General features: G+C 69.2%; 73 protein-coding genes and 1 pseudogene (2 of these 74 running past the window's edge). 43 read left to right on the top strand and 31 right to left on the bottom strand.

Going from position 1 to position 115,343, the window contains the following annotated elements; genetic code table 11:
• The 4 genes in view from BR39_RS0118875 to BR39_RS0118860 are tightly spaced (at most 3 nt apart) and all read right to left on the bottom strand, a layout consistent with a single transcriptional unit that may run on beyond the window.
• Positions 1 to 252 carry the 5' portion of a LysR substrate-binding domain-containing protein gene (locus tag BR39_RS0118875; RefSeq protein ID WP_051695907.1) on the bottom strand. It extends 693 nt beyond the left edge of the window, so only the first 252 of its 945 coding nucleotides appear in the window; its start codon is at positions 250 to 252; its stop codon lies beyond the left edge, outside the window.
• Complete coding sequence (locus tag BR39_RS0118870) at positions 252 to 1,142, bottom strand: NAD(P)-dependent oxidoreductase (protein WP_035018673.1); 891 nt, start codon at positions 1,140 to 1,142, stop codon at positions 252 to 254. Before BR39_RS0118870 ends, BR39_RS0118875 begins: the two co-directional genes overlap by 1 nt.
• On the bottom strand, positions 1,139 to 2,224 hold the full coding sequence (locus tag BR39_RS0118865; RefSeq protein WP_029915050.1) for a 4-oxalomesaconate tautomerase: 1,086 nt from the start codon (positions 2,222 to 2,224) through the stop codon (positions 1,139 to 1,141). The genes BR39_RS0118870 and BR39_RS0118865 overlap by 4 nt, the downstream gene beginning before the upstream one ends.
• Before the next feature lie 3 nt (positions 2,225 to 2,227).
• Entirely contained in the window at positions 2,228 to 2,914 is a 687-nt protein-coding gene (locus tag BR39_RS0118860) for a 4-carboxy-4-hydroxy-2-oxoadipate aldolase/oxaloacetate decarboxylase (protein ID WP_029915048.1), read from the bottom strand.
• Positions 2,915 to 3,208: 294 nt separating this feature from the next.
• Between BR39_RS0118860 and BR39_RS0118855 the strand changes: the two genes are divergently transcribed.
• Both BR39_RS0118855 and BR39_RS0118850 read left to right on the top strand, forming a co-directional pair.
• Complete coding sequence (locus BR39_RS0118855; protein ID WP_035018671.1) at positions 3,209 to 5,479, top strand: TonB-dependent receptor; 2,271 nt, start codon at positions 3,209 to 3,211, stop codon at positions 5,477 to 5,479.
• A gap of 88 nt (positions 5,480 to 5,567) precedes the next feature.
• Positions 5,568 to 6,824 (top strand): gallate dioxygenase, encoded by a 1,257-nt coding sequence (locus tag BR39_RS0118850; protein WP_029915045.1) that lies wholly within the window; start codon positions 5,568 to 5,570, stop codon positions 6,822 to 6,824.
• A gap of 12 nt (positions 6,825 to 6,836) precedes the next feature.
• Here the strand turns inward: BR39_RS0118850 and BR39_RS0118845 are convergent, their stop codons facing one another.
• Complete coding sequence (locus tag BR39_RS0118845; RefSeq protein ID WP_029915043.1) at positions 6,837 to 8,525, bottom strand: thiamine pyrophosphate-binding protein; 1,689 nt, start codon at positions 8,523 to 8,525, stop codon at positions 6,837 to 6,839.
• Positions 8,526 to 8,673: 148 nt separating this feature from the next.
• Between BR39_RS0118845 and BR39_RS0118840 the strand changes: the two genes are divergently transcribed.
• The 3 genes from BR39_RS0118840 to BR39_RS0118830 all read left to right on the top strand — a co-directional run bounded on the left by BR39_RS0118840 (position 8,674) and on the right by BR39_RS0118830 (position 14,235).
• Positions 8,674 to 9,921: an MFS transporter gene (locus BR39_RS0118840; protein WP_029915041.1), complete on the top strand. Its 1,248-nt coding sequence runs from the start codon at positions 8,674 to 8,676 to the stop codon at positions 9,919 to 9,921.
• 125 nt (positions 9,922 to 10,046) lie between these two features.
• Entirely contained in the window at positions 10,047 to 11,903 is a 1,857-nt protein-coding gene (locus tag BR39_RS0118835; protein ID WP_029915040.1) for a PD40 domain-containing protein, read from the top strand.
• Positions 11,904 to 12,114: 211 nt separating this feature from the next.
• On the top strand, positions 12,115 to 14,235 hold the full coding sequence (locus tag BR39_RS0118830; RefSeq protein ID WP_029915039.1) for a TonB-dependent receptor: 2,121 nt from the start codon (positions 12,115 to 12,117) through the stop codon (positions 14,233 to 14,235).
• A 115-nt stretch (positions 14,236 to 14,350) separates the two neighbouring features.
• On the opposite strand, the gene BR39_RS0118825 is transcribed toward BR39_RS0118830, so the two are convergent.
• Together BR39_RS0118825 and BR39_RS0118820 are read right to left on the bottom strand one after the other, a co-directional pair.
• Positions 14,351 to 15,493, bottom strand: a complete 1,143-nt coding sequence (locus BR39_RS0118825; protein WP_029915038.1) for a lactonase family protein — start codon at positions 15,491 to 15,493, stop codon at positions 14,351 to 14,353.
• 82 nt (positions 15,494 to 15,575) lie between these two features.
• Positions 15,576 to 16,814, bottom strand: coding sequence for a LysR family transcriptional regulator (locus BR39_RS0118820; RefSeq protein ID WP_029915037.1), 1,239 nt, complete (start codon positions 16,812 to 16,814; stop codon positions 15,576 to 15,578).
• Between the two features lie 411 nt (positions 16,815 to 17,225).
• Between BR39_RS0118820 and BR39_RS0118815 the strand changes: the two genes are divergently transcribed.
• The 16 genes from BR39_RS0118815 to BR39_RS0118735 all read left to right on the top strand — a co-directional run bounded on the left by BR39_RS0118815 (position 17,226) and on the right by BR39_RS0118735 (position 40,507).
• Positions 17,226 to 18,791, top strand: a complete 1,566-nt coding sequence (locus BR39_RS0118815) for an aldehyde dehydrogenase (NADP(+)) (protein ID WP_029915036.1) — start codon at positions 17,226 to 17,228, stop codon at positions 18,789 to 18,791.
• 147 nt (positions 18,792 to 18,938) lie between these two features.
• A complete protein-coding gene (locus tag BR39_RS0118810) occupies positions 18,939 to 19,907 on the top strand; it encodes an ABC transporter substrate-binding protein (protein ID WP_029915035.1) in 969 nt (322 codons plus the stop codon).
• A 17-nt stretch (positions 19,908 to 19,924) separates the two neighbouring features.
• Positions 19,925 to 20,950 carry an amidohydrolase family protein gene (locus tag BR39_RS0118805; RefSeq protein WP_029915033.1) on the top strand — a complete coding sequence of 342 codons (1,026 nt, stop codon included), beginning with the start codon at positions 19,925 to 19,927 and terminating at the stop codon, positions 20,948 to 20,950.
• A 246-nt stretch (positions 20,951 to 21,196) separates the two neighbouring features.
• The gene (locus BR39_RS0118800; RefSeq protein WP_029915032.1) at positions 21,197 to 22,051 is read left to right on the top strand and encodes an amidohydrolase; all 855 of its coding nucleotides are present in this window, start codon (positions 21,197 to 21,199) and stop codon (positions 22,049 to 22,051) included.
• 26 nt (positions 22,052 to 22,077) lie between these two features.
• Entirely contained in the window at positions 22,078 to 23,379 is a 1,302-nt protein-coding gene (locus BR39_RS0118795) for an MFS transporter (protein WP_081916909.1), read from the top strand.
• A gap of 39 nt (positions 23,380 to 23,418) precedes the next feature.
• Positions 23,419 to 24,456 (top strand): protocatechuate 3,4-dioxygenase, encoded by a 1,038-nt coding sequence (locus BR39_RS0118790; RefSeq protein WP_051695905.1) that lies wholly within the window; start codon positions 23,419 to 23,421, stop codon positions 24,454 to 24,456.
• 21 nt (positions 24,457 to 24,477) lie between these two features.
• On the top strand, positions 24,478 to 25,335 hold the full coding sequence (locus BR39_RS0118785) for an HpcH/HpaI aldolase/citrate lyase family protein (RefSeq protein ID WP_029915029.1): 858 nt from the start codon (positions 24,478 to 24,480) through the stop codon (positions 25,333 to 25,335).
• A gap of 213 nt (positions 25,336 to 25,548) precedes the next feature.
• Positions 25,549 to 27,093: an acetolactate synthase large subunit gene (locus BR39_RS0118780; protein WP_029915028.1), complete on the top strand. Its 1,545-nt coding sequence runs from the start codon at positions 25,549 to 25,551 to the stop codon at positions 27,091 to 27,093.
• 18 nt (positions 27,094 to 27,111) lie between these two features.
• Positions 27,112 to 28,011, top strand: a complete 900-nt coding sequence (locus BR39_RS0118775) for a phosphate ABC transporter substrate-binding protein (RefSeq protein ID WP_029915026.1) — start codon at positions 27,112 to 27,114, stop codon at positions 28,009 to 28,011.
• 263 nt (positions 28,012 to 28,274) lie between these two features.
• Complete coding sequence (locus BR39_RS0118770; protein ID WP_029915025.1) at positions 28,275 to 31,094, top strand: TonB-dependent siderophore receptor; 2,820 nt, start codon at positions 28,275 to 28,277, stop codon at positions 31,092 to 31,094.
• Between the two features lie 692 nt (positions 31,095 to 31,786).
• Positions 31,787 to 32,167 carry a PleD family two-component system response regulator gene (locus BR39_RS0118760; protein ID WP_029915021.1) on the top strand — a complete coding sequence of 127 codons (381 nt, stop codon included), beginning with the start codon at positions 31,787 to 31,789 and terminating at the stop codon, positions 32,165 to 32,167.
• Positions 32,167 to 33,246, top strand: a complete 1,080-nt coding sequence (locus BR39_RS0118755; protein ID WP_029915018.1) for a YaiO family outer membrane beta-barrel protein — start codon at positions 32,167 to 32,169, stop codon at positions 33,244 to 33,246. Before BR39_RS0118760 ends, BR39_RS0118755 begins: the two co-directional genes overlap by 1 nt.
• A complete protein-coding gene (locus BR39_RS0118750) occupies positions 33,246 to 34,292 on the top strand; it encodes a HEAT repeat domain-containing protein (protein WP_029915017.1) in 1,047 nt (348 codons plus the stop codon). Before BR39_RS0118755 ends, BR39_RS0118750 begins: the two co-directional genes overlap by 1 nt.
• Positions 34,289 to 35,719, top strand: coding sequence for a glycosyltransferase family 2 protein (locus BR39_RS0118745; RefSeq protein ID WP_029915016.1), 1,431 nt, complete (start codon positions 34,289 to 34,291; stop codon positions 35,717 to 35,719). The genes BR39_RS0118750 and BR39_RS0118745 overlap by 4 nt, the downstream gene beginning before the upstream one ends.
• A 94-nt stretch (positions 35,720 to 35,813) precedes the next feature.
• Positions 35,814 to 39,398 carry a PAS domain S-box protein gene (locus BR39_RS25435; RefSeq protein ID WP_035018669.1) on the top strand — a complete coding sequence of 1,195 codons (3,585 nt, stop codon included), beginning with the start codon at positions 35,814 to 35,816 and terminating at the stop codon, positions 39,396 to 39,398.
• A 122-nt stretch (positions 39,399 to 39,520) separates the two neighbouring features.
• Complete coding sequence (locus BR39_RS0118735; RefSeq protein WP_029915015.1) at positions 39,521 to 40,507, top strand: P1 family peptidase; 987 nt, start codon at positions 39,521 to 39,523, stop codon at positions 40,505 to 40,507.
• Here BR39_RS0118735 and BR39_RS0118730 read toward each other — a convergent pair.
• The 6 genes from BR39_RS0118730 to BR39_RS0118705 are packed head-to-tail and all read right to left on the bottom strand — an operon-like array spanning position 40,504 to position 50,098.
• Positions 40,504 to 42,087: an ABC transporter ATP-binding protein gene (locus tag BR39_RS0118730; protein WP_029915014.1), complete on the bottom strand. Its 1,584-nt coding sequence runs from the start codon at positions 42,085 to 42,087 to the stop codon at positions 40,504 to 40,506. The two genes, BR39_RS0118735 and BR39_RS0118730, sit on opposite strands and share 4 nt — an antisense overlap.
• A gap of 1 nt (position 42,088) precedes the next feature.
• Complete coding sequence (locus BR39_RS0118725; RefSeq protein WP_029915013.1) at positions 42,089 to 42,913, bottom strand: ABC transporter permease; 825 nt, start codon at positions 42,911 to 42,913, stop codon at positions 42,089 to 42,091.
• Positions 42,910 to 45,459 carry an ABC transporter substrate-binding protein gene (locus tag BR39_RS0118720; RefSeq protein ID WP_197026729.1) on the bottom strand — a complete coding sequence of 850 codons (2,550 nt, stop codon included), beginning with the start codon at positions 45,457 to 45,459 and terminating at the stop codon, positions 42,910 to 42,912. The genes BR39_RS0118725 and BR39_RS0118720 overlap by 4 nt, the downstream gene beginning before the upstream one ends.
• A complete protein-coding gene (locus BR39_RS0118715) occupies positions 45,456 to 46,829 on the bottom strand; it encodes a hypothetical protein (protein WP_029915011.1) in 1,374 nt (457 codons plus the stop codon). The genes BR39_RS0118720 and BR39_RS0118715 overlap by 4 nt, the downstream gene beginning before the upstream one ends.
• Before the next feature lie 31 nt (positions 46,830 to 46,860).
• Positions 46,861 to 47,826, bottom strand: coding sequence for an alpha/beta fold hydrolase (locus BR39_RS0118710; protein WP_029915009.1), 966 nt, complete (start codon positions 47,824 to 47,826; stop codon positions 46,861 to 46,863).
• A gap of 55 nt (positions 47,827 to 47,881) precedes the next feature.
• Positions 47,882 to 50,098 (bottom strand): TonB-dependent receptor, encoded by a 2,217-nt coding sequence (locus tag BR39_RS0118705; protein WP_051695903.1) that lies wholly within the window; start codon positions 50,096 to 50,098, stop codon positions 47,882 to 47,884.
• Between the two features lie 245 nt (positions 50,099 to 50,343).
• On the opposite strand from BR39_RS0118705, the gene BR39_RS0118700 reads away from it, so the two are divergent.
• Positions 50,344 to 51,669 (top strand): aspartate aminotransferase family protein, encoded by a 1,326-nt coding sequence (locus BR39_RS0118700; RefSeq protein WP_029915005.1) that lies wholly within the window; start codon positions 50,344 to 50,346, stop codon positions 51,667 to 51,669.
• Here BR39_RS0118700 and BR39_RS0118695 read toward each other — a convergent pair.
• The 11 genes and pseudogenes from BR39_RS0118695 to ccoN all read right to left on the bottom strand — a co-directional run bounded on the left by BR39_RS0118695 (position 51,656) and on the right by ccoN (position 63,783).
• Positions 51,656 to 53,587, bottom strand: coding sequence for an ATP-binding protein (locus BR39_RS0118695; protein WP_051695901.1), 1,932 nt, complete (start codon positions 53,585 to 53,587; stop codon positions 51,656 to 51,658). The genes BR39_RS0118700 and BR39_RS0118695 overlap by 14 nt on opposite strands.
• Before the next feature lie 161 nt (positions 53,588 to 53,748).
• A complete protein-coding gene (gene hemN / locus BR39_RS0118690) occupies positions 53,749 to 55,101 on the bottom strand; it encodes an oxygen-independent coproporphyrinogen III oxidase (RefSeq protein WP_029915001.1) in 1,353 nt (450 codons plus the stop codon).
• A gap of 152 nt (positions 55,102 to 55,253) precedes the next feature.
• Positions 55,254 to 55,898: an OmpW family outer membrane protein gene (locus tag BR39_RS0118685; RefSeq protein ID WP_029914998.1), complete on the bottom strand. Its 645-nt coding sequence runs from the start codon at positions 55,896 to 55,898 to the stop codon at positions 55,254 to 55,256.
• Positions 55,899 to 56,011: 113 nt separating this feature from the next.
• Positions 56,012 to 56,203 (bottom strand): cbb3-type cytochrome oxidase assembly protein CcoS, encoded by a 192-nt coding sequence (gene ccoS, locus BR39_RS0118680; protein ID WP_029914996.1) that lies wholly within the window; start codon positions 56,201 to 56,203, stop codon positions 56,012 to 56,014.
• The gene (locus BR39_RS0118675; RefSeq protein ID WP_029914994.1) at positions 56,200 to 58,374 is read right to left on the bottom strand and encodes a heavy metal translocating P-type ATPase; all 2,175 of its coding nucleotides are present in this window, start codon (positions 58,372 to 58,374) and stop codon (positions 56,200 to 56,202) included. The genes ccoS and BR39_RS0118675 overlap by 4 nt, the downstream gene beginning before the upstream one ends.
• Positions 58,371 to 58,856: a FixH family protein gene (locus BR39_RS0118670; RefSeq protein ID WP_029914992.1), complete on the bottom strand. Its 486-nt coding sequence runs from the start codon at positions 58,854 to 58,856 to the stop codon at positions 58,371 to 58,373. The genes BR39_RS0118675 and BR39_RS0118670 overlap by 4 nt, the downstream gene beginning before the upstream one ends.
• The gene (ccoG, locus tag BR39_RS0118665; protein WP_029914990.1) at positions 58,853 to 60,346 is read right to left on the bottom strand and encodes a cytochrome c oxidase accessory protein CcoG; all 1,494 of its coding nucleotides are present in this window, start codon (positions 60,344 to 60,346) and stop codon (positions 58,853 to 58,855) included. Before ccoG ends, BR39_RS0118670 begins: the two co-directional genes overlap by 4 nt.
• A gap of 5 nt (positions 60,347 to 60,351) precedes the next feature.
• Positions 60,352 to 61,221 carry a cytochrome-c oxidase, cbb3-type subunit III gene (gene ccoP / locus BR39_RS0118660; RefSeq protein ID WP_029914988.1) on the bottom strand — a complete coding sequence of 290 codons (870 nt, stop codon included), beginning with the start codon at positions 61,219 to 61,221 and terminating at the stop codon, positions 60,352 to 60,354.
• The gene (locus BR39_RS0118655; protein ID WP_029914979.1) at positions 61,221 to 61,388 is read right to left on the bottom strand and encodes a cbb3-type cytochrome c oxidase subunit 3; all 168 of its coding nucleotides are present in this window, start codon (positions 61,386 to 61,388) and stop codon (positions 61,221 to 61,223) included. The genes ccoP and BR39_RS0118655 overlap by 1 nt, the downstream gene beginning before the upstream one ends.
• Positions 61,385 to 62,128: a cytochrome-c oxidase, cbb3-type subunit II gene (ccoO, locus tag BR39_RS0118650; RefSeq protein ID WP_029914977.1), complete on the bottom strand. Its 744-nt coding sequence runs from the start codon at positions 62,126 to 62,128 to the stop codon at positions 61,385 to 61,387. The genes BR39_RS0118655 and ccoO overlap by 4 nt, the downstream gene beginning before the upstream one ends.
• Positions 62,129 to 62,136: 8 nt before the next feature.
• Positions 62,137 to 63,783, bottom strand: a pseudogene (gene ccoN / locus BR39_RS25430) (cytochrome-c oxidase, cbb3-type subunit I).
• A 122-nt stretch (positions 63,784 to 63,905) separates the two neighbouring features.
• On the opposite strand from ccoN, the gene BR39_RS25425 reads away from it, so the two are divergent.
• Positions 63,906 to 64,178, top strand: coding sequence for a hypothetical protein (locus BR39_RS25425; protein ID WP_035018668.1), 273 nt, complete (start codon positions 63,906 to 63,908; stop codon positions 64,176 to 64,178).
• Here BR39_RS25425 and BR39_RS0118635 read toward each other — a convergent pair.
• Together BR39_RS0118635 and BR39_RS0118630 are read right to left on the bottom strand one after the other, a co-directional pair.
• Complete coding sequence (locus tag BR39_RS0118635; RefSeq protein WP_029914975.1) at positions 64,175 to 65,476, bottom strand: hypothetical protein; 1,302 nt, start codon at positions 65,474 to 65,476, stop codon at positions 64,175 to 64,177. The two genes, BR39_RS25425 and BR39_RS0118635, sit on opposite strands and share 4 nt — an antisense overlap.
• A 44-nt stretch (positions 65,477 to 65,520) precedes the next feature.
• Positions 65,521 to 66,813 (bottom strand): MFS transporter, encoded by a 1,293-nt coding sequence (locus BR39_RS0118630; RefSeq protein ID WP_035018666.1) that lies wholly within the window; start codon positions 66,811 to 66,813, stop codon positions 65,521 to 65,523.
• Positions 66,814 to 67,301: 488 nt separating this feature from the next.
• Here BR39_RS0118630 and BR39_RS0118625 point away from each other — a divergent pair, with 488 nt between their 5' ends.
• Complete coding sequence (locus BR39_RS0118625) at positions 67,302 to 69,656, top strand: TonB-dependent receptor (RefSeq protein WP_029914971.1); 2,355 nt, start codon at positions 67,302 to 67,304, stop codon at positions 69,654 to 69,656.
• A gap of 113 nt (positions 69,657 to 69,769) precedes the next feature.
• Here the strand turns inward: BR39_RS0118625 and BR39_RS0118620 are convergent, their stop codons facing one another.
• A complete protein-coding gene (locus BR39_RS0118620; protein ID WP_029914970.1) occupies positions 69,770 to 71,005 on the bottom strand; it encodes a serine hydrolase in 1,236 nt (411 codons plus the stop codon).
• 227 nt (positions 71,006 to 71,232) lie between these two features.
• Between BR39_RS0118620 and BR39_RS0118615 the strand changes: the two genes are divergently transcribed.
• Both BR39_RS0118615 and BR39_RS0118610 read left to right on the top strand, forming a co-directional pair.
• On the top strand, positions 71,233 to 71,853 hold the full coding sequence (locus BR39_RS0118615; protein ID WP_029914968.1) for a glutathione S-transferase family protein: 621 nt from the start codon (positions 71,233 to 71,235) through the stop codon (positions 71,851 to 71,853).
• A gap of 44 nt (positions 71,854 to 71,897) precedes the next feature.
• Complete coding sequence (locus BR39_RS0118610) at positions 71,898 to 73,166, top strand: MFS transporter (protein ID WP_029914966.1); 1,269 nt, start codon at positions 71,898 to 71,900, stop codon at positions 73,164 to 73,166.
• Positions 73,167 to 73,180: 14 nt separating this feature from the next.
• Here the strand turns inward: BR39_RS0118610 and BR39_RS26595 are convergent, their stop codons facing one another.
• The 4 genes from BR39_RS26595 to BR39_RS25895 form a co-directional block, all read right to left on the bottom strand.
• Complete coding sequence (locus tag BR39_RS26595; RefSeq protein WP_156035830.1) at positions 73,181 to 73,675, bottom strand: lytic transglycosylase; 495 nt, start codon at positions 73,673 to 73,675, stop codon at positions 73,181 to 73,183.
• 79 nt (positions 73,676 to 73,754) lie between these two features.
• Positions 73,755 to 75,338 carry an AMP-binding protein gene (locus tag BR39_RS0118605; RefSeq protein ID WP_029914964.1) on the bottom strand — a complete coding sequence of 528 codons (1,584 nt, stop codon included), beginning with the start codon at positions 75,336 to 75,338 and terminating at the stop codon, positions 73,755 to 73,757.
• 98 nt (positions 75,339 to 75,436) lie between these two features.
• The gene (locus BR39_RS0118600) at positions 75,437 to 76,486 is read right to left on the bottom strand and encodes a serine hydrolase (protein WP_029914962.1); all 1,050 of its coding nucleotides are present in this window, start codon (positions 76,484 to 76,486) and stop codon (positions 75,437 to 75,439) included.
• On the bottom strand, positions 76,486 to 77,268 hold the full coding sequence (locus BR39_RS25895; RefSeq protein WP_081916894.1) for a GntR family transcriptional regulator: 783 nt from the start codon (positions 77,266 to 77,268) through the stop codon (positions 76,486 to 76,488). The genes BR39_RS0118600 and BR39_RS25895 overlap by 1 nt, the downstream gene beginning before the upstream one ends.
• A 549-nt stretch (positions 77,269 to 77,817) precedes the next feature.
• Between BR39_RS25895 and BR39_RS0118590 the strand changes: the two genes are divergently transcribed.
• The 17 genes from BR39_RS0118590 to BR39_RS0118495 all read left to right on the top strand — a co-directional run.
• Entirely contained in the window at positions 77,818 to 78,168 is a 351-nt protein-coding gene (locus BR39_RS0118590) for a hypothetical protein (protein ID WP_029914958.1), read from the top strand.
• Between the two features lie 8 nt (positions 78,169 to 78,176).
• Positions 78,177 to 79,058 (top strand): hypothetical protein, encoded by an 882-nt coding sequence (locus BR39_RS0118585; protein WP_029914957.1) that lies wholly within the window; start codon positions 78,177 to 78,179, stop codon positions 79,056 to 79,058.
• Positions 79,009 to 82,464 (top strand): hypothetical protein, encoded by a 3,456-nt coding sequence (locus tag BR39_RS25420; RefSeq protein WP_035018663.1) that lies wholly within the window; start codon positions 79,009 to 79,011, stop codon positions 82,462 to 82,464. Before BR39_RS0118585 ends, BR39_RS25420 begins: the two co-directional genes overlap by 50 nt.
• Positions 82,461 to 83,765, top strand: coding sequence for a hypothetical protein (locus BR39_RS0118575; protein WP_029914954.1), 1,305 nt, complete (start codon positions 82,461 to 82,463; stop codon positions 83,763 to 83,765). The genes BR39_RS25420 and BR39_RS0118575 overlap by 4 nt, the downstream gene beginning before the upstream one ends.
• 9 nt (positions 83,766 to 83,774) lie before the next feature.
• Positions 83,775 to 94,181: a LysM peptidoglycan-binding domain-containing protein gene (locus tag BR39_RS0118570; RefSeq protein WP_029914953.1), complete on the top strand. Its 10,407-nt coding sequence runs from the start codon at positions 83,775 to 83,777 to the stop codon at positions 94,179 to 94,181.
• Positions 94,182 to 94,492: 311 nt separating this feature from the next.
• Positions 94,493 to 96,202, top strand: coding sequence for a potassium-transporting ATPase subunit KdpA (gene kdpA, locus BR39_RS0118555; protein ID WP_029914952.1), 1,710 nt, complete (start codon positions 94,493 to 94,495; stop codon positions 96,200 to 96,202).
• Between the two features lie 11 nt (positions 96,203 to 96,213).
• On the top strand, positions 96,214 to 98,298 hold the full coding sequence (kdpB, locus tag BR39_RS0118550; RefSeq protein ID WP_029914951.1) for a potassium-transporting ATPase subunit KdpB: 2,085 nt from the start codon (positions 96,214 to 96,216) through the stop codon (positions 98,296 to 98,298).
• A 138-nt stretch (positions 98,299 to 98,436) separates the two neighbouring features.
• Entirely contained in the window at positions 98,437 to 99,126 is a 690-nt protein-coding gene (locus tag BR39_RS0118540) for a TorF family putative porin (RefSeq protein WP_029914950.1), read from the top strand.
• Between the two features lie 14 nt (positions 99,127 to 99,140).
• Positions 99,141 to 99,719, top strand: a complete 579-nt coding sequence (gene kdpC, locus BR39_RS0118535) for a potassium-transporting ATPase subunit KdpC (protein WP_029914949.1) — start codon at positions 99,141 to 99,143, stop codon at positions 99,717 to 99,719.
• 24 nt (positions 99,720 to 99,743) lie between these two features.
• A complete protein-coding gene (locus tag BR39_RS0118530; protein ID WP_029914948.1) occupies positions 99,744 to 100,097 on the top strand; it encodes a PilZ domain-containing protein in 354 nt (117 codons plus the stop codon).
• Positions 100,098 to 100,314: 217 nt separating this feature from the next.
• Positions 100,315 to 101,640, top strand: coding sequence for an efflux RND transporter periplasmic adaptor subunit (locus tag BR39_RS0118525; RefSeq protein WP_029914947.1), 1,326 nt, complete (start codon positions 100,315 to 100,317; stop codon positions 101,638 to 101,640).
• Positions 101,641 to 101,649: 9 nt separating this feature from the next.
• Positions 101,650 to 104,787, top strand: a complete 3,138-nt coding sequence (locus tag BR39_RS0118520) for a multidrug efflux RND transporter permease subunit (RefSeq protein ID WP_029914946.1) — start codon at positions 101,650 to 101,652, stop codon at positions 104,785 to 104,787.
• Positions 104,784 to 107,993 carry an efflux RND transporter permease subunit gene (locus BR39_RS0118515; protein WP_029914944.1) on the top strand — a complete coding sequence of 1,070 codons (3,210 nt, stop codon included), beginning with the start codon at positions 104,784 to 104,786 and terminating at the stop codon, positions 107,991 to 107,993. Before BR39_RS0118520 ends, BR39_RS0118515 begins: the two co-directional genes overlap by 4 nt.
• Positions 107,993 to 109,435 (top strand): efflux transporter outer membrane subunit, encoded by a 1,443-nt coding sequence (locus tag BR39_RS0118510; protein ID WP_029914942.1) that lies wholly within the window; start codon positions 107,993 to 107,995, stop codon positions 109,433 to 109,435. Before BR39_RS0118515 ends, BR39_RS0118510 begins: the two co-directional genes overlap by 1 nt.
• Before the next feature lie 133 nt (positions 109,436 to 109,568).
• A complete protein-coding gene (locus tag BR39_RS0118505; protein WP_029914940.1) occupies positions 109,569 to 111,569 on the top strand; it encodes a hypothetical protein in 2,001 nt (666 codons plus the stop codon).
• Positions 111,570 to 111,863: 294 nt separating this feature from the next.
• Positions 111,864 to 114,950, top strand: a complete 3,087-nt coding sequence (locus tag BR39_RS0118500) for a TonB-dependent receptor (RefSeq protein ID WP_029914938.1) — start codon at positions 111,864 to 111,866, stop codon at positions 114,948 to 114,950.
• A gap of 71 nt (positions 114,951 to 115,021) precedes the next feature.
• Positions 115,022 to 115,343 carry the 5' portion of an alginate lyase family protein gene (locus tag BR39_RS0118495; RefSeq protein ID WP_029914935.1) on the top strand. It continues 734 nt past the right edge of the window, so 322 of the gene's 1,056 nt are visible here — the first part of the coding sequence; its start codon is at positions 115,022 to 115,024; its stop codon lies off the right edge, out of view.

Genomic DNA, 115,343 nt, shown 5'->3' with positions numbered 1-115,343 from the left:
GCTGATCTCGGACAGCAGCCGGCGGGCCGAGGCCGCGACCGTCAGGCCGAACGGCGTGGGATCGACGCCGCGCGCGTGGCGGTCGAACAGGCGCGCGCCGACGATCTCCTCGATCTCCTGCAGGCTCTTGGTCAGGGCCGGCTGGGACAGGCCCAGGGCCTTGGCGGCCTGCAGGATGCTCTCGTGCGTGATGATCGCGTCGATCACCCGGAGGTGGCGGAACTTCAGGCGCTGTTGGAGATAGCGTCGCACTAGGATTTCCGCTGGCTGGACAAGGCTGTTGTCCGCTCGGCGATGGAGTCGAGCAAGTCCTCCAGGCGACCGAAGGGTTCGCCGGTCAGCCCCAGCGCGCCTTGGCGGGCCTGGACCTCGACGGTTCCGCGGGTCATCGAGGCGTCGAGGCCGGCGGCGGCCAGCATCCCCGCAGCCTCGGCCATCTCCTCGCTGCGGCGCTTGCCGTGGACCAGCGGGCGGGTCAGCAGGTAGCGCGCCAGGGCCGGCCAATCGGGATGGGGCAGGGTGTTGCCCAGCGAAGCCAGCACCTCGGCCTCCACGCCGTAGTGGCGCGCGCTGGCCAGGCTTTCGGTGACGATCGCCTCCAGTCCCTTCACGAAGATGCTGCGGGAGAGCTTGATCGCCGAGGCGCGGCCGATCTCCTCGCCGGCCGGGGAGACCGAGAAGCCGAGCGCGTCCAGCAAGGGCGCGACGGCGGCGGCGTGGGGCCCGCCCAGGAGGATCGGGGTCTGCTGGCGCTTGGGGCCGATCGGCGCCATGACCGCGCCCTCGACATAACGGGCCTTGCTCCCGGCCAAAGCGTCGGCCTCGGCCTTACGGGTCTGCGGCGAGACCGAATTGAGGTCCAGGAACCAGGCCTGGTCGAGGTGCGGCCTTGCGGCGCGGGCGACGTTCAGGGCCTCGCCGGCCGTCACGGCGCTGATGACGAGGTCGCGCCCCGCGCAGGCCTCGGCGAGACCGGACGCGACCCGCGCCTGGTCTTCGGCGGCGGCGCGGGAGGGCGGGGAGGCGGGATCGGCGAACAGGCGGTCGTGGACGACGATGTCCGAGACGCCGCGGGCGACGAGGTCGGCGTGCAGGATGCGGCCGACCTCGCCGTACCCGATCAGGGCCAGGCGCGGGCTCATCGGCGACCGTCCCAGACGGACGCCGGCACGAACACCTGGCCGGCCATCAGCAGGCGCGCCGTGCGCAGCAGGGCGGCCGAGACGACCTCGCCGTCAGGCGACAGGCTCAGCAGGGCCGTGAACTCGCCGGTCGGGTGTTCGACGCTGACGGCGACCTCGCCCGACAGCGAAGGCAGGATCGCGACCGACGCCGCGACCGAGCCGGGCAGGCAGGCGGCGGTGGCGACGCTGACCGCGCCGAACACGCCGATGGCCTTGTGCACGGTGTGCGGGATGAAGCTGCGGGTCGACAGCGCGCCGCCGGCGAGGGGCGGCGAGACCAGGGCGACCTTCGGCACCGTCGTGCCGGAGACGTCGCCCAGGTTCATGCGGCGACCGGCCTCCAGCCGGATGGCCTCCACCTTGGCGCGGAGAGCGGCATCGGCTTCGAGGACGGCCGGCGCCTCGTCGCCCCGCACGCCCAGGTCGGCGGCGCGGACGATCACCACGGGCATGCCGTTGTCGATGCAGGTGACCGCCACGCCCTCGATGGTGTCCACGACCTCACCCGTCGGCAGCAGGGCGCCGCAGGAGGAGCCGGCGACGTCGGCGAAGACCAGGGGGATCGGCGCCGCCGAGCCGGGGACGCCGTCGATCCGGCAATCGCCGTCGTACGCCACATGGCCGCCCGGGGTCTGGATCCGGGCCGTGGCCAGGCCGTCGGTGTTGCGCATGAAGATGCGCACGTCCGTTCGGGCGGGACCGGGCGTCACCAGGCCGCGCTCGATCGCGAAGGGGCCGACGCCCGCGAGGATGTTGCCGCAGTTCTGGCGATCGGTGACGGCGGCCTCGGCGACCGAGACCTGCAGGAAGAGGTAGTCGACGTCGGCGTCGGGCCGGGCCGAGGGCGAGATCACCGCGACCTTGCTGGTCAGGGAGTCGGCCCCGCCCAGGCCGTCGATCTGGCGCGGGTCGGGCGAGCCCATGGCCGCCAGCAGGACGCGGTCGCGCAGGGCAGGGTCGGCGGGCAGGTCGGCGGCGTTGAAATAGAGGCCCTTGGAGGTGCCGCCGCGCATGACCAGGCAGGGGATGGCGGTCTGCATCCGTCAGGCGTCCCGGCTCTCGACATAGACCAGGCCGGCGGCCCTCAGCGGCTCGCGCATCCGATAGAGGTCCAGACCCAGGACGCCGGCGGCCAGCTGGGCGCGTTTCTCGACCTCGGCGGCTTCGCGCTTGCGCGAGGCGGCGAGGGCGGTCTCGGCCTCCAGCCGCTGGACCACCACCACGCCGTCGTCGTCGGCGACGATCACGTCGCCGGGGCGGACCAGGGCGCCGCCGCAGACAACCGGTACGTTGACGCTGCCCAGCGTGGCCTTGACCGTGCCCTGGGCGGAGACGGCGCTGGACCACACCGGAAAGCCCATGGCCTTCAATGCGGCCACGTCCCGCACGCCGGCGTCGATCACCAGGCCGCGCACGCCGCGCGCGATCAGGGAGGTGGCCAGCAGGTCGCCGAAATAGCCCGCGTCGCTGGCGGAGGTGGGAGCGACCACCAGGACGTCGCCGGGTTGGCACTGCTCGATGGCCACATGCAGCATCCAGTTGTCGCCCGGCGGGGCCGAGACGGTGACGGCCGTTCCGGCGACATGGGCGCCGGGCCAGATCGGGCGGAGCTTCGGCGACATCAGGCCGGTGCGGCCCTGGGCCTCGTGGACCGTGGCCACGCCGAAGGCCGAGAGAGCCTCCACGGCTTCGCGCGGCGCGCGCGGGACGTTCGTGACCACCTGGTTCATGCCGCTCCTCCGGCCCGCCGACGCGGTCGCGACGGGGCGAGGCCTTGGCTAGCACCCGGCGTCCGAGCGCGGCCTATGCATTTTGGGCGCGAGCTATAACCAAATCGGGCGCGACCGGAGAAACGCCCGGCGACCGCTCCGGCGATCCGGTTATAGGTCGGAGGGTTTTCCTATACCGAGCGCGATAACCCCTTCTGTTAGCTCAAGGATCACGGGTCGAAGAACCCGGAATCCTGGCCGCTTCGACGGCCTGGGCGGTGGTCGAAAGTCCGCCGCCGGTATGGGGGGGAAGACATGGCGAAACGTTCGATCCTGTTGGCCGCGACGGCCTTGGCGACGAGCTTCTGGGGCGGAACGGCTTTCGCCCAGCAATCATCGACCCCTGGTCAGGCGCAGGGCGGCTTTCAGGTCGAGGAGGTCGTGGTCACGGCGCGGCGGGTGGCGGAGAACCTCCAGGACACGCCCGTCTCGGTCGCCGCCTTTACCGGCGAGTCGCTCGAACGGCGCCAGATCGACAGCACCGCCGATCTCGACGACGCCACGCCCAGCCTGCAGTTCGCGCCCGTCTCGCCGCTGACCGGCAATTCGGCGGCCGCCCAGATATTCATCCGCGGCGTCGGCCAGACCGACGCGACCGCCGGGGTCGATCCGGGCGTCGGTCTCTACATCGACGACGTCTACATGGGCTCGGCCGTCGGCGGGGTGATGGACTTCCGCGACATCGCCGGGGTCCAGGTCCTGCGCGGCCCGCAAGGGACGCTGTTCGGCCGCAACACCATCGGCGGGGCCATCCTGCTGACCACCGAGGCGCCGGGCTCCAGCTTCGGCGGCAACTTCAAGGCCGGCTTCGGGACCGACAACCTGCGCGAGGGGGTCCTGGCGGTCGACGTGCCGATCACCGACAAGCTGCTCACCCGCTGGACCTACGGGTCGCGCGTCCAGGACGGCTACGTCACCCGCCTCTACGACGGCGAGAAGCTGGGCGACGTGAACACCTTCACCCTGACCGGCAAGGTGGAGTGGCTGCCGACCGACAACTTCACCGCCGAACTGCGCGCCGACTACACCAAGTCCGATGAGAACGGCGCGCCCCTGGTCTTCGCGGCGATCAACGAGACCTCGGCCTTCCCGCGCTCGGTCAGCTTCGCGGCGGGATGCCCCGGGATGACCTCGGTGGGCACGACCGTCCCGATGGTCAACGACAAGCGCTGCGCCAACGACTTCTACGGGGCCGGCAAGTACGCCAACAACGGCACCAATCCGGTCAACAGCGACCTGGAGAACATCGGCGGCTCGCTGCTGCTGGAATGGCGGCTGACCGAGGCCCTGACCCTGAAGTCGATCAGCGCCTATCGCCGCTTGGAATGGGCCGGCCGGCGCGACGCCGACAATACGCCGTTCCCGATCCTCCACACCGACTACGTGAGCAAGGGCTTCCAGGTCAGCCAGGAGTTCCAGGCGCTTTACGCCTCCAAGAAGCTGAGCGGCGTGGCGGGGCTGTTCTTCTTCCGCCAGTCGGTGGACGACGTCCTGACCGTCACCCTGTCGCCCCCGCCCAGCCCGCAGGGCACCAAGGACAGCAACAACAACGACATCCGCAACAGAAACTGGGCGGCCTTCACCCAGTGGACCTACAACTTCACCGACGCCTTCAGCGTGGCGGCCGGCGTGCGCCACACCGAGGAGACCAAGGGCTCGCGTCCGCTGCAGTTCAACTACTCGAACCCCAGCGTGCTCTACGTCCCCTACAAGCTCTACGAGCGGGAGTTCTCGGCGACGACGGGCTCGTTCCAGGCCCAGTACCGCTGGAGCCCGGCGCTGATGACCTATGCAAGCTGGTCGCAGGGCTTCAAGAGCGGCGGCTTCAACAGCCGCTTCAACGGCGTCGTCCCGGGCGGCCAGCCGCCGTCCTTCGATCCCGAGAAGGCCGAGACCCTCGAGCTGGGCGCCAAGTTCGACAAGGGCGGCAAGCTGCGGATCAACGGCGACATCTTCTCGACCGACTACGAGGACCTGCAGTTCACCTATCGCGTCGGCACCGCGCCGCTGCTGTTCAACGCCGGCGAGGCCTCGATCAAGGGGGCGGAGGTGGAGTTCACCTACATCCCGACCTCGGCGATCGCGATCGAGGGCGGCTTCAGCTATCTCGACGACAGCATCGACGAGGTGTCCTCGATCGTCGGCGCCACCACCTCGGTGACCACCGACAGCCAGCTGCCCTATACGCCCGAATGGCAGGGCAACGTCTCGATCGCCTACACCTACGACATCAACGGCGACCTGAGCCTGATCCCGCGCGCCGAGATCGTCTACACCGCCAGCCAGTTCTTCGACGCGGGCAACACGCCCGAGATCGCCCAGAACGACGCGGTGACCCGCCTGAACCTGGGAGCGGTGCTGCAGAGCGCCTCGGGCGACTGGAAGCTGCAGGCGGCGATCAACAACGTCACCGACGAGATCTATCCGCTGGCCGGCAACTCGTCCCTGGGCACCAGCTCGGGCTACGCCGAGATCGCCTACAACCGCGGGCGCGAGTTCGTCGTGACCTTCAACAAGCGGTTCTAGCGGCCGCCGACGTTATACCCGCCCGGCTTAAGTTATAGGCCGGGCGGATCGGGCTTGTGCTAGAGCCACGGCGAGCGGAGGCGAACGCATGGCCAGATTGATCGGCGCGATCGGCGTCTCCCACACGCCGACCATCGGCTACGCCCGGGACCGAAACCTGTCGCAGGATCCCGTCTGGAAGCCGATCTTCGAGGCGTTCGAGCCGCTGAAGGCGTGGCTGGCCGAGCAGCGGCCGGACGCCCTGGTGGTGATCTACAACGACCACGTCACCTCGTTCTCCTTCGATCACTATTCGGCGTTCGCGCTGGGCGTCGGCGAAACCTACGACGTGGCCGACGAGGGCGGGGGTCCGCGCGACCTGCCGCCGGTTCCGGGGCACGCCGCCCTTGCGCGCTGGCTGGCCCGGGCGGTCATGGCCCAGGACTTCGACCTGTCGGTGTTCCAGCACAAGCCGCTGGACCACGGCTGCCTGTCGCCGCTGTCGCTGCTGACGCCGCCGGAAGGCGACGCCTGGCCGATCCCGATCGTGCCGTTGCAATGCGGCGTGCTGCAGTTTCCGGCCCCCTCGGCGCGGCGCTGCCTGAACCTCGGCCGGGCGCTGCGCAAGGCGATCGACGCCTGGCCGGAAGAGGCGAGGGTGGTCGTGATCGCCACGGGCGGCCTCTCGCACCAGGTCCACGGCGAGCGCGCGGGGTTCAACAACACCGCCTGGGACGAGGAATTCCTCGATCTCCTCGAACGCGATCCCGAGCGCCTTGCCGAGATGACCCACGCCGACTATGCGCGGCTGGGCGGCTTCGAGAGCGCCGAGGTGATCATGTGGCTGATCATGCGCGGGGCGCTGTCGGGCCATGTCGTCTGCCGGCACCGGACCTACTACCTGCCGTCGATGACCGCGATCGCCACCACGCTGTACGAGGACGAGGGGGCGGCGGCGGACGAGGCCGAGGTCGCCCGGATCCGGGAAGAGGCCACCCGGCAACTGGCGAGCGTCGAGGCGCTGGAGGGCACCTATCCGTTCACCCTGGAGGTCAGCGGCAGGGCCTATCGCATCAACCGCTTCCTGCAGGGCCTGATCGAGCCGGCCGCCCGCGAGCGGTTCCTGGCCGATCCCGGGGCCGCCTTCGAAGCCGCCGGGCTGAGCGATGAGGAGCGCCGGCTGATCGAGACCCGGGACTGGCGCGGCCTGATCCGGTACGGCGCGATCTTCTTCGTGCTGGAGAAGCTGGGGGCGGTGGTGGGCGCGCCCAATCCGCAGATCTACGCGGCCATGAAGGGCATGTCGCTGGAGGCGTTCCAGGCGACGCGCAACGCCAACCTGACCTATTCGGTCGCGCGGAAATAGCCGGGGCGGGGCCTAGCCCATCCAGCGGCTGACCGGGACCGCCGACTCCTCGAGCGGCTGGGAGATCACGTCGATCAGGGTCGGACCGTCGTGGGCGACGGCCTGGCGCACGACGCCGTCCAGCTCGGCCGGATCGGCCACCGTCCAGGCCTTCAGGCCGAAGGCCTCGGCGATGCGCGCGTGGTCCGAGCGGTTGAAATCGACCGAGAAATAGCGCGCGCCGTAGCCGCTCTTCTGGCTGGCCTTGATCCAGCCGTACGAGGCGTTCGAGAACACCACCAGCGTGATCGGCAGCCGCTTGCGGACGATCGTCTCCAGTTCGCCCACCGCGAAGCCGAAGCTGCCGTCGCCCATAACCGCCACCACCTTGGCGTTGGGCGCGCCGTAGCAGGCGCCGACGGCGGCGGGCAGCGAGAAACCCAGCGCGCCGTGCGCGCGGTTGGTGATGAAACGCCGGCCGGCGGTGTTGAAGTCGTAGTGGCCGGAGAAGTAGGGGCAGGGCGTGCCGGGGTCGGCCACGATCACGGAGTCGCGGGGCAGGGCGGCCTGCAGGGCGGCCAGCACGCGCTCGGGACGGATCGGACGGTCGGTCGAGCCGGCCTGGCGCTCGAACCGGGCGCGCTTGGCCTGGCGCATGGCGGCCAGGCGCTCGGCCGCGCCCGTCGCGCGCGGCGCGTCCTCCAGGCGGCGGGCGATCTCCGCGACCAGGGCCGAGAGACAGAGCTTGGCGTCGCCGACCAGGCCGGCCTCGACCCGGTAGTTGGAGCCGACGACCATGGGATCGACGTCGATGTGGACGATCGGGACCTCCCGGCCGGGGACCTCGCCGTGTTCGGTGGTGGTCGAGCCCGCGCGGCAGCCGACGAAGATCACGGTGTCGGCGCCGGCGACGACCTCGCGGGTCTCGTCGGTGCCCCCGTTGGCGCCGACCACGCCGACCGCCAGGGGATGGTCGTCGGGGATCACGCCGTGGCCGCTGACGGTGGACGCGACCGGGGCGTCCAGGAGTTCGGCCAGGGCCGCGAACTCGGCGGTGGCTCCCGAGATGATCGCCCCGCCGCCGCAGACGAAGACCGGCCGCCTAGCGGCCAGGATCGTCTCGGCCGCCGCGGCGACGAGGTCCGGCGACGGCCCCGTCCGGAACGCAGGGAAGACGCCGTGCTCGGCCTGGGCCCAGAGGTCGAAATCGAAGGTCTGCTTCTGGAGGTCGTAGGGCAGGCCGATGTGGGTCGCGCCGGGGCGGCCGGTGGTCGCGGCCCGGAACGCCGTCCTGAAGACGTGCGGCACCTGCGAGACGTGGTCGACGACCGTGTTCCACTTGGTCAGAGGGCGGAACAGGGCCTTCTGGTCGAGCTCGGTCAGCGGATAGCGGCCGCGCGCGGTGACGGGGATGTCGGAGGTGATCGAGACCAGGGCGATCGATGACTCGTTGGCCTCGATCACGCCGGGCAGGATGTAGGTGGCGCCGCCCCCGCTGGGGCCTTCGCACACCCCGGCCCGGCCCGAGAGGCGCGCATAGGCGTCGGCCATGTAGGCGGCGCTGCGCTCGTCGCGGGTCAGGATGTGGTCGACGCCGTGATCCAGCCGATGCAGCGCGTCGTAGAACGGCAGGCTGGTGTCGCCGCACAGGCCGAAGACGTGCCGGACCCCGTGATGTTGCAGCATCCGCACGGCGGCTTCCGCGCCCGTCATCGTCGTCATCGGCGATCCTCCTGGGTCCGGTAGGTATCGGGCGGCGCGGGGCGGAGGTCATTCAAGACGGGGATCGAGCGATCGAATCCGCGATGCGGTCTCTACGCGCGCGGCCAACAGCGCTAAGGGTGCGCGCGTGTCGCGTCAGGAGCAGGCCATGGATCGGGGAAAGCAGCCGTTCGCGTTCCGGAACTTCCGCTATTTCTGGACCGCCCGGCTGGCCTCGACCTTGGCCCAGAACACCCTGGTCATCGTCGTCGGCTGGCAGGTCTACGACCTGGCCCGCGCCACCATGGACACCCGCGCGGCGGCCCTGCAACTGGGCCTGGTGGGGCTGGCCCAGTTCGCGCCGCTGTTCGCCCTTACCCTGGTGACCGGCTGGGCCGCCGATCGCTTCGACCGTCGCCTGATCATCTGCCTGACCACCGGCCTGCAACTGGCCTGCGCCGGGGTCCTGGGCGTGCTGACCTGGACCGGCGCGGCCTCGATCCCGGCCCTGCTGGCGGTGGCCGTGTTCCTGGGCGTGGCGCGGGCCTTCTCGATGCCCGCGCTCAGCGCCCTGGGGCCGAACATCGTGCCGCCCGAGGTGCTGCCCCACGCGATCGCCAACAACGCCATAGCCGGGCGGGTGGGCTCGATCGTGGGGCCGGCCATGGGCGGCTATCTCTACGCCTGGACGCCGTCCGCGCCCTACGCCGCCAGCGTCGGCCTCTTCGTCCTGTCGCTGGCCTGCATGCTGCTGGTGCGGCCCGACGCGCGGACTCCGATCGTCCCGCGCCATCCCTGGCGACTGATCGTCGAGGGGCTGCGCTACGTCGTGGCCAACAAGCTGGTGCTGGGCGCGATCTCGCTGGACCTGTTCGCCGTCCTGTTGGGCGGGGCGACGGCCATGCTGCCGATCTATGCGCGCGACATCCTGCATGTCGGACCCGCCGGCCTGGGCCACCTGCGCGCCGCCCCGGCCGTCGGGGCGATGGCCACAGCCGTGCTGTTCTCGTGGCGGCCGCTCAAGCACCACGTGGGCGTGAAGATGCTGCTGGCCGTGGCGGTGTTCGGCCTGGCCACCGTGGTCTTCGGCCTGTCGCGCTGGATGCCGCTGTCCCTGACCTGCCTGGCCGTACTGGGCGGAGCCGACATGCTGTCGGTCTATGTGCGCCAGTCGCTGATGCAGCTGTCGACCCCGGACGCCATGCGCGGACGCGTGGGGGCGGTCTCGTCCCTGTTCATCTCGGCCTCCAACGAGCTGGGCGAGGCGGAGTCGGGGTTCCTGGCCGCCGCGATCGGGCCCGTGTCGGCGGTGGTGCTGGGCGGGGTCGGGGCGGTCGTCGTCACTGGCGTCTGGGCCTGGCGGTTCCCGGCCCTGCGCCAGGCGCGGACCTTCGAATCCACCCGCGAAGTGGCCTGAGGCTGCGGCGAAATGGATCGGCCCGGACGCAGTTTTGATCGACGCTTCCCTGGGCCGGAAGGCTTAGCCTAGAGCCGACAGAAAGTCCGCCGGCGAAACGGCGGTGCGTACCCCCAGGAGGACCCATGGATCGTCGTCACTTCCTCGCCGCTCTGCCCGCCGCGTTCCTGGCCGGCCAGGCGGCCGCCGCGACGGCGACGGTCCAGAAGAAGGGCGTGATGCTGATGAACCGCATCGGCCCGTCCTCGTCCGAACTCTACATCGCCAACGCCGATGGCACGGGCGAGCGCAAGCTGCTGACCGGCTCGGTGTTCGACTACCACGCCAGCTTCAGCCCCGACGGCAAGTCGATCGTCTTCACCTCGGAACGCAACGGCGACGGCCAGTCCGACCTGTTCCGCGTCGGGGTCGACGGGACGGACATCCAGCCGCTGATCGTCGGCTCGGCGGTGGACGACACCGGCGAGCTGTCGCCGGACGGGACGCGCCTGGCCTTCGTCTCGACCCGCGAAGGCTATCGCACCAACATCTGGATCAAGGACCTGAAGTCCGGCCGCCTGACCAACCTGACCGGCGCCGCCGACGTCCAGGGCGATCCCAGCCTGCCCGACGGCTTCTTCCGCCCGGCCTGGTCTCCGGACGGCAAGCAGATCGCCTTCTCGTCGGACCGCAACACCGACTGGCGGGGCCACCACGACGGCAAGGGCTGGGAGCACACCCAGGAGCTGTCGATCTATGTGATCGGCGTCGACGGCAAGGGTTTCCGCCGCGTGGCGTCCAAGTCGGGCTTCTGCCTGGGCTCGCCCAAGTGGTCGCCGGACGGCAAGCGCCTAGCCTTCTACGAGATGACCACCGAGGACACCTGGGGCGCGCGCCGGCCCGAGCTGCTGGGCAAGATCGCCTCGCAGATCGTCACGGTCGACCTGGCCACCGGCGAGCGCGTCGAGCGCACCTCGGGCCCGGGCCTGAAGATCTTCCCGCAGTTCCTGAGCGATGAGGTCATCGCCTATCACCGCAAGGGCGGGGAGGGCGAGGGGCTCTACTACACCTCGGGCCAGGCGCCCGTGGTCCGGGTGCTGCGCTCGCCGGTCTGGTCTCCGGACGGCAAGACCGTGATCTACGAGAAGGTCGGCTTCAAGGCCCGGCCGCAGGAGAAGCGGCTCTACAGCTGGGACCCGGCCTGGGAGTACCGTCACACCGACGTCTTCCCCGTGGCGGCCAAGGACGGGACCCTGGCGATCACCGAGAAGCAGCAGGGCAATTCGTCGATCGTGCTGATGGACCGCGACGGCTCGAACCGCCGGGTGGCCTACGAGGTCGACGGCAAGGGGCTGGATCCGGAACTGGTCAAGAAGGGCCTGGCCGGGGCGTTCCAGCCGACCTGGTCGCCCGACAGCCAGTGGCTGGCCTTCGGCGTGGGCGTCTGGTTCCAGGAGCGGGCGCACGGCAAGGCGACCCTGATGCGGTCGCGCCGCGACGGCACGGGCCTGGAGGCCCTGACCGATGGCTCGGTGCATTCGGGCTTCCCCAGCTATTCGGCAGACGGCAAGGAGATCGTGTTCCGCGTCTGGGGCGAGAACAACATGGGCCTGCGGGTCATCAATCTCGACACCCGCGAGGTGCGGACCCTGACCACGGGCCTGGACAACCTGCCGTTCTGGTCGCCGGACGGCAAACGGATCGTCTTCACGCGCAAGGTCGACGCGGTGAACTTCGACGTCTTCACGATCCGGCCCGACGGCTCGGACCTGCAGCGCCTGACGACGAACCGCGGCAACGACGGACACGCCGTCTGGACCGCCGACGGGCGCATCCTGTGGAGCACGGGCATGTACGGTTTCCGCGAGGAGGCGGCGCTCTACGACAACACCTTCCAGCCCTATGGCCAGATCATGGTCATGAACGCCGACGGCACGGGCAAGCGCCTGCTGACCGACAGCCTCTGGGAAGACTCCATGCCGCTCTACCTGCCGGCCAAATAGGCGGCCGCGGGGACGGGCGTTCGATAAAGCTATCGGCCGCTGCGGGGTTTGGATCGCGCCGCGGCGGCCATCCGCTGCTCTACTTCAATTCGGAATTCAAAGGTCGGCGCCCGGGCGGCTCGGCGACGGAAACGCGCTGTCCGCCCTGGTGAAAACAACAACGGCGACCGCCCGGCATGGATCGGACGGCGACCGATAAAGGGAGGAACGAATGAAGGGACATCTTCGTCCTGGGCGCGCCACGCTGCTGCTGGCGACCACGGCCCTGGGACTGGTCGGCGCCGCGGGGGCGGCCCTGGCCCAGGAGACGCCGAAGGACGCCGTGGCGCTGGAGGAGGTGGTCGTCACCGCCCAGAAGCGCAGCGAAAACGTCCAGAGCATTCCGGTGGCGGTGACCGCGGTCAGCGCCGAGAGCCTGGAAAAGCAGGGCGCGCCGAACCTGCAGGCGCTGCAGGGCTCGGCCCCGAACGTCGAGATCAATTCCAGCAACGCCGCCACGGGCGTGGCCATCCGGGGCATCTTCAGCACCAATGACGGGCCGCAGGGCGACCCGGCCGTGGCCTTCCATATCGATGGCGTCTACATCGGGCGCCCGCAGTCGACCGGCGGCCTGATCTACGACATCCAGCAGGTCGAGGTGCTGCGCGGTCCGCAGGGCACGCTCTACGGCCGCAACGCCACGGCGGGCGCGGTCAATGTGATCTCCAACAAGCCGACTTTCGATTTCGACGGCGCGGTGGGGGCGGAATACGGCTCCTACAACCAGCGCGGCGTCTCGGGCATGGTCAACGTGCCGCTGGGCGACAAGCTAGCCGCGCGCCTGGCGATGCGGACGCTCAAGCGCGATGGCTACGCCACCGACGGCAAGACCGACGACCAGAACTCGCGGGCCTTCCGCGGTCAGCTGCTGGCCAAGCCGACCGACGACCTGTCGATCCTGCTGGGCGCCGACTACGACCTGCGCAAGGGCGTCGGCCCGGCGGCCTACAAGCTGGCGGTGGCGGGCGTCGATCCGCGCTCGACCAACCTGGCCAACCCGGGCGCGCACATCGACAACAAGAACGTCGGCGTCCACGCCGAGGTCACCTGGAACATCGGCGACATCACCCTGACGGTGCTGCCCGCCTATCACGAGCTGACGCTGGACAACCTCTACGCCAGCGACCGTCGCATCCAGCTGAACCAGGAAGCCAAGCAGCATTCGCTGGAGGTTCGCCTGGCGTCCAATCCGGACCAGACCGTCACCTGGATCGTGGGCGCCTACTACTGGGACGAGCTGCAGAGCTCCTACCAGACCCTGCTGGCGCCGCCGACCTCGGTGCGGTTCGGCTATCCCGACATCGACGCCTATTCGCGCGCCCTGTTCGGCCAGGCCACCTGGCACGTCACCGACAAGCTGCGGCTGACCGGCGGCCTGCGATACACGGCCGACCAGAAGAAGCAGAGCGGCACCACCGAGGTGCGCAATCCGGCCGGCGTCCTGCTGTCGCGGATCACCAACTTCGCCAACAGCGAATGGGAAGCCACCAACTGGAAGGCCTCGATCGAGTACCAGCTGGCCGAGCGGTCGCTGATCTATTTCACGGCGGCGACGGGCTACAAGGCCGGCGGCAACTACGACGGCCTGCCGCCCAACGCCTATGATCCGGAGAAGGTGTTCTCGCTTGAGGCTGGATCGAAGAACCGCTTGTTCGACAATGCCTTGCAGCTGAATCTGACGGGCTTCCACTATAAGTACGACGACTACCAGGCCAGCCAGCTGGGCTGCCTGAACCTGCCTGCCAACCTGCCGCCGTGCACCGCCTCGGGCCGGATCACCTACAACGCCGACAAGGCCACGGTGTACGGCCTGGAGCTGGAGTCGGTGTGGGCGATCACCTCGGCCGACCGGCTGGGCGTGGTCGGGGCCCTGACCCATTCGGAGTTCAACGACTTCGTCCTGCCGGTCACGCCCTATTCCTCGGGCGGCGACTTCTCGGGCAATCCGCTGCCCAAGTCGCCGAGGCGGACCCTGACGGTCGACTATTCGCACCGCTTCGACCTGTCGAACGGCGCGACGATCACCGCCGCGGCCCGGGCCCGGTTCGTCAGCAAGCAGTACCTGCTGTTCGACATCCGCAGCCCCGTCATCCGTCAGGACGGCTACACCACCGAGGACGTCAACCTCACCTACGACAGTCCCAATGGCATGTGGTCGGTCACGGCCTACGGCAACAATCTGAGCGACGAGCTGGTCAAGGCCTACGCCTTCGCCACCTCCACGCCCAACACCTACTACGGCACCTATCTGCCGCCGCGCACCTTCGGGGTGCGGGTCGGCGTGAACTTCTAGGCCTCCCACCTGGATCTCTGGGCCGGAAGCGTGTCCCCGCGCTTCCGGCCGCTCTTCCGAGACTCCTCGACTCTCAGGGCGAAGCCGGGCGGGCTTCGCCCTTTCTTTTTCGCCCTCAGTGTTGGGCCGTTAGGTAGGCGATGCTGGTCGCCTTGGCGACCGCCAGCGACTGGTCGGTGAGCGCCAGCTTGCCGGTCCTGGGCGCGCGTTTCAGCACGGCCACGGTCCCCGAGACCTGGTGGGCGACCAGCAGCCAGCGGCCGCTGGGGTCGATGGCGAAGCTCCAGGGGGACTGGCCGCCGCTGGCCAGGCGCTGGATCTCCGTCAGCCGGCCCGAGCGCCCGTCGACCGCATAGGTCACGATCACGTCCTCGCCGCGCGCCGAGGCGTAGACGAAGCGGCCGTCCGCGCTGACGGCGATCTCGCCGCCCCGGGCCACGGCGGCCTTGTCGGCGCTGGCGACCGGAAGGGTCTGGACCAGGGCCAGCCGTCCGGCGTTCCAGCCGTAGACGCGGATTTCGGGGATCAGCTCGCTCAGCACGAAGACGAAGCGGCCGTCGGGATGGAAGACCAGGTGGCGCGGGCCGCTGCCTGGGGGCAGGGCCTCGGTCGCCGGCTCGGCGGGCGTCAGGGCGCGGGTCGTCTTGTCGAAGCGGTAGACGAACACCTTGTCGGCCCCGAGATCGGCGACCAGGACGAAGCGTCGGGTCGGGTCCAGGACCACGCCGTGGGCGTGCGGACCCTTCTGGCGCGGATTGGGGCCCGAGCCTTGGTCGGCGACGACCGAGGCGACCGGCGCCAGGGTGTCGTCGCTCAGGATCGGCAGGGCCGCCACCTGGCCGGTGCCGAAGTTGGCGGCCAGGACGGTCGCCGTCGGCAGGTCCAGCGCCAGGTGGGTGGGGCCTCCGCCGCCCGAGGCCGCGATCCCGGCCAGGATCAGCTTTCCCGTGGCCCGATCGGCGCGGAAGGTCCGCACCTCGCCCTGGCTCTTGCCGTCGTTGCCGATCTCGCTGACGGCGTAGAGAAGCGGCTTGACCGGATGGGCCGCCAGCCAAGTGGGGCGCACGGTCTCGGCCGCGAGGCCCAGGGGCGTCAGCCGTCCGGTGCGCGGGTCCAGCCGTGCGGCGACGACGCCCTGGCCGGCCTCGGCGCCCTGGGTTCCGACATAGACCAACGTCCCCCTCGGCGACTTGGCCAGGGCGGGGGCGGCGAGCATCGACAGGGCGGCGGCGGTGACCGCGCGGCGGGTGATGGGCATGGGCGTATCCTCCACCTCGGTGCTTAGGCCGCGCGCGTCCCGGCGGGCGCCAGGAAGCGCGGGCGGAGCGATAGGAACCGCGTCAGCCGGCCTTGCGCAGCGGGGCCGGGGCGGTGGCGTCGGCGGTATGGCGGCGCAGGAGATCGATGAAGCCCTGGTGCAGCCGGGTCGGCAGCCAGCCCGCGCGTTGGGTCAGGCCGATGGCGGGGGCCGGTTCGATCGACGCGAACCGCAGCGGCGCCAGTTCGCTTTCCTGCATCAGCTCGTACGAGGTCATCAGCGTCAGGCGATCGCTGCGCAACAGCAGGTGGCGGATCACCGGCACGGCGCAGGTGGCGATCGAGGCGTGGGGACCCGGACCGCCCTCGAACAGGCGCTCGAAGCAGGCGCGGCGATGAGCGCCGGGGGTGCCGACCACCCAGTCGTAGTCCAGCAGGTCGGCGAGGGTGACCTCGTTCCTGCGGGCCAGTTTGTGGCCCCGGCGGGCGACGACGGCGTAGGGCGTGCGGGCCAGGGCCTCGCTGACCAGGTCCTGGTCGCCGGTCTCCTGGACCAGGCCGATCACGAAATCGACCTCGCCGTCGCGCAGGCGCTTGTGCATCTCCGAGGCGCTGCCGTTGACGATTCGCACGTCGACCTTGGGATGGGTCTGGACATATTCGTCCAGCACCGAGGCCAGCAGGACGCTGCCGCCGAACGGCATGGCGCCGATCGAGATCTGGCTGGCGACCGAGCCGCGGGCGGCCTCGATCTCCTGGACGCCCCACTCGATCTCCTGGGTGGCCAGCTTGATCCGGCGGCCGAACTCGACGCCGGCGGGGGTGACCATCACGCCGTTGGCGGTGCGGTAATAGATCGATTTCTTGAGGTTGCCCTCCAGGTCGCGGGCGGCGCGCTGCAGCGAGGCCTGCGACAGCTCGAGGGCCTGGGCGGCCTGGGCGAACGAGCCGCTGTCGACGATGGCGATCAGGCTGCGGGCCTGCGAACGGGAGATGCGCTTGGCGATCACCGGCGCGGTCTCGGCGCCGCCGGGCACGCCCAGCACGATCAGGGCCTGCTCGAACTGCTGGAACAGGCGCGTCACCCGGCGATGGAAGATCTCGCCCAGTTCGTTGAGATAGCTCCCGCTGGCCCGCCGCTCCAGCAGGACGGCGCCGATCTGCAGCTCCAGCTTGGCCAGGGCCTGGGTCACCGCCGGCTGGGAGAGGTTGCACTCCTCCGACGCCCTGCGGACGCTGTTGAGACGGCCCACGCTCTCGAACAGCTTCAGCTGCCGAAAGCTCAGCGACGCGGCCCTGTGTTCAGGATCCTGGTCGATCATTTTTAGTCCTCCCGATAGCCCACCGGTAACAGGAATTTATCGCTCTGGGAATTGGCGATTTTCGACGCTCCAATCGTCGTTCGTGGTCGGAGGCGTCGGCCGGCGCGCACGGCTGAGATGGCTATGGGGTTGCAGAACTCCGGGATATGGCGCTGAAATAGATCGATAAAATCACCATTCATTCGTGCGTTCCGATGCTTGTGGCGGCTGGGCGGCGAAGGCGGGAAGACAGTGCGAACGGCGTGGATGGGTGATGAGGATTGGGCTTATATGGTCATAAGAAATCCGCCGCGAGACGGTGGTTGAATTATACCGCACGACGAAAAACTTATAACGCGCCGCCGCAAATCTATCGCCCCGTTTCCCGGTTCCGGCTCCATCCCGGCCGAAACGGATGACAGGGAGGCGCGCATGGACCTGCGAGGCATGATGCTGATTGGCGGCGAGGCCGTGGCGGGGGGAGGCGAGACGTTCCGGGCGTTCGACCCCGGCCGCGGCGAGAGGTTGGAGCCGGCCTTCGCCAGCGCCGGTCGCGACGATGTCGAGCGAGCCTGCGCCCTGGCCGAGGCGGCCTTCGACGCCTACCGCGCCACGCCGCACGCGCAGCGCGCGGCGTTCCTGGAGGGCGTCGCGGTCAATCTGGCGGAGCAGGGGAGCGCGATCGTCGAACGGGCGATGGCCGAGACCGGTCTGCCGCGTCCGCGCCTGGAGGGCGAACTCGGCCGCACCAACGGGCAACTGCGGCTGTTCGCGGCCCTCCTGCGCGACGGCGGTTTCCTCGACGTCCGGGTCGATCAGGCCTTGCCCAGGCGAGCCCCGCCGCGCGCGGACCTGCGCCTGACGCACTTGCCGCTGGGGCCGGTGGCGGTGTTCGGGGCCAGCAACTTCCCGCTCGCCTTTTCCGTCGCCGGCGGCGACACGGCGTCGGCGCTGGCGGCGGGTTGCCCGGTGGTCGTCAAGGCGCACCCCGCCCATCCTGGAACGTCGGAACTGGCCGGACGGGCGGTGGCCAAGGCCGTGGCCGAGGCGGGCCTGCCGCCGGGCGTGTTCTCGCTGCTGTTCGACAACGGCCACGCGGTGGGCGCGGCGCTGGTTTCGGACCCTAGGATCCAGGCGGTGGGGTTCACCGGTTCGCGCGCTGGAGGCCTGGCCCTGATGGCCCTGGCCCAGGCCCGGCCGCGACCGATCCCGGTCTATGCCGAGATGAGCAGCATCAATCCGGTGATCCTGCTGCCGGGCGCCTTGGCCGCGCGTAGCGAGGCCATCGCCCGCAGCTTCGTCACGGCGCTGACCTTGGGCGCGGGCCAGTTCTGCACCAATCCGGGGCTGCTACTGGCGATCGAAGGCCAGGCGTTGGACGCCTTCGTCGCCGAAGCGGCCCAGTGCGTCGCCCAGGCCGGTCCGGCGACCATGCTGACGCCGGGCATCCGCCAGGCCTTCGAGCGCGGGGTCGCGGCGCTGGAGCGTCACCCCCGCGTCGAGGTGGTGGCGCGCGGCCGGCCGAGCGGCGAAGGCGTCGGCGGGGCCGTTCTGCTGGCCACGACCGCCGAGGCGTTCCTCGCTGACTCGTCCCTGTCGCACGAGGTGTTCGGGGCGTCGTCCCTGCTGGTGCGCTGCCCTGACCTCGCGGCGCTGGAACGCGTCCTGGAGGCGCTGGAGGGCCAGTTGACCGTCGCGGTCCACGCCGCCGAAGCCGACTTCGGAGAGGCCGCCCGGCTGATGCCGCGGCTGGAGCGGCTGGCCGGACGGATCCTGTTCGACGGGTTCGGCACGGGGGTCGAGGTCTGCGACGCCATGGTGCACGGGGGACCGTTTCCGGCCACCTCGGACGGGCGCTCGACCTCGGTCGGGTCGCTGGCGATCGCCCGCTTCCTGCGGCCGGTCTGCTACCAGGACGTTCCCGCCGCGCTGCTGCCGCCCGCCTTGCGCGACGACAACCCGATGGACGTCCCCCGCCGGCTCGACGGCCGCCGATAGGAAATGGCGCGCGCCCGGAAGGTTTCGCGGCGAGCCGGTTGCGGCGGGCCCCTTGTCCGAGCCTTTTCAAGCCGAACGGGGCTTTCGAGACTGACGCGATGACCGCCAGCCATTCCCCCGCTATCTGACTGTACCAAGGAGAGGAAATTGGCCGGAAAAGTCCCCCTCAAGATCGCGGTGGCCGAACATCCGCATACGTCGGCCATCCGCAGCGGCGCGATCCCGATCGAGGGCGTCGATGCGGAGATCATCACGGTCAAGCCGCAGATCGGCGCCTTCCGGCGCATGGTCCGCGACGTGGAGTTCGACGTCTGCGAGATCGCGCCCACGACCTACATCATCGCCCGGGCCTATGGCGCGCCGTTCGTGGCCTTGCCGATCTTCGTGGTCCGCCGGTTCCACCACTCGGGCATGCTGATCCGCCCCGACGCCGGCATCGTCACGGCCAAGGACCTGGAAGGCAAGAAGGTGGGCGTGCGCGCCTATTCGGTGACGACGGGCGTCTGGCTGCGCCAGGCCCTGATGGACGACTGCGGCCTGGACCCCTCGAAGGTGACCTGGGTGGTCGACGACGAGGAGCACGTCCAGCAGCTGAAGCTGCCCGGCAACGTGATCCACGCCACGCGACCGCTGGCCGACATGATGGTCGACGGCGAGCTGGCCGCCGGCGTCGAGGGCGCGGCGGGCATCGGCCGCACGGGCGCCCCGACGGGCGGCTGGCAGGAGGTCGAGGCCAACTATCCGGACCTGCTGCCCAACGCCGCCGAGCTGGAAGCCGACTATTTCCGCCGCACCGGCGTCTATCCGATGCACGGCACGATCGTCCTGAAGGATTCGGTGCTGGCCGAGCACCCCTGGGTGGCCAAGTCGCTCTATGACGCCTTCAAGCGCGCTAAGGACGAATGGCTGGAGCGCGTGCGCGCTAACGGCCCACAGGACGCCACCGAGAAGAAGTACGTCAAGCTGATGGACATCGTCGGTCCCGACCCGCTGCCCTACGGCGTCGAGGCCAACCGCCCGACCATCGAGGCGCTGGAACGGACCGCCTTCGCCCAGGGGCTGACCCCAAAACGAATGAGCATCGGCGAGCTGTTCGTCGATCCGGACAAACAGTGAGCGGGGAGCGTAGAGCCATGATCATCGATTGCCACGGCCACTTCACCACCGTTCCCAAGTCGTTCCGCGACTGGCGCCAGCGCCAGGTGGACGCCGCCAACGACCCGGCCAACGCGCCGCCGGTCTCGGAAGCCCATGTCAGCGACGACGAGATCCGCGAGGGCGTCGGCAACGGCCAGCTGAAGCTGCAACAGGAGCGGGGCAGCGACCTGACCCTGTTCTCGCCGATCGCCGGCCTGATGAGCCACCACCTGGGCAACGAGCGCACCAGCCTGCAGTGGGCCGAGGTCTCCAACAACCTGGTCAAGCGGGTGACCGAGCTCTATCCGGACAACTTCGTCCCGGTCTGCCAGCTGCCGCAGTCGCCCGGCGCGCCGCCGGCCAACTCGATCCCCGAACTGCGCCGCTGCGTCGAGGAGCTGGGCTTCGTCGGCTGCAATCTGAACCCGGACCCGACCGGCGGCTACTGGACCGGCAAGCCCCTGACCGACCGCGAGTGGTATCCGCTGTTCGAGGCGCTGTGCGACCTGGACGTTCCGGCCATGGTCCATGTGGCGGCCTCGTGCAATCCGAACTTCCACGGCACCGGCGCGCACTATCTGAACGCCGACACCTCGGTGTTCATGCAGATCCTGCAGAGCGACCTGTTCAAGGACTTCCCGACCCTGCGCCTGGTCATCCCGCACGGCGGCGGGGCGGTGCCCTATCACTGGGGACGCTATCGCGGCATGTCGCTGGAGATGGCCAACCGACCGCTGGAAGGGCTGCTGGACAACATCTTCTTCGACAGTTGCGTCTACCACCATCCGGGCGTGGACCTGCTGACCAAGGTGATCCCGTCCAAGAACGTGCTGTTCGGGTCGGAGATGATCGGCGCCGTGCGGGGCAAGGACCCCGACACCGGGCACTATTTCGACGACACCAAGCGCTATGTGGACGCCTGCGTCAGCCTGACCGACCAGGATCGCTTCAACATCTACGAGGGCAACGCCCGGCGGGTCTATCCGCGCCTGGACGCCCAGCTGAAGGCCAAGGGCCTGTAAGCACTTTCGAGCGAAGTGGACACCGGTTCGCGTGAAGAAAGCGCGTCAAAACAAGGAGATCTAGAGCGGACTTGGGTCCATCGGACACAAGTCCGCTCTAGCGATCGGCATCCGCCGCGAGCCTGAACTTATGGCTCGCGGCGGAACTTCGAATTCCAAAAGGGGCGGGCTCCGACGAGGTTCGGAGCAACGAGGCGGCGGCCAGCAAGGCCCGAGCCCAAGGCCCAGGAAAGAACAGTACAGGTCATGGCGTCGCAAATCATCGACATCCACCCGCACGTGATCTCGGACGACGAGGGCCGCTATCCGCCGGCCCCGCTGTTCGGCAAGCGGTCCGACTGGTCGCAGGAGCGGCCCTGCGTGGTCGAGACCCTGATCGAGGCGATGGACCAGGCGGGCGTCGCCAAGGCCGCCGTCGTCCACTCCTCGACCACCTACGGCTTCGACAACAGCTATGTGGTCGACGCCTGCAACGCCCACGCCGATCGGCTGATCGCCGTGGGTTCGGTGGACGTGCGGGCGCCGGACGCGGTGGCGACGATCAGGGCCTGGACCGACAAGGGCCTGGCGGGCCTGCGCATCTTCACCGGCGGCAGCACCAAGGACTTCGACCCCAGCGAGCTGGAGGACGAGCGCGCCTATCCGGCCTGGGAGCTGCTGGGCGAGCTGGGCCTGACCATGTGCATCCAGACCGGCCCCGTCGGCCTGCCGCAGGTGCGGGCCCTGGCCGAGCGCTTTCCGAACGTGCCGATCATCCTGGATCACCTGGGCCGCCCGGAGGTGACCGACGGTCCGCCCTACGCGGCCGCCCGGAGCCTGTTCGACCTGGCCGACCTGCCGTCGATCCATCTGAAGCTGACGCCCCGGATCATGGGCGACAGCGTCAAGGGCGCGGCCACGCCGGAAACCTGGTTCCCGAAGGTGGTCGAGGCCTTCGGCGCCGACCGCCTGGCCTGGGGCTCGAACTTCCCGACCTCGCCGGGGACGCTGGGCGAGATCCTCGGCGCGGCCCAGGATCGCCTGTCTTCGCTTTCCGGCCAGGACCGCGAATGGATATTCGGCAAGACCGCGCTCAAGCTCTATCCGATGCTGGGCGCGTAACGATGAAAAAGCCCGGGGAGGCGAACATGGCCAGCTACAGCGAGACCGCCGTCGGCGGCGCGACGGCGAACGAAAAGACGGTGCAGGCGCTCTGGGTCCGCTGGGCGATCCTGGCTCTGCTGGCGGTGGGCGCCCTGATCGCGTTCGTCGACCGGACCAGCATCTCCTCGGCCCTGGCGGTGCCCCACTTCAAGGCGCACTTCCATCTGTCGAACCTGGGCCGGGGCTGGATCAATTCGGCGTTCTTCTGGTCCTACGCGGCCATGCAGATCCCGATGGGCTGGGTCGTCGACCGCTATGGCGTCAAGACGCCCTATACGATCTGCTTCGTCCTGTGGTGCGCGGCGTCGGCCCTGACGGGCCTGACGACCACACTGACCGCCCTGATCGTCATGCGCCTGATCGTGGGCGCCGCCGAGGCGGTGGTGGTGCCGGCCAGCTATCGCTGGATCCGCAACAATTTCCACGAAGGTCAGAGCGGCACGGCCGTGGGCTTCTACATGCTGGGCACCAAGTTCGGCCCCGCCATCGGCGCGCCGGTCGCGGCCTGGCTGATCGCGGCCTACGACTGGCGGGCGATGTTCTTCATCACCGGCGGCGTGGGGCTGGTCTGGCTGCTGCCCTGGCTGTTCATGGTCAAGAACGACCTGCCCAAGAAAGCCGACATGGCCGCGGTCAGGGCCAAGGCCTCGGCCGTGCCCATGAAGAACATCCTGGCCAGCCCGCTGGTCTGGGGCACGCTGGTGGTCAACTTCTGCTACAACTACTTCACCTTCTACTGCATGACCTGGATGCCGGCCTATCTGGTCGAACAGCGCGGCCTGTCGCTGGAAAAGATGGGCCTCTATTCCTTCTTCAGCTTCGCCGGGATCGCCATCGTGGCCCTGGTCGCCGGCTGGACGGCCGACAAGCTGATCGCCCGCGGCGGCGACGCGGTGGTGGTGCGCAAGGCTTTCGTGGTGGCCGGCTTCCTGGTGGCCTCGACCGTGATCCTGGGGGCGCGGGCCACCAACGTGGGCGAAGCCCTGTTCTGGAACGTGGCCTCGCTGTCGGGCCTGGGCCTGGCCACGGCCAACAACCTGGCGCTCTGCCGCCTGACCCTGATCCCCAAGCCCGCCGTCGGCGTGGTCACCGGCGTGCAGCAGGTGGCGGTCAGCCTGGCCGGCATGGTCGCGCCGATCCTGTCGGGCTGGCTGCTGGACGTCAGCGGCGGCTACCAGCTGCCGATGTACGTGATCTTCGCCTTCCTGCTGCTGGGCGCGGTGACGACCCTGTTCGTCCTGCGTCGCGAGTGGGCGCCCAAGGTGCCCGACGGCGTCGTCATCTAGGCCCCCAAGTCCAGGCCAAGTTTCCAAGGAGTACGGCCGATGGCCAAGATCGTGTTCGGCATGGCGGTGCCCCACAGCGGCATGCTGGGGCAGGCGCCCGAGGACTGGCTGAAGAACGGCGAGCGGGACCGCAAGAACCCCGAGCTCTGGTTCCAGAACCGCACCTGGACCTATCCGGAGCTGGAGGCCCATCGCGGCGGCGCCTTCGAGCCCTTCCTGACGCTGGAGGAGCGCACCGAGCGCGCCGGCCGCTGCCGCGCCGCGCTGGACGAGATGGCTGAAGCCTACAAGCGGGCCAAGGTCGATGTCGCCATCGTGCTGGGCAAGGACCAGAAGGAGATCTGGCCCGACCAGTCGCCGTCGATCACGATCTATACCGGCGAGGACGTCCACAACGGCCCGCCCCAGCGCAGCGTCTACGCCCCCGACCGCCACGTGGTGCACAAGGCCTATCCCGAGCTGGCGACCTACCTGATCAAGACCTTCCAGAAGGAGGGGTTCGACCTCAACGACCTGCAGGCCTGGCCCGAGAACGTCTGGATGGCCGAGCGCCAGGGGATGCGGCCGGACTATCCTGTGGTCCCGCACGCCTACAGCTTCGTCTACCACCAGATCATGGGCGACCAGCCGCCGCCGCACGTGCCGGTGCTGTTCAACCTGTTCTATCCGCCGACCCAGCCGTCGATGAGCCGCTGCATCGAATTCGGACGCGTCCTGCGCGAGGCCGTCGAGGCCTGGCCGGACGACGTGCGGGTGGCGATCATCGCCTCGGGCGGCCTGTCGCACTTCGTCAACGACGAGGAGTTCGACCGCGACGTCATGGGGAAGCTGGCGGCCTACGACTACGACGGCCTGGCCGCCATCCCCGACGGTTACTACCAGTCGGGCACCTCCGAGGTGAAGATCTACAGCATCGTCATGATGGCCCTGCAGCACACCGGGGCGAAGATGACGCTGGTCGATTACGTGCCGTGCTGGCGCACCGCCGCCGGCACAGGCGAGGGCATGGGCTTCATGTACTGGAACCCCGACGAGCCTCCCCAAGACAACAGCCTGGACGCCATCGGCGCGGCCTGACCCCGAGAGAACGAGATCAGCATGAGCGACACCCGCCTGAACGGCGTCATCCGCGCCTGGGAGGCCGGCAAGCCGGTCTTCACCTGCTTCGCCAAGGCCGACAAGCAATCGGCCATCGACCTGTCGGACGCGCCCTATGACGGGCTGGTGTTCGAGATGGAGCACAATCCCTGGGACATGGCCGCCCTGGGCGATGCGCTGCAGTATCTGCTGAACCGCAAGCAGATCCACTCGGCCGCCAGCCTGGCGCCCCAGGTGACCCCGATCGTCCGCATCCCGGCCAACGGCGTGGAGATGAACCAGGCCTACGCCAAGCAGGCCCTGGACCGGGGCGTCTACGGCGTGATCTGGCCGCACATCAACGACGTGGCCCAGGCCTACAACGCCGTCTCGGCCTGCCGCTACGGTCGTCCGAAGAACGCGCCCCTGTACGAGCCGCGCGGCGTGCGCGGCGACGGGCCGGCGACCGCCGCCCGCTACTGGGGTCTCTCCCAGGCCGAGTACTACGCCAGGGCCGATGTCTGGCCGCTGGCCCCGCACGGCGAGCTGCTGGTCGGGCTGATGATCGAGAGCGTCAAGGGCGTCGAGAACCTCGACGAGATCCTCAAGGAAGTGCCCGGGATCGGCTTCGTGCTGATCGGGGAGGGCGACCTCAGCCAGGAGATGGGCCTCCCGCGGCAGTACGACCATCCGGACGTCCGCGACGCCATGAAGAAGGTCGCCGACACCTGCGTGCGCCGCGGCGTGCCGGTCGGCAATCCGCACACCAACGCCGGCAACCTCGAGCGCCTGCTGTCGGAAGGCTACCGCTGGCTGATGGCCGCCCCGCAGCGCTCGTACGGCGTGGTCGGCAAGGGCAAGGAGCTGGCGGGGTACTGATTTGGACCGGGGACATGCCCTTGCGGCGTGTCCCCTTCAGCAGCGCGGCGCTAGTCGGTGGAGACACGCCGCAAGGGCATGTCCCCGCGCTGAACACCCGGAAATCTATCGCTTTCCGGCCCGTTTGGATTGGGTCGCCGCCGCCTGGAAATGATCTCTCTTCCTTCGAAACGGACGCGCCGTGAAGCGCTTCCGCCGAGTGGAGGAGTAGAGATGAACGGCGCCGAAAGCCTTGTGAACACGCTGGCCGACCAGGGCGTCGAGGTCTGCTTCGCCAATCCCGGCACGTCGGAAATGCACTTCCTCGCGGCGCTGGAAAATCCCCGCATGAAGAGCGTGCTGTGCCTGTTCGAGGGCGTGGCCACCGGGGCGGCCGACGGCTGGTATCGCATGCGCGACACGCCGGCCTCGACCCTGCTGCACCTGGGCCCGGGCCTGGCCAACGGCCTGGCCAACATCCACAACGCCAAGCGCGCCAGCTCCGGGATGGTCAACATCATCGGCGAGCACGCCACCGCGCACCTGAAGTACGACGCGCCCCTGACCTCCGACATCGAAGGCCTGGCCCGGCCGCTCAGCCACTGGGTGCGCCGCGCCGACAGTTCGGCCTCGATCGCCCAGGACACCGCCTCGGCGGTGGCCAAGGCCAGCGAGCATCCCGGCCAGATCGCCACCCTGATCCTGCCGGGCGACACCTCGTGGGGCGACGCGGGCCAGCCGCCCAAGACCGCCCGCGCCGCGATCCAGCGCAAGGCGCCCGACCAGGCCCGCGTCGACCACGTGGCCCAGGTGCTGCGGGCCGGCGAACCGACCCTGATCATCTTCGGCGGCAAGGCGATGCGGGGCAGGGCGCTGGACCTGGCCGGCCGCGTCGCCGCCAAGACCGGCGCGCGCCTGGCGACCCAGTTCTTCAGCGCCCGTATCGAGCGCGGCGCCGGCCGCGTGCCGCTGGAGCGCATCCCCTACGCCGTGCTGCAAGCCGTGGCCTTCCTGAAGGGCTTCAAGAACATCGTCACGGTCGAGACCGGCGAGCCGATCGCCTTCTTCAGCTATCCGGACAAGCCCAGCCTGCTGAAGTCGCCCGAGGCCGTGGTCCACAGCCTGGCGACGACCGACGAGGACAGCGTCCGGGGGCTGGAGATGCTGCTGGACGCCCTGGGCGGCCCGGCCGTGGCGCCGCGTGTCCAGGCCCGCGTCGACAACGGCGTCCCGACCGGCAAGCTGGAGCCGATCAGCATCGCCCACGCCCTGGCCAGCGCCATGCCCGAGCACTGCATCCTGGTCGACGAGTCGCTGACCACGGGCCGCGAGTCGATGGGGCTGACCGCCGGCGCCCTGCCGCACGACACCATCCAGAACATGGGCGGCTCCATCGGCTACGGCACGCCCGTGGCGACCGGCGCGGCCCTGGCCTGCCCGGACCGCAGGGTGTTCTGCATGGTGGGCGACGGCAGCGCCATGTACACGATCCAGTCGCTGTGGACCCAGGCGCGCGAAGGCCTGAACGTCACCACGATCATCTTCGCCAACCACAGCTACCAGATCCTCAAGACCGAATTCGCCAACATGGGTTTCGGCGCGCCGGGCCCGCAGGCCCTGGCGATGATCGACATCGACAAGCCGCGCATCGACTGGGTGGCGATGGGGACCAGCATGGGCGTCCCCTCGCACCGCGTCACCACGGCCGAGGACTTCCACAAGAGCATGGTCAATTCGGTCCGCGAGGCGGGTCCGGTGCTGATCGAGGTCGCGCTCTAGCGCGAGGGGATGGGAACCATGACCGACACCACGACCGACGTCCTGACGCTGAAGACGAACCTGGCCGACTATCCGGTGACCAAGGCCATGAAGGACGGCCGGGTGACCTCCGATATCGTCAAGCTGGACTACTGCGGCCCCGAACAGGCCCACAACGGCTTCAAGGACATGGTCCGCCGCGACCAGTACGACGCGGGCGAGCTGGCCATCGTCACCTACCTGCAGGCCAAGTGCTACGGGAAGCCCTATGTCATGCTGCCGGCCCCGATCTCGGGCCGTTTCCAGCACCACTGCGCCGGTTTCAATAGCGAATTGGGCCATCTGGACCCCCGGGACATCGAGGGCAGGCAGGTCGGGGTGCGCACCTACGCCCAGACCACGGGCCTGTGGATCCGGGGCGTGCTGCAGCACGAGTACGGCGTCGACCTGGACAAGGTCACCTGGATGACGGTGGGCGACGGCCACCTGGAGGAATATTCCGATCCGCCCAACTGCGTGCGCCTGCCCAAGGGCTCGGACATCGGCCAGATGATGCTGGACGGCCAGTTGGCGGCCACCCTGCAGGGCGTCGACCTGCCCAAGGACCCGCGCGTGCAGTATCTGGTCCCCGATCCGTTCGAGGCCGCCAAGGCCTGGTACGCCCGCGAACAGGTGGTGCCGATCAACCACGTCTTCGTCGTCCACGAGGACCTCTCGAAGACCCGCCCCGACGTGGTGCGCGAGATCTACCGGATGATCGTCGAGAGCCGCGCCCTGACCGAGGGCGGCCCTCCGGCCGTCTATCCGCCGTTCGGCCTGGAGGCCAACCGCAAGGGCCTGCAGCTGGCGATCGACTGGTCGTTCGAGCAGAAGATCATCCCGCGCAAGCTGTCGATCGACGAGCTGTTCGACGACGTGACCGCGACCCTGGGCGCCTGAGCCGGCGCCGTCGTTGCGCCGGGGTCACCCCGGCGCGCTCTTCTGTCGTTGCAAGGTTTCCTGCGTGCTCCGCAGGTTGAGTTCGCGCGCCTGTTGAATAAGAACGGCGATATCGCAAAACTAATGGACGTATAATCGAATTCTATAGGCGCTGGATTATCGAGTAAGACCATCCTTCCCGTGTTGCGGCGTCGGAACAGGCTGCAAGGAAAGAACGGGACGGACGCGGAGCAACCGCGCCGGACCCGCCCATGGGAGGGATCATGAAGAAGCTCAGCCAGACGGCCGGTCTGCTCGCGGGCGGCAGCCTGCTCGCGCTCGCCGGCGCCGCCTTCGCCCAGGAGGCCGCTCCCGATGCGGCGGCTACGGTCGAGGAGATCGTCGTCACCGGCTCGCGGGTCATCAAGAACGGCGACGCCAGCCCGTCGCCGGTCACTGTGGTCCAGTCCGCCGACGCCCTGCGCGTCCAGCCTGGGACCCTGGCCGACGCGCTCCAGATCCTGCCGGTGTTCGCCGGCTCGCGTGGCTCAGGCGTCAATCCGACCTCGACCGGCAGCGTCGGGGCCGGCAACGCCTCGGCCAACCAGCTGAACCTGCGCAACATCGGCCCCAACCGGACCCTGGTGCTGCTGGACGGCCAGCGCGTGCCGCCGACCCTGCTGAACGGCGTCGTCGATGTCGACGTGATCCCGCAGATGCTGGTCCAGCGCGTCGATACGGTCACCGGCGGCGTCTCGGCCGTCTACGGCTCGGACGCCATGAGCGGCGTGGTCAACTACGTGATCGACAAGAAGTTCGAGGGCCTGCGGGCCCTGGCCCAGACCGGCGTCTCCAGCGAGGGCGACGGCAAGAAGGTCGATGTCGGCTTCGCGGCCGGGACCAAGTTCGCCGAGGGCCGCGGCCACTTCGAGGGCAGCTACGAATACCGCGACGAGAAGGGCATCCCGTATCGCTCGGATCGCGACTGGATGAACCTGTGGGGCGTGGCCGGCGCCGGCACGACCGCCAATCCGTACACGCTGTACAGCAACGTCCACCAGTCCGGTTACACGTTCGGCGGCCTGATCGGCAGCGGTCCGCTGGCCGGCCAGACCTTCGCGACCAACGGCGTCCTGCGTCCGTTCGTGCACGGAACGGCCACCGGCTCGTCGGCCCTCGAGATCGGCGGCGAGGGCGCTTATTACGACTCTTCGCTGCTGGCCTCGCTGAAGGGGCAGCAGGTTTTCGGCCGCGTCGACTACGACCTCTCCGACAGCGTGCACGCCTATGTGCAGGTCGGCGGCAACAAGAAGACCAACAGCAACTTCTCGGACTACCTGACCCTCAACAAGGTCACGATGAACTCGCAGAACGCCTTCCTGGCCCCGGCCTACCGGACGGCGATGGCGGGCGTGACCACCTTCACGCTCAGCGAGCTGGTGGCCGACGCCGGGCGGCTGGAGGCCGACTCCAAGTCCGACCAGTGGATCTACACCGCGGGCCTGGACGGCGGGATCGGCGACTACAAGTGGGGCCTGGACTTCACCCACGGCAAGACCGAGCTGAAGACGACCCTGCAGAACAACGTCAACAACCAGCGCCTAGCCGCGGCCCTGGACGCGGTCACCGACGGGTCCGGCAACATCGTCTGCAACGCCAGCCTGACCAATTCGGCCTACGCCAACTGCAAGCCGCTGAACGTCTTCGGCCCCACCGCCGCCAACGCCGACGCGATCGCCTATGTGATGCAGCCCACCCACTACACGGCCGACACGACGATGGACGCCGTGTCGGGCCAGATCGCCGGCTCGCCGGTCAAGACCTGGGCCGGCGACGTCAACATCGCCCTGTCGGCCGAGATGCGGAAGCTGAGCTTCGAGTCCAAGAGCGACGCCCTGCCCAGCGACACGGTCAACTGCACAGGGCTGCGCTACAACTGCACCGTCGGCGGCGCCCTGTGGACCCAGACCTACGCCAGCAGCCCCAAGGTCAGCCAGACCGTCAAGGAAGCGGCGCTGGAAGTCGACGTCCCGCTGCTGAAGGACGCCTCCTGGGCCCAGGCGCTGAACATCAACGGCGCGGCGCGCTACACTGACTACGACACCAGCGGCAACTACTGGACCTGGAAGGTCGGCTTCGACTGGCGGGTCAACGACGCCCTGCGCTTCCGGGGCACCAAGTCGCGCGACATCCGCGCGCCCACGCTCTACGAGCTGTTCGCGCCGGTGAACTCGGTGCCGGTCAATCCGGTGGACCTGCTGACGGGGCTCAGCCCCCGGGTGCCGTCGACCGACCTGTCGAACCCCGACCTGACCGCTGAAATCGGCAAGACGACCACGGCGGGCCTAGTCTGGAACCCGGCTCCAGGCCTCAGCGTCGCGCTGGACGGCTACCATATCACCGTCACCGACGCGATCGCCCAGATCGCCGGCTCGACGGCGGCCTACCAGCAGGCCTGCTACGCCAGCGGCGGCTCCTCGCCGTTCTGCGCCCTGCAGACCCGGCCGAACGGCTACACCGACACCTCGGCGTCCAACGCGGTCACCCGGTGGTACACCAAGTACTACAACATCGCCGAGATCGAGACCTGGGGCGCGGACCTGGAGGTCAACTACGCCGCCACCCTGTTCGACCGCCCGGCCAACCTCCGCTTCCTGGGCGCCTGGCAGCCGCACGTCTACTATCGCCAGCCGGGCGTGACGACGACCGACCAGGGCGGGGTGGCCTTCGGGCCGCTGGGCATGGCCGCGGGACCGTCGCTGCGCATCACCGCCCTGGCCCGCTTCCAGCCGGCGCCGAACGTGACGCTGGACCTTATGGAGCGCTGGCGCGACTCGATGAAGCTGGGCGGCGACCCGACCCAGGTGTGGGCCGACAACCACATCGGCGCCTTCGCCACCACCAGCGTCACCCTGACCTACGAGGTCGAGACGAAGATCGGCAAGACGGACCTGTTCCTGAACGTCCAGAACCTGTTCGACGCCGATCCGCCCGGCGGCGCCTATTCGGGCAACGGCACCCGGGCGGGCATGCGGGACGGCTATGCGATCGGCGACGACGTGCTGGGCCGCTACTTCACCGTCGGCGCGCGCCTGAAGCTGTAAGACGGCGCGCCAGGCGCGACCGAGGGGAGGGCGGGTTCGCTTGGCGCGAGCCCGCCCTTTCCCGTTCCTGGAAGCTCAATAGGGCGGGTTGTCGAACCAGAAGGACGCCGGCTCGATCGCGGCGTCGAGGCGCCCGGCCGGCGACGGCGAGCGGGCCGGGCGGGTGCGGCGATCGGACGAGGTCGATGGCCCGGACAGCGCCAAGACAAGGCGCGGACGCACTCGGAAAAGGCGGAGGGACTCCGCCGGCTGCCTGTCCATTTCGCACCCTTTTGTGTGTTTTTTGGAGATAGGGGCGGCCGTTCGGGCGGCGCGCCTAGCTCAAACAGTCAAAATCGATGGCTCCGGACGGAAAACTTATCGCCTTGGCTCGCGGTCGTGAGGATCGGCGCGGCGCGATGCTCGATCAACTCCCGTGGCGCGTGGCCCTGATGAGGTTCGTCTTCAACGGAACGGCGAGCCGAGGGAGCAGGTTGTTCCCTTGAGATGTGAGGCAGGGAGCAAGGCGGACGGTTCGGCGACGCCGTGCGTGCAAGGCGTCAGGCCCGGAAGCTTGAGTGTTGATTGGAGAGATTTTGGAATTTTCTCCCGGCGTCGAAGATCACATTCATCATGTTTGTTCGCGCGGTGTGTTATCGGTTGGGCGAAGTCGATTCTGATATAGTGAAGATTGTTCCGCGAGGAGATGTCCGATGCCAAACGGACTTATTCTAGTCGCCGACGACGACCCACTGCTTCGCAGTATTCTGGAACACAAGCTCACCCGGGCCGGCTATCGGGTGATCCTGGCCGAGGATGGCGGGGCCGCGCTGGAGCAGGCCCGCGCGCTTAGGCCGGCGGTCCTGGTCCTGGACGCCATGATGCCCGTGCTCGACGGCTTCGAGGTGCTGCGCCGCCTCAAGGACGACGATCAGACCCGCGACCTGACGGTGTTCATGCTGACGGCGCTCAAGCGCCAGGACGACGTGGTCAGCGCCCTGCAGCTCGGGGCGGCGGACTATCTGGCCAAGCCGTTCAACCCCGACGAACTGGTCGCGCGCCTGGCGCGGCTGTCGCCGAGCGAGGTCGTTTGATGGTCTGGATTCTGGTCGCGGCCCAGGCGGTGGACCCGACCTACGCCGCGGCGGTGGAAGCCCGCACGGCGGGGCGCACCGAGGAGGCGATCGCGGCGTTCGAGGCGCTGGCCCGCCAGCGGCCGGCCGACGCCGACGTGCAGCTGAACCTCGGCCTGGCCTATATCGCGGCCCATCGATACGACGCCGCCGACCGGGCGCTGGAGGCCGCCTTGCGGCTGGCGCCGGACTATCGCGACGCCCGCCTGGCCTATGCGCGTTCGGCCCTGTTCGCGGGCGATGCGGCCACGGCGCGCAAACGGTTGACGCCGCTGTCGGCGACCTCGGCCGGCGATCCCGAGGTCCAGGCCCTGGCGCGCCAGATCGACGGCGCCCCGGCGGCCGCCGCGGCGCCGGTGACCTGGCGGTTGGACCTGGCCCACGCCCGCAGCGAGCTTTCGAACGGCCTGGGCCACTGGTCGTCGACGATCGTCGCCCTGAGTGCGCGACACGGTCGCGACACCGGGGTGCTGTCGGTGGACCGCACGGAGCGCTTCGGACGCGAGGACGTCTTCATCGAAGCCCTGGGCGCGCGGGCCTTCGGCCCCAACCGGGACGCCTGGATCGCCGTGGGCGGGACGCCCGACGCCGACTACCGGCCCGAATTCAGCGTGCGCGGCGGCGGTTCGGCGCGGATCGACGCAAAAGGGGCGTGGACGACCCGGCTGGGCGCGGACGCCAGCTGGGCCCGCTATCAGGTCGGCGACGTGCGCGGTCTGCAGCCTTACGCCGTCCTGGCCTGGAAGGAGCGGGTCAGCCTGACGGCGCGCGCCTTCCTCACGGTGGACGAACTGGACGATTTCCGCAGCGGCTATGCGGTGCGCGGCGACTGGAGCCCGCGCGGCGATCTGCGGCTCTACGCCGGCTGGGCTGACGCGCCCGAGAGTTCGTCCGGACGCACGGTGACGGTCCGGGCCGCCTCGGCCGGCGCGGCGGTCGACTTCAGTCGCGCGCTGAGCCTCCAGCTGGGCTTCACCCACGAGATGCGCGACGCCTACGATCGAGACGAGGTGGCGATCGCCTTGACGACGCGGTTCTGATGTCCCCGCTGGCGATCATCTGGATCACGGCCCTGGTCCTGATCGCGCTGGCTCTCGGCTGGATGAGCGGGCTGATCGTCTTGCGCCTGATCAACGAGCGCAGGGCCGGGCGCCTGGCCGCCGACCGCCGGGCCGTGGTCGAAGGGCTGTCGGCCCTGTTGCGCGACGTTCCCGACGCGATCGACGCGTTGCGCGCCTACGCCCACCGGGCACGGCTGATGGCGGACGTGCTGGTCGAGTTCCAGGGGCTGATCCGGGGCGCGGATCAGGAGCGCGTCCTCAGCCAGCTGCGCGAGATCGGCCTGGTCGACGTGCTGGTGGCGCGGCTGGAGCGAGGGTCGCGGGCCGGGCGCCTGACGGTGCTCGAAGCCCTGTCGGCGCTGGGCGGGGAGACCGCGCGACAGGCCATGCGGCGCGCCATAGGGTCGCCGCGCCCGGAAATCCGCATGGCCGCCGTCAAGGCCCTCGCCGACAATGGCAATCCGCCCAGCATCGGCCGGCTGCTCGATTACGCGGTCGGCGGCGAACTGGAGCCGTCCCGCCTCTACGCCGAGCTGCTGCGCCAGGTCGCCGCCGCCGATCCGGCGGCCGCCATGAAGGCCCTAGAGCGCGCCGACCTTTCGCCCCAGCTGCGCGCGCTGACGCTGGACGCCCTGGGGTTCTCCGGCGACTACCAGGTGGTTCCGCTGCTGATCGCCTTCGCGGGCCACGCCCATTTCGAGGTGCGCACCGCGGCGGTGCGGGCCTTGGGGCGGCTGCAGCATCCGGCGGGCGAGGGGGCCATCGGCCGCGCCATGGAGGACGAGAGCTGGACTGTCCGTTCGGCGGCGGCCGAGGCGGCCGGGGCGGCGGGCTTCTCACGCCTGGCGGCCGGGCTGGACCGTCTGCTGGGCGACGCCGAATGGTGGGTCCGGTTCCGGGCCGGCGAGGCGCTGTTCGCCCTGGGCGTGGAGGGGCGGGCGGTGCTGCGACTGGCGGCCGGAAGCGAACGCCCGCTGGCCCACCGCGCGGCCGAACTGGCCCTGGCCGAGGGGGACGCGACATGAACGGGCTGCTGCACGAGGCGGCCCACTGGCTGGTCGGCGTCGCCGAGGCCATCGCCGTGGCGGTCATCGTCACAGGCCTGCTGCAGAACCTGCTTTATCTCTGGCAATTGCTGCTGGCCGCCCGGGCCCTGGCCCAGGATCCTTCGATCGGCGCGCCGGCCGTGCTCTGGCGGCGCTTCGCGGACGCCGCCCCGCCGATCACCCTGATGGCGCCCGCCTATAACGAAGCCCTGACCATCGTCGAGAGCATCCGGTCGCTGCTGGCCCTGCAGTATCCCAACTTCGAGGTCATCGTCGTCAATGACGGCTCCAAGGACGAGACCCTGAAGGTGCTGGTCGAGGCCTTCGAACTGACCCCGACCCACCGCCACTACCCCTTGGCCGCGCCCTGCGCGGCGATCCGCGGGCTCTACGCCGGGGCCAAGCAGCCCCGGCTGCTGGTCATCGACAAGGAGAACGGCGGCAAGGCCGACGCGCTCAACGCGGCCCTGAACCTGTCGCGCGCGCCGATCGTCTGCTCGATGGACGCCGACTCCCTGCTCGAGCCCGACGCCTTGCTGCGGGCGGTCCGTCCGTTCGTCGACGATCCCGAGCGCACGATCGCGGTGGGGGGCACCATCCGCATCGCCAACGGCTGCAAGATCGCGTTCGGGCGCGTGGTCGAGGTCGGCGCGCCGCGAAACGTCCTGGCGCTGCTGCAGACGGTGGAATACCTGCGCGCGTTCCTGATGGCCCGGCTGGCCTGGAGCCGCATCTCGGCCCTGACGATCATCTCCGGCGCGTTCGGCCTCTTTCGTCGGCAGGCGGTGCTGGACGTCGGCGGCTACAGCCACGGCACGGTCGGCGAGGACATGGAACTGGTCGTCAAGCTGCACAAGCACTACCGCCGGCTGGGCAAGCCGTACCGGATCGGCTTCACGCCTGAGCCCGTGTGCTGGACCGAGGCCCCGGAAAGCTGGTCGGTGCTGGCCCGCCAGCGGGCGCGCTGGCATCGGGGCGCGCTGGAGACCTTCTTCCGGCATCGCGATATGATCCTGAACCCGGGCTACGGCCGGATCGGCTTGGTCGGGTTCGGGCACATCCTGCTGGTCGACGTCCTGGGGCCGATCATCGAGATCTTCGGCTACGTCCTGATCCCGGCCTTCTGGCTGCTGGGCCTGCTGTCCGCCGACTACCTCTGGGCCATGCTGGCGGTGACCTTCGGGTTCGGCATCGTGATCAGCGTCGGCGCCCTGGCCCTGGAGGAGGCCGAGCTCCGCCGGTTCCCCGACGCCAAGAGCCTGTTGATCCTGATGGGCGCGGCCGTCCTGGAGAACTTCGGCTACCGGCAGATCAACAACTTCTGGCGCGTCCGCGGCGCCTGGCAGTTCGTCACGGGCGCCCAGGGGTGGGGAACCATGACGCGGAGGGGGTTCAAGACCTCATGACCGCGCCGGGCCAGGGGCAGCATCCGATCGCGCCCGCGGGGCGTTGGATGTTCGCGCCCGTCGGTCCGGCCCGGATCGAAACAGGACTGGCCTGATGCCGGAACTCGAACGCCTCGCCGCGCTGCACGCCCTCCGTATCCTCGATACGGCGCCGGAGCCGGCCTTCGATCAGATCACCGCCCTGGCCGCGCGCCTGTTCGCGACGCCGATCGCCCTGGTGACGCTGATCGACGACCGGCGCCAGTGGTTCAAGTCGAAGGTCGGGCTCGACGTCTGCGAAACGACGCGCGAGGAGGCCTTCTGCAGCCACGCCCTCGCCCTTCCGCCCCGAGGCGTCATGGTGGTCGAGAACGCGCTCGACGATCCGCGCTTCGTCGACAACCCGTTCGTGACGGGCGAGGCGCACATCCGCTTCTACGCCGGCGCGCTGCTGACCGACCGCGACGGCTACAACCTCGGCACCCTCTGCGTGATCGACACCGAACCGCGCGAACGCCCCACGCCCGAGGCGCTCGAGGAGCTCAAGGCGCTGGCCGGGATGGTGGTCGAGCGCCTGGAGCACATCCGCGACGTGCGGTCCCTGGCCGAGCAGAAGCGAATGCTGACGCTCACCGAGGCGATCTCGGGCGTCGGCCAGTGGCGGTACGACATCCGGACCAAGAGGGTGGAATGGTCGGACGAGGTCTTCCGCATCCATGGGGTCGAGCCCGGGACGTTCGACCCGAACGCCGGTGATCGGCTGCAGTTCTACCATCCCGACGACCGCGCGACGGTCTCCAGCACCGTCGCCGTGGTCCTGGCGACCAGAGGCGGGTTCGAACATGAGCTGCGGATCGTGCGCCCCGACGGCGCCGTTCGCCAGGTGCTGGTCCGGGCCACCACCGAGTTGGACGATGCGGGCCAGGTGGTGGCGCTGTTCGGGGTGATCCAGGACGTCACCGATCGCCGCGAGGCTCTGGAAAGCGTCCGCCGGAGCCAGAGCCGATACAAGCTGCTGGCCGACAACATGGCCGACGTGGTCACCCGCATCGCGCTGGACGGCAGCAGCAGCTACATCTCGCCGGCCATCAAGGCGCTGCTGGACTACACGCCCCGCGAAATGGCGGGGCGGTCCGCCGACAGCTTCGTCTACGAACCGGACAGGCCGATCATCCTGGACGCCTTCGCCCAGATGGCCGCCGGCCGCGAGGAGATCGCCGTCCAGCACCGCGCGGCCCATCGCGACGGCCATCCAGTGTGGGTCGAGACGCGCTTCCGGCTGATCCGGGACGAGGCCGGCCAGCCCGCCGAGATGGTGGCCGTCATCCGCGACATCTCCGAGCAGAAGTCGCTGGAAGCCCATCTGCAGGCCAGCGAGGCGAGGGCCCGGCGCGTCATCGCCGACGCCCGCCAGGCCATCGTCACCATCGACGAGCACGACCGGGTCACCGACTGGAACCGACTGGCCGAGACCATCTTCGGCTGGACCGCCGCCGAGGCGCTGGGGGCGCCCCTGACCGAACTGATCATCCCGCCCGACCATCGCGCCGCCCATGAGGCGGGCATGCACCGGTTCCTCAAGACCCACAAGGGCGCGGTCCTGGATCGGCGCATCGAGATGCCGGCGCGCCGGAAGTCGGGCGAGATCTTCCCCGTGGAGCTGTCGATCAACGCCATCGACGGTCCCGACGGCTGGCAGTTCACCGCGATGATGCAAGACATCACCGAGCGCAAGGCGCAGATGGAGCTGTTCGAGAACGCCTTCCATCACGCCTCCATCGGCATGGCCCTGGTCACGCCCGACGGCCGCTTCAGCAAGGTCAACGACGCGTTCTGCGGGATCGTCGACTATCCCGAGGCCGAGGTCCTGGAGCTGAGGTTCCAGGACATCACCCATCCGGACGACCTGGATCTGGACCTCCATCACCGGGACCGGCTGCTGGCGGGGGAGATCGTCAGCTACACGATGGACAAGCGTTACATCCGCGGCGACGGCACTCCGGTCTGGGTGAATCTGTCGGTGTCCCTGGTGCGCGAACCGGACGGCCAGCCGCTGCACTTCATCGCCCAGGCCCAGGACCTGACCGCGCGGGTGGAGGCCCAGGAGGCGCTGGAGCAGCAAGCTCAGGTGCTGGCCGCCATGGCGACCCAGCTCGCCGACGCCCGCGACGCCGCCGAGGCCGCCAACAACGCCAAGGCGGAATTCCTGGCCAATATGAGCCACGAGCTGCGCACGCCCCTCAACGGGGTGATCGGCTTTTCGCGCCTCCTGGCCCAGAGCCCCGACCTGTCGGCCGAAGACCGTCGCCGGGTGCTGCTGGTGCGGGGCGCCGGCGAGGCGCTGAACGGCCTGATCAACGACGTGCTGGACTTCTCCAAGCTGGAGGCCCGGGCGGTGGAGCTGGAGGCCAGGCCCTTCTCCGTCGGCGACATGGTCTCCGAGGCGCTTTCGATGGTCGAGCCCCAGGCGGCGGACAGGCGGGTTCGGCTGGGGATGACGGGCGACCACGGCGACGTGGTGATCGGCGACAAGTACCGGCTGCGCCAGGTCCTGCTGAACCTGCTGTCCAACGCCGTGAAGTTCACCGAGGACGGCGCGGTCACCGTGGACCTCGAGGTGATTGAGCTGGGCGAGGCGACGGTCGGGCTGAAGGTCCGGGTCATCGACCAGGGCGTGGGCATCCCGGCCGACAAGATCGGGATGCTGTTCAAGCGCTTCTCCCAGGCGGACGGGGCCATCACCCGCACGTTCGGGGGGACGGGGCTGGGCCTGGCCATATCGCGCGAACTGATCGAGCTGATGGGGGGCGACATCGGGGTCGAGAGCACGCCGGGCGAAGGCTCGACCTTCTGGTTCGAGGTGGTGCTGCAGCGCGGCATCCTGCCCGCCGGCCACGAGAAGGCGGCGGGCGGGCGCGCCATGTTCCCCGGCAAGCGCGTGCTGGTCTGCGACGACGTCGCCCTCAATCGCGAGCTTTGCCAGATCATGGTCGAGCAGCACGGCTGCGGAGTGGACCTGGCCAGCGACGGCGCCGAGGCCGTGGCGGCCGTGCTGGCCCAGCCCTACGACCTGGTCCTGATGGACGTCCACATGCCCACGATGGACGGCCTGGCCGCCACGGCCGCCATCCGGGCCGCCGGTTTCGACCGCCTGCCGATCCTGGCGCTGTCGGCCAGCGGCACGCCCCAGCAGGTCGAGGCCTGCCTGGCGGCCGGGATGAACGGCCACCTGCTCAAGCCCCTGGCCCCGGCCGACCTGGAACGCGCGCTGGTCACGGCGTTCACGGCCTCGGCGCCGGCGTCCGGCCGGGCTGAACCCGTCGCCAGGTCCGGCGAGGATGACGCCGGAGCGGTCGACGCCGACCGGGAAGCGCAACTGGCCTTCGAGGAGTCGATGGGCCCCGAGGCGACCTTGAAGTTCGTGACCATGCTGCAGGGCCAGTTGGAAGGGCGCTTCACGGCCTCGTCCCGTGAAGCGCTGATCGCCGAGGCCCACAAGACCGCCGGCTCGGCGGGCCTGCTGGGCCTGCATCGCCTGGGGAACGCGGCCAGTCGCCTGGAAGCGTGCGGCGTCGACGGGGACGATTTCGAGGCCGCCCTGGCCGGGCTCAGGCACACCGCGGCCGAAGCGCGCGACGACCTCTCGACCTGGGCCGCCCGGCTCGAGCGCGGCCTTGCCGAGACCGAGGTCCAGGGCTGAGCGCCCAGGCCAGAAATCCTCGCAGCGGATTTAGGTCCCAGGCCTTCGCCCGATGGATGTAAGGGTTGTAAGACAAGCCCCGCGCGGCCGATCCGATCCGCGACGCCTTGAAGGACTCCGCCTTGCTTCGACCTGGTCCGCTCAACCTGCTCACCGACGTGCCGGGACTCCTGGTCGGCAACGCGACGGACGAGATCGCCCGCAGCGGCGTCACGGTCGTCCGCTTTCCCGGCGGCTGGGCGGCGGGCGTGGACGTGCGCGGCGGCGGGCCCGGAACGCGCGAGACCGAGGCCCTGTCCAGCGAGAACGGCTACGCCCGGCTCCACGCGGCGGTGTTCAGCGGCGGCTCGGTGTTCGGCCTGGGCGCAGCCGATGGCGTGACGGCGGCGTTGTCGAACGCGGGGGAGGGGTTCGCCGTGCATCCCGCCGCGCCGCGCGCGCCGATCGTCGCGGGCGCGGTGCTCTACGACCTGTCCAACGACGGCGACAAGGGCTGGGGTCTGGAGCCGCCGTACCGCCGCCTGGGGCTGGAAGCGTTCGCCGCGGCGGGTCAGGATTTCGCTCTGGGATCGGTGGGCGCGGGTCGCGGCGCCCGCGCCGGTCTGGTGAAGGGCGGGCTCGGCTCGGCCTCGCTGGACCTGGGCGACGGTCTGGTGGTCGGGGCCCTGGCGGCGGTCAATCCCGTCGGCTCGGTGTACATGCCCGACGGCGAGACCTTCTGGGCCTGGCCGTTCGAGATCGGCGGCGAATACGGCGGGCGCACGCCCAGCGGCCCGGCCGGGGCGGTGGAGCCGATGCCGGCGGACTCCCGGCTGGCGGGCAAGGGCGCGGCGCTCGGCGCCAACACCACCCTGGCCGTGGTGGCCGTCAACGCCGCGCTCGACGCGGGCGAGTGCAAGCGACTGGCGATGATGGCCCAGGACGGGCTCTCGCGCGCCATCCGCCCGGTCCACACCCCGTTCGACGGCGACGTCGTGTTCGCCGCCGCGTCGGGGGCGATAGACCTGGGCGACGAAGGTCGCCAGCATCGGCTCGCGCGCCTGGGCTCGGCGGCCGGCGACTGCCTGGCCCGCGCCATCGCGCGCGGGGTCTACGCCGCGCGGGCCTAGCGCCGGGCGGCGAGGGCCCGGTCGAGGTCCGGCGTCGCGGCGATCAGTTGCGCCGTATAGGGATGTTTCGGATCGGCGAAAACCTCGGCGGTCGGACCGCTCTCGACGATCTCGCCCTTCTTCATCACCAGCACCCGGTCGGTCAGACCGCGCACCACGCCCATGTCGTGGGTCACGAACAGATAGGCCACGCCCAGCGCGTCGGAGAGACGGGCCAGCAGGTCCAGCACCTCGGCGCGGACGGTGACGTCCAGGGCCGAGACCGCCTCATCCAGGGCGATGACGTCCGGCTCGGCGATCAGGGCGCGGGCGATGGCGATGCGCTGGCGCTGGCCGCCGCTGAACTGGTGCGGATAGCGGTCGGCGGCCTCCGCGGGCAGACCGACCTTGGCCAGGACGGCTTCGACCCGTCGACGGCGCTCGGTGGATGGGAGTTTGTCGTCCAGCAGATGCAGCGGCTCGGCGACCAGCCGTTCGACCGTCCAGCGCGGGTCGAGGCTGCCGTTCGGGTCCTGGAAGACCAGCTGGATCGCCCGACGGCTCCGGCGCGGCGCGTTCGGCGTGAACGGCGCGCCCGCCAGCCGAACCTCGCCGCCCTGGACCGGGTCCAGCGCCATCAGCGCCCGCAGCAGGGTCGACTTGCCGCTGCCGGACTCGCCGACCAGGCCGACGATCTCGCCCGGACGGATGGCCAGGGAGACGCCTGACAGCACGCGCACGGGCGGGGCGGCCTTCAGGAAGCTGCGCCGCCCGGGATAGTCGCGGACGACCCCGCGCGCTTCCAGCACAGGGGCGGCGTCTGCATCGGGTCTGCGCGTGCGCACCGGCGCACGCGCCGCGTCGGCGGCCAGGGCGCGGGTGTAGGGATGGGCCAGGGCCGCGAAGAGGGCTCCGGTCTCGCCCTGCTCGACGATCTCGCCGTCCTTCATCACCGCCACATGGTCGGCGGCCTCGGCGACGAGGGCGAGGTCGTGGCTGATCAGGATCAGCGCCGCGCCGTCCTCGCGGACCAGGCGGAGCAGCAGGTCCAGGATCTGGGCCTGGGTGGTGACGTCCAGCGCCGTGGTCGGCTCGTCGGCGATTAGCAGGCGCGGGGACAGGACGACGGCGATGGCGATGGCCACGCGCTGGCGCTGGCCGCCCGACAGCTCGTGGGGATAGCGCGTCAGGGGGATGTCGGCGAGGCCCACGCGGTCCAGCGCCTTGCGGGCGGCGGCCTTGGCCTCGGCGCGCGAGGCCTTGCGGTGCACGCGCACGACCTCGGCGACCTGGGCGCCGATGGTCATGACCGGGTTCAGCGCCGTCATGGGTTCCTGGAACACCATGCCGATGCGGTCGCCGCGCAGTCGGGCGAGCTCGGCGTCGGTCAGGTCGAGCAGGTCGCGGCCTTCGAAGCGGATGGTCCCTTCGATCCGGGCGCCGCGCGGCGGCAGGCCCAGGATCGAGAGCGCCGTCATCGACTTGCCCGAGCCGGACTCGCCGACCACGCCCAGGACCTGGCCGGCGTCCAGGCTCAGACTCAGCCCCTTGAGGATCGGCTTGTCGGCGAGGGTGAGCGCGAGGTCCCGGATTTCCAGCATCTCAGCGCTCCTCGTCCAGGCGCGGATCGAAGCGGTCGCGCAGGCCGTCGCCCAGCAGGTTCAGGCCCAGCACGGTGACGACGATGGCCAGGCCGGGGAAGATCGCCTGCAGCGGCGCGACCGAGACCAGGGTCTGGGCGTCGGCCAGCATCTTGCCCCAGCTGGCGGCGGGCGGCTGGGCCCCGAGGCCGACATAGGACAGGCCCGCCTCGGCGATGACGCCCAGCGAGAATTGCAGGGTCGCCTGGACGATCAGCACGCTGGCGAGGCCGGGCAGGATGTGTTCGAGCGAGATGCGGGCGGCGCCCTTGCCGGTCATGCGGGCCGCCAGGACGTAGTCGCGGGTCCACAGGGACAGGGCGGCGCCGCGGGTCAGGCGGGCGAAGACCGGCACGTTGAAGATCCCGATGGCGACCACGGCGTTGATCGCGCCCGGGCCCAGGACGGCGGTGAGCAGGATGGCCAGGATCAGGGCCGGGAAGGCGAAGGCGACGTCCGAGGCGCGCATGACCAGCTCGTCGATCAGACCGCGCCGGGCGGCCGCCAGCAGGCCCAGCGGGACGCCCAGGCCGGCGCCCAGCAGGACCGCCACCAGCGAAACGGCCAGGGCGTTGCCCGCCCCCAGCAGGATCATCGAGGCGACGTCGCGGCCGAAGTGGTCGCGGCCGAGCCAGTGGGCGGCGGTGGGTCCCTCCAGCCGGTGGCCGATGTCGAAGGCCGCAACGTCGTAGGGCGTCCAGACCAGGGACAGCAGGGCGGACGCGACGAAGACCACGCTGATCGCCGCGCCGACGACGAGGGCCGGGGAAAGGCGGGCGCGGCTCATCGACCCCGGCTCCCGCGCAGGCGCGGATCGACGACCACATAGGCCAAGTCGATCAGGAAGTTGGTCGCCACGACGGCGAAGACCAGCAGCATGACCACGCCCTGCACCACGATCAGGTCGCGCTGGGTGATGGCCTGGAGGACGAAACGTCCCAGCCCGGGCAGGAAGAAGACGTTCTCGATGATCACCCCGCCGGCCAGCAGGAACGGGAACTGCAGGCCCAGGATGGTCAGAAGCGGGATCAGGGCGTTGGGCAGGCCGTGCCGCCACAGGGCCTGGCCGGCCGTCAGCCCCTTGGCGCGGGCTGTGCGCATCCAGTCCTCGGCCAGGGTGTCGATCAGGGCCGAGCGGGTGACGCGGGCGATGATCGCCGCCTGGGGCGCGGCCAGGGCCAGGGAGGGCAGGGCCAGGGCCTTCAGCGCCGGGACGAGGCCGGCCTCCCATCCCGGGAAGCCGCCGGCCGAGACCCAGCGCAGCCCGATCGAGAAGACCATGACCAGCAGCACGGCGAACCAGAAGTTCGGGATGGCGACGCCCACCTGGGTCAGGCCCATCACGATCGTGTCGGCCGCCTTGCCCCGGCGCGCGGCGGCCAGGGCGCCGATCGGCGCGCCGATGACCACGGACAGGACCATGGCCAGCAAAGCCAGGGGCAGGGAGACGCCGATCCGCTCGGCGACCAGGGCCGCGACCGGTGTCTGGTAGGTGTAGCTGACGCCGAGATCGCCGTGCAGCATGCCCAGCAGCCAGGCCAGGTAGCGTTGCGTCGCCGGGCCTTCGAGACCCATCTGCTGGCGCAGGCTGGCCGCCGCCTCGGGGCTGGCGTTCAGGCCCAGCATGTAGGCGGCCGGGTCGCCGGGGATGACCTGGATGACGCCGAAGATCACGATGCTGGCGGCCAGCAGGGTCAGGATCATCACCGCCGCGCGGCCGGCCAGCCAGGTCGCGCCGAAGCGAGCGGCGATCGCCAGGAGCCCAAGTAGAGCGGCGAGCGCCAGGACGCCGCCGAGGATCGCGCCGCCTGGCCCGGCCTTGGCGACGGGACCGTCCGCGACGCCCTGGCCGCCGAACGAGGCGGCGCGCAGGTCGATCGCCTGGGTCGGCGAATTGACCCAGAAGTCCTTCAGCCGAGCGTCGAAGACGCCCAGGCGGGGGAACTGGAACAGGAAGCCGTTGACCGCGTCGTCGGCGATCCGGCGCTGGATCTGGCCGAGGATCACGGTCCGCTGACCCTCGTCGGTCGCGCCCTTCAGCGTCTCCATCAGGCCGTGGAAGGCGTCGCTGTGGTAGCCGAAATAATAGTCGGCCTTGTCGTAGATGCCGTAGTCCATCGGCTCGGTGTGGGCGACGATGCTCAGGTCGAAGGCGTGGCGCCCGTAAACCTGGTCCAGCCACTGGGCCCATTCCAGGTTCTCGATCTTCACCCGTATGCCGGCCTGGGCCAGTTGGGCGGCCGCGATCTCGCCGCTGCGCCGGGCGTAGTTGGGCGGCGGCAGTTTCAGGGTCAGCGACAGGCCGTTCGGATAGCCGGCTTCCGCCAGTAGCGCCTTGGCCTTGGCGACGTCGTGCGGATAGAGGCCCGTCAGGTCGACATAGGCCGCGTTCTGCGGCGGGAAGTGGCTGCCGATCGGCACGCCGTAGCCGTACATCGCCCCGTCGATGATCGTCCGCCGATCCAGGGCGTGCTGGATGGCGCGACGCACCCGGACGTCCGCGAGCGGGCCGGTGCGGTTGTTGATCGCCAGGATCACCTCGCCCTCGCTGGAGGCGGTGATCACCTTCAGGGACGGATCGGCGCGGAGCTGGGCCAGGCTTTCCGGCGCCGGATAGTCGGTGAAGGCGTCGACCTCGTGGGTCTTGATCGCCGCGAAGGCCGCGGCGGGATCGGCGATGAACCGGAACGTCACCTGCCGCAGGCGGGCCGGCTGGTCCCAATAGCCGTCGTTGCGCGTCAGGGTCACCGCGTCGCCGCGCCGCCAGGTGGCGAAGCGGAACGGGCCGGTGCCGACGGGCGCGGTGGCCAGGCCGGCGGCCGAGCGGGGCGAGACCATCACGCTGTCGCCCCAGGCCAGCACGTAGAGCAGGTCGCTGTCGCGCTGGGCCAGGTGCAGGCGCACCGTGCGGGGATCGACCACCTCGACCCGGCGGATCACGCTCAGCGCCTGTTTCTGCACGTTGGCCGAGGCCGGCGCGATCGCGCGCTCCAGGCTGAACTTGACGGTTCCCGCGTCGAAGGCCGCTCCGTCCTGGAAGCGCACGCCGTCGCGCAGGTGGAAGGTGTAGGTCAGGCCGTCGGGCGAAACCTCCCACCAGGTGGCCAGCAGCGGCTTGACCGCGCCCTGGGCGTCGAGCCGGACCAGGCCCTCGAAGATGTTGCCGTAGACCACCTCGTCGGTCGGGGCGGCCGCGCCCGAGGTCGGGTCGAGGTTGGGCGGTTCCAGCTGCAGGGCGATCGTCAGGCTGTCCTTGGGCGCGGCCTGGACCGCCGGCGCCAGGGCCATGGCGAGGGCGGCGGCCAAGCCGCCGAGGAGGGCGCGCAGCCTCACGCGATGGCCGCCAGGCGACGCTCGACGCGGGCGCGGGCCTTGGCGGCCTCGCCGGCCAGGCCGAGGCGGTCGTAGACGGCGGCCAGGGCGCGGTTCAGCGGGACGCCGTCGGGATCGAAGTTCCGGCGCAGCTCCAGGGTCTGCTGGGCCTCGGACAGCCGATCGGCGCGGAGCAGGGCCGCGAGGATCAGTTGTTCGAAGAGGTCGCGCTGGGCGTGGCTGCCCCCGATCTCGGCCAGCCGGGGCAGGGCGGCGCGCAGGCCGCGCAGCGCCGCCGCGTCGTCGCCGCGCGCGTGGGCGACCAGCCCCTCGGCGGCCGGCAAGGCCACCTCGCGCCAGGTCTCTCGGACATGGTCGGGCGCGTCCAGCGCCGCGCGGCGCACGGCGGCCAGCAGGGCGTCGGCTTCCGGACGTCCGGCGCGGGCCAGGCCGTAGAGGTACTGCAAGGTCAGGAACGGTTGGACCACGTCGTCGGCGCGGACGACCAGGTAATCGGCCAAGTCGTTCCAGCGCTGGCCGACGTCCAGCCCGGCCACTTCCAGCCGCGCCAGCAGCGAGACGGCGCCGACCTGGTCCTGGGAATAGTCCTTGGCCTGGGCCCAGCAGTGGTCGTCATAGGCGGCCAGCGCCGCCTCGAACCGTCCCTGGCTCAGATAGAACAGCGCCAGATGCCACCACAGGTGCGTGTCCATGAACGAGTTGAGTCCCGTCCAGGTGTCGCGGACGCCTTCCAGGAACGCCGCGCCCTCGTCGATGCGGCCCTGGGTCAGCATCACATGGGCCAGGGCGTGCTGGGCCCAGGGCTCCTTGCGCTTCAGCGCCAGCGCCCGGCGGGCGGCGGCCTCTGCCTCATCCAGCAGGTGGCATTGCTCGTAGGCGAAGGCCAGCATGGCGTGCAGCTGGGGGACGTCGTCGGCGGCGGGCAGGGCCCGGCTCGCCGACCGGAGCATGGCGGGGAAGTCGCCGCGATTGAAGTCGTGGTACTGGCGCAGCTTCAGGATCAGCAGGTCCCGGGGCCAGGCCTCCAGGATGGCGTCGGCGATCGCGAGCGCGCCGGGGATGTCGTTGGCGGACCAGGCCGCGACGAAATCCACGACCCGGCGCTCGCGCGGATGGGCCGCGCCCGCCGCCTCGCGGGCCCGGGCCAGATAGGGCGCCGCGCGTTCCGCCGCCTCCGGCGCTTCGAGAAGCAGCCAGAGGGCGGCGGCGTAGGCGTTGAGCAGGGCGCTCGACGGCTCGGCCTCGGCCGCGGCGAGGATGTCCGCCGCCCGCGTCTCGTAGCTCAGGAAGCCATCGACGAAATCGTCGATGGCCGCCAGGGCCGTGCCGGAGGTCGGGCTGACCGGATTGCCGAGATAGTCGGTACGCATGGGGTTACTCTAGAGGTCCCGGGGCTGGACGCTAGCGGATGCCGGCGTCCGCCAGGAAGGCGGCGACGTCGTCGGCCGTACGTTGCGGGATCTCCACCTGGGGCAGGTGGCCGACCTTCGGATAGATGATCAGCTTGGCGCCCGGGATCGCCTCGGCGAACTTGTGCGCGCCGGCTACTTCGATCAGCGGGTCGATCTCGCCCCACAGCACCAGGGTCGGGGCCTTGATCGTCGAGAGAGCCTCCTTGGTGGCCTGGCCGTGCTTGCCGGGCTGGATCGACATCAGGATCGCGCGATGGCCCGGGGCGCGCTGCAGTTCGGCCCAGCGGTCGATGAAGGCGTCGGTGATCACGGCGGGATCGCCGACCTCGCCGCGCAGGCCCGAGCGGATCAGCGGCTTGTTGTCGATCGAGCGCAGGAAGGCGCGGCCCCACGAATATTTCAACAGCTTGAAGGCCAGGGGCGGCTTCTTCAGCGTGGTCGCCGGCCAGCCGGCGGCGTCGGCGAGGATCAGGGCGTCCACGCGGTTCGGATAGCGCACGGCCGTCTGCCAGGCCACGCCGCCGCCCATCGAGTTGCCGGCGATGGCGAACCTGGGCAGGGCCAGCTTGGCGGCCAGGGCGTCGATCAGGTCGGCGTAGCCGTCGCCGCTGGCGACATAGCCGGCCGGGGCGCGGGTCAGGCCGTGGCCCGGTAGGTCGAGGGTGATGATCCGGTAGCGGTCGCCCAGGCGCGCGACCCAGCCTTCCCACGAGAAGTGCGAGTCGCCGAAGCCGTGGACCAGCACCAGCACCGGCCCGTCGGCCTTGCCCTCGTCCTTGTAGTGCAGGCGCACGCCGCCCGGCAGGTCGGCGTAGTGCGAGGCCGCCGTGGCGTATTTCGCCTCGAGTTTTTCATAGGGGATGTCGGGGCCGCGCAGCAGCAACCAGCCGACAAAGCCGGCGACCACCACCAGCGCGACCAGGCCCCCCAGCACCGACAACACGATCTTGATCATCGAACTCTCCAGAACGGTCGGCCTCCCCGCCGCGAGGGCGAGGAGGCCTTGGACGCTAGTACTTCAGGCTGGCGCGCACGCCCCAGGTCGCCGGCTCGCCGGGGGCGGCGATGTCGATGTAGGGCAGGAAGAAGTTGCGGGTCAGGTCGTACTTCTCGTTGAAGACGTTGCGGCCGAACAGGGTGAGCGCCCAGGGGCCGGTCGACGGCGTCAGGGTGATGCTGGCGTTGGCCAGCCAGTAGGAGTCGACGTTGTAGCGCGAGCCCAGCAGCAGCGGCTTGGTCTCGTCGTGGAAGGCGTAGTTGCCCTCGGCCTCCAGCTGATAGTCGCCCAGCGACCAGCCGTAGGAGACGTCGCCGCCATAGCTGAGCGGCGGGAAGCCCACCTTGGCGCCGGTACGGTCGACATAGACGGCGTGGCCGGCCGCCGTGCTGGCGGCGATGTCCAGGTCGTTGGTGTACTTGTCGAACTTGCCGGTCTTGTAGCCCAGCGACTGGCCGATCCGCAGGCCGGGAGCCGGCCGCCAGGTCAGCTCCAGTTCACCGCCGTAGATGTGCGACTTCTGGGCGTTGACGATGGCGCCGATCGGGCCGTTGTTGATGTCGTAGATCGCCGACTGAACCTGCTGGTCCTTGTAGTCGTAGTAGAACACCGAGCCGTTCAGCTGGACGGTGTTGTCGGCGAAGCTGGACTTGAAGCCGGTCTCGTAGGCCCACAGGGTCTCGGGCCGGAAGCCGTCGACCGCCGAGGCGTCGCCCACGTTGTACGAGGTGAAGCCGCCCGACTTGGTGCCCTTGCTGGCGCTGGCGTACAGCAGGACGCCGTCGACCGGCCGGTACTCCAGGCCCAGCTTGCCGGTCAGGGTCTTGTTGTGCAGCGACTTGTCGGCCGTGGGGCTGAAGTTGGTCGGCGGCGCGCCGGGGGCGAAGACGCCGGCGGTGACGAAGTCGTACTGGTTGCGCTTCTCATCCTCGCCGCGCAGGCCGCCGATCAGCTTGAGCTTGTCGTTGAGCGCGTATTCGACCTGGCCGAACAGCGAACCCGAGCGGACCTTCTGGTTGTAGCTGGTGCGGGTGTCGAACAGCAGCGACTGGTAGAAGTCCGAATAGAAGGCCTCGTCCAGGGTCTCGCGCGAATAGTAGGCGCCGACCAGCCATTGCAGCGGGCCCTCGGTCTTCGACGAGGCGCGGACCTCCTGCGAGAAGACCTTGGCGTCGGTGTCGAAATAGGTCCCGGCATAGGCGTAGGCCGAGGCGTCCCAGTCGTTGTATTCCTTGCGGTGCAGGCGCTCGTACGAGGTGATCGAGACCACGTCGACCGCGTCGTTGCCGCCGTGGGCGCGCAGGCTGACGCCGCTGCTGTCGGTGTCGTGGAACGGCTTGGCGTTGGTGGCGATGCCGGTCAGGTCCGCGAAGGCGGATGAACCGCCCCAGCCGGTGGCCTTGCGGTCGGTGTCGGCCGGGATCGTCGGCAGGGCCGAATTGTAGCTGAGCGGATTGAACAGGTAGAGGCCGGTGGGCTCGGACTTGTCGCGGCCGTAGTGGGCGCTCAGCAGGAAGTCGAGCTTGTCGCTGGGCTGCCAGGCCAGTTGGCCGCGCACGCTGGTGCTGTCCTTGTCGCCCAGCTTCTCGCCGGTGGTGCGGTTCTTCTGCCAGGCGCCGCCCTGGTCGGTGACGAAGGCCAGACGGCCCTGCAGGGCGTCGCCGATCGGTCCCGAGACGTAACCCTCGGCCTTGAAGTGGTCGTGGCTGTCGTATTCGGCGGTGATCCCGGCCGCCTGGGTGGTGGTCGGCCGGTTGGTGATGAAGTTGATCGCGCCGCCGGTGGTGTTGCGGCCGTAGAGCGTGCCCTGCGGGCCGCGCAGCACCTCGACCCGGGCGATGTCGAACAGCAGCCCTTGGGTCTGGGCCTGGATCGGATAGGCCACTTCGTCGACGCTGACCCCGACGGTCGAGGAGTTGTTCGAGGCGTAGTCGTCGAAGCCGACGCCGCGCAGGCGGAAGCTGGGTTGGCCGCTGCCGAACTGCGGCGTGATCTCCAGGCTGGGCGTGGCGTACTGCAACTGATTGACCGTGGCGACGCTGCGCGCGACCAGCTGCTCGCCCGAGATCACCGACAGGGCCACGCCCACGTCCTGGGCCGACTGTTCCCGGCGCTGGGCGGTGACGATCACCTGCTCCAGTTCGGTGTTGGTCGCCTGGGCGAAGGCCGCACTGGCTAGGGAGGCGGTCAGGGCGCCGGCGGCGGTCCCGATGAGTAGACGCTTGATCACTGGATAATCCCCGCTTGCGGCGCACGCTCTTGAGGCAAAAACGCCGGTTTTTCGTTCGCCCGAGAATTCCTACTGAATGAATGGGGATTCAAACCGAGATTTCCTCCCGATAAGCCAAGCTTCTCTAATCGGCGTTCAGCTGAGCGGAAAAATTCTGATTGGGCACGCAGATTTATCAGGAAAGCGGGGGGATTGCGCGACGAGGCGGCGGCGTGGATTTCTCTACTCATTGAGTAGGATTTTGCATGCCCGACACCAATCTGAACCTCGACCACTACTGGATGCCGTTCACGGCCAACCGCCAGTTCAAGGCCGCGCCGCGTCTGCTGGCGGGCGCCGAGGGCATGTACTACGCCAGCGCGGACGGCCGCCGGATCCTCGACGGCACGGCGGGCCTCTGGTGCGTCAACGCCGGCCACGGGCGCCGCGAGATCGCCGAGGCGGTGTCGCGCCAGCTGCTGGACCTGGACTATGCGCCGTCCTTCCAGATGGGCCACCCGGTCGCCTTCCAGTTCGCCGAGGCCCTGGCCGCGATCGCGCCGGGCGGTCCGGAGGCCGGTCTGGACCGGATCTTCTTCGCCAACTCGGGTTCCGAGGCCGTCGACAGCGCCCTGAAGATCGCCGTGGCCTATCAGCGGGCGATCGGGCAGGGGACGCGCACCCGGTTCATCGGCCGCGAGCGCGGCTATCACGGCGTCGGGTTCGGCGGCATCTCGGTCGGCGGATTGGTCAACAATCGGCGCGTCTTCCCGCTGCTGAACGGCGCCGATCATCTGCGCCACACGCACGACCTGGGCCGCAACGCCTTCTCGCGGGGCCTGCCCGAGCACGGCGCCGAGCTGGCCGACGATCTCGAGCGCCTGGTCGCGCTGCATGGCGCGGAGACGATCGCGGCGGTGATCGTCGAACCCGTGGCGGGGTCCGCCGGCGTCCTGCCGCCGCCGAAGGGCTATCTGGAGCGCCTGCGCGCGATCTGCGACCGCCACGGGATCCTGCTGATCTTCGACGAGGTGATCACCGGCTTCGGGCGGCTGGGCGCGCCGTTCGCCACGGACTATTTCGGCGTGGTCCCGGACCTCGTGACCGTGGCCAAGGGCATCACCAACGGCGCCTTGCCGATGGGCGCGGTGTTCGCCAGCCGCAAGGTCCACGACGCCCTGATGACCGGCCCCGAGCCGCAGATCGAGCTCTTCCACGGCTACACCTATTCCGGCCATCCCGTGGCCTGCGCGGCGGGCCTGGCGACGCTGGGCCTCTATCAGGACGAGGGCTTGCTGACCCGCGTGGCGGGGCTCGAAGCCACCTGGGGCCAGGCGCTGCACGCCCTGGCCGACGCGCCCCACGTGATCGACGTCCGCGCCATCGGCCTGATGGGCGGCGTCGAGCTGGCGCCCAGGGACGGCCAGCCGGGCGCGCGCGGCTACGACGTGCTGGTCGCCTGTTTCGAAGCGGGCCTCCTGGTCCGCGTGACCGGCGACATCGTCGCGCTCTCGCCGCCCCTGATCGCCGACGTCGGCCATATCGCCGAACTGACGGCGACCTTGCGCGACGTCCTGATCAAGGTGTCGTGAGTTCGACGGCCTCGCGGAGCTGGCCGACGATCGGCAGCAGCAGGGTGAAGGCGGTTCCGTCCGGTCCCGATACCAGCTCGACCCGGCCGCCGATCGCCGCCGCGCGACGGGCCTGGTTGCCCAGGCCGCGGCCTTCGGCGGCGGCCGAGACATCGAACCCATGTCCGTTGTCGACCACGCTGACCCGCACGAAACCGTCGCGCGCCTCGGTGGCCAGCCGGATCTCGCCGGCGCCGGCGTGCTTGATCACGTTGGTGAAGGCCTCCTGCAGGATGCGCAGGATGTGCAGCGAATGGCGCTGGTCCAGCCAAGCCAGCGGCGGCACGTCCTGGACCTCCCACCGCAGCTTGACGCCCGTGGCTTCGAGCCGCGGCTGGAGGCGGAAACGCAGCGTGCCGAGCAGCAGGAGCAGGTCGGTCTCGACCGGCTCCATCGAGTCGATGGTCAGCTTCAGGTCGTCGATGCAGCTCTTCAGGAGCTGGGCGATCTCGTGCTCGTCGATCCTGCCGTGCTCGACCACCCGCAGGGCGCTGACCAGGGACGAGCCGAGCCCGTCGTGCATGTCCTGCATCAGCCGCTGGCGTTCCCGGTGCAGCACCTCGCGCCGCTCGACCTCGCGCAGCTTCTGGTGGCTTTCGGTCAGTTCGGCCTCGCGCGCGGCCAGCCGTTCGGCCAGCACCGCGTTGGCGTGTTCCACCTCGCTCATCGCCCGCATGTAGCGGTTCAGCATGATCAGGCAGAAGGCGACGATCAGTCCGATCTCGGCATAGATGTTGAGGAACAGGCCCTCGATGTTGACCAGGTTGTTCTGGAGCAGAAGGTCGTAGGCGCCGGCCAGGACGCTCAGCAGCCCCCAGGCGGCCAGGACCACGCCTTCCCGCGAACGCGCCCGCCAGCTTCGGTGGAAGCCGAGGCCGAAGGTGGTGATCGCCAGGACCCCCATGACCAGATAGACGATCGGCGACACGATCGTGGCGTCGAACGTGCCGGCGAAGAGCGGCAGGGTCAGCAGGTTGACCGCCAGGCTGGTGGTCGCGATCAGGGCGGTGAGCCAGGGCTGGCGATGATGATGCAGCCTGACCAGGAACAGCTGGGCGATCAGGATCATCCAGCTCAGCGCATTGACCGTCAGCCAGCCGAACCAGGCGTCCGGGATCGGCAACCGGTCCGTTCCCATGAAGGTGTGCATCACCCGCAGCAGCGCCACGATGCTCATCACCGCGAAGAGCAGCAGCAACGTCTCCCGCCGTCGCCCGAGCCAGACCAGGAAGGCGAAGATGCCGGTCCCGAGGAATATCGCCGAACTGAGATAGGGCAGCTCGATCTGGAAGAAGTCGCGCACGTAGTAGGCCGCGCCCAGCTGGCGGTAGTCGCCCAGCCATAGGGTCGACAGCGCCCCGCCCAGGCCCCGGACGTGGCGGATGCGGATCAGGATGTCCTTGGGCGGCGTGGTCTCGGCCGCGTCCTCCAGCGGAATCCACAGCGGCCGGTTCGAGCCGTTCCACTGCAGATTGGCGTGCGATTGGTAGAACAGCGCGCCGTCGACATAGATCGCGATCTCGCCGTCGGTCTTCCAGCGCGGGATGTAGAGATAGGCGTCGGGCGGCGGCGCTTGCCCCGGTCCGAGCTGGAAATGGTACCAGGTGGTGCGCGTGGGCAGGGCGTCCGCCTCGCCGGGCTGGGTCCGGACCTCGGGGCGGGGCGCGTGGGGCAGGGCGACGGTCCGCCATTGGCCGGGGATGTCGCGCCAGTCCACGCGACGCGGAGGCGGCGCATAGCCCTGGCTGTCCTGGGCCAGCACCTGGGCCTGGACGAGATGGATTCCGTGAGGCCGGCTGACGAGATAGACGCAGACCAGGACCAGCACGAGCACCGCGGCGTAGAGCAGCGGGACGCGCAGGCTTCGATGGAATTCCATGGCGACGGGCCCCGTGGATCGCTTCGATCTTCGGGCGCGCGGGCTCCTGGTGGATCCGCCGGACGAAGATCGTGACCTTGTTCCGGGAAGCCTGCCTCAGTTCGGCGATTTCGTCATAGCCGAAAGCCTTGTCGATCGGTTCCGACGTTCGAGCGTCGGGTTCAGACCGCTTTCGCGTGGCGGGCCGGGGCGACCGGGAGGCGGGCGTCGAAAGCTGCCGCCACGACCCGCATGAGCCGCCGGGCTCCTTCGGGAATGGTCACCCGCCCGCCGTCGCGGACGCAGAATCCCGCGATCTGCAGGGCGTCGAGCGCGCCGAGGCCGCCGGCGAGGTGGTCCGGGGGGAAGCCGTGCTCCCGGCATGTCGCCTCGACATCGACCGTCAGGCCGCACATCAGGCGCTCGATGACGGCGGCGCGCAGGCGGTCCTCGTCGCTCAGCGCCAGGGCGCGGGCGAGCGGCGGTTCGCCCTTGGCGATCCGGGCGGCCCACTGGTCGGTCGGCGCCAGGTTCTGGACGAAGCCCTCGCGGAACTGGCCGATGGACGAGGGACCGATCGGCACGAGCACGGGAGCGGGGTCGTCGGTATAGCCCTGGAAGTTCCGTCGCAGGCGTCCCGTCATGGCCGCCTTGCTCAGGGGATCGTCGGGAAGGGCGTAGTGGTCCAGGCCGATGCGGACATAACCTGCCCCGACCAGGGCGGCGTCGGCGGCCTCGGCCTGGGCCCAGCGCTCGTCGAGGTCGGCGAGGTCGGCTTCGCGGATCATGACCTGGTGCTTCTTCATCCACGGGACGTGCGCGTAGCCGAAGACCGCCACGCGGTCGGGGCGCATCTCGGCGGCGCGGCGCGCGGAGTCGTGGACGTTCTCCACCGTCTGTCCGGGCAGGCCGTACATCAGGTCGAAGTTCATGCCGCGCACCCCCGCTTGGCGCAGGCCGTGGACGGCGTGGGCGACCTGCTCGATCGGCTGGACGCGGTTGACCAGGGCCTGGACCCGGGGATCGAAGGTCTGGACCCCCAGGCTCACGCGCGTGACGCCGGCGTCGCCGACGGCCTCGATGAAGGCGTCAGACAGCAGGCCCGGGTCCAGCTCGGCGGCGACTTCGGCGCCGGGCCTCAGGCCGAAGACGCGCTTGAGGCGCTCGACCAGGCGCTGGAAGTCGGCCGGGTTCAGGGCGTTGGGGCTGCCGCCGCCGAAATGCAGATGGGTCAGGCCGTCGTGCTCGCCCAGGCGTCGGGCGACCAGATCGATCTCGTGCCCGAGCAGGTCGGCATAGGCGGCGACGCGTTCGTAGCCGTGGGTGATCGTGGTGTGGCAGCCGCAGTACCAGCAAAGCCGACGGCAGAACGGCACATGGACATAGATCGACAGGCGGTCGTCCGGCCGGGTCGCGCCGAACCAGCCTTGGCCGACGGCCGCCTGGTCCGCCTGGAAGGCGAGGGCCGTCGGATAGCTGGTGTAGCGCGGCAAGTTACGTTGGGCGTGCGCACGCTGTTCGGCGGAGAGGAGCATCGATCGAGGCTTTCGAAGGGTACGGTCGCTTCATGGCTCCCGATCGCCCGGCCGGCCTTGATGTTCGTCAAAAAGCCGGCGCGCCGCCGCCGGCGGGCGTCGGATGGGGGCCTCGCCCGAGCATCGAGGCTGGGGCGAGGCGTCCGGCCGGTCTAGAACAGGTGGGACAGGCCCACCGAGGTGACGAGCGGATCGAGATCGACCTTCGCCTTCAGCGCGCCGTCGTTGATTTTGGCGTCGGTGTCGAAGAAGACCTTCTTCACGTCGGCGTTCACCAGCCACTGGTTCCTGAGCTTGATGTTCACGCCCGCCTGGAGGGCGTAGCCGATGCCGTCGTCGAGCCCGACCTTGAAGCCGTTCTTGTCGCTGTTCCTGTAGAACAGCATGTAGTTGAGGCCCGCCCCGACATAGGGGCTGACCCGGGCGGCCGGCAGCGGGTGGTACTGCAGCGTCACGACCGGCGGCAGCACCCAGGCTTCGTGGACGACCACGTCGGTCCCGGGACCGCGCGCCCGGATTTCGTGATGGGTCGTCCCCAGGATCGCCTCGACCGCGACCTTGTCGGTGAGGAAATAGGTGAAGCCCAGCGTCGGCTTCACGTCGTCGCCGACGTGCGCCTTCAGGCCGGTGGCGGCGCCCGAGGCGGTCAGGATCGCGGCGTCCTTGTCCGGCGCGACCTGCGTCGCGCGGACGTGGACGATCAGGTCGCCCTTGGCGTTCGTGGTGAAGTCCTGGGCGTTCGCGGCGCCGGCGCAAAACACGCCCAAGGCGACGAGCGAAATAATGGAGGTCTTCATATCGTATCCCCTGGATCGCGACGTCAGTGTTTCCGTCGCGTCTTCACTCTAAGGGGTGCGATATGGAGGGCTTTGACCTCGATCAGTTTCGAAGACCTCTGGGCGCTTGGCGATTACTTAAGTGCGGCGTCCGTTTTGCCGGCCGGATCGGGCGGCGGGCGGTCTTCGAGATGGTCGTAGAGGATGCGCTCGGCGTCGCCCTTGGGGTCGTCGTATTGCCCCGACCGCATCGTCCAGAAGAAGGCCAGCAGACCCAGCGCCCCCAGGCCGATCGACGCCGGAGCCAGGAACAGCAGGATGTTCATCGCGGGCGTCGTCCCAGGCGCGGACGGGCGGCGTTGAGCAGCACGACGATGGACGAGCCGGACATGGCCAGGGCCGCGACGAAGGGATTGATCAACCCGGCCATGGCCGCCGGGGTGGCGATGAGGTTGTAGAGCGCGGAGAAGCCGAAATTCTCCAGGGCGCGACGTCGCGCCTCGCGTGCGGTCTCGATCGCCTCGACCACGGCCCGCAGGTCCTCGCCGGTGAACACGAGGTCGGCCGCGTTCTGGGCGGCGTCGACCGCCGCGCCGGGCGCCATCGAGGCGTGGGCCTTGGCCAGGGCCGCGGCGTCGTTGAGCCCGTCGCCGACCATCAGCACCTTGCGTCCCTGGACGGCCAGCGCCTCGATCGTCGCGACCTTGTCGAAGGGCGTCAGGGCGGCCCGCCACGCGGTCACGCCCACCGCCTCGGCGACCTCGGCGACAGGCGAGGGCAGATCGCCCGACAGGATCTCGACCGGCAGGCCCAGCCGCCGGAGCGCGGCGACGGTGCCGGCGGCGTCCGGGCGAAGGTTGTCGGCGAAGACGAAGCGGATTTTCACGTCGCCTTCGAAGCCGAACCAGAGTTCGGTCTCGCGCGCGTCGGCGCCGTCCACCCCGACGAAGGCGGCGCGGCCCAGGCGGGCGCGTCGGCCGTCGATCAGGCCTTCCACGCCCTGGCCCGGGGTCTCGACGCACGCCTCGGCGACCAAGCCCAGCCCCGCCTCGGCGGCCAGGGCGCGGGCCAGAGGGTGTCGCGAGGCGCGGGCCAGGGGCGCGGCCAGCCTCACCAGATGGGCCGGCGCGCCGATCAGGGCGGGACGCCCCCGGGTCAGGACGCCGGTCTTGTCGAACACCACGTGGTCGACCTCGGCCAGGCGCTCCAGCGCCGCGCCGGACTTCACCAGGACGCCGCCCCGGAACAGGCGGCTGCTGGCGGCGACCTGGACGGCGGGCACCGCCAGGCCCAGCGCGCAGGGACAGGTGACGATCAGCACGGCGGCGGCCCGCAGCAGCGCCTCGCGCGGCCCCAGTCCCAGCGCCCAACCGCCGACGAAGGTCAGGGCCGCGGCCGTGTGGACCAGCGGCACGTAGAGGGCGGCCGCCTTGTCGGCCAGCCGTACATAGGCCGAGCGGGTCTGGGCTCCGGCCTCCATCAGCCGCGCGATGGCGGCCAGGGTCGAGTCCTCGCTGCGGGCGGTCGCGCTCATGATCAGCCGCCCGGTGAGGTTCAACGCTCCGGCGTTCAGCCGGACGCCAGGACCCACGGCCGCCAGGGCGGTCTCGCCGGTGATCAGGGCGTTGTCGATTTCCGAGCAGCCTGTCTCGACGTCGCCATCGACCGGGATGCGGTCTCCCGGCGCCACGACCAGGCGATCGCCGACCTTGACCTCGGCGACGGGGACGCCTCGCTCGACGCCGTCGACCAGCCGGATCGCGACCGGCGTCTGCAACGCCAGCAGGTCGCGGGCGGCCGACCGGGCGCCGGCTCGGAGCCGATGGTCCAGGTAGCGGCCGATCAGCAACAGGAACAGCAGGGTCACCGCCGCGTCGAAATAGGCGTGCCTGCCCCCGAGTATGGTCTCGGAGAAGCTCACCATCAGGGTCAGGATCACGCCGATCGAGATCGGCACGTCCATGTTGGCCCGGCCACGCTTCAACGAGGCCCAGGCCGAGCGAAAGAACGGCCGTCCGGCGAACAGGGCGCACGGCGTCGCGACGATGGCGGCCAGCCAGTACATCACGGTCAGGGTCGAGGCGTTCAGTTCCTGCCCGAACAGCCCGGCCCAGGCCGGCACCGTGAACATCATGACGTTGCCGGCGCCGAACCCCGCCACGCCCAGGGCCAGGGCCAGGTCGCGGCCCTCGCGGTCCTGGGCGGCGGCGGCCTCGCCGGGGTCGAACAGACAGGCGCGGTAGCCCAGGCCCTCCACCGTCTCCAGCACCCGCTGCGGGGCGGTGTCCTGGCCGGCCAGTTCGACGGCCAGCTTGCCGGTCGTCAGGTTCAGGCGCGCGGCCTCGACGCCGGGCAGGTCCCGCACGGCCTTCTCGATCTTGCTGATGCACCCCGCGCAGCGCGCGCCGCTGACCAGCAGGTCCAGCTGGCCTCGCCCCGCGTCGTCGCGGCGGACGAAGGCCTCCAGGTCGCGATGCAGGGCAAGCCCGGCGCTCATCGCGACACCAGGCGGGCTTCGAGTTCGAAGACGTCCTTGGGCGTGCGGGCGACGGCGCGCAGGTCCCAGGCCCCGTCCAGCCGCGCGGGAGCCTGGTAGCGACCCCCGCCCATCGGCGTGAAGGCCAGGACCTGCCGACCGGTCTCGGTCGCCGGCCGTTCCAGGGTTCCGGTAAGCGACAGGTGGTCGAGGGGGCGACCGGCGGCGTCGCGAACGTCCACGATCACGGCTTGCCCGTCCCGGGTCTCCACGGCGGCGGTCCAGCCCAGCGCGGCCTCGCGCTGGCGCTGCGCCAAGGTGCGGTTGAAGGCCAGCCCGGCCTCGTAGGGGTTCGACGCCACCTGGCCGGAGAAGGTCCGGTAAGCCAGCACCATGAACACGGCGTCGACGGCGATCACCAGGGCGAAGAACAGGACGACCCCGATCAGCACGTGCCGGCCGGTGATCTGTCCCTTTGGCGCGGGCGGGGAGGCGGCGGTCATTGCGGGTTCGCGGCTCCTGAAAGGAAGACGGTCGCGGCGTCGGCATGGACGTCGCCCGAGCGGACCGTGAAGCGGCCTGGCACGCTGGACGGACGCTCGGCGTCGGGCGGGGCGGTGACGAAGACGCGCAGCGACACGACCTGGTCGGCGGGGGCGGTCACCGAAATGCCCGCGCTCTTCAGGGCGGGCTGGCTGAGGCGTGCCCCAAGGACGCCGTCGAACGTCACGTCGAAGCGGCGGTCGGCGAAGGTGCGGTTGGTGATCTTCAGGGTGTAGCCCTCGCGGACCGCGCCGTCGTGCATCCGGACATAGATCGGGTTGCGGTCGCGGATCACGTGGAGGTCGGCCTTGGGCCGGGCGATCAGGGACCACAGGGTCAGGCCGCTGACCACCGTCAGCGCCAGGGCGTAGTAGATCGTCCGGGAACGGATCGGCTTGTAGGTCGCCTTGCCGCCACCCGCCCGAGCGGCCACGGCGGCGTCGGTGTCGTAGGCGATCAGGCCCGTCGGCCGGTTCAGCTTGCCGAGGATGTCGTCGCAGGCGTCGACGCACAGGCCGCAGTTGATGCATTCCAGCTGGCTGCCGTCCCGGATGTCGATGCCCATGGGGCAGACGACCACACATTGGTGGCAGTCGATGCAGTCGCCCCGGCCGTCCCAGCTTTGGCCCTTCTTGTGGCTGCCGCGCGGCTCGCCGCGGTCGCGCAGATAGGTGACCTGCAGCGAGTGCTGGTCCAGCATCGCGCCCTGGATCCGGGGCCAGGGGCACATGTAGATGCAGACCTGCTCGCGCATCCAGCCGGCGAAGATGTAGGTCGTCGCGGTCAGCAGAGCGCAGGAGGCGTAGGCGGTCATCGGCGCCTGGCCGATCCAGAAGGTGCGGATCAGCGTCGGCGCGTCGTGGAAATAGAAGATCCAGGCGCCGCCGGTCCCGAAGGCGATGCCCAACCAGGCGACGTGCTTGCCGACCTTGCGCCAGGCCTTGTCGAACGACCACGGCGCGGCGTCCAGGCGCATGCGGGCGTTGCGGTCGCCCTCGAACAGGCGCTCGACGACGATGTAGAGGTCGGTCCAGACGGTCTGGGGGCAGGCGTAGCCGCACCACAGGCGGCCGAACAGCGCCGTGGTCAGGAACAGCGCCAGCGCCGCGCCGATCAGCAGCCCCGTGAAGATGTAGACTTCCTGCGGCCACAGCTGGATGTCGAAAAAGTAGAAGCGGCGACCGGTGAAGTCGACCAGGGCGGCCTGCTGCGGAAAGCCGTCGGGCCGCCCCCACCGGATCCAGGGCGTGACATAGTAGAGGGTCAGGGTGGCGATCAGCACCGCCCACTTCACCGCCCGCCACCGGCCGTGGGCCAGCTTGGGGTAGATCGGCTCGCGCGGCTTGTAGAGGCCGCCGCGCGCGTCGCCCTTGCGCTTGCCCCGTTCGGCGGCCGAGACCGCCGGACGGTTGTCGTTCTGGGACCGGGTCTTGTCGATGACCGTGGCCATAGGCCCTACTGACCGCCCGCGTTTGCGTGGATGTAGACCGAGAGCGCCTTGATGGTTTCCGGGCTGAGACGGCCGTTCCAGGTGGGCATGACGCCGCCGTTGCCGGCGAAGATCTGGCCGCGGATGGCCGTCCGGGAGTCGCCGTAGAGGGACTCCCCGTCCGTCAGGTTGGGCGCGCCGAAGGCGGGATCGCCCTTGCCCTCGGCCCCGTGGCACGCGGCGCACTGGTCCTGGAAGAGCGGGGCCGCGCGGGCCACGGCGCTCGCGTCGGCCGGCCGGCCGGACAGGTGCACGACATACTCGGTCAGGTCGTCGATCTGGGCGGGCTGCAGCATCTCGTCGCGACCGAAGGCGGGCATCTGCGACGCTCGGGCCCCAGGCGCGCCGGTGCGGACGCCGTGGGTGATCGTGTACTGGATGTCCTCCAGCTTGCCGCCCCACAGCCAGACGTCGTCGCGCAGGTTGGGATAGCCCTTGCCGCCCGTGCCGCCGATGCCGTGGCAGGTGGCGCAGTTGTCGCCGAAGACGGACTGGCCCACCTGCTGGGCGTAGGCCTGCAGCTTGGGATCCTTCTCGATCTGCTCGAGGCTGGCCGTACGCAGCTGGGCCGCGCCGGCGCCGCGCTGGACCTCGAGCGCGCTCAGTTCGCGGCCCACCTCGACCCGGTCGGACTTATGCAGCAGGCCCTTGGTGTAGCCGGTCAGGCCCGGCCAGGCGGGCATCAGCAGCCAGTAGACGACGGAGAAGGCGATCGTGCCCCACCACACCCACAGCCACCAGCGGGGCAGGGGGGTGTCGAGTTCGTGGATGCCGTCCCATTCGTGACCGGTGGTTTCGGTCCCGGTGACCTCGTCGGTTTTGCGTTCGGACGCCATCAGGGCAGCTCCTCGTCGTCCAGCGGCATGCGCGCGGCGTGGTGGAATTCGGCCTTCTTCGAGGGCCGCAGGGCGTAGAAGACGCCGGCGAGGAAGATCAGGCCGAAATAGATCAGCCCTCCCTGCTGGGCGAACCGCGCCACGGTTTCGTAGGAGAGGCCGCTCATCGCATGTTTTCCGGCGACTGGGCCTTGTAGGACTTGAAGTCCACGGTCGTGCCCAGCATCTGCAGGTAGGCGACCAGGGCGTCCATTTCGGTGATCTTGTCGGGGTCGCCGTCGAAGTCGCGGTTGGCCGCCTTGCCGCCGTACCGGTCGCGCATGGCGACGGCGTCGGTGGAGAACGGATCGGCCTGGGCCTCGAGGTCCTTTTTGGCGTTGGCGATCTGATCGGCCGTGTAGGGCACGCCCTCGGCGCGGAGCGTCTTCATCCGGTCGGCGACGTCGCGGTAGTCCAGCTCCTTCTCGGCCAGGAACTTGTAGGGCGGCATCACCGACTCCGGCACGACCGAGCGCGGGTCGATCAGGTGATCGCGGTGCCAGCTGTCGGAGTACTTGCCGCCCACCCGGGCCAGGTCGGGGCCGGTGCGCTTGGATCCCCACTGGAACGGGTGGTCGTACATGCTCTCGGCCGCCAGGCTGTAATGGCCGTAGCGTTCGACCTCGTCGCGCAGCGGGCGGATCATCTGCGAGTGGCAGACGTAGCAGCCTTCGCGCACGTAGATGTCGCGGCCGTTCAGCTCCAGCGGGGTGTAGGGCCGCACGCCGCCGACCTTCTCGATCGTGCCCTGCAGCCAGAACAGCGGGGCGATCTCGACCAGGCCGCCGATCGACACGACGATCAGGATGCCGATGACGAGCAGCAGCGAGTTCCGCTCGACCTTGGTGTGGTGTTTCCAGACGGACATCGGGGACCTCAGGCGATCGCGGGGGCGGGCGCGGCGATGGCGTCGGCCGGCGCAACGGAGGGCGAAGCGATCGTCTTCCAGATGTTGACGATCATGATCAGGGCGCCGGTCAGGTACATGAGGCCGCCGACCGTGCGGATGACGTTCTCGACGTGCTTGGCCGAGACCGTCTCGATGAAGCTGTAGGCGAGGAAGCCCTGCGGGGTGTATTCCCGCCACATCAGGCCTTCCATGATGCCCGACACCCACATCGCGGCGATGTAGAGCAGGATCCCGGTGGTCGCGATCCAGAAGTGTCACTCGATCAGCTTGTTCGAGTACATGGCCGGCTTCTTCCAGAGCCACGGCACCATGCAGTAGACCGCGCCGAAGCTGATGAAGCCCACCCAGCCCAGGGCGCCGGAGTGCACGTGGCCGATCGTCCAGTCGGTGTAGTGGCTCAACGCGTTGACCGCGCGGATCGACATCACCGGACCTTCGAAGGTGGCCATGCCGTAGAAGGCGATCGAGACCACCATCATCCGCACGACGGGGTCGGTGCGCAGCTTGTCCCAGGCCCCCGACAGGGTCATCAGGCCGTTGATCATGCCGCCCCAGGACGGCATCCACAGCATGATCGAGAAGGTCATGCCCAGGGTCTGGGCCCACTGCGGCAAGGCCGTGTAGTGCAGGTGGTGCGGGCCGGCCCAGATGTAGATGAAGATCAGCGACCAGAAGTGCACGATCGACAGGCGGTAGCTGTAGACCGGCCGCTCCACGCGCTTGGGCACGTAGTAGTACATCATGGCCAGGAAGCCGGCGGTGAGGAAGAAGCCGACGGCGTTGTGGCCGTACCACCACTGGACCAGGGCGTCCTGGACGCCAGAGAAGACGCCGTAGGACTTGTGGTTCAGCAGGCCCACCGGCAGGCCGGCGTTGTTGACCAGGTGCAGCAGGGCGATGGTGACGATGAAGGCCAGGTAGAACCAGTTGGCCACGTAGATATGGGGTTCCTTGCGCTTCCAAATCGTGCCGAGGAAGACCAGCAGATAGGTCACCCAGACGACCGTCAGCCACAGGTCGGTGTACCATTCGGGTTCGGCGTATTCGCGGCTCTGGGTCGCCCCCATCAGGTAGCCGGTCGCGGCCAGCACGATGAACAGCTGGTAGCCCCAGAACACGAACCACGGCGCGATGCCGCCCGCCAGCCGCGCCTTGCAGGTGCGCTGGACCACCCAGAACGAGGTGGCGATCAGGGCGTTGCCGCCGAACGCGAAGACGACCGCCGAGGTGTGCAGCGGACGCAGCCGGCCGAAGTTCAGCCACCCGGCCTCGGGGAAATAGAAGATCCGGGGCCAGGATAGCTGGGCGGCGATGATCACCCCGACCAGCAGGCCGGCGGCGGACCAGAACATGGTGGCGATCACCCCGGCCTTGATGACGTTGTCGGAATAGCGGTCGGGCTCGTCGCGCAGGGTCCCGCCCGACAGCCCGGCGGTCAGGAAGAACGCGGCGATGACCCCGGCCAAGGCGAAGGTCTCGGCCTGCAGGCGGAAGATCGGGTCCTGGCTGAGCCCCGCGCAGAAGAACGCCACGAGCGCGCCGACGGCCGAGAAGAGCAGCAATCCGCCCGAGCCCGCGGGCGGACTTGCGGTAGGTGTTGATGGGGCGGACATGCGGACTCCGTGCGCCGAATCTTGTCCCATCTTCGATGTCACGGTCGTGGTTGGGCGGCTTTGACACATGTCAAAGGCGAGCCCGGCATTTTCCCTATCCTGGCGATGTTCAGGAGCGGCCCATGTCGACACCCTTCCAGGCCCGCGCCCGCATCGGCGCGCTTCTCGCGGCCGCGGTCGCGATCGTCAGCTGGGCGGTCGCGCTCGGCGAAGCGGCGCAACGGCTGGCGGCGGGACCGCTCTGCAGCGTCCGGCAGGACGCGTGGACGCCGCTGGACCATTGCCCGGCGTGCTTCGTCGCCGTCGCGGCGACGCTGTTGTCGTTGACTGTCTGGATTCGGCTGCGCGCGGCGGACCGGCCGAAGCCGGCCCGCTTGGAGGTCGGACGCCGCTAACCGGCGACCGCCTTGAGCAGCTTGCGGAAGCCCTGGGCCGCGGCGATGGTCGCGGGGGCGTCGAGGCAGCGCTCGTCGTCTTCCGCCGTGTGGTGGAAGCGGTGGATGCCGAAGACGCCCGCCGCCGGCGCGTAGCCGGCCTTGAGGACCTCCTCCAGTTCCCCGGCCGCCAGGACCGCGCTGGAAACGGGGGCCTCGAAGCCGATCTGTCCCGCGAAGATCGTCTTGGCCAACGGCATGAGCTGCGGCGTGATCGACAGGAAGCGCTGGCTGTCGACATTGGGCAGGGGCTCCCAACGTCCGGGGATCTCGTGCCAGTCGCGGGCGGCGACATTGGCCCCCAGGTGCAGCCAGAAGCGGGTCGCGGCGGGCGGCGGCGCAATCTGCTTCATCGCCTCGGACGCGCCGAGATACTCGTATTCGTGGCCGGTGTTGCAGACGAAGGCCAGGTCGTGGTCGGGCATGGCCTTGGCGGCCCAGCGGGCCAGGTCGAGCCAGACAGCCACGCCGGGGCCGCGCTCGGCCGCGCAGCCGAACCAGCCCGATCGCGGGGTGGACACCGCCAGCCAGCGTCCCTTGCCGCGATCGATCCGGCCGACGAAGTTGAAGGCGGGCCGCGTCCCGCCCTTGCCGTCGACCGTCAGCTTGGCTTCCTGGCGCTGGTAGGCGGCCGCCAGGAACGGACCCGCGCGCTCGGGCGCCAGCAGGGCCACCGGACCGGCGAACATCGGCTTGCGGCCGTCGGCGTTCAGCGCGATCACCTTGCCCGTGGGGCCGTTGGTGATCGCCACCACGGCCTTGGCTCCGGCCGCGAAGGCGGCCTCGACCGGCTTGCGCGCGGGACCGGCGATCATGGTGGACCAGCGCGCGCTGGGCAGGTCCACGAGGGCGATCGCGCCGTCTAGCGATCCCGCGAACCGGCCGGCCGGGTCGACCCGCACCAGCGGCCCCGAAACGCCGGCGGGACCGGTCGGGACGACGATCGGCTGGGGATAGACCGGGACCTTGGTCTCACCGCAGACGAGCTCGGCCTGGGTCGCTTCAAAGAACGGGGCCTGGAAGGACTGCTTCTCGATCACGTAGCCGGCCTTGGCGAGCTCCGCCGCCAGCCATTCGCCGCAGGCGTTGTCGCCCGCGCCGCCGGCGCGCTTCTCGCCGAAGCCGACGTACTTCAGCAGGTCCGCCTCGATGGCGGTCTTGGGGGCGTTCGCCGACGGCGGCGTGGCGGCGGCGACGGCGCCGCCCAGCGAGGCCAGCGCGCCCGCGCCCAGGAGAGTCCGCCTGCTGGTGTCGATCATGCCGATGTCCTTCCTGGTCTGACGCGAGAATGGAGAGGGTCAGCTCAGTCGGCCAGCCGCGACCGCATGCGGCGGCCCAGCAGGATGACGCTGACGAACGAGACGGCGCACATGGCCGCCAGGTAGATCGAGATCGGCGTCCGCGACTGGTAGTGGGCGAACAGGGCCGTGGCGATGATCGGTGCGAAGCCGCCGCCGACGACCGCGCCGATCTGGTAGCCGAGCGACGCGCCCGAATAGCGCACGGACTTGGGGAACAGCTCGGCGAACAACGCCGCCTGCGGGCCGTACATCAGGGCGATGAAGGTCAGTTGCACGGCGATGGCCAGGACGACGGCCAGGGGCTTGCCGGTCTCGATCAGCGGGAACACCGCGAACGCCCAGACGCCTGACAGCAGCGCGCCCAGCAGGAAGACGCCGCGTCGCCCCCAGCGGTCCGAGGCCGCGCCGCAGGCCAGCAGGACCGGGATCATCACCAGGCTGCCCGCCATGACGGCGAACAGCAAAAGGTCACGGTCGAGGCCGAGCGTCGTCGCGCCGTAGGCGACCGAATACGTGATGGCGATGTAGAAGCAGGCGTTGTTGGCGACGAACGCGCCGCCGGCCAGCAGGATTTCGCGCCAGTGGCCCAGGGCGACCTCGGCCAGGGGCGAGCGGCGCGGGGCGGTCCGGGGCGTCGTCCCGGCGGCGGTCTCGGTCGCCGGCTCGGAAACGCCGAAATGGACGACCAGGCTGATGACGATCAGCAGGATGCTCAGCAGGAAGCCGATCCGCCAGGTCCAGGCGATGAAGGCTCCCTCGGGGCTGAGGGCGCTGACGCCCAGGAACACCAGGTTGGCCAGCACCACGCCCATCGGCACGCCCACCTGGACGAAGCTGCCGTAGAAGCCGCTGCGGCCGGGTGGGGCGCTTTCGATCGCCAGCAGGGCCGCGCCGCCCCATTGTCCGCCGACCGCCAGACCCTGGATGAAGCGCAACGCCACCAGCAGCAGCGGCGCCCAGACGCCGAGACGGGCATAGCCGGGCAGGAGGCCGATCAGGGTCGTCGACAGCCCCATGACGAACATCGCCAGGACCAGCGCGCGCTTGCGCCCATGGACGTCGCCGTAGTGACCGAAGAGCATGCCGCCCAGGGGGCGCGCGATAAAACCGACCGCGAAGGTGCTGAACGAGGCGATCTGCGCCACGAAGGGCGGAAGGTCGGCCGGGAAGAACAGGCGGGGGAAGATCAGGGCCGCGGCCGTGCCGTAGATGAAGAAGTCGTACCACTCGACCGCGGCGCCCGCCGACGCCATGACGGCGACCTTCAGGCCCGGTCGTCCACCGGAAACACCCATGGCTGACATTCACTCCCCCGCGTTCTGGATGACGCTTCGAGGGGAAGAGACCACCCGCCCGCGGCGGGTGTCAATCGATTGTACGACAAAAATATAGTGATTGTATCCATGATTGGGCGATCGGGCTCGCGCCAAGCCGCCCCGGCAAGCTGGTCAGGTCCCTGGCGGCGCGTGGTCGGAGGCGGCGACGCGATCAGCTTGCGCGCCTGAACGGGCGTGATTCCGGCCCGCCCGCCTGGCGGCCTTTGGCCGAGAACCCTTGTCGAGCCGTGCCAAGCCAAGGGAATCCATGGATCTCCGCGCTTCGGCCCTGTCCGGCCTCGGGTTTCGCGCGCGGCCGACTGGGCGTGGGACGGCTCATAACGCATATGACGTAACGCAATTGGACAAAGATTGTCGTACAATGTTGACAGCGGGGCGAGCCCAGAGGATTGTCCAGCTCAGCCGACAGGAAAAACGTCGGCATCAAATCGGGGAAGGAAATAAGCATGGTCCGTTGGCTTGCGTGCTCGTCCGCTGTCGCCCTCATCGCGGCGATGGCCCCAGGGGCGGCGACCGCTCAAACCGCCCCGGCGGCCAATGAGGCCAGCAAGACCGAGAGCGCCGTGACCACCTTCGGCGACGTCGTCGTCACCGCCCGCCGTCGCGAGGAGGCCGTGCGCGACGTTCCCTCGACGATCACCGCCCTGGGGATCGACCAGCTCGAGGCCAAGAGCCCGATCGAAGGCGTCGGCGACCTGCTCCAGCTGGTGCCAGGCGTGCGCTTCAACAGCCTGCAGAGCGAGAACCTGGCGGAAGTGTCGGTCCGCGGGTCGGGCACCCAGCGCGCCACCAGCGCCGACTCGGGCGTGGGCCTGTTCGTCAACGGCGCCTATGTCGGCAGCAGCACCCTGGGCGGCCGCAACTTCAAGCGGATCGACTATTTCGACATCTCGCGCATCGAGGTGCTGGAGGGCCCGCAGGGCGCGCTCTACGGCCGCAACTCCGAATTCGGCACCGTCAACGTCGTCCTGGCCCAGCCGCTGTTCAAGGACACCGGCCGCGTGTCGGCCACCTATACCGACGACCTCAAGCAGGTGCGCCTGGAAGGCGTCGTCAACCAGAAGATCAGCGACACCACGGCCGTCCGTCTGAGCGCTCAGGTCACGGGGCAGGGCGGCGGAATCTACAACAATCCCAACCAGAACAAGTACTACGACCACACCGACGGCTACATCGTCCGCGCCCAGATCCGCCACAGCGACGGGCCGCTGGACGTGAACCTGATGTTCGACGCGCAGGACATGAACCTGCCGACCTTCGCCAACCAGTGGGTGATCCCCGCCGGCAAGGTCGCCTACCTGCCGCAGGGCTACACCGGTCCGCGCTACGACATCGGTTCGGACGTCAAGAACGGCCTGCGCCAAGTCGAGCGGCGCACGATGCTGATCGCCAACTACCAGCTGGGCTGGGCGACCCTGACCTCGACCTCGATGGTCTCGTTCTCCCGGTCGATGCAGGACTTCGCCGCCGCGGTCGATCTGGCCACCGAGGCCAGCTTCCAGGCCAGGGGCTGGGCCGGTCTCTATCCGCTGGGCGGCACCTCGACCAACGCCAAGGACCAGACGCTCTATCAGGACGTCCACCTGACGGGCGACCTGCACGACGGCGCCCTGCAATGGCTGACGGGCGTCGAGTTCCTGGCGCAGGACGACACCTATGTCCGCGACGTCGTCACCACGCCCTGCACGGTGACCGCCACCTCCGGCATCTGCGGCGGCACGCCGACCCAGCCGATCTGCTACAAGCTGATCCCGACGGCGCTGAACTGCCCGGCGGTCATCACGGCGGCCTATGGCGGCCACCGCGTCGTCCCGTCGGAATACCGCTCGGCGGCGATCTACGGCTCACTGAAGTACGACGTCGGTCCGTGGTCGCTGAGCGGCGAGTTGCGGTACTCCAAGGACAAGAAGACCGCGACCCAGGCAGACTATCGCCTCTACACGACCACGCCCGTCGGCACGCCCTCGACCTACAAGTTCGACCAGAGCTCGCCCAGCTACGCGGCCACGGTCAGCTACCGGTTCAATCCCTCGACCCTGGCCTACGCCAAGACCGGCACGGGCTATCGGGCGGGCGGCGTGAACAACGGCGCGATCGTCGCCGTGGCCCCGAACCCGCTGCAGCCGACCTACGACAACGAGAACACCACCAGCTACGAAGTCGGGGTGAAGTCGACGATCGCCCGCGCCGTGTTCCTGCGCCTTTCGGCCTACACGTCGCGGACCTCCGACGCGATCGCCAGCGTCTCGGACGGCTGCACCGTGGCCAACGCCTGCCTGCAGGCCGGCCAGAACTTCAACCTGAACGCCGGCACCGCCGAGGTGAAGGGTATCGAAGCGGCGCTGGACGCGGCCTTCAAGGTCGGCCCAGGGCGCCTGACGGTCGGCCTCAACGCCGCCAACCAGAGCGCCAAGTACATCAAGGTGAAGACCGCCCCGGGCGCGCCGATCCTGAACAGCTCGGTGGCCCAGACCCCCGACTGGACGATGTCGGCGAACCTCAACTACCGCGCGCCGATCGTCGCCGGCGTCACGGGCTTCGCCAACGTGGCCTACAACGGCTCGCGCGGCGGCGGCCAGGACACCGTGACCGCGTCCACGCCGTTCATCCCGCTCGAGGACATCGACAACGTGGACCTGCGCTTCGGCGCCGAGTACCGCCGCACGGAAGTGGCGGTGTTCGTGAAGAACCTGACCGACCAGGTGGTCCCGATCCTGAAGCTGCAGCAGGTCGATATCCCGCTGGCCAACCGCTACAGCCGCCCGCGCACCTTCGGCGTGAGCGCGACCTACCGCTGGTAATTCCCCGACCGGGTCGCCGTCGCCGGGCTCCGGCGCGGCGGCGGTGATCCGGACCTTTGTCTGCTTACCTCATGAACTGCGCCCGCCCGGCCTTGGCCGAGCGGGCGTTCCTTTTAGGTCAGGGCCGAATAGATCAGCGTCTTCAGCTCGCGGCGGATCGGATACAGCATCGACGGGCTGAGCTGGGTCATGAAGACCATGTGGATCTTCTCGACCGGGTCGACGAAGAAGGCGGTCGTGAACATGCCGCCCCAGTAATATTCGCCGGCCGAGCCCGGGATCATCGCCTTGGCCACGTCCTGGGTGACCGCGAAGCCCAGGCCGAAGCCGACGCCGGCGTTCGTGGTCTCGCTGAACAGCGACTTGGACAGGCTCGCCAGGTCCGACTTGCCGGGCAGGTGGTTCATCGTCATCAGCTCGATGGTCTTGCGGCCCAGGATGCGGACGCCGTCCAACTCCCCGCCGTTGGCGAGCATCAGACAGAAGCGGTGATAGTCGAGGGCGGTCGAGGCCAGGCCGCCGCCGCCCGAGACCAGCTTGGGCTGGCGCAGCCAGACGCTTTCCGCGCCGCGGTCGTACATCACGCGCCCGACGCCCGGGCCGGCCCAGACATAGCAGTCGGTCAGCCGGTCGGCCTTGCTCTCCGGCACGACGAAGGCGGTGTCGTGCATCTTCAGCGGCGCGAAGATCTTCTCGGCCAGGAAGCGGTCCAGCGGCATGCCCGACACCCGCTGGACCACGGCGCCCAGCACATCGGTCGAGACCGAATAGTTCCAGGCCTGGCCGGGCGAGAACTCCAGCGGCGTCCTGGCCAGGTCGGCGATGAATCCGTCCAGGTCGTGCTCGCCATGCCAGTTCTCGACCGGGCCGGCGTTCGATTTCGTCGCCCGATAGGCCGCGTCGACATTGCTACGGTTCTGGAAACCGTAGGTCAGGCCCGAGGTGTGGCGCAGCAGGTCCAGCATGCGCATCGGCTCGGCCGGCGCCTTGGTCAGGAACGGTACGCCGGCCCCGCCGCCGTTGTAGACGCCGACGTCCTTGAACTCGGGCAGGATGTCGGCGACCGGGGTGTCGACCGCCACCTTGCCTTCCTCGACCAGCATCATGAAGGCCACCGAGGTGATCGGCTTGGTCATGCTGGCGATACGGAAGATCGAGCCTTCGTCGATCGCCTTGGCCGATCCCTCGCGCGCCGCGCCCTGGCTGCTGAAGTGGGCGATCTCGCCGTCGCGGCTGATCAGGATCTGGGCGTGGGGCAGCTTGCCGGAGTCCAGGTACCGTTCCTTCAGGAACGCATCGATGCGGCCGAGCCTGGCGGCGTCGAAGCCGTGTTTCCCGCGTGAAGTCATCCGTAACGCTCTCCCATTCCTACGTTTCTTGCCCGGCTCTTCAGGGGGAAGGGCGCGGTTTGGTGTTGCGAATTTTGTACCACCACAGCCAAAAGATTGTCGTACAAAAGTTTTGACAACGACCGCCGTCCGGCCGATGAAAAGAGGCTTGGTCGCACAAGAAGAAGCGTCGCGCGAGCCGTCGTCGCGACGCCGGGCCAAGCCTTCGGGACGGGAACAGGCCGGGCATGATCGAACTCTACCATTGCGTCGACACGCGCTCCTTCCGCGCCCTCTGGGCCCTGGAAGAGATGGGGCTCGACTACCGCCTGCATGTGCTGCCGTTTCCGCCGCGGGTGCTGGCGCCCGACTATCTGGCGACGAACCCGCTGGGCACCGTGCCGCTGCTGATCGACGGCGACGTTCGGATGACCGAGTCCGCCGCGATCCCGCAATATCTGGCCACTCGCCATGGTCCCACGCCCCTGGCCGTCGGCGTCGACGAGCCGGACTACGGGCTGTGGCTGGACTGGCTGCATCGCAGCGAGGCGACGCTGACGTTCCCCCAGACGATCGTGCTGCGCTACAGCCGGCTGGAGCCGGAGGAGCGTCGCCTGAAACAGGTGGCCGACGACTACGCCCAGTGGTTCCTGTCGCGTCTGCGCCATCTGACCCGCGCCCTGGCCGATCGCGAATGGCTGTGCGCCGGACGCTTCACCATGGCCGACCTGTGCGTCGGCTTCGCCCTGATGTCCGCCCGCGACCTGGGCCTGGACCACAAGTTCAGCCTTGAGATCTCGGCCTACTGGGACCGGCTGGCCGCCCGGCCCGCCTTCATCGCCGCCAAGGCCGCGCAGGGGCGCGCCTAGCCCTTCCTTGTCCCTGACGCCTTTTCCGATCGCGAGGACCCACCATGACCGACGAGACGCGCGCGCCGACCTCGAGCCCCGCCTATGCCCGCCTGGTGCTGGCGATGCTGCTGGTCGTCTACACCTTCAACTGGCTGGATCGGCAGATCCTCGGCATCCTGGCGCCGGTGATCAAGGCGGACCTGGGCCTGAGCAACACCCAGCTGGGCGCGCTGGGCGGCATCGCCTTCGCCGCGCTCTATTCGACCCTGGCGATCCCGCTGGCGCTGGTCGCCGACCGCACCAGCCGCAGCTGGGTGATTACCGGGGCGCTGGTGGTCTGGAGCGGGTTCACCGCGCTGTGCGGCTTCGCCGGCGGCTTCTGGCAGCTGTTCCTGTTCCGCCTGGGCGTCGGAGTGGGCGAGGCGGGCGGCGTCGCGCCCAGCTACGCCCTGATCTCGCAGTACTTCCCGCCCGAGCGGCGAGCCCGAGCGATGAGCATCTATTCGATGGGCATTCCGGTCGGCCTGGCCATGGGCGTGCTGTTCGGCGCGGCGATCGCCAAGGCGGTCGACTGGCGCGCGGCCTTCGTCGTCATCGGCCTGGCCGGCGTCGTGATCGCGCCGATCTTCCGGCTGGTGGTCAAGGAGCCGCCGCGCGTGGCGGCGCCGGGCGGCCACGCGCCGGTCGGCGCGGTGTTCGCCATCCTGGCCCGCAAGCCCAGCTTCTGGCTGCTGGCCTTCGCCGCGGCGGCCAGCAGCACGGCGGGCTACGGCCTAGCCTTCTGGGTGCCCTCGATCCTGATCCAGGCCTACGGCTTCGACCTGACCGCCACCTCCTGGTTCTACGGCTCGCTGCTGCTGGCGGGCGGGACCACCGGGGTCTATCTCGGCGGCGTGCTGGCCGACCGGCTGGGCCGTGCCGACCGCGGCGCCTACGCCCGGGTCTCGTCCTTCGCCTGGCTGGTCACCGCGCCGCTGTTCGTGGCGGGGCTGATGTCGCCGTCGCCGGTGATGGCGTGGCTGTTCCTGCTGATCCCCAACGCGCTGAACATCCTGTTCGTCGGACCGCTGACCACGGCGGCCCAGCACCTGGTGCCGCCATCCATGCGCGCCACGGCGGCGGCGTGCTTCCTGTTCATCAACAACCTGATCGGCATCGGCGCCGGCTCGTGGCTGCTGGGCGGGATCAGCGACGTCATGAAGCCGCGCTTCGGCGACGAGGCGCTGCGCTACTCGGCGGTGGCGCTGGTCAGTCTCTACCTGGTCGCCGCCCTCCTGGCCCTGTTCGCGGTGAGGCCGCTGCGCAAGGACTGGGTGGAGGAGGCGGCCTAGGGCGGCTTTCGATCCTAGACGGACTGAACCGGGAAGCGCTCTCGCTTCAGAAGCGCGTCGTAGGCGCCGAAGATCGGGAACTGTTCATAGTTACCACTCACGTCAATCTGAGCACTGGCGTTTTCAATCGAGCAATGAGGATGGAGAATTTTCTTCTGGATATTTGTAGTGCCAATCGGGTCGAATAGGTAGTTCGTACCACTAATGACTTGGTCTGAGGTTCCTTCAAACTCGCGGTGAGTTGCCATCGAAAGGAAAACCCTACCGTCGCCGGCCTCTTGAAACGAGTACGACATATATTCGCGCAAGTTCTCGTCCAGAAACCCAACGCCACAAGATCTTAAGTTCACTTCGATGAAGTGCGTTGGTCTTTGAGGTGATCCGATCAGCACCGTGTACAAAGTGCCTGCGGCGTGGGCCTGTCTGGCGCGATCTACGTCCCAAGCTTCGATGGCTTGCTTCTTGGCTCGAAACCAGGATTTGCAGAACGTGACGTTGGTGGTGCTCATCAGGTTAAGCTACCGGCGTTAAAGGCCGTTCGCCACCCATCACCGCCCTTGCCGGCGTCAACCTTCAGGCGGGGGTGGTTCACCCGGCGCCGTAGGTCGCCCGCAGACTCAGCTTGTCGATCTTGCCCGTCGCCGCCAGCGGCATGGCCGGCAGGCGCACGACGGCGTCGGGGATCCACCACGAGGCGATCTTGCCGCGCAGGGCGTCGAGCAGGGCCTGGTCGGTGATCTCCGCCCCGTCGCGCAGCTCGACCAGGAGGAGGGGGCGTTCGCTCCACTTGGCGTCGGCCTTGCCGATCACCGCCGCCAGCGACACCTCGGGCAGGGCGCAGACCAGGGCCTCGATCTCGGACGGGTTGATCCACTCGCCGCCCGACTTGATCAGGTCCTTGGCGCGGCCGGTGATCATCAGGTTGCCCTTGTGGTCGATCCTGGCGAGGTCGCCCGTGTCGAACCAGCCGTCGGCGTTGGTCGCCGGCTGCTCCTGGCCGAAATAGCGCTCGATGACGGCGGCGCCGCGCACGTGCAGGCGGCCTTCCTGGTCGCGCTGGTCGGCCAGGGGCGCGCCGGTCTCGTCGGCCAGCATCAGGTCCACACCCAGGGCCGGCCGTCCGGACACCGAGGCCCGGCCGTCGATGTCGCCCAGGGTGCTGAACACCCCGACGGGCGACAGCTCGGTCATGCCCCAGCTGTTCTGGACGGTGACGCCCAGCTGGCGCTCCAGCCGCTCCATCAGGGCCGGCGGCGTCTGGGCGCCGCCCAGGATGATCCGCTTCAGCGAGGGCAGGGCGGCGCCGGTGGCGTCCAGATGCTCGCACAGGCCCAGGAACACCGTCGGCACGCCCACGGCCACTGTCACGCCCTCGGCGGCGATCAGGCGGGCCAGGCTGGCGCCGTCGGTGTGGCGGCCCGGCAGGACCAGCTTGCTGCCCGCCGCGGGGGCCGCGAACGGCAGGCCCCAGGCGTTGGCGTGGAACAGCGGCACCACCGGCAGGATCACGTCGTCGACCCGCGCGGCCAGCACGTCGGCGGCCAGCATCTTCAGGGTGTGCAGGAAGCTGGAGCGGTGGGTATAGGTCACGCCCTTGGGCGCGCCGGTCGAGCCGGAGGTGAAGCACAGGCCGGACGGTGAGGTCTCGTCGAACCGGCCCCAGGGCACCTCGCCCTCGGCGGCGGCGAGCAGGTCGTCCAGGGTCTCGACGACGGCGCGCGGGTGGCGGGTCGCGGCGACGCCGTCGATGACCAGGATGCGCTCGACGCCGGCGGCGTGGTCGGCGACCTCCAAGGCCAGCTTGGCGAGATCGGCGCTGACGATGACGATCCGGGCGCCCGACTGGTCCAGCATCCAGGCCAGTTGGACGGCGGTCAGGCGCGGGTTGAGCGTGTGGCAGACCGCGCCCATGCCCATGATGCCGAACCAGGCCTCCATGTGCGCCTGGGTGTTCCAGGCCAGAGTGGCGACCCGCCGGCCGGCCGTGACGCCGAACCCCGCCAGGACGGCCGAGACCTGCTTGGCGCGCTCGCGCAGCCCCGCATAGGTGACCCGGGCGTTGTCCTGGCCTTCGCGGGCGGTGACGACCTCGGTGTCGCAGTGCCACTTGGCGGCGTGGTCGAGGATCGCGTCGAGCGTGAGGGAGAAGGTCTGAATGCTGCCGTCGATCACTGGGTCGTCATCCTGCAAGGCATAGGGACAGGGATGGGCCGCTCCGCCTTCGGAGGGCCTCCCGGTTCAGAACGGGGTGGAGCGCTGGGCGCGGAGGGTTAACCGATGACCTTCATCAGCCTGAGCCACAGCTGCTGATCGAAGTCGGCGTCGTTGGCGCCCGCGCCGGTGCGGACGACCACCAGCTTGCGGCTGGGCACGACATAGAGGCGGCGGTCGAAGGCGCCGAGCGCGCCCACCAGGTCGGCGGGCGCCGCCGGGATCAGCTGGCCCTCGCGGCGTCCGGCCTGGGCGCGCAGCGTGTAGTCGGCGCCGTTCAGCCACCACAGGCGGCCATAGGCCGGGTTGGCGGCCGAGCGCGTGAACAGGGCGTCGAGCTGGGCCTTGGAGACCACGCGCTTGCCGTCCTCTGCGAGCCCGCCGTGCAGCACCATCAGGCCGAAGCGCGCGACGTCGTGCGGGGTCGTCACCAGGCCGGTGGCGTTGCCGACCGAGGCCAGGGCCGCCGGACGCTGGCGCCAGGCGGTGTCCTTCATGCCCGTCGGCGCGGTCAGCCAGTCGCGGGTGATCGTCTCCAGCGGCTGGCCGGCGGCGGCCGCGACGATGCGCTTGGTCATCGCGTAGACCGGGGTGTTGTAGAAGAAGACCGAGCCGGGCGGGGCCACATAGCCGAACTGCTCGTTCAGGCCCGAACTCATCGTCATCACGTCGATGACCCGGATGCCGGCCTCCTGCTCGGGCGAGGCTTTGGACCAGCCTGCGCCGAGGTACCTGGAGACCGGGGCCTGGATGTCGAGCAGCCCCTTGTCGATGGCGATGGCCGCCAGGATCGCCACGAAGCTCTTCTGCTGCGAGGCGACGTCCTCGAGGAGCGTCCCGTCCGGCGCGGGGCCGTAGACGAAGTTGGCGAACATCCGGTCGTCCTGCGGGGCGGGCCAGGTCTGGTCGACCAGCGTCGTTCCGTCCTCGATGACGATGAAGCCCGTGCTGCCGTGGTCGTGCAGGTAGTCGAGCAGGGCCTGCAGGTCCGGCGACGGGGCCGCCGCGTGGATCGCGGGGGCGGCGCCGGGGGCCGCGCAGGCGACAGGACCGGCGGCGAGGGCGCAGACGGCGGTCGCTGCGATCAGGCGGAGCAGCGCGTGTCGCATCAGCCGGGTTTCCGTTTGGCGGGCGCGCGCCGCTTGGGCGCGGACGACGGCTCGGCGGACGGCGCCTCGGAGATCAGGCGCGGCCCCCGGGCCAGCATGATGCGGGCGACCTCGCCCTGCATGAAGTAGAGGATGTCGCGCGCCGATTGGCTGGCCCGGTCGGCGTCGCGGTCGACCAGCGCGGCGCGGACCCTACGCCAATGCTCGTAGGGGCCCGGTCCGTTGGCGTTGATCGCCAGGGCCAGGTAGGAGAAGTGGAAGCGCGTCTTGCGGCGTACGGCCTCGATCATGCGCTGGCCGTCGGCGCTGGCGCAGCTGGTCATGTCGCCGAAGATCGATTCACTGACCTCCATGATCTGTTCGGCCGGGGCCTTGGCCTCGGCGTCGGCCAGGAGGCGGTCGATCTTGGTCAGCATGCCGCGGATCAAGGTGTCCGAAGCCCGCAGGCAGGCGAAGCGCGCCGCCATGCCATAGAGCGCGGCGCGGACCTCGTAGAGGTCGAAAACCTCCTCGACGGTCGTCGCGGAGACGCGCGCGCCCCGGTTCTCCTCGATCTCGATCAGGCCGTCGTCGGCCAGGGTCCGCAGGGCGCGGCGCACGATCGAGCGTCCCACGCCGAATTCGCTGCAGAGCTTGACCTCGCGAAGCCACTCGCCCGGGGCGAGCTCGCTCTTCTGGATGCGGACCCGCAGGGTCTGGGCCAGGTCGTCGGCGGTCGGGGCCGAGCTCGCGGCCGCGTCCTTCACCTTGGACTTGCCCGATGGTTTCGCTGTGGCTGCCAAAGACGTTTCCTCACACGGACTCGTTGCGCTTCACCGAGAGCCTGCCAGTTCCGTACGCCCTCATTCCTATTTCGCGCGGAACAGGGCGGCAAGCGTTTTGTCGTGTTGAATGTAAAGATTGTTGTACAATATCGGAATCTGGTCTGGCGATCGGAAAGCTCGGAATAACAGTCCTGTCCGGGCCAATTCTCGCGGGTTTCCCGCCCCGGGGCTCGGGCGTCGAGGGCTGTCGTGAGGCTTTCGGGTGCGGCCTAGAGCATGGCGTCCGCACCGTTCCGCGCGTCGCGATTCCAGCGGGGTCCAAGCGGAGCCGTGGCTGGACGGCGCGACCTTGGCGCGCGGGCGACGATGAGGGGGAAGCAGGGGTGCCTGGGCGCGAATGGGAATTGCCTAGCTTGTTTATAACTATCTGTATTTATGGGGAATTTATTCGACAAGATTCCTAAAGGTTGTGACGGTTTTGCAATAATCGAATAAGTAGCGCTTGTCCATTGACTCAACAATTAAGACGCGATTTAGTGCGCGCACCCAACCAGAAGGTGTGAACCAATGCCGACCTATAATTGGAACCTGAACGCCACCGTCCAAATCCAGACCGTGGTGTCTTCCCAGGGCAGTTCGACGAACAACGTCGCCACCGTGAACATCATTTCCGCCGGCCAGACCCTGTGGACCACGACGCTGATCCAGACGTCCAACGTCGGCGTCGTCGGGGGCGACCTGATCATCGGCACGGGCTCCGCGGCCACGGTGATCTATGCCGGCAGCAACTTCACCCTGACCGTGCCGACCGCCCTGACGGGCGGCAGCAACGCCGCCGCCATCACCTTCGGCGCGCCCAACGAGCCGAAGCACGACTACAACGGCCTTGTCGCCAGCTGGACCCTGACCTCGACCTGACGGCTTGAATGCTTCGCCTCAGCGTTCTGGCGCTGGTCTTTGTGTTCTATTCGGGGGCGCTGGCCCGGGCTCAAGATTGGTCCGGCCAGCGCGACATCTCCGGATTGACCATCGACTACGCCGTCAGCGGCGCTGTCGCGCAGGTTGGCGTCAGGCTGACCCTGAACGGCCAATTCGTCGATGACGCCGTCCTCACCTACGCCGCCCCGACCCACAACTTCTCGGTGACGGCCAATGGGATGAGCGCAAGCGGAGCCATCAGCCTAGCGGTCGTTCAGGATCCCAGCCCCTCGAGCCTGGTCGGAGACTTCGCCGTGGTGGACGCCACCGGCAAGAGTGTTCCCTTCAAGGGCGACGTCGTGTCCTGGGTCGCCCCCGACAATTTGGAGTTGTTCAGCGTCAACTACAATCTCACGGGAAACCTCAGCGCCAGGACGGTTGTACTGAACGGCGCGCGAGAAGGAGCCCGGGTCGACTACCTGACGGGCGAGACTCTGCTCTACAGCAGCCTTCTGTTGCCGTCGTCGAATGTATCCGTGACGCCTTTCGACCTGGTGATCGGCGATCTGAAACTGAACAAGGGCGCGCAGCTGACCCTGACGCCGCCCTCGAACCTATCGAACGGCATGGTCGTCCTGGACTGCACTTTCTCGTCCGTGACGATCCCGCCGACAAGATTCACCGGTGCGATCGCCTTCTGGCCGCTTCAGGGGGTGCTCCCGATGCAGCAGGACGGCGCCGTCGTCGGAGATCCAAAAGATGTCGGTTCAATTCGAGCAAGTCTTCGGGTCCGACCTCTATCAAGTCGCTGGCGGCGGCTCGACCGGCTGGTGCGGGTACATGTTCCCGCCCGCTGGCGGCAACCCGAACAAACCGATCTCGCTGGATGACGCCCTGAACGCCTACGGCGGGTCGTTCGTCTTCGCGCCGCTCGCGCCCGGCTTCACCGACACCGACACCGCCAACACCTTCGTCGGGACGGTCCAGGCCTGGCTGGCGAACGGCAATACCTTCTTTGGCCGGTACTTCGTGTGGATGCCGCGGGCGGGGACCCAGCCGGTGTTCGGCACGCCGACCTATTCGTCGACCGGTTCCAGCGGCTTCGCCTTCGCGTTCTCGCAGCAGGCGGGGGGATGGACGGTGCAGAGCCCGTTCAACGCCCTGGTCGGCCTCAACATGTGGCTGTCGATCGCGCAGGGCGTCTTCATCTCGGCCCCGGGCGACGCCCTGCAGTTCTACGGCCCGCAGGATCCCGGCATCAGCTACCGGTCGCCCCAGGCGCTGCAGCTGACCGTTCCCTCCGACTACGCCTTCATCCCCCTGACGGGGAACATGTCCGGCTGCTTCGTGCTGGAGGGCGGCATGACCGTCTCCAGCCAGCTCGGCGGCTTCCTGATCGGCATGCAGTACGCCTATGGCCAGGCCTCGGGCGGCGACGTGGTGCAGCAGTTCGAGCTCCTGGACGTGACCAATACGCCCAGTCTCGGCTACGTGGCGGCGTTCGACCCGCTCGACCCGCTGTGCACGGGCCCGGCCTCGAACCCGGCGATGGGGATCTATCGCACGATCGTCGCCGCGGCCCCGGGGACCTCGGCCCTGGCCAGCCTGTTCCGAACGGTCAACAACGACCCCGTGACGCTGACGCCGCGCAGCGCCGCCGCCCTCCCGACCGGCCCGACGCCCCAGGACGGGGGATTCATCTTCCAGCCCGTCGGTCCGCTGCAGATCGGGGCCAACCTCCTGCCGGTCCAGGCGAACGTCTACATGACCGTGGCGGGCGACTACCTGACCGGCGCGGCGGGGGCGAGCGGGGCCGTGGTCCTGATCCCCGGCCTAGCCGGCACCGAGAACTTCGCCCTGGGTCCGGTCGGCGCGGCGTCGGTGGACGCGCTGCGGTTCGTCGGGATTTCCCCGGCCTACACGCCGCAGTTCCCCCTGCCGCCGTCGGACATCGCCAACCCGACCACCGGCAAGGCCCAGCCGACGCTGCCGGTCACCGATCCCCCGACCTACATCACCAGCTGGGCGCAGGTGGTCCCCGGACAGGGGGACCCGCCGACCTACAGCGCCCAGCCCCAGGGCAACGCCCTCTACGGCCCGGGCGGGGCGTTCAGCGGGAACAGCAAGACGGTCGCCGGAGCCCTGCGGCCGACCACGCCCATCGGCACCGTCGATTTCCCGATCGTCGCCTGGGCCGGCGCCTCGGGCGCCATCCCCGTCGCCGGGTGGGGCGAGTACGAGAGCAAGGTCCTCAGCGCCACGCGCCGCAACGCCCTGCAGAGCCTGGCGCGGGGCCAGGTCCATGCCGCCAAGGCGCTTCGCGCCACCCAGCTGGCGGCTCTGGGCGCGGCCGCCGACACGCCCATCGTCCCGAACGGCACGACGCCGCAGGGGCTGCTGGCCCAGCTGGACCAGAGCGGCGGCCACGCCAACTACGAGGCGGTGATCCTGGCCCAGTCCAACGACCTGGGCGAACCCACCTCCCAGATGTCGTTCCGGAACGTCGACGCGGTGCTGCAGGGCCTGTTCCAGACCAACCAGCTGTTCGCGGTCATCACCAACCCCACGCACCTGGGCCAGTTCGCCAACGTCGTCGACATCGCCGGCTGGAAGATGGAGGCCAATGTCGGCGCCAAGTCCGGCTCGTCCAACGTCAGCAACGTCATGATCATGAAGTTCTGCGAGGGGACGCTGAGCGACCTGGTCGACAAGCCCAGCGCGTGGACCGACCCGGACGACTTCTCCAACCCCGATCCCAATATCGGCGTCGCCGTGCTGTCCCAGGCCCTGAGGCAGTATATCGACATCGCGCTTAAGGCCGCCGAGGGCGGCAACACGCTCTACGCCAACTTCGCCAGCATCGTCACCAGCTCCGAATGGCGGGGCATCCTGGTGCTGGGCGCCGACATCAATCCGACCGACCTGCCGCCGCAGCTGGCGGGCCTGGCGGCCGGGATCAACTTCACCAACTTCCGCGCCCACCATTTCGGCGTCTCGGTCAGCCCGGTCAGCTATGACGGAACCACCCTGAAGATCCCGGGCGCCAGCAGCCTGTTCGGTCTGGTGGACTATCAGCTGCCCGCCTTCGCCCAGAGCGTGGCCGGCGGGGCGCCGCCCACCTTGCCCCTGGCCCTGCCGTCGTCGGGCGCCTACAACTTCACGGTGCTGCAGCTGCAGAGCCTGTTCGAGAACAGCGCCCTGGTCGACTTCCGCAGCCACGTCCAGGTCACGACCAACGTGCTGTTCGGCTCGAAGGTCACCGCCTCGTTCTTCAACGCCACGCGCCAGGCGGCCAACAGCGTGGTCCTGACCGGCTACTACCAGAGCGAGGGCGGGCAGGGGACCTACCTGTTCGAGAGCGACCTGCCGACCGTGATGGTCACCGACAGCAACGTGCTGCGCTCGGTCCTGGTCTCGAAGGTCGTGTTCAACACCCTGACCAACAACGACAACGGGACACCGCCCAGCATCCTGAGCCGCATCCTGATCTCGGGCAGCTTCAACTTCGCCGTCCTGATGAGCCAGCAGGACACGGCGTTCGACCTGATGTCCTACGGCATGGCGGCCGACGCCCCGGCGGCCACCGCCACCGGCGGCCTGATGTTCTCGAACCTGCACATCGACATGTCCTCGCCCGTGGCGAGCCCCAACGTGACCACCTACACGATCGTCGAGGACAACCTGGCGTTCGACCTGGCCAACAGCGTGCTGCGCGCGGGCAGCCTAGTGTCGGGCCTGACATTGCAGCCGCAGGCGTTCCTGGTGTCGGCGGCCGGCACGACGCCCGCCGCGCGGGGCTTCCTGCCCGTGGTGCTGGACGAGGGCGCGCCGCCTCAGACGGCGGTGACCCAGGCCTGGTACGGCGTCTCGTGCCTGATCAACATGGGCGGTCCCGGAGCGCTGGCCTCGGCGGCGGGCTTTAACTCGACCCTGCTGATGGCCTGGAGCCCGCAGACCCCGCAGAGCGCGACCAGCTACGCCGCCTTCGCCGGGCTGCAATTGCCCGGCGCGGCGCCCGGCGCCAGCGCCTTCAGCCTGCAGGGCGTCGTCAACCTGAAGGTCGACACCATCTCGCTGTCGCTGGCCCCGGTGGCCGGCGGCGGGGCCGACGCCTTCACCCTGAGGCTCAGCGACATCTCGCTCAGTTTCCTGGGCATCGCCAAGCTGCCGTCGGGATCGAGCATCGACCTGTTCGTGTTCGGTTCGCCGGACGGGAAGGGCGCCTTGGGCTGGTACGGCGCCCTGATCGAGGACCAGGGCAAGTCGACCGCGCTCGTCGAGGGAGTTTCGGCATGACCCGGGTCCTGTACTGGAACATCGAGAACTTCGCGATCAACAAGATCCAGAACCCCAGCGCCAAGAAGCGCCAGAGGGGCGGGGCGATCAAGGTCGACCTCTCCTCGGCCCAACGCCTCACCTACATCTCCCGGCACGTGACGGAGATGGACCCGGACATCTTCGTCGTCGTCGAAATCGAGACGCCCTACAACAACAACCGCGGCGTCCTGTGCGGCGGCGGCGGCGCGACCGGCGTTCTGGCGCTGCTGGGCAGCCTGCGGGTCCTGGACGCGAACTGGTGCCTGGTCCCGCCCCTGATCACGGGCAACAAGGAGGCCGTCGCGGTCTTCTTCCGCGCCGACCGCGTCACCTTCACGGGGCCGGACCAGTGGAACGGCGGGATCGGTCCGACCGTGCCGAACCTGGCGGTGCCGATGGCCCAGGCCTATCCCGCGCCCTGGAACAACTGCCTGCCTGTCGCGAACTACAGCGCCGCCCGGGTGGAGTTCCCCGGTCTGGTCGGCATGCCGCCGGCCAACGTCAATTTCGGCGTCGATGTGCGCCATCCCTATCAGACCACCTTCCTCGACGCGGGCGGGCGGACCATCAACATCTTCGCGGTGCACGCGCCGGCCAATTTCGCGGGGGCGACCGCCTTCCTGCAGACCATGACGACCATGGCGGCGATCAATTCCGCCGGAGCGGCGAACGAGTTGCGGCTGGTGCTGGGCGATTTCAATCTGGCGCTGCTGCGCGTGGCCGACAGCACCTACACCAACTGCTACGCCCCGTTCACCGGCCTGGCCAATCCGTACACGGTGGCGCTGGAGCCGGCCGGGGCGCCGCCGAACCCGCTGCTCGGCTACAGCGGCTACTTCGCCACGCATATGCGGCCGAGGGGCAACGCCCGTTGCTGGAGCAAGACCGCGTCGGTCGCCTACTATCCCAGCTATTTCTACACCGGCGACAGTCGCGGCTCGGCCAACGAGTCGATCGACAACGTGCTGTACCTGGCCGGAGCCGGCGGCCTGCCCGCGGCGCCGGAACTGACGATCGTTAACGGCGTCGTCGGCTCGCCCTACGACAACGCCGGGGCGGATCCGGGGGGCGTCCCGCAGGGAACCGAGCCCTTCGTCCGAGACGTGAACTGGTACTGGGCGGGACTGAACCCGCAGTGGATGGCGCCGAACGGGCCGGCGCCCGATGTCGCCCCCCAGTTCAACGTGGCGAAGGGCGTCCGCGGCTGGTTCCTCGGCTGGGACGTCTACGGAAAGATCCGCAGCACCAGCGACCATCTTCCTTTGTTCTTCAACGGATAGGGGGCGGCTTTGTCACTCCAGACGCTACAGTCCGCCTTCGCCTCCGCCACCTGGCCGGTGGTGCTGAACGCCGCCTATCTGACCGACAACGGGGTGACGCCGCCGCCGGGCTTCGACGCCTTGCTCAAGCAGGCCTTCGTCCTGGGCGACGCCGCCGGGCTGTCGGTGGGGCAGGGGCAGGTGGGCGCCGTCGCGGGCGACAGCTTCGCCATCACCACCGCCAGCCTGACCAACGGCCTGTTCGGGGCCACCGCGGGCCAGACCTCGGTCACCCTGACCTTCACCCTGCCGGCGACCGGCGGCGACCTGCTGGTGCAGATCCGCACCGACCTGTCCAACTGGACCTTCGCCACCGGCTTCCCGTTCATGGTGGGCGGGGTCTTCAGCGGCCTGAACTTCAGTCAGAGCAGCTTCCTGTTCTCCACCGCGACCGGCGCGGCCAGCTGGCCGGCGGCCGGCGGCGCCACGGTGCCCCTGACGCCCGGCATGACCTTCGCCGGCGCCCTGGTGCTGGACATCTACGCCCAGACCGTCCTGCAGATCGCCAACCTGACGGGCGCGGCGGTGCCCAACCCCTTGGTGATGTCCGGACCGTTCGACGCCTCGACCGTGACCGACGACACACCGTTCCCGGTGATGAACCTGACGGCCCCCCTGTCGGCGGCCACCTTCACCTTCCTGTTCCTGGAGGCCAGCGGTCCCTTCTTCGGCTACGTGATCGATCCGGCGCCGCCGGCCGAGGAACCGGTGAACGAGGACGATCCGCCGCCCGAGCAGCCGATCAGCTACAGCTTCGGCGGGGTGGTCACGACCACCACTTCGCCGCCGCTGGCGCTGGGCTTCACGGTGCTGATGCAGAGCGCGACCAACAACTACGCGATCGCCTTGTCGCCGCCGGAAGGCTCCACGCCGCTGACGCCGGCGAACATCGCCGCCATCGCCGGGGTCAACACCAACTACATCGCCTATGTCCCGGCGCCGCTGCAGAGCTTCTTCACCGAGGTCGCCTTCAAGGGCCTGCAGGTCTCGACGGTGCTGCCGAAGGGCCAGACCATCCCGACCATCACCTCGACGGCGGTGTCGATCGGAACGCTCGACGGGTTCAGCTACCAGCTGATCGACGACCCGTCGGGCAATTTCGATCTCACCATCACCTCGCTCGACCTGCACTGGACCGTGCTGAACCCGACCGGGGTGTCACGCCAGCTCCTGCTGTTCGAGACCACCTTCACCTTCATGCCCAACGTCTTCACCGACGACCAGGGCAATCCCGGCGGCCTGTTCGCGCTGTCGATCGACCAGGACTTCGTCATCCTGGCGGAGTTCCAGGGCCAGGTCTCGCTGGCCAACCTGCTGCCGGCCGTCACCGGCGGCCTGGTGCACATGCCGGACGGGATTTCCGTGATCTTCAGCGACGTGCAGCTGATGATCGATCCGCCCAACACCAGCTACGCCTTCTCGTTCGGGGTGGACGTCACCGTCGACATCATCACCTGGAACGGCCAGCCGCTGATCCGGCTGGACGGCATGCGCATGGCGCTGTCGGCCCAGACACCCCAGCCCACCCAGCCGCCGCCCGTCAAGCCGGCGGCCACCACCTATTCGGCCTCGATGTCGGGGCTGATGGCGATCGGGCCGATCGCGCTGAACATGCTGATCGCCTACGAAGGGGCGGGGCCCTCGCCGCAGTGGCGGCTGCAGAGCGCCCTGGCCGCGCCGCTGGACCTGGGCTCGCTGCTGCGCGAGCTGTTCGCGGTCACCGACCTGGACCGCTTCCTGCCGGACTTCCTGCCCAAGACCCTGATCGTCGACAGCTTCGCCGTCGGGGCGATCATCCCCACCGCCACGGGCGCGGCCTCGAAGTACAACATCTCCGGGGCCCTGACCTGGGAGACGACCGTCCTGCCGGGCCTGCCGATCGCCTGCACGGCCAATCTGGCCCTGGCCTATGACGGCTCCAGGCCCGCGGGGGCCGAGTTCTCCGGCTCGGTGCTGGGCACGATCTCGGTGGCGGCGGTCCAGGGGCTGACCGTCTCGATCGCCTACGCCTTCAACCAGCCCGGCAGCGCCGGGGGCTCGACCCTGGCCGTGCAGTGGGAAGGCGTCACCGGCACCTACGACAGCACCGCCGAGACCATCACCGTCACCCTGAACGGCTGGAGCCTGGGCTCGCTGATCACCTCGCTGGTGCAGCTGACCGGCCGCTCGTACTTCTCGCTGTCGGGTCCGTGGGCGGTGCTGAACTCGATCTCGCTGGACGGGCTGTTCCTGACCTTCCACCTGGCCGCCGACGCGCCGACCACCGTCAGCGCCGGCTACAAGCTGTCGTCGCCGATCAATCTGGGCTTCATGGTGATCGACGGCTTCAACTTCGCCCGCGACCCCAAGACCGGCAAAATCCTGTTCTCGATCTCCGGCTCCCTGCCGCCGTCGCTGGCGTCGGATCCCGCCTGGCAGCCGCTGGTGAGCAAGGACCCGACCAAGGGTCAGGACGTCACCAAGATGCCGGAGGTGCCCGGCCGCGGGAACGCGCTGTTGGATCTGCGCCTGCTGGCCCTGGGCCAGCACGTGTCGATCAACGCCGGCGACATGAGCAGCACCCAGGCGGTCATCAAGTCGCTGGAGAACGTCCCGTCCACCGGCACGGGCGGCGCCAATCCCGTCGATCCCACCAGCACCCAGCCCCTGCAGCCGCGCTACAACGCCGACAGCAACTGGCTGATCGCCACCGACATCGGCCTGTTCCGGGTCGGCGACGACAAGAGCAATCTCTATTCGATCGAGGTCATGGTCGTGTTCAACGACCCGGACCTCTATGGCCTGAGGCTGGGCTTCAACGGCGACAAGATCCCGGTCCTCAAGGACCTGGCCATCGACATCATGTACAAGAAGGTGACGCCGACGATCGGTGTCTACCAGCTCGACCTGGTGCTGCCGGGCTCGATCCGGCAACTGAACTTCGGGGCCCTGAACGTCACCCTGCCGACCATCGGCATCGCCATCTACACCAACGGCGACTTCACGTTCGACCTGGGCTTCCCCTACAACATGGACTTCTCCGGATCGTTCACGATCCAGGCCATCGTCGGCCCGTTCCCGGTGATGGGGTCGGGCGGCTTCTATTTCTCCAAGCTCAGCAACGCCACCTCGACCAAGATTCCCAAGACCGACAAGGGCACCTTCGATCCGGTGATCGAGTTCGGCATCGGCCTGCAGATGGGCCTGGGCTATTCTATCGACAAAGGCATCCTTTCGGCGGGCTTCTCGGTCACGTTCTTCGGCATCATCCAGGGCGTGTTCGCGCCCTGGCACCCCTATGACGGCTCGAACGCCGTGACGGTGGCCGGCGGCGCCGCCCTGGTCGGCGCCAGCAAGGAGGTCCAGGCCGACAACTACTTCTGGCTCCGGGGCCAGTTCGGGATCCAGGGCAAGCTCTACGGCACGATCAACTTCGCGATCATCTCGGCCAGCGTGAATGTGTCGATCGTCCTGGCGCTGCAGATCACCTACGAGTCGTATCGCGCCATCCCGATGTCGGTGTCGGCGTCGGTCTCGGTGTCGGTCTCGGTGAAGATCGATCTGGGCCTGTTCTCCTTCTCCATCAGCTTCTCCTTCGCGACGACGATCTCGGAGGACATGACGATCGGTTCCAACAGCACCGCGCCGTGGGACCCGCAGACCGGCTCGCTGATGTTCGCGGCGTTCGACGAGGCCCCGGCGCCGCTCCGCGCGCTGGAGCGTCCGGCCCGGGTGGCGCTGCAGTTCGGCGGGTCGCCGCGCGTGGCCAGCCTTTCGGCCTCCGCCGTCGTCGACGCGGCCGTCGCCGACGATGTGCTGCCCACCCTGACCATCGTGCTGACGCCGCAGTTCACCGTGCTGGCGCCGGACATGAGCCAGCTGAGTCTGGCCAACCAACAGGGCGCCTTCGTCACCCTGTTCTCCATGGACGCGCCGACCGCGACCGGGGACGGCAACAAGACCGGCTCCTCGTTCGCCGCCCTGTGCGACGCCCTGCTGCCCTGGGTGATCGAGTCCCACCCGGTCACGCCGAACGGCCCGGCCCTGGCCGAGACCCCGGTCAGCGTCGCGACGCTGAAGGAGATCCTGGCGGTCCTGGCCGATCCCGACCAGCAGCCGGCGCTGGCGGCGACCGACATCCTGACGTTCCTGAAGTCCAACTTCACCGTCAACCTGGTCACCACGCCCAGCCAGGCGCAGCAGGATGCGCTGAAGGCCGGGGCGGTGATCTTCCCGGTCATGCCGGGCCTGAGCCTGGCCGTGCCGTCGCCGACCGCGCCCAGCAGCACGGTGACCATCGACTTCGAGGCCTGGACCGCGATCACGCCGGCCTATCGCACGGCGGTGATCGCCGAGTTCAACAAGCTGGCGGCGACGCTGAACAACGAGGTCAACGCGCCGGCGCCCAAGGCGCTGTCGGTGGACCAGGCGCCGGAATCCCTGGCCCAGGTGCTGTTCGAAGACGCCTTCGCCATGATCTCGCGGCAACTGCTGCAGGCGGCGATCGACTGCTACGCCTCGTTCCCCTACGTGCTGCGGCCGGGGGATTCCCTCAATGCGATCATGGCCTTCGTCCAGACGGGCGAGCTCAATCCGCGCTTCACCTTCGAGGACCTGGTCAACGGCAACCAGCAGAACCCGCTCACCGTCGGCGGGACGCTGTACTTCGACGGAGTCACGTCCAGCGTCCAGACGCGGGTCGACGACACGACCAAGGCGACGATCATCGAGTCCCTGTCGGCCATCGCCGCGCGCTTCAGCGGAACGCAGTACACGACCACCCCGGCGGCCCTGATCGTCAGCAACCAGAACGCCGTCAACCTGCTGCAGGCCGGCGTGACGATCACGATCGGCGGGGCGTCCGTCACGACGGCGCTCGGCGACAGCTTCTATAGCCTGGCGCAGGCGCTGAAGGTCTCGATCGACGTCCTGGCGGCCCAATCCAGCCTCTACGACCTGAACACCCTGCTGCTGGCCGGGGCGCCGCTGATCATCCCGACCGTGGTCTACACCACCGTCGCTGGCGACACCCTGGGTTCGCTGCTGGGCCGGTTCGGCGTGGGCACGACGGCGTTCGTGGCGCGGTCGGAGAACTTGGCCCTGGCCAACATCTTCGACCTCAAGCAGGAGCCCCTGGTCCATCTGTCCAACCTGGACCTGCTGACCGGCGACCAGCTGAGCCAGGGCGTGGCGGCGGGCGAGACGGTGGGCCAGACCGCCGGCATGGTTTCGCGCTTCATGCTCCAGGGCCTGCGCCTGCCCAACAACAGCGGCCTGACGCTGTCGCCGAAGTTCCTCTATCCGAACAACCAAGACCAGTACGGCCTCTACCAGCTGACCGGCCAGCAGTTCCCGGTCACCAGCTACGGCTTGTCCTACAAGGTCACCCTGACCCGGGACGCGACCGCCCTGGGTTGGGTGCAGATCAACGGTTCGACCGCCCCCGACGCCAGCGGCGACACCGACCTGACCCAGGCGGCGGCCAATCTGAACGTCGTGCTGACCTGGGCCAAGCAGTACGGCTACAACCCCAGCGCCCCGACGGTGAGCCCCGACCTGACGCTGGCGCCGGAACCCGCGCTGGCGCTCACCCCCCAGCAGTTCGCCGCCGCCAGCTATGCGCCGTGGAACACCTCGGGGATGGACGAGATCGCCAAGCTCACGACGCCGCCCGGAACGTCGCAGACGGGCGGCTCGGGCCAGGCCCAACCCTATCTGTGGCGACTGGCGCCCGCGCTGCTCAGCCGGATCGAGACCCAGCAGGCCGCCCTGACCGAAGAGATGCCGTTGTCGGAGGCCGTGCAGCACCTGCCGGTGTTCGCGCCGGCCACCCTGACGACCGATCCCGCCACCCAGATGCCGGTCGTCACGGCCGTCGATGACTACGTCTTCGCCACCCGGATCGACTTCCAGATCCGCAAGCTGGAACAGGCGGCGGGCGCCCAGACCCCGACGGCGGACTCCAACACCGTGCTGCCGCCCGGCGAGGGCAACACGCCGCCGGTCACCCAGATGGCGCCCAACACCTATCAGCTGATCGGTCCCACCCCCAGCGACGCGGTGCTGCTCGAGCGCATCCTGATCGAGATGAACACCCTGGGGCCGGACATCGTGAACGGCGTGCTGGTGGCCTATGCCGACCAGGGCTCCAACGTCCCGGGCCTGGTCGGCCACGCGGCCTCGGATGTCTACAGCTTCATCACCCGCTCCAACCTCTCCACCAAGGCCAACCCGCCGCCGCCGCGCCTGTTCGGGGCGCTGGCGGTCGAGGACGACGCCCCGGTGCTGATCAACGATCTGTTGAACCAGCCGTCCGACGCCGTCCGCCTGCTGTGGGAAATCTCGACGGTCCAGTCGGGCGGCTTCAGCTTCTACTGGGACGAGCTGGTCAAGGGCGCGGCCCTGCCGCCGGGGCTCTTCGACTCGGCCGGCTACGCCACCCTGACCTTGATGGTCACCTACGTCCGTTCCGGCGACACGCCGGTGGGCGCGCGGCTCAGCAACGTGTGCAACTCGATCCTGACCAGCGCCAGCATCGACCCGACGCGGTCGACCCTGGTCCTGGTCTCGGAGTCCGCTCCCAACACCGCGGCGTTCGACGCCGAGGACACCCTCGCGACGTTCGCCCTGCGCTACGGCATGACGGCCGGCGAGGTGGCGCGCGACAATCCCCAGGCCGGGCTGAACAAGGGCGCCCAGATCGTTCTGGCCGGCATGTTCCACGAAGTGACGCCGGCCGACGTGGCCAGCGGCGACGTGTGGACGACCGTCGCCAACTACTACTCCAAGAACGCCCTCCAAACGATCACCGCCGCCCAGCTGCAGGGCTACAATCCGAACGTCACCGCCGCGCTCTACGCGGTGCTGATGATCCCGCAGGTGACCTATGTGGCGGTCGCGGGCGACACCTTCTCGGGCGTGGCCGGCTATTTCGGCTTGAGCCTGGAGCAGGTGGGGGCGGCGGCCCAGGCCCAGACCGGCCTGCTGGTCGGCACGCCGACGCTGAACGTCGATCCGCAGAGCTTCTCGTCCAACCCGTCGATCGGAGTGGGCAATGTCGGCGTGACCCTGACCCGGGCCAATCTCGACCCGCCGGGCGCCAGCACCGACCCGACGTATGGCCAGCAGTACATGTTCTCGCTGTACTCGCTGCTGGACGCCGGCTTCCTGGGCAACCAGTTCTTCAGCCTGAGCCAGCCCGGCCTGCCCTTCGGCCCGACCGGAGACGGCTCGTCCTCGACGCCCAATCCGAAGAGCGCCCTGATGCGGGCCAACGCGCCGGCCCAGGCTCGGGCCGACATCCGCAACCCGGTGTCGCGGCGCGCCATGCTGCAAAGTCAGGCGGCGTCGGGGACGATCGCCTACCAGCAGGCGCTGACCGTCTACAGCAACAGCAAGATCAACCCCGCACCCGCCAATCCGGCGCCGAACCTGCCGCCGGCCGCTTCGAACCCCTACCGAGGCGTCGGCGGCGTCGCTCAGCTCAGCCTCCGCTGGCTGGACCTGTTCGGCAACCAGACGGTCACGCCGTTCAACACGCCGCCCGCCGGCTACGACGGACCGCTCAACAATCCGCCGATGCCGATCGCCTACACCGACACCCTGGTCGCGCTCAGCCAGTGGCCGAACGTCAGCGCGTCCTACCTCTATACGGGGACCGCGGGCGCGCCCCAACTGCAGATCACCCTGTCCCTGAACACCGACGCCTACCAGCCGGCCAACGGCGTCCCGGCCCCCGCGGCCGCCAACGACGCCAAGGTGTTCGCCTCGATCTACTACCAGCTCAACCAGAACTATGACGGCCAGAACGTGCCCGGCGTCAGCGGACCCGCGGTCACCTTCTCGCTGCTCAACAGCCTGACGGGCGGCGTCCAGGCCATGGACCCGGCGCTGGCGGCCCAGTTCGTCGCCTTCGCCAACCAGTGCGCCCAGACGACGGCGGCGGCGGCGGGCGGCACGGCCCCCACCGGCCCGGTCGGCGTGACCCTGACCGTCCCGATCGACCTGACCCAGGTGGTGGCCGACAATGTGCTGCGCCTGCGCCTGTTCCTGCTGCAGAGCCGCAACCCGCGCCTGGTCGATCCGCGCCTCCTGGACCTGGACGGCGGCGTGACCGTGCAGACCGAGATCCTGCCGTACTCGACCACGGCCCAGGACTCGCAGGACGCCCTGTTGCCGTTCGCCCAGCAGATGGAGACGGCGTTCGTCACCAGTGCCTGGCAGTACCGCGTCGGGGCCGGCCCGGCCGATCCCGACGAACCCCTGGCCAACCAGCTCTACACGGTGTGGGTGACGCGCTTCGCCAAGGCGGGCTCGAACGACGGCCTGACCTTCACCCTGGGCGACGAGCCGCTGTTCTACGCGCCCAAGCCGGTGGCCAAGTCGCAGACCTCGGGTATGGTCACCCTGCCGGCCTATGTCACGGGCAAGGGCCTGAGCCCGGGGCAGGGGGCGGCGACCACCTTCACCGGCGTGGACCTCAACGTCTGGAGCGCCCAGGCCCTGACGGCGATCGACACCTTCCTGTCGGCGACCTACGCCGCCCCGGCCTTCATCGTGGCCGCCCTGGCCGGCCAGGATCCGGACCAGGCGGGCGATCTGTTCGAGATCCTGGCCCAGAAGGCCGCTCTGGCCGAGACCATTTCCGGCACCATCGAGCCGGTGCTGGTCGGCCCCGCGAACGACACCTTGAAGGCGGCCGCCAAGGAAGAGCTGAAGCAGTCCCTGCTGCAGCAGTTGGGCAACGCCGCCCTGGTCACCTCGGTGGCCGTGGTGCCGGTCACCGGCGCGACCACCAACGAGGCCCAGGCCCCCGGCACGGCCAGTCCGCCGGCCTTCTACGGCGCGCCGGTCAACACCGCGCCGCCGCTGGACCTGCCCAACTACGCGCTTTCGGCGGCCAGCATCGCCCTGAACGCCAAGGGGGCCACCAGCACCGACTCGGCGCTGGCCTTCCTGTTCACCTGCTCGGACCCGACGCTGGAGGCGTCGATCCCGCTGACCCTGAGCTATCAGCTGACCCACCTGCAGAACGACATCACCGCGGTGGCGGGGATCGACGGCTACAAGCAGAGCAGCTGGATCGCCTTCACCACCGGCCCATTCGGCTTCCCGATCGGTTCGGGCGCGCAACAGTTCCCGGTGCCGCTGCGGGCCCTGCCGCCGCCGCCGACGGCCCAGGGCCAGACCGGTTCGGGCTCGGCTATCGCCAACCCGACGCCGGCCCAGCTTTCGCTGTGGGACTACACCTTCACCTACACGGCGCGGCGGGCGGCGCAGGACTCGCTGCTGGCGACCGTGTCGTTCAACGCGCCGGTGAATCCCCCGAAGAACGACCAGGATCCGCAGACCGGGCTGTTCGTCGCCCTGGCCAACCTGATCGGCTGCGCCCCGGCGATCTTCGCCGACTTCGACGCCTACCTGACCCAGGTGGCGCCGGACACCAAGCTGGACAGCACTACCTACGTCAACGCCGCCGCGGCGCTGACCGCCTGGAACACCCTGGTCACCGGCTTCGCCACGGCCTACGCCGAATGGGCCAAGCCGGCCCCGCCACCGCCGTTCTTCGCGGCGCCCCCCGTCGGTCCGCCGCCGGTGAACCTGCAGTTCCGCGTCGAGGTGGCCCTGGCCGACGACGCGTCGCCGGCGACGATCGTCGTCACCAACGTCGGCGGGGCCGATGCGCCCGTGCCGGTGATCCTGGTCCTGCCCGACACGTTCACGGCCACGCCGGTGACGCCGCCCGCGGGCGCGATGGCGGCCTATCAGTACGCCAACAAGACCACCGGCGATCCGCTGACCACGCGGGAGGCCAAGGACGCCCAGTCCCAGACGATCGCCTTCCCGGAACTCAGCGCCGTGCTGTTCCAGTCGGCGGACACCTCGATCCAGATCCAGCGCAACGTCGATCTGGAGAACGGCGCCACGACCAACGACGCCTTCGTGTTCACGACGATCCCGGTGGCCTTCGCCACCCCGATCACGCCGCTGATCCGTCACGACGCCTACAGCCTGGTCACGCTGGACCCGCCGGTGACGCCGCCGGCCGCGATCTCCGCCTATCTGAACGAGTTCTTCGGCCAGTTGCTGGGGGCGGACGGCGCGACCTATCTCACCACCCAGATCGGGGCCGACGCCGCCTATCCGCTGACCACCGATCCGGCCAGTCCGGTGATCGACCTGCCGATCGGGCTGATGCCGCCCACGGCGCCGACCTCGGCGGCCCTGACCGAACTGTCCGGGGTGGTCGACGGCTGGCTGCAGGCCAATCGCGCGCCGCTGGCGGGCATCGGGGCGACGCTGAGCTTCGAGGTGATCCTCTACAGCACCCTGCCGAACGCGACGATGCCGCTGGTCAAGATCACCAGCGTCCACGTCCCGATGGACGACGTGTCCTAGGCCCCGGCGAGCCGCTGAGCTCGACCGGGGCCTTTACGGCGCCCTTATGCGTCGCGCCGCCTGCCGCATGGAGCCCTTACGCCGCTCCGTGGTCTGGTCCCGCCGAGTTTAGCGGGAGGCCTTTCATGGCTGATCTGATGTTTCTGGCGCTGGGGGCGGGGCTGTTCGTGGCCTTCGCCGCCTTCGCCGTGGGTTTGAGGCGCGTCTGACCATGCTGGTGAACGTGCTTTGGGGCGCCGGGGCGATCGTCGTCGCGGTCTACATGGTCGCGGCGATGCTGCGGCCCGACAAGTTCTGACGGAACGCATTCCATGAATTGGCAAGGCTGGGCGGAAATCGCCCTGACGCTGGGGCTGGCGGTCGCGATCGGCTGGCCGCTGGGCGTCTACATGTCGCGCGTCTGGAACGGCGAACGCACCTGGCTCGACCCGGTGCTTCGGCCGTTCGAGGCGTTTTTCTACACCGCCTGCGGGATCGACCCGAAGAAGGGCCAGACCTGGTATGGCTACGCCGGGGCCCTGCTGGCCTTCAACCTGGTCGGCTTCCTGGTCACCTACGCCGTCCTGCGCCTGCAGGGCGTGCTGCCGATGAACCCGCAGGGCTTCGGGGCGGTCTCCGAGCACCTGTCGTTCAACACCGCCATCAGCTTCGTGACCAACACCAACTGGCAGAGCTATGCGGGCGAGACGACCATGTCGACGTTCAGCCAGATGGTCGTGCTGACCGTCCAGAACTTCGTCTCGGCCGCCACCGGCGCGACCGTGGCCGCGGCCCTGGCGCGGGCCTTCATCGCCAATCGGGAAGGGGGCGTCGGCAACTTCTGGGCCGACCTGATCCGCACCACGCTCTACGTGCTGCTGCCGCTGTCGTTCGTCCTGGCCGTCGTGCTAGTCGCCCTGGGCCTGCCCCAGACCCTGGCCGCGAGCCTCACCGCCCATACCCTGGAGGGCGCCGACCAGAAGATCTCGCTCTACGCCGTCGCCTCGCAGGAAGCGATCAAGATGCTGGGCATCAACGGCGGCGGCATCTTCAACGCCAACTCGGCCCACCCGTTCGAGAACCCGACGCCCCTGACCAACCTGATCACCGCCGTGTCGATCAACGTGCTGGGCTGGGCCGCCTTCTTCGCCTTCGGCCGTTCGGTCCTGGCCCGGAAGGACGTGCGCGCCCTGGTGATCGCGGCTTCCGTGCTGCTGTTCGCCGCCGCGGCCGGAATCTACGTCGCCGAGGCCCAGCCGGCTCCGGCCCAGGTCGCCGCCGGCGTCGACACCAGCGTCAACATGGAGGGCAAGGAGACCCGCTTCGGCGCGCCGGCCACGGCCGCCTGGGCCGCCATGACCACCGGCGCCTCGAACGGCTCGGTCAACGGCATGCATTCCAGCCTGATGCCCCTGGGCGGTGGCATCGCCATGTTCCTGATGCACCTGGGCGAGATCCTGCCCGGCGGCATCGGCTCGGGGATCGCCGTGATGGTGGTGATGGCCGTGCTGGCGGTGTTCGTCGCCGGCCTGATGGTGGGCCGCACCCCGGAATACCTCGGCAAGAAGATCGAGGCACGCGAGGTCAAGCTGTCGATCCTGGCCGTGCTGGCCATCCCCGTCTGCGTCCTGGGCTTCTCGGCCATCGCCGCCGTGCTGCCCGAGGCGCTCAAGGGCCTGATGCACAGCGGCCCGCACGGGATGTCGGAAATCCTCTACGCCTACACTTCCGGCACGGCCAACAACGGCTCGGCCTTCGCCGGCCTGACCGCCAACGCGCCGTGGTGGGACACCACCCTGGCCGTGGCCATGGCCATGGGCCGGTTCCTGCCGATCGTGGCCGTGCTGGCCATCGCCGGCTCGCTGGCGGCCAAGCCCAAGCTGGCGCCGTCGGCCGGCACGCTGCCCACCCACGGCGGCCTGTTCGTGGGCCTGCTGATCGGGGTGATCCTGATCCTGGGCGGCCTGCAATTCTTCCCCGCATTGGCGCTGGGGCCGATCGTCGAGCACTTCCAGGTGCTCGCCGCGGTCGCCGGCCGTTGAGAGACCTCATCATGACGACCTACGAAACCCACGCCGGGGAGGGCCGGCGCAAGCCCGGCCTCCTGGCCGGCGGCCTGTCCGGCGCCATCCTGGCCCGGGCGACCAAAGACGCCTTCGTCAAGCTGGATCCGCGCAAGCTGACCGGCAACCCGGTGATCTTCGCCACCTGGATCGTGGCCCTGCTGTCGACGGCGTCGGCCGTCGCGGCGGTGGCCGGCCACCAGTCCGCCGGCTTCGCCGTCCAGGTCTCGGCCTGGCTGTGGGCCACCGTGCTGTTCGCCAACCTGGCCGAGAGCGTCGCCGAAGGGCGGGGCAAGGCGGCCGCCGACAGCCTGCGCGCCACCCGCGTCACCACCAGCGCCAAGCTGATCATCGACGAGAAGACCGGCACCATCATCCCGACCCCGGCCCACAAGCTGGTCCCCGGCGAGGTGATCCTGGTCGAGGCCGGCGACGTGGTGCCGACCGACGGCGAGATCATCGAGGGCATGGCCAGCGTCAACGAGGCGGCCATCACCGGCGAGAGCGCTCCGGTCATCCGCGAAAGCGGCGGCGACCGCTCGGCCGTCACCGGCGGCACCACGGTGGTGTCCGACTGGATCAAGGTGAGGGTCACCGCCTCGGCCGGTTCGACCTTCCTGGATCGGATGATCGCCATGGTCGAGGGCGCGGACCGTCGCAAGACGCCCAACGAGATCGCCCTGGCCGTGCTGCTGGCGGGTCTGACCCTGATCTTCCTGATCGCGGTCGTCACCCTGCTGGGTCTTGGCAAGTTCTCGGGCGTGGTGCTGGACCCGCTGGTGCTGGGCGCGCTGTTCATCACCCTGATCCCCACGACGATCGGCGGGCTGTTGTCGGCCGTCGGCATCGCCGGCATGGACCGGTTGATGAAGCACAACGTCCTGGCCACCTCGGGTCGGGCGGTGGAGGCGGCGGGCGACGTCGACACCCTGCTTCTGGACAAGACCGGCACCATCACCTTCGGCAACCGCATGGCCACCGAGGTGATCCCCGCGCCGGGCGTTCGTCCGGAGACCGCCCTGCGCGCCGCCGTCAGCGCCTCGCTGGCCGACGAGACGCCGGAAGGCCGCTCGATCGTCGAGTTGGGCCGCAACCAGGGGATCGTCATCGACGTCCCCGAGGGCGCGACCGCGATCGCCTTCAGCGCCAGCACCCGCCAGTCGGGCCTGGACGCCACAGATGGCAAGGGGGGCGCCATGTCCTGGCGCAAGGGGGCGGTGGACGCGGTCTATCGCAGCCTGGCCCTGGATCCCAAGCTGATCCCGGCGGACCTCACCGCCGCCGTCGATCGCATCGCCCGCTCGGGCGGCACGCCCCTGGCGGTCAGCGAGAACGGAGCCCTGGTCGGCGTCATCCACCTGAAGGACGTGGTCAAGCCGGGCGTCAAGGCGCGCTTCGCCGACCTGCGCCGCATGGGGCTGCGCACGGTGATGATCACCGGCGACAACCCGGTGACCGCCGCCGCCATCGCCTCGGAGGCCGGCGTCGACGACTTCCTGGCCGAGGCCACCCCGGAGGACAAGCTGCGGCTGATCCGCGAGGAGCAGGGCAGGGGACGCCTGGTGGCCATGTGCGGCGACGGGGCCAACGACGCTCCCGCGCTTGCGCAAGCGGATGTCGGCGTGGCCATGCAGACCGGCGCCCAGGCGGCCCGCGAGGCCGGCAACATGGTCGATCTCGACAGCGACCCGACCAAGGTCATCGAGATCGTCGAGGTGGGCAAGCAGATGCTGATCACCCGCGGCGCCCTGACGACCTTCTCGATCGCCAACGACGTGGCCAAGTATTTCGCCATCATCCCGGCGATGTTCGTGGTGGCCCTGCCGGCCCTGGGCGCTCTGAACATCATGCGCCTGCACAGCCCGCAGAGCGCGATCCTGTCGGCGGTGATCTTCAACGCCGTGATCATCGTGGCCCTGATCCCGCTGGCCCTGAAGGGCGTGAAGTATCGCGCCATCGGCGCCGGCAAGCTGCTGTCGCGCAACCTGACCGTCTACGGCCTGGGCGGCCTGGTCGCCCCGTTCGTCGGCATCAAGCTGATCGACATGATCATCTCCGCCCTGGGCCTGGCCTGATGTCCGGTCCGATCCTCCGCGACCTGCTGTTCGGGGCCGGCGCGATCGGGCTGGTCTTCGTGGCGGCCCTGATCGGCCAATCCTTCTGACGACAACCTTCGAAATCCACCCAGTTTCTTTTCTGAAAGAACGACTTAAATGACCAAGTTCGCTTTCCGCCTCCTCGCCGCCGCCGGCGTCCTGGCCCTCTCGGCCGGGATGGCCCAGGCCCAGGACGCCCCGAAGCTGAGCTACAATGTCGGCGTCGCCTCGGACTATGTCTTCCGGGGCGTCAGCCAGACCGACGAGAACCCCCAGGTGTTCGGCGGCGTCGACCTGACCGCCGGCAAGGTCTACGCCGGGACCTGGGCCTCGAACGTCGACTTCGGCGACGACACCGACGCCGAGATCGATCTCTACGCCGGCTTCAAGCCGACCCTGGGTCCCGCGACCCTGGACCTGGGCGTGATCTACTACGGCTATGTCGGCGCACCGTCGGGCGCCGGCTACGCCAACACCGAGTTCAAGGTCGCCGGCTCGGTCCCGGCCGGCAAGGGCTCGCTGGGCGCGGCGGTGTTCTATAGCCCCGACAGCTTCGGCGCCGCCGACGAGGCGACCTACTATGAGGTCAACGGCGGCTATCCGGTGACCGGGAAGTGGAGCGTCTCCGGCGCCCTGGGCCGCCAGACCTACAAGGGCTCGGGCGACTACACGACCTGGAACCTGGGCGCGGCCTACGCCATCAACGACAAGCTGGCCCTGGATCTGCGCTACGTCGACACCGACCAGCACGACTTCGGCAAGCTGTACGACAGCCGCGCCGTCGCCACCCTCAAAGCCAGCTTCTAGAGAGGAAGACTGTCATGCTCTCGCATCTTCGTCCGGCCCTGGTCTCGATGGGCCTGTTCACGGCCCTGCTGGGCCTGGCCTATCCGCTGGCCGTCACCGGCGTCGCCCAGGCGGCGTTCCCGGCCCAAGCCAACGGCAGCCTGGTCAAGGACGCCAAGGGGACGGTCGTCGGCTCGACCCTGATCGCCCAGGGCTTCGCCAAGCCCGAGTACCTGCATCCCCGTCCGTCGGCGGCCGGCAATGGCTACGACGCCTCGGCGTCCAGCGGCTCCAACATGGGTCCGCTGAACGACAAGCTGATCGAGCGCGAGAAAACCGACGCCGCGACCCTGCGCGCCGAGAACCCCGGCGTCGCGATCCCCGCCGACGCGGTGACCACCTCGGGCTCGGGTCTGGATCCGGAAATCTCGCCGGCCTACGCCCGCTTCCAGGCACCGCGCATCGCCAAGGCTCGGGGCATGACGGTCGAGGCCGTCGAAGCGGCGATCGACCGCCACCTTGAGGGGCGCCTGCTGGGCTTCATCGGCCAGCCGCGCGTCAACGTCCTGCTGGTCAATCGCGACCTGGACGGCGCGGCGGGCGCCATCCGTTAACCCTGCTTGGCTAGGGTCGCCGCCATGCGATCCGAAACCGAATCCAGACCAGGTGTCGAACAGCGGGCCCATCCCCGCACGCCGACCAAGCGCAAGGCCTATGTGGTCGACGGCCGCAAGGCCTGGAAGGTCTCGCTGATCGACATCGCCGAAGGCGGCGCCCGGATCGCGATCGCCGATCTGGACCTGCCCGCCGAGGGCGCGTTCCTCGTGGACTCCATCGCCAAGCGGATCCACCTGACCCGCGTGGTCTGGCGTTCGCAGAAGGAAGCCGGCCTGCAGTTCATCGAGAGCGACACGCTGGACGGGCCGGCGGGCGGCAAGGACGGCGCCGTGTCGATCGCCACGCGCTTCGCCTGGCGACTGAACGCGGCCTGACCCTTCAGGACGACGCCTCTCGCTAATCCAGTTAGGCGAAGTTGCGGCGCGGCAAGTTTCGCGTCTGAAATGTTCAGGCAAACGTGACCGGGCAAGTAAGCCTAGGCGTGATCTCCTTCGCGGCCGTCCGAGCATCCGTTTCGCCATTGTGGCGTTTGATGGTGCGGACGCCGCGGCGGCGATCCGCCGTCCCTTGCCACGCGCGCCTGAGATCTCGATGACCGAACCCCGTCCGCCGATCCGTCATGTCAGCCGCAAGGCGCAAATCATCGGCGGCGCGATCGCCCTGGCGGTTCTGGTCGGAATTGTGTGGCTGGCCTGGACCCTGATGCACGCGCCGAAGGGCGAGGGCGGCGGAGCGGGCGGTCCTGGAGGCCCCGGCGGCGGGTTCGGCGGCGGACGGCGCGGCGGTCCGGCCAGCACCGTGGCCGTGGCCACCGCGACCCAGGCCGACCTTCCGGTGATCATCGAGGCCCTGGGCACGGTGAAGCCCGCCGCGACGGTCACCGTCCGGCCTCAGGTCTCGGGCGTGATCACCCAGGTGATGTTCAAGGAAGGCCAGATGGTCCGCGCCGGCCAGCCGCTGGTGCAGATCGATCCGCGCCAGTTCCAGATGGATCTGATGCAGGCGCAGGGGAACCTGACCCGCGACGAGGCTCAGCTGGCCAGCGCCCAGGTCACCCTGACCCGCTACCAGACCCTGCTGGCCCAGGACTCCATCGCCCGCCAGGATGTCGACACCCAGGCCGCGACCGTCAAGCAGCTGCAGGGCACGGTGATGGCCGATCGGGCCGCTGTCGGCACGGCGCGGCTGAACGTCGGCTACGCCCGCATCGTCGCCCCGGTCAGCGGCCGGGTCGGCCTGCGGATCGTGGACGCGGGCAACTACATCGGGGCGGGCGACGCCGGCGGGGTGGCGGTGATCACCACCGTCTCGCCGATCGACGTCGAGTTCACCGTCCCGCAGGACGACGTGCCGCGCATCGCGGCCCGGGCCAACGGCGCCGGCGTGCTGCCGGTGATCGCCCTGGACCGCACCCGCACCACCACGCTGGACAAGGGGACCTTCTCGACCCTGGACAACCTGGTCGACACGGGCACCGGCACGGTCAAGGCCAAGGCCCGCTTCCCCAACGCCGGCGGGGCGCTGTTCCCCAGCCAGTTCGTCAACGTCCGGCTGGAGCTGAACACCGTCCAGGGCGCGGTCGTCGTGCCCGCCACGGCCCTGCGCCAGAGCAGCGACGGCGCCTTCGTCTGGGTGCTGGGCGAAGGGCAGGTCGTCCACAAGCGCAAGGTCACGTCCGGGCCATCGACCACCACCCAGGTGTCGATCATCAGTGGGCTGAAGGTCGGCGAAAAAGTCATCACCGAGGGCGGCGACCGCCTGCGCGAAGGCGGCAAGGTGCAGCTGCCCGGCCAGGCCGCCGGCCGCATGGGCCAAGGCAAGGGCAAGGGAAAAGGCCAGTGGGCCGGCAAGGGCGAAGGGCAGGGGCAAGGCCAGGGCGGCGAGCACCGCCGCCGTCGTCAGCAACAGGCCGAATAGGCCGCGCCGATGAACCCCTCGCGTCCTTTCATCCAGCGGCCGGTCGCCACGGCGCTGTTCATGGCGGCCATCGTCCTGGCCGGCCTGGTCGGTTTCCGGCTGCTGCCGCTGTCGGCCCTGCCGCAGGTCGACTATCCCACCATCCAGATCCAGACGCTCTATCCCGGCGCCAGCCCCGAAGTGATGAGCCAGACGGTGACCGCGCCGCTGGAGCGCCAGCTGGGCGAGATGGCTGGCCTGGCGCGGATGAGCTCGACCAGCACGGCCGGGGCCTCGATCATCACCTTGCAGTTCAACCTGGGTGAAAGCCTGGACGTCGCCGAGCAGGAGGTGCAGGCGGCGATCAACGGGGCCAACAGCCTGCTGCCGGCCGACCTGCCGGCCCCGCCGGTCTACGCCAAGGTCAATCCGGCCGACGCCCCGGTCCTGACCCTGGCGGTGACCTCCGACACCCTGCCGCTGACCGAGGTGCAGAACCTGGTCAACACCCGCCTGGCCCAGAAGATCAGCCAGGTCTCGGGCGTGGGCCTGGTCACGCTCAGCGGCGGTCAGCGCCCGGCCATCCGCATTCAGGCCGACACCCAGGCCATGGCCAGCTACGGCATCACCCTGGCCAACGTGCAGACCGCGATCAGCAGCGCCAACGCCAACAGCGCCAAGGGCAGCTTCGACGGCCCGACCCGAGCCTACACGATCAACGCCAACGACCAGCTGCTGACCGTCGACGACTATTCGAACCTGATCGTCAGCTACAAGGACCAGGCCCCGATCCGCTTGCGCGACATCGCCCAGGTCGTGCAGAGCGCCGAGAACACCCGGCTGGGCGCCTGGGCGAACGAGACGCCGGCGATCATCGTCAACGTCCAGCGCCAGCCGGGCGCCAACGTCATCAAGACCGTCGACGCCATCAAGGCCAAGCTGCCGGAACTGGAGGAGGGGCTGCCCGCCACCCTCGAGGTCAAGGTGCTGGCCGACCGCACCACCGGCATCCGCGGCTCGGTCCACCATGTGGAGATGGAGCTGCTGCTGGCCGTGGTCATGGTCGTGGTGGTGATCTTCTTCTTCCTGCACAGCCTGCGCGCCACCCTGATCGCCGGCCTGGCCGTGCCGATCTCGCTGATCGGCTCGTGCGGGGTGATGTACCTGCTGGGCTTCTCGCTGAACAATCTGAGCCTGATGGCCCTGACCATCGCGACGGGCTTCGTGGTCGACGACGCCATCGTCATGATCGAGAACATCTCCAGGCACCTGGAGAAGGGCGTCAAGCCGATGCAGGCGGCCCTGCAGGGCGCCAGGGAGATCGGCTTCACGATCATCTCGCTGACCGTGTCGCTGATCGCGGTGCTGATCCCGCTGCTGTTCATGGGCGACGTGGTGGGGCGGCTGTTCCGAGAGTTCGCCATCACCCTGGCGATCACCATCCTGATCTCGGCCGTGGTCTCCCTGACCCTGACGCCGATGCTGTCGGCCCGCTGGCTGAAGCCGGCCGGCGAGGAGCACCAGGGCCGGATCGCGCGCAAGTCCCAGGCCGTGTTCGAGCGGGTCGAGGGCAAGTACGAGAAGGGCCTGGCCTGGGTGCTGGAACACCAGACGGCCACCCTGATCGTCGGCGTTGGGACCCTGGTCCTGACCGCCTTGCTCTACCTGGTCATCCCGAAGGGCCTGTTCCCGACCCAGGACACCGGCCAGCTTCAGGCCCGCACCGAGGTCGAGCAGTCGGTGTCGTACGACCGCATGGCGGGGCTGCAGCAGGACGCCGCCAAGGCCATCCTCGACGATCCGGCGGTGGAGAGCCTTAGCTCGTTCATCGGCGTCGACGGCGCCAACAACAGCATGCTCCACACCGGCCAGATGCTGATCAACCTGAAGGCCGACCGCCACGGCTCGCAGGAGAAGATCATGCAGCGGCTGCGGGACCGCGTCGCCGCCGTGCCGGGCGTGCACCTCTATCTGCAGCCCACCCAGGACCTGACGATCGACGCCGAGACCGGCCCGACCCTCTACCGCCTGTCGCTGGAGGGCGCCGACACCGCCACGGTCAAGCAATGGGCCGGCAAGCTGGCCGAGCGTCTGGCCAAGGTGAAGTCGGTGCGCAACGTCTACAGCGACGCCAGCGCCACCGGGGCGGCGGCCTATGTCGACATCGACCGCGACACCGCCGCCCGTCTTTCGATCACGGCCTCGGACATCGACGACGCCCTCTACAGCGCCTTCGGCCAGAGGATCGTCTCGACCATCTTCACCGAGACCAACCAGTACCGGGTGATCCTGGAGGCCAAGCCGGGCCTGCTGACCGCGCCGGAGTCGCTGGGCCTGCTGAACCTGAAGACCGGCGGCGGCTCGCCCACGCCGCTGTCGGCGATCTCGACGATCAAGGAGCAGACCGCCCCGCTGCAGGTGACCCACGTCGCCCAGTTCCCGGCCACCACGATCGGCTTCGACACCGCGCCCGGCGTCTCGCTGGGCAAGGCGGTCGACGACATCCGCGCGGCCATGAAGGACATCGGCATGCCGGTGTCGGTGACGCACACCTTCCTCGGCGCGGCCGGCGCGTACGAAAACTCGCTGAGCAACCAGCTGTGGCTGATCCTGGCGGCCGTGGTCTGCGTCTACATCGTGCTGGGCGTGCTCTACGAGAGCTACATCCACCCGCTGACCATCCTGTCGACCCTGCCGTCGGCGGGCGTCGGCGCGCTGCTGGCCCTGTGGATCACCGGCAACGACCTGGGCGTGATCGGCATCATCGGCATCATCCTCCTGATCGGCATCGTCAAGAAGAACGCGATCATGATGATCGACTTTGCGATCGACGCCCAGCGCAACGAGGGCAAGAGCCCGCGCGACGCCATCTTCCAGGCGGCCGTGCTGCGCTTCCGCCCGATCCTGATGACCACCCTGGCGGCCCTGTTCGCGGCGGTCCCCCTGATGCTGAGCTTCGGCGAGGGCGGCGAACTGCGCCGGCCGCTGGGCATCGCCATCTTCGGCGGCCTGCTGGTCAGCCAGCTGCTGACCATGTTCACCACCCCGGTGATCTACCTGGCCTTCGACCGCTTCGCCCCGGCCGACAAGGGCGTCCACCGCGAGCATGACGACCACGTCGCGCCCGACCGGGCCGATCCCGACCCGATCCCGGGGGCGCCGTCGTGAACCTGTCGGCGCCCTTCATCAAGCGGCCGGTGGCCACGGTCCTGCTGACCATCGGCCTGGCCATGGCGGGGATCGCCGCCTTCTTCGTGCTGCCGGTCTCGCCCCTGCCGCAGGTGGACTATCCGACCATCTCGGTCTCGGCCAACCTGTCGGGCGCCAGTCCCGAGACCATGGCCTCCAGCGTCGCCACGCCCCTGGAGCGGCGGCTGGGCGTGATCCCCGGCGTCACCGAGATGACCTCGCAGAGCAACACCGGCTCGGCCCGGGTGACCCTGCAGTTCGACCTCAACCGCGACATCGACGGCGCCGCGCGCGAGGTGCAGGCCGCCATCAACGCCGCCCGCTCGGACCTGCCGGCCACGCTGCGCAGCAACCCCAGCTACCGCAAGCAGAACCCTTCGGACGCCCCGGTGATCATCCTGGCCCTGACCAGCGACACCAAGACGCCGGGCCAGATCTACGACGCGGTTTCCAACATCGTGGCCCAACGCTTGTCACAGGTGACCGGCGTCGGAGACGTCGAGATCGGCGGCGGCTCGCTGCCGGCGGTGCGGGTGTCGGTCAATCCGTTCCTGCTGAACCAGTACGGCATCGCCCTGGAGGACGTGCGCGCCGCCGTGCAGTCGGCCAACGCCAACCGCCCCAAGGGCCAGGTCGAGGGGGCGGGGCGGCGCTTCCAGGTCTATACCAGCCCCGGCGGGCGCAAGGCGGCCGACTACGCCCCCCTGGTCGTGGCCTGGCGCGGCGACGCGCCGGTGCGCCTGCAGGACGTGGCCGAGGTCACCGACAGCGTCGCCGACACCCGGACCCTGGGCTTGTTCAACGGCAAGCCGGCGATCATCATCCTGGTCACCCGCCAGCCGGGCGCCAACATCATCCAGACCGTCGACAGCGTACGGGCCGTCCTGCCCGAGCTGCGGGCCCAACTGCCCAGCGACATCAACGTCCAGGTCGCCTCGGACAGCACCAATTCGATCCGCGCCTCGCTGCACGAGATCGAGGTGACCGTTCTGATCTCGGTCGTGCTGGTGGTGCTGGTGGTCAGCGCCTTCCTGCGCAGCGCCCGCGCCACCTTCATCCCCGCGGCGGCGACCGTCGTGTCGCTGCTGGGCACGTTCGGGGTGATGTACCTGCTGGGCTTCTCGCTGAACAACCTCAGCCTGATGGCCATCACCGTGGCCACCGGCTTCGTGGTCGACGACGCCATCGTGGTGCTGGAGAACACCCAGCGGCACATCGAGAAGGGCATGGACCGCTTCAAGGCCGCCCTGCTGGGCGCGCGCGAGGTGGGCTTCACGGTGCTGTCGATCAGCATCTCGCTGGTGGCCGTCTTCATCCCGCTGCTGTTCATGGGCGGCCAGGTCGGGCGGCTGTTCCGCGAGTTCGCCGTCACCCTGTCGGCGGCGGTGATGATCTCGCTGGTCATCTCGCTGACCACCACGCCGATGATGTGCGCTTACCTGCTGCGGCCGCCCAAGGAGGGCAAGCAGGAGGGCCGGATCGCCCGCTTCTTCGAGGCCGGCTTCGACCGCGTCCACCGCACCTACGAATACAGCCTGGACTGGGCCCTGGCCGCCAAGCCGCTGGTGGTGCTGATCCTGGTGGTGGTGATCGGCCTGACCGGCTGGCTCTATGTCGCCATGCCCAAGGGCTTCTTTCCCCAGCAGGACAGCGGGCAGATCCAGGCGGGCCTGCGCGCCGACCAGAGCGTCTCGTTCCACGTCATGCAGGACAAGCTGCGCCAGGTGGTGAACATCATCCGCAAGGATCCTGCGGTCGACACCGTGGTGGGCTTCACCGGCGGGAACCGGGCGGGCGGCGGCTTCCTGTTCGTCAATCTCAAGCCCTTGGGCAGCGGGGCGGACGACCGCAAGGACAAGGGCTCGGTGGTGATCAACCGCCTGCGGCCGCAGCTGCAGAAGGTCACCGGCATCAGCGTCTTCCTCAACCCCGTCCAGGACGTGCGGATGGGCGGGCGCTCCAGCAACTCGACCTACCAGTACACCCTGACCAGCGACTCCAGCGACGCGCTGAAGCAATGGGCCCCCAAGCTGGCCGAGGCGATGAAGGCCCGGTCGGACGTCATGACCGACGTCGACAGCGACCAGTCCGAGAACGGCGTCGAGACGTTCGTGACGATCGACCGCGACAGCGCCTCGCGGATGGGCGTCACGCCCCGGGCGGTCGACAACGCGCTCTACAACGCCTTCGGCCAGCGCCAGGTCGCGACGATCTACGAGGACATCAACCAGTACGCCGTGATCCTGGAGTGGGACCGCCGGTTCTCGAAGGGCCCCGAGGCGCTGAACGACCTCTACGTGCCCACCAAGCCCAGCGGCGCGACGGCGGCCACTTCGACCAGCGGCGCGGCGGTGAACCCGGCGCTGCGCGACGCCTCGACCGGTTCGGCCCTGAACACGGCGGTGACGCCGATGACGCCGCTCTCGGCGATCTCCAGCGTCGCCCAGGCCGCCACCCCGACCTCGATCAACCACCAGAACGGCGAGCTGGCCACGACGGTGTCGTTCAACCTGGCCGACGGGGTCTCGCTCAGCGACGCCCAGGCCGCCATCAAGCAGGCCGAGGCCGACATCGCCCTGCCGACCAACGTGCGCGGCAGCTTCCAGGGCAGCGCCCGCAGCGCCCAGGACCAGAACAAGCAGCAGCCGTTCCTGGTCGCCGCCGCCATCGTGGCGATCTACATCGTGCTGGGCATCCTCTACGAGAGCTACGTCCACCCGCTGACGGTGCTGTCGACCCTGCCGGCGGCGGGGGTGGGGGCGATGCTGGCCCTGCTGGTCTTCAAGATGGAGTTCTCGGTGATCGCCCTGATCGGGGTTTTCCTGCTGCTGGGCATCGTCAAGAAGAACGCCATCCTGATCATCGACTTCGCCCTGGAGGCCCAGCGTTCACGTGGGCTGACGGCGCTGGAGGCTGTGCGCGAGGCCAGCCTGCTGCGCTTCCGGCCGATCCTAATGACCACCCTGGCCGCCGCCCTGGGCGCCTTGCCCCTGGCCATCGGGTTCGGGGAGGGGGCCGAGCTGCGCCGGCCGCTGGGGATCACCATCATCGGCGGCCTGATCGCCAGCCAACTGCTGACCCTGATCACCACCCCGGTCGTCTACGTCTATCTCGACCGCCTGCGGGGCAAGAAGCGCGACGAGCGCTATCTCGCCCACATGCCCTCCGCGCCGGAGCCAGTCTGATGCCTGCTTTCAAGCCCCCCTTCTTCAAGACTGGAGTCCTTGCCGGCGCCTCGCTGATCCTGCTGTCGGCCTGCACGGTCGGGCCCGCCTATCAGCGGCCGGACGTCACCGCCTCGGCCACGGCCCTGCCGGCGACCTACAAGGCCCTGGACGGCTGGAAGGTCGCCACGCCCGGCGATCTGCTCGACCGCGGCGACTGGTGGACCCTGCTGGGGGATCCGGCGCTGGACGCCCTGGTGGCCAAGGTCAACGTCTCCAACCAGACCATCGCCGCCGCCGAGGCCAACTACCGGCAGGCGCGGGCCCTGACGCGCGAGCAGCGGGCCAGCCTGTTCCCGGTGGTCGACCTGTCGGGCTCGGTCACCAAGGCCGGCGGCTCGGCCTCGGTCAATTCAGCCGGCGGTTCGGGCAACGCCGCGCGTTACCAGGCCAGCCTCGGCGCCAGCTGGGAGCCGGACCTCTGGGGCCGCATCCGCCAGGGGATCAACGGCGCCAAGGCCGGCGAGCAGGCCAGCGCGGCCGACCTGGCCGGCGCCAGGCTGTCCATGCAGGGCGAGCTGGCGGTGAACTATCTGGGCCTGCGCCAGACCGACGTCGAACTGGCCCTGGTGACCCGGACCGTCGAGGGCTACCAGCGCAGCCTGCAGATCACCCAGAACCGCTACGCCGCCGCCATCGCGCCCAAGTCCGACGTCCTGCAGGCCACCAGTCAGCTGGCCGGGGCCCAGGCCGAGCTCGAAAGCCTTCGCCAGACCCGCGCCGCCTACGAGAACGCCATCGCCACCCTGATCGGCGAGCCGGCCAGCGGCTTTCGCCTGGCCGCCGACCCCAACTGGAGCGCCCGCGTGCCCGAGATCCCGGCCGGGGTGCCCTCGACCCTGCTGGAGCGCCGTCCGGACATCGCGGCCGCCGAGCGCCGGGTGGCCGCCGCCAACGCCGACATCGGGGTGGCCCGCGCCGCCTTTTTCCCGACCATCGGTCTCAGCGCCGCCGGCAACACCAGCGGCACCGATTTCGGCGATCTGTTCTCGGCCTCGGCCAACACCTGGTCGCTGGGCCTGACCGCCGCCCAGACCCTGTTCGACGCCGGCGCGCGCAAGGCGCGGGTGGAGCAGGCGAGGGCGTCCTACGACGCCTCGGTGGCCGACTACCGCCAGACCGCCTTGGCCGCTTTCGAGGACGTGGAGAACCAACTGACCGCGGCCCAGGCGCTGGAACGCCGCCAGGCCCTGCTGAAGACCAGCTCGGACGCCGCCGACCAGACCGAGCAGATGCTGCTGAACCAGTACAAGGCCGGGCAGGTGGCCTACACGGATGTCGTCACGGCCCAAGCCTCGGCGCTGTCCGCCCGGCGGGCCCTGGTGACCGCCACCGTGGCGCGCCAGACCACGGCCGTGGCGCTGATCCAGGCCCTGGGCGGCGGCTGGCAGGCGCCGACCTGAAGGTCGGGTCCGCCACCTTCGGAACCGGCGCCGATCACCTTGAGGTATAGCCCCGCTCGCGAATCGGCGTTCTCCTAGCGGTTCAACGGGCGCGCCGAACGCGAAGTCCCGCTGGTCGGACCGGGGGGTGTCGATGTCACTGCTGAACGGGACGGCGCCGCCTGCGCCTGGCGATGGCGTCGACGGCGACTTCTGGATCGATACGACCGCCTGGTTCATCTACGGCCCGAAGGCGGCGGGCGCCTGGCCCGCCGGCGTGGCCATGATCGGGCACACCCCGACAAACGCCGAGCTCGAGGCCCTGATCACGCCGATCGTCGACAGCGCCGTGACGGCCGCGGTCAACGCGCTCTATCTCCAACTGACGGTCGAGATGCCGGATCTCTCCCTTTCCGGGGATGCGATCTCGCCGACCGCGCCGGCGGGGACCGTGGTGGGGACCCTCGTCGGGAAGACGCCCGGATCGCTCTTGTCGATCAGTCCCAACGACGGCCGGTTCATCCTGACCGGCGACGACTACAACGGTTGGAAAGTCGTGCGGGGATCCGCGCCCGTCGTCGTGGGCGATCTCGATCTTCTGGTGACCCAGACCTATCTGGCGGGCCGGAACAGCCCGAAGGTCGACGCCCTGCGGATCTTCATCACCGATCCGCTGCCGGTCCTGACGACGGCGGGCTACGCCTTCGCCGCGTCCCGCTTCGTCTTTCCGGTGACGTCGACAGGCGGCGCCGGGGCCGGCAATCGGTTCCAGTTGTCGAACACCTATTTCGCGACGCCCGCCTGGACCGCGACGGGCTGGCGCTTCGCCTTCGCCAACTTCTACCTGGCGGGCGCGGTCGGCCCAGAACGCCCCGCCAACACCGCCATGACCATCGAGTTCGCCACGGTCACCGACGATCCCGTCGGCACGAACGCCTGGCCCGTGACCTTCAACGGCGGCTCGACCAGCGTCGTGATCCCCGCCGGACAGGTCGTGCTGTCCGACGAGGTGGTCGGGTTCGCGCCGGGGGGCAACAGCCATGCCTATATCCGCGTCCAGAAGTCGGTGCCGGTCGGCGGCTATCAGCTGGTCTCGATCTATCCGTCCACGGTCGGATCGGACCTCGGCGAAGGGAACGAAGGCACTTCCGCCGTCCAGACCGGCAAACGGCTCGGCGGCGCGATCGCCGTCACCAATCCCGGCTCGACGCAATCCTATTCGCCTTGCTTCGCCGTCGCCAAGGGATGGGATGGAACCTCGCCGGTCTTCCTGATCAACGGCACCAGCCGCCAGGTCCCGACCAGCGACCTCGTGTACCGGCAGGCCCAGCGCGGCGTGACCAGCGCGATCATGCGCGGGCTGGACGATACGACGGGCGGACGGATGGCGTTCGGCAACTTCTCGCAGAGCGGGGCCTACGCCCTCAACACCGCGTCCGAGGCGCCGGGCGCGTTCGCGGCGCGGATGGCCGCGCTCAGGGCGATCGGCAACGCGCCGTTCAATCGCATCGCGACCGACATCGGACCCAACGACATCAACCAGGGCCTGCTGTCGCTTCCCGCGATCAAAAAGGCGACGACGAACTGGTGGCGCTTCTGGCGGGCGCACTGCCCGTCGACGCCAGTGTTCCATTTCTTCGGCGAGCCTTGGACGACCTCGGCGCCTGGGACCTACTGGACCACGGTGGCGGACCAGACGCCCCTGCCGAGCGCCGCCTATCCCGATGGCGTGCAGCCTCTGTGGTTCAACTGGCTGCTGACATCCGCCGATCGGCCCGCCTGGGTCACGGCGATCGACATGAGGACGACCTACGAGGACGGGGGCAGTCCCGGCAAGTGGAAGGCGCCCGGCGTGACGGGAGCCTTGCTGGCCAACGTGTCGGCGGGCGCGCTCTACTGCTCCGTCGACATGAGCGCCGTCGCGGAGCTCGGCGAAAGCCTGGTCGTCGACAACGAGCGCATCTACGTCTCCTCGACGACGGGACCGGCTTCGAACCAGACCCTCGGCATGCACTCGAAGTTCACGGCGGCCCATCCCGCGACCACGCTCGTGCGAACCGCCTATACGACCGACGGCGTCCACCCCGCCGCGCCGTTGATGATCGCCGGCGGCGGCTACATCGCCGGCTTGAAGGTGAGTGGCGTCATCCACTGAGCTGGCTAGACCAGTATCGGGTCGCCCGCTGACTGATGGCGAGCTCTGTCATCGAACGGCAACGAGCGCTGGCGCCGTTTGCGATCTGATTCGCCAATTCCGGGGTCGGCTGCGCCCCGGTGAAATCCAATTTTGGGTTGTTTTCCGGTTCTGGTCTTGCCTCTCATGGCTTTGGCCTGACCAGAAAGTTCTGCCACTTTGAAAAGTGGCATTACCAATCATTGACACATTTCTCGATTGGTCGGATAAGTCGCCGCATAAGGGCGCCCACTCAGACGCGCCAGGGGAGGGATCATGACCACCGTTCGAAACACTCTTGTCCTGCGGACCGCGCTGCTGGCTTCGTGCGCCGCTCTGGCGCTGGGCTCGGTCGCCCAGGCGCAACAGGCCGCGCCCGCCCAGGCCGAACAGGCCCCGGCCGATGACAGCGTCGTCGACACTGTCGTGGTAACCGGTTTCCGCGCCGCCTACGCCAACGCCATCGCCACCAAGCGCGACACCCTGCAGATCTCGGACGGCATCTCGTCGGACGGTCTGGGCCGCTTCCCGGACCTCAACGTCGGCGAGGCCATCCAGCGCGTCCCCGGCATCCAGATCAACCGCGAAGCCGACAGCCGCAACGCCACGATCAGCCTGCGCGGCCTGCCGGGCACCTTCGCCCGCACCACCCTGAACGGCGGCGCCTTCGCCGACCCGATCCTGAACGGCTCGACCCCGCTGGGCGCGTTCAACTCCGACATCTTCACGTCGATCAACGTGATCAAGTCGCCGATGGCCACCGACCTGGCCGGCGGCCTGTCGGGCAACATCGACCTGCGCATCGCGCCCGCCCTGCAGCGCAAGGACGGCGGCTTCGCCAAGGTCTCGTACGAGTACAACGACCTGGGCAACCTGGGCAGCCCGCTGGCCTCGATGGGCTACAACGCCCACCTCAGCGACGATTTCGCGATCTTCGGCGTCGTGGGCTGGAAGGACGAGAAGTTCCGCCGCGACTCGATCACGGTGAACTCGTGGGCCAACAAGCTGGGCGCGATCCAGGTGGGCAACCAGGCCGCCGCCGGCTCCAACCCGGTCTATGACGCCCTGGTCACCGCCAATCCGGGCGGGGTCTACTATCCCAGCCAGACCCGCCAGCTGGTGAAGTACAACCGCGGCACCACGCTGTCGGCCGCGACCGGCTTCGAATGGCAGGTCAACGAGAATTGGAAGCTGGGCGCCAACGCGTTCATCACCAAGCGAAACCTCAAGGATGCGACGAACAACATCCTCTATATCGATGCGGGCCCGGGCAACGGCACCAACACCGGCCTGGTCGCGGCCTCGGCGGTGGCCCACATCACCCAGATCGGCACGCCCTACATCGTCCAGACCCCCAATGGTCCGCGCGCCTACATCAACAGCTTCTCGGCCGAGAACATCAACACCTTCGACTCGGTCCGCTCCGAGCCGGCCAAGAACCAGACCTGGGCCATCAACCCGACCCTGGAGTTCAAGAACGACGACTGGCGCGCCACGGCCAATCTGACGATCTCGCGCGCCCAGGCCCAGGCCAACCAGATCGAGCTGGACATCGTCCAGAACCCCTACCGCAACCTGGGATCGGCTGGGCTGAACGGCATCACCACCTCGGTCAATCTGGGCGGGACCGACCTGGCCAACTACATGGCGACCCTGGTCACGCCGCACGCCACCCACCTGCCCAACGGCGGCTTCCCGATCGCGGCGGCCCCGGCTTCGGCCACCCAGGCCAGCGCCCCGATGCCCGGCCAGGCGGCGAACATCACCGGCGACAAGTTCGGCATCACGGGGACCAACGGCAACGCCGACAACAAGCTGGACTCGTTCCAGCTGGACCTGGAGCGCTCGTTTTCCGACAACCCGTTCCTGACCAGCATCCTGTTCGGCGGCCGGGCGGAGCGTAACGAGTTCATCTCGAGCGGCTCGCGCAACACCTCCCTGGGCGCCCAGACCCAGAACATCACGCCGGACATGGCGTCCCAGCTGGGCTACGCCAAGGACTTCTTCGGCGGCAAGGCCGGCGGCCCGACCTCCAACTGGATGGGCCTGGACGTCCAGCGCGTGCTGGCGGCGATCACGCCGATCAACCCGAACGCCTTGCCCGCCCAGTTCACGCTCGGCGCCCCGGGCGTCTTCCTGACCCCGTACGGCTTCGTCAACAACTACTGGGACGGCAACTACTGGAACAACAACTTCAGCAACGCCAACGACGTGTACTCGCTGTACGCCACGGCGAAGTTCAAGACCGACGTGCTGAGCGTTCCGGTGCGCGGCGCGCTCGGCGTCCGCTACGAATACACGGAGAATGAGATCAATGCGCTGAACTGCAACAACTGCGGCGCGAACATCTCGGGTGCGGGCGGGCCGGTCAACCACTCGCTGAGCACCAAGACCACCAAGAACGACTACGACTACTGGCTGCCGTCGCTGATCCTGGCCGCCGATCTGCGCGAAGACCTGATCCTGCGCTTCGCGGCCTATTCCACCTATGTCCGTCCGCAGCCGCGCGACACCGTGCCGACCACCTATGTCCAGGTGCCGGTCACCCTGACCACGCCGATCGACCCGGTCTACACGGTCACCATCGGCGCCACGGACCTGAAGCCCTACACCTCGGATTCCTTCGACCTGTCGCTGGAATGGTACAACCGTCCGGGCGGCCTGATCTCGGTGGCCGCCTATCGCAAGCGGATCGACGGCTATATCGGCCCGATCACCGATCCGGCGATCCTCTGCCCGGCGAACGGCAAGATCCCGGGCATCGATGTCGATATGGGCACGCTGACGATCGACAATTCGAGCGGCACGCCGGTCTGCAGGAGCTCCAACCAGTTCCCCGGCGCCGGCGGGGGGCTGAAGAACGCCCAGGTCAACATCAGCGGCAAGACCAACCAGAGCCCGATGACCGTCACCGGCCTGGAGTTCAACATCCAGCAGAACTTCGACTTCCTGCCGGGCTTCTGGCGCAACTTCGGCGGCGCGTTCAACTACTCGTTCGTCAACATCGACGGCAAGGACACGGCGGGCAAGGACATCACCCTGCCCAGCGTGTCGAAGAACAACCTGAACGTCATCGGTTACTACGAGTCCGACAAGTTCGGCGTCCGCCTGGTCTACAACTGGCGTGACAAGTACGACCTGGCCGCCGGCAACTCGTTCGTCGGCGACGCCCGCACCGTCAAGGCGCGCAGCCAGCTGGACGCCTCGGCCTCGTACAACATCACCAAGGACCTGACGGTCTCGGTCGATGCGTTCAACCTGACCGACGCCACCCGGTCGGAGTACGAGAACGACCCGATGCTGCCGCGTCGGATCGACTACGACGGGCGCACCTATCAGGTGACGATGCGCGCCAAGTTCTAATCCCCTCCTGCAGGGCCGGGCGTGAAGCCCGGCCCTTTTTCTTTGATCTCCAGTACGAAGAGACGCGTGACATGAAGACCCTGCTGATGGGCGCGGCCGCCGCCTTGGCCCTCCTGGCTTCGCCTGCCCTGGCCGGCGACTACGCCATCCTCGGTCCCGACTACGCCAAGGGCGCCGCCCAGGCCCCGGCGGCCCAGGAGGTGATTTCCAAGGCCAAGGCCGCCCTCGACCGTCCGCCGGGCGCGATCCCCAAGCTGCACACCGAAGGCACCCTGCCGGGCAAGGGCATCCGCGAGATCAGCCTGAAGGCCAAGGAAGACCAGCCGATCGTGCTGAACCTGGCCCTGGCCTGGCGCCTGACCGGCGACCGCGCCTATCTCGACCAGGCCGGCC

Origin of the sequence: Caulobacter sp. UNC358MFTsu5.1 (assembly GCF_000712075.1) — a bacterium.
Lineage (GTDB): Bacteria > Pseudomonadota > Alphaproteobacteria > Caulobacterales > Caulobacteraceae > Caulobacter.
Note: the sequence above shows the minus strand (reverse complement) of the source record. Positions and strands in the feature narration are given on the sequence as shown.

Excerpts from the sequence above, each read along its gene's own strand:
- BR39_RS0118870 (WP_035018673.1), bottom strand. The coding sequence starts at position 1,142 with ATGAGCCCGCGCCTGGCCCTGATCGGGTACGGCGAGGTCGGCCGCATC.
- BR39_RS0118865 (WP_029915050.1), bottom strand. The coding sequence starts at position 2,224 with ATGCAGACCGCCATCCCCTGCCTGGTCATGCGCGGCGGCACCTCCAAG.
- BR39_RS0118860 (WP_029915048.1), bottom strand. The coding sequence starts at position 2,914 with ATGAACCAGGTGGTCACGAACGTCCCGCGCGCGCCGCGCGAAGCCGTG.
- BR39_RS0118855 (WP_035018671.1), top strand. The coding sequence starts at position 3,209 with ATGGCGAAACGTTCGATCCTGTTGGCCGCGACGGCCTTGGCGACGAGC.
- BR39_RS0118850 (WP_029915045.1), top strand. The coding sequence starts at position 5,568 with ATGGCCAGATTGATCGGCGCGATCGGCGTCTCCCACACGCCGACCATC.
- BR39_RS0118845 (WP_029915043.1), bottom strand. The coding sequence starts at position 8,525 with ATGACGACGATGACGGGCGCGGAAGCCGCCGTGCGGATGCTGCAACAT.
- BR39_RS0118840 (WP_029915041.1), top strand. The coding sequence starts at position 8,674 with ATGGATCGGGGAAAGCAGCCGTTCGCGTTCCGGAACTTCCGCTATTTC.
- BR39_RS0118835 (WP_029915040.1), top strand. The coding sequence starts at position 10,047 with ATGGATCGTCGTCACTTCCTCGCCGCTCTGCCCGCCGCGTTCCTGGCC.
- BR39_RS0118830 (WP_029915039.1), top strand. The coding sequence starts at position 12,115 with ATGAAGGGACATCTTCGTCCTGGGCGCGCCACGCTGCTGCTGGCGACC.
- BR39_RS0118825 (WP_029915038.1), bottom strand. The coding sequence starts at position 15,493 with ATGCCCATCACCCGCCGCGCGGTCACCGCCGCCGCCCTGTCGATGCTC.
- BR39_RS0118820 (WP_029915037.1), bottom strand. The coding sequence starts at position 16,814 with ATGATCGACCAGGATCCTGAACACAGGGCCGCGTCGCTGAGCTTTCGG.
- BR39_RS0118815 (WP_029915036.1), top strand. The coding sequence starts at position 17,226 with ATGGACCTGCGAGGCATGATGCTGATTGGCGGCGAGGCCGTGGCGGGG.
- BR39_RS0118805 (WP_029915033.1), top strand. The coding sequence starts at position 19,925 with ATGATCATCGATTGCCACGGCCACTTCACCACCGTTCCCAAGTCGTTC.
- BR39_RS0118800 (WP_029915032.1), top strand. The coding sequence starts at position 21,197 with ATGGCGTCGCAAATCATCGACATCCACCCGCACGTGATCTCGGACGAC.
- BR39_RS0118795 (WP_081916909.1), top strand. The coding sequence starts at position 22,078 with ATGGCCAGCTACAGCGAGACCGCCGTCGGCGGCGCGACGGCGAACGAA.
- BR39_RS0118790 (WP_051695905.1), top strand. The coding sequence starts at position 23,419 with ATGGCCAAGATCGTGTTCGGCATGGCGGTGCCCCACAGCGGCATGCTG.
- BR39_RS0118785 (WP_029915029.1), top strand. The coding sequence starts at position 24,478 with ATGAGCGACACCCGCCTGAACGGCGTCATCCGCGCCTGGGAGGCCGGC.
- BR39_RS0118780 (WP_029915028.1), top strand. The coding sequence starts at position 25,549 with ATGAACGGCGCCGAAAGCCTTGTGAACACGCTGGCCGACCAGGGCGTC.
- BR39_RS0118775 (WP_029915026.1), top strand. The coding sequence starts at position 27,112 with ATGACCGACACCACGACCGACGTCCTGACGCTGAAGACGAACCTGGCC.
- BR39_RS0118770 (WP_029915025.1), top strand. The coding sequence starts at position 28,275 with ATGAAGAAGCTCAGCCAGACGGCCGGTCTGCTCGCGGGCGGCAGCCTG.
- BR39_RS0118760 (WP_029915021.1), top strand. The coding sequence starts at position 31,787 with ATGCCAAACGGACTTATTCTAGTCGCCGACGACGACCCACTGCTTCGC.
- BR39_RS0118755 (WP_029915018.1), top strand. The coding sequence starts at position 32,167 with ATGGTCTGGATTCTGGTCGCGGCCCAGGCGGTGGACCCGACCTACGCC.
- BR39_RS0118750 (WP_029915017.1), top strand. The coding sequence starts at position 33,246 with ATGTCCCCGCTGGCGATCATCTGGATCACGGCCCTGGTCCTGATCGCG.
- BR39_RS0118745 (WP_029915016.1), top strand. The coding sequence starts at position 34,289 with ATGAACGGGCTGCTGCACGAGGCGGCCCACTGGCTGGTCGGCGTCGCC.
- BR39_RS25435 (WP_035018669.1), top strand. The coding sequence starts at position 35,814 with ATGCCGGAACTCGAACGCCTCGCCGCGCTGCACGCCCTCCGTATCCTC.
- BR39_RS0118730 (WP_029915014.1), bottom strand. The coding sequence starts at position 42,087 with ATGCTGGAAATCCGGGACCTCGCGCTCACCCTCGCCGACAAGCCGATC.
- BR39_RS0118725 (WP_029915013.1), bottom strand. The coding sequence starts at position 42,913 with ATGAGCCGCGCCCGCCTTTCCCCGGCCCTCGTCGTCGGCGCGGCGATC.
- BR39_RS0118715 (WP_029915011.1), bottom strand. The coding sequence starts at position 46,829 with ATGCGTACCGACTATCTCGGCAATCCGGTCAGCCCGACCTCCGGCACG.
- BR39_RS0118710 (WP_029915009.1), bottom strand. The coding sequence starts at position 47,826 with ATGATCAAGATCGTGTTGTCGGTGCTGGGGGGCCTGGTCGCGCTGGTG.
- BR39_RS0118700 (WP_029915005.1), top strand. The coding sequence starts at position 50,344 with ATGCCCGACACCAATCTGAACCTCGACCACTACTGGATGCCGTTCACG.
- BR39_RS0118695 (WP_051695901.1), bottom strand. The coding sequence starts at position 53,587 with ATGGAATTCCATCGAAGCCTGCGCGTCCCGCTGCTCTACGCCGCGGTG.
- hemN (WP_029915001.1), bottom strand. The coding sequence starts at position 55,101 with ATGCTCCTCTCCGCCGAACAGCGTGCGCACGCCCAACGTAACTTGCCG.
- BR39_RS0118685 (WP_029914998.1), bottom strand. The coding sequence starts at position 55,898 with ATGAAGACCTCCATTATTTCGCTCGTCGCCTTGGGCGTGTTTTGCGCC.
- ccoS (WP_029914996.1), bottom strand. The coding sequence starts at position 56,203 with ATGAACATCCTGCTGTTCCTGGCTCCGGCGTCGATCGGCCTGGGGGCG.
- BR39_RS0118675 (WP_029914994.1), bottom strand. The coding sequence starts at position 58,374 with ATGAGCGCCGGGCTTGCCCTGCATCGCGACCTGGAGGCCTTCGTCCGC.
- BR39_RS0118670 (WP_029914992.1), bottom strand. The coding sequence starts at position 58,856 with ATGACCGCCGCCTCCCCGCCCGCGCCAAAGGGACAGATCACCGGCCGG.
- ccoG (WP_029914990.1), bottom strand. The coding sequence starts at position 60,346 with ATGGCCACGGTCATCGACAAGACCCGGTCCCAGAACGACAACCGTCCG.
- ccoP (WP_029914988.1), bottom strand. The coding sequence starts at position 61,221 with ATGGCGTCCGAACGCAAAACCGACGAGGTCACCGGGACCGAAACCACC.
- BR39_RS0118655 (WP_029914979.1), bottom strand. The coding sequence starts at position 61,388 with ATGAGCGGCCTCTCCTACGAAACCGTGGCGCGGTTCGCCCAGCAGGGA.
- ccoO (WP_029914977.1), bottom strand. The coding sequence starts at position 62,128 with ATGTCCGTCTGGAAACACCACACCAAGGTCGAGCGGAACTCGCTGCTG.
- BR39_RS25425 (WP_035018668.1), top strand. The coding sequence starts at position 63,906 with ATGTCGACACCCTTCCAGGCCCGCGCCCGCATCGGCGCGCTTCTCGCG.
- BR39_RS0118635 (WP_029914975.1), bottom strand. The coding sequence starts at position 65,476 with ATGATCGACACCAGCAGGCGGACTCTCCTGGGCGCGGGCGCGCTGGCC.
- BR39_RS0118630 (WP_035018666.1), bottom strand. The coding sequence starts at position 66,813 with ATGGGTGTTTCCGGTGGACGACCGGGCCTGAAGGTCGCCGTCATGGCG.
- BR39_RS0118625 (WP_029914971.1), top strand. The coding sequence starts at position 67,302 with ATGGTCCGTTGGCTTGCGTGCTCGTCCGCTGTCGCCCTCATCGCGGCG.
- BR39_RS0118620 (WP_029914970.1), bottom strand. The coding sequence starts at position 71,005 with ATGACTTCACGCGGGAAACACGGCTTCGACGCCGCCAGGCTCGGCCGC.
- BR39_RS0118615 (WP_029914968.1), top strand. The coding sequence starts at position 71,233 with ATGATCGAACTCTACCATTGCGTCGACACGCGCTCCTTCCGCGCCCTC.
- BR39_RS0118610 (WP_029914966.1), top strand. The coding sequence starts at position 71,898 with ATGACCGACGAGACGCGCGCGCCGACCTCGAGCCCCGCCTATGCCCGC.
- BR39_RS26595 (WP_156035830.1), bottom strand. The coding sequence starts at position 73,675 with ATGAGCACCACCAACGTCACGTTCTGCAAATCCTGGTTTCGAGCCAAG.
- BR39_RS0118600 (WP_029914962.1), bottom strand. The coding sequence starts at position 76,486 with ATGCGACACGCGCTGCTCCGCCTGATCGCAGCGACCGCCGTCTGCGCC.
- BR39_RS0118590 (WP_029914958.1), top strand. The coding sequence starts at position 77,818 with ATGCCGACCTATAATTGGAACCTGAACGCCACCGTCCAAATCCAGACC.
- BR39_RS0118585 (WP_029914957.1), top strand. The coding sequence starts at position 78,177 with ATGCTTCGCCTCAGCGTTCTGGCGCTGGTCTTTGTGTTCTATTCGGGG.
- BR39_RS25420 (WP_035018663.1), top strand. The coding sequence starts at position 79,009 with ATGTTCCCGCCCGCTGGCGGCAACCCGAACAAACCGATCTCGCTGGAT.
- BR39_RS0118575 (WP_029914954.1), top strand. The coding sequence starts at position 82,461 with ATGACCCGGGTCCTGTACTGGAACATCGAGAACTTCGCGATCAACAAG.
- kdpA (WP_029914952.1), top strand. The coding sequence starts at position 94,493 with ATGAATTGGCAAGGCTGGGCGGAAATCGCCCTGACGCTGGGGCTGGCG.
- kdpB (WP_029914951.1), top strand. The coding sequence starts at position 96,214 with ATGACGACCTACGAAACCCACGCCGGGGAGGGCCGGCGCAAGCCCGGC.
- BR39_RS0118540 (WP_029914950.1), top strand. The coding sequence starts at position 98,437 with ATGACCAAGTTCGCTTTCCGCCTCCTCGCCGCCGCCGGCGTCCTGGCC.
- kdpC (WP_029914949.1), top strand. The coding sequence starts at position 99,141 with ATGCTCTCGCATCTTCGTCCGGCCCTGGTCTCGATGGGCCTGTTCACG.
- BR39_RS0118530 (WP_029914948.1), top strand. The coding sequence starts at position 99,744 with ATGCGATCCGAAACCGAATCCAGACCAGGTGTCGAACAGCGGGCCCAT.
- BR39_RS0118525 (WP_029914947.1), top strand. The coding sequence starts at position 100,315 with ATGACCGAACCCCGTCCGCCGATCCGTCATGTCAGCCGCAAGGCGCAA.
- BR39_RS0118520 (WP_029914946.1), top strand. The coding sequence starts at position 101,650 with ATGAACCCCTCGCGTCCTTTCATCCAGCGGCCGGTCGCCACGGCGCTG.
- BR39_RS0118510 (WP_029914942.1), top strand. The coding sequence starts at position 107,993 with ATGCCTGCTTTCAAGCCCCCCTTCTTCAAGACTGGAGTCCTTGCCGGC.
- BR39_RS0118505 (WP_029914940.1), top strand. The coding sequence starts at position 109,569 with ATGTCACTGCTGAACGGGACGGCGCCGCCTGCGCCTGGCGATGGCGTC.
- BR39_RS0118500 (WP_029914938.1), top strand. The coding sequence starts at position 111,864 with ATGACCACCGTTCGAAACACTCTTGTCCTGCGGACCGCGCTGCTGGCT.